The sequence below is a fragment of the Streptomyces sp. NPDC087787 genome (assembly GCF_044743035.1).
Lineage (GTDB): Bacteria > Actinomycetota > Actinomycetes > Streptomycetales > Streptomycetaceae > Streptomyces.
On the sequence record NZ_JBIUVQ010000025.1, the window covers coordinates 1 to 106,677 of the forward strand.

Annotated in this window: 92 protein-coding genes, 2 tRNA genes and 2 pseudogenes; 65 read left to right on the top strand and 31 right to left on the bottom strand. The window is 70.6% G+C overall.

What is annotated here, in order from left to right; genetic code table 11:
* Positions 1–250: 250 nt before the first annotated feature.
* Positions 251–793, top strand: a complete 543-nt coding sequence (locus ACIOWN_RS30295) for a BTAD domain-containing putative transcriptional regulator (RefSeq protein WP_401983912.1) — start codon at positions 251–253, stop codon at positions 791–793.
* A gap of 481 nt (positions 794–1,274) precedes the next feature.
* On the opposite strand, the gene ACIOWN_RS30300 is transcribed toward ACIOWN_RS30295, so the two are convergent.
* The gene (locus ACIOWN_RS30300; protein ID WP_401983914.1) at positions 1,275–2,771 is read right to left on the bottom strand and encodes an MFS transporter; all 1,497 of its coding nucleotides are present in this window, start codon (positions 2,769–2,771) and stop codon (positions 1,275–1,277) included.
* A 250-nt stretch (positions 2,772–3,021) separates the two neighbouring features.
* On the opposite strand from ACIOWN_RS30300, the gene ACIOWN_RS30305 reads away from it, so the two are divergent.
* From ACIOWN_RS30305 to rfbD, 4 genes are read left to right on the top strand one after another with little or no spacing between them, the layout of a single operon-like run.
* Positions 3,022–3,969, top strand: a complete 948-nt coding sequence (locus tag ACIOWN_RS30305) for a diacylglycerol kinase family protein (RefSeq protein ID WP_362355195.1) — start codon at positions 3,022–3,024, stop codon at positions 3,967–3,969.
* Complete coding sequence (locus tag ACIOWN_RS30310) at positions 3,966–5,438, top strand: MmgE/PrpD family protein (RefSeq protein WP_362355198.1); 1,473 nt, start codon at positions 3,966–3,968, stop codon at positions 5,436–5,438. Before ACIOWN_RS30305 ends, ACIOWN_RS30310 begins: the two co-directional genes overlap by 4 nt.
* Before the next feature lie 29 nt (positions 5,439–5,467).
* Entirely contained in the window at positions 5,468–6,442 is a 975-nt protein-coding gene (gene rfbB, locus ACIOWN_RS30315) for a dTDP-glucose 4,6-dehydratase (protein WP_362355201.1), read from the top strand.
* The gene (gene rfbD, locus ACIOWN_RS30320) at positions 6,439–7,326 is read left to right on the top strand and encodes a dTDP-4-dehydrorhamnose reductase (protein ID WP_362355204.1); all 888 of its coding nucleotides are present in this window, start codon (positions 6,439–6,441) and stop codon (positions 7,324–7,326) included. Before rfbB ends, rfbD begins: the two co-directional genes overlap by 4 nt.
* 76 nt (positions 7,327–7,402) lie before the next feature.
* Here rfbD and rfbC read toward each other — a convergent pair whose 3' ends face one another.
* Entirely contained in the window at positions 7,403–8,005 is a 603-nt protein-coding gene (gene rfbC, locus ACIOWN_RS30325) for a dTDP-4-dehydrorhamnose 3,5-epimerase (RefSeq protein ID WP_362355396.1), read from the bottom strand.
* Positions 8,006–8,070: 65 nt separating this feature from the next.
* A complete protein-coding gene (locus tag ACIOWN_RS30330; RefSeq protein WP_362355207.1) occupies positions 8,071–9,138 on the bottom strand; it encodes a glucose-1-phosphate thymidylyltransferase in 1,068 nt (355 codons plus the stop codon).
* A gap of 147 nt (positions 9,139–9,285) precedes the next feature.
* Between ACIOWN_RS30330 and ACIOWN_RS30335 the strand changes: the two genes are divergently transcribed.
* The 10 genes and pseudogenes from ACIOWN_RS30335 to ACIOWN_RS30380 all read left to right on the top strand — a co-directional run bounded on the left by ACIOWN_RS30335 (position 9,286) and on the right by ACIOWN_RS30380 (position 19,428).
* Complete coding sequence (locus tag ACIOWN_RS30335) at positions 9,286–10,416, top strand: nucleotide disphospho-sugar-binding domain-containing protein (protein ID WP_401983916.1); 1,131 nt, start codon at positions 9,286–9,288, stop codon at positions 10,414–10,416.
* Positions 10,417–10,479: 63 nt separating this feature from the next.
* The gene (locus ACIOWN_RS30340; protein ID WP_362355213.1) at positions 10,480–11,316 is read left to right on the top strand and encodes a helix-turn-helix transcriptional regulator; all 837 of its coding nucleotides are present in this window, start codon (positions 10,480–10,482) and stop codon (positions 11,314–11,316) included.
* Positions 11,317–11,782: 466 nt separating this feature from the next.
* Positions 11,783–11,871 (top strand) — tRNA-OTHER (locus tag ACIOWN_RS30345).
* 46 nt (positions 11,872–11,917) lie between these two features.
* Positions 11,918–13,822, top strand: coding sequence for a 2-oxoacid:acceptor oxidoreductase subunit alpha (locus ACIOWN_RS30350; RefSeq protein WP_401983918.1), 1,905 nt, complete (start codon positions 11,918–11,920; stop codon positions 13,820–13,822).
* Positions 13,815–14,894: a 2-oxoacid:ferredoxin oxidoreductase subunit beta gene (locus ACIOWN_RS30355; RefSeq protein WP_401983920.1), complete on the top strand. Its 1,080-nt coding sequence runs from the start codon at positions 13,815–13,817 to the stop codon at positions 14,892–14,894. Before ACIOWN_RS30350 ends, ACIOWN_RS30355 begins: the two co-directional genes overlap by 8 nt.
* Before the next feature lie 29 nt (positions 14,895–14,923).
* Complete coding sequence (locus ACIOWN_RS30360) at positions 14,924–15,469, top strand: transposase (RefSeq protein ID WP_401983921.1); 546 nt, start codon at positions 14,924–14,926, stop codon at positions 15,467–15,469.
* A pseudogene (locus ACIOWN_RS30365) lies at positions 15,414–16,475 on the top strand (tyrosine-type recombinase/integrase); the annotation flags it as partial. The gene ACIOWN_RS30360 and the pseudogene ACIOWN_RS30365, both read left to right, overlap by 56 nt.
* 144 nt (positions 16,476–16,619) lie before the next feature.
* Positions 16,620–16,919 carry a FeoA family protein gene (locus ACIOWN_RS30370; protein ID WP_358729259.1) on the top strand — a complete coding sequence of 100 codons (300 nt, stop codon included), beginning with the start codon at positions 16,620–16,622 and terminating at the stop codon, positions 16,917–16,919.
* Complete coding sequence (locus ACIOWN_RS30375; RefSeq protein WP_401983922.1) at positions 16,916–18,853, top strand: ferrous iron transporter B; 1,938 nt, start codon at positions 16,916–16,918, stop codon at positions 18,851–18,853. The genes ACIOWN_RS30370 and ACIOWN_RS30375 overlap by 4 nt, the downstream gene beginning before the upstream one ends.
* Complete coding sequence (locus ACIOWN_RS30380; RefSeq protein WP_362355225.1) at positions 18,850–19,428, top strand: NifU family protein; 579 nt, start codon at positions 18,850–18,852, stop codon at positions 19,426–19,428. The genes ACIOWN_RS30375 and ACIOWN_RS30380 overlap by 4 nt, the downstream gene beginning before the upstream one ends.
* Before the next feature lie 314 nt (positions 19,429–19,742).
* On the opposite strand, the gene ACIOWN_RS30385 is transcribed toward ACIOWN_RS30380, so the two are convergent.
* Positions 19,743–19,814 (bottom strand) — tRNA-Arg (locus tag ACIOWN_RS30385).
* A gap of 114 nt (positions 19,815–19,928) precedes the next feature.
* Between ACIOWN_RS30385 and ACIOWN_RS30390 the strand changes: the two genes are divergently transcribed.
* The 25 genes from ACIOWN_RS30390 to ACIOWN_RS30510 all read left to right on the top strand — a co-directional run bounded on the left by ACIOWN_RS30390 (position 19,929) and on the right by ACIOWN_RS30510 (position 46,967).
* Positions 19,929–20,399, top strand: coding sequence for a response regulator (locus ACIOWN_RS30390; RefSeq protein ID WP_362355399.1), 471 nt, complete (start codon positions 19,929–19,931; stop codon positions 20,397–20,399).
* A gap of 141 nt (positions 20,400–20,540) precedes the next feature.
* Positions 20,541–21,593, top strand: coding sequence for an ArgS-related anticodon-binding protein NrtL (gene nrtL, locus ACIOWN_RS30395; RefSeq protein WP_401983924.1), 1,053 nt, complete (start codon positions 20,541–20,543; stop codon positions 21,591–21,593).
* A 26-nt stretch (positions 21,594–21,619) separates the two neighbouring features.
* Positions 21,620–23,011: a diaminopimelate decarboxylase gene (gene lysA / locus ACIOWN_RS30400; protein WP_362355231.1), complete on the top strand. Its 1,392-nt coding sequence runs from the start codon at positions 21,620–21,622 to the stop codon at positions 23,009–23,011.
* Positions 23,012–23,202: 191 nt separating this feature from the next.
* Positions 23,203–24,495 (top strand): homoserine dehydrogenase, encoded by a 1,293-nt coding sequence (locus tag ACIOWN_RS30405; protein WP_100568056.1) that lies wholly within the window; start codon positions 23,203–23,205, stop codon positions 24,493–24,495.
* A gap of 6 nt (positions 24,496–24,501) precedes the next feature.
* The gene (thrC, locus tag ACIOWN_RS30410) at positions 24,502–25,560 is read left to right on the top strand and encodes a threonine synthase (protein WP_362355234.1); all 1,059 of its coding nucleotides are present in this window, start codon (positions 24,502–24,504) and stop codon (positions 25,558–25,560) included.
* A gap of 592 nt (positions 25,561–26,152) precedes the next feature.
* A complete protein-coding gene (thrB, locus tag ACIOWN_RS30415; RefSeq protein WP_100568054.1) occupies positions 26,153–27,082 on the top strand; it encodes a homoserine kinase in 930 nt (309 codons plus the stop codon).
* Between the two features lie 417 nt (positions 27,083–27,499).
* Complete coding sequence (gene rho / locus ACIOWN_RS30420; protein ID WP_362355237.1) at positions 27,500–29,548, top strand: transcription termination factor Rho; 2,049 nt, start codon at positions 27,500–27,502, stop codon at positions 29,546–29,548.
* 418 nt (positions 29,549–29,966) lie between these two features.
* Positions 29,967–31,106 carry an LCP family protein gene (locus ACIOWN_RS30425; RefSeq protein WP_362355240.1) on the top strand — a complete coding sequence of 380 codons (1,140 nt, stop codon included), beginning with the start codon at positions 29,967–29,969 and terminating at the stop codon, positions 31,104–31,106.
* A 312-nt stretch (positions 31,107–31,418) separates the two neighbouring features.
* Positions 31,419–31,643 (top strand): 50S ribosomal protein L31, encoded by a 225-nt coding sequence (gene rpmE, locus ACIOWN_RS30430; protein WP_141358350.1) that lies wholly within the window; start codon positions 31,419–31,421, stop codon positions 31,641–31,643.
* 117 nt (positions 31,644–31,760) lie between these two features.
* A complete protein-coding gene (prfA, locus tag ACIOWN_RS30435) occupies positions 31,761–32,828 on the top strand; it encodes a peptide chain release factor 1 (protein ID WP_362355243.1) in 1,068 nt (355 codons plus the stop codon).
* A gap of 95 nt (positions 32,829–32,923) precedes the next feature.
* The gene (gene prmC, locus ACIOWN_RS30440; protein ID WP_401983957.1) at positions 32,924–33,763 is read left to right on the top strand and encodes a peptide chain release factor N(5)-glutamine methyltransferase; all 840 of its coding nucleotides are present in this window, start codon (positions 32,924–32,926) and stop codon (positions 33,761–33,763) included.
* Between the two features lie 52 nt (positions 33,764–33,815).
* A complete protein-coding gene (locus tag ACIOWN_RS30445; protein ID WP_100568048.1) occupies positions 33,816–34,463 on the top strand; it encodes an L-threonylcarbamoyladenylate synthase in 648 nt (215 codons plus the stop codon).
* The gene (locus ACIOWN_RS30450) at positions 34,460–35,092 is read left to right on the top strand and encodes a protein-tyrosine-phosphatase (protein ID WP_100568047.1); all 633 of its coding nucleotides are present in this window, start codon (positions 34,460–34,462) and stop codon (positions 35,090–35,092) included. Before ACIOWN_RS30445 ends, ACIOWN_RS30450 begins: the two co-directional genes overlap by 4 nt.
* A 407-nt stretch (positions 35,093–35,499) precedes the next feature.
* Positions 35,500–36,738 carry a serine hydroxymethyltransferase gene (gene glyA, locus ACIOWN_RS30455; RefSeq protein ID WP_362355246.1) on the top strand — a complete coding sequence of 413 codons (1,239 nt, stop codon included), beginning with the start codon at positions 35,500–35,502 and terminating at the stop codon, positions 36,736–36,738.
* Positions 36,739–36,877: 139 nt separating this feature from the next.
* Positions 36,878–38,278: an MraY family glycosyltransferase gene (locus ACIOWN_RS30460; RefSeq protein WP_362355249.1), complete on the top strand. Its 1,401-nt coding sequence runs from the start codon at positions 36,878–36,880 to the stop codon at positions 38,276–38,278.
* 303 nt (positions 38,279–38,581) lie between these two features.
* Positions 38,582–39,028, top strand: a complete 447-nt coding sequence (locus ACIOWN_RS30465; RefSeq protein WP_401983927.1) for a hypothetical protein — start codon at positions 38,582–38,584, stop codon at positions 39,026–39,028.
* Positions 39,029–39,253: 225 nt separating this feature from the next.
* Positions 39,254–40,075, top strand: a complete 822-nt coding sequence (gene atpB, locus ACIOWN_RS30470; RefSeq protein WP_398146514.1) for a F0F1 ATP synthase subunit A — start codon at positions 39,254–39,256, stop codon at positions 40,073–40,075.
* A gap of 74 nt (positions 40,076–40,149) precedes the next feature.
* Positions 40,150–40,383 carry an ATP synthase F0 subunit C gene (gene atpE / locus ACIOWN_RS30475; RefSeq protein WP_100568043.1) on the top strand — a complete coding sequence of 78 codons (234 nt, stop codon included), beginning with the start codon at positions 40,150–40,152 and terminating at the stop codon, positions 40,381–40,383.
* Positions 40,384–40,425: 42 nt separating this feature from the next.
* A complete protein-coding gene (locus ACIOWN_RS30480) occupies positions 40,426–40,977 on the top strand; it encodes a F0F1 ATP synthase subunit B (protein WP_326804138.1) in 552 nt (183 codons plus the stop codon).
* Positions 40,978–40,979: 2 nt separating this feature from the next.
* Positions 40,980–41,795 (top strand): F0F1 ATP synthase subunit delta, encoded by an 816-nt coding sequence (locus tag ACIOWN_RS30485; protein WP_362355405.1) that lies wholly within the window; start codon positions 40,980–40,982, stop codon positions 41,793–41,795.
* 141 nt (positions 41,796–41,936) lie between these two features.
* Complete coding sequence (gene atpA, locus ACIOWN_RS30490) at positions 41,937–43,529, top strand: F0F1 ATP synthase subunit alpha (RefSeq protein ID WP_362355258.1); 1,593 nt, start codon at positions 41,937–41,939, stop codon at positions 43,527–43,529.
* 21 nt (positions 43,530–43,550) lie between these two features.
* Positions 43,551–44,468 (top strand): F0F1 ATP synthase subunit gamma, encoded by a 918-nt coding sequence (locus ACIOWN_RS30495; protein WP_362355261.1) that lies wholly within the window; start codon positions 43,551–43,553, stop codon positions 44,466–44,468.
* Complete coding sequence (gene atpD / locus ACIOWN_RS30500) at positions 44,468–45,904, top strand: F0F1 ATP synthase subunit beta (RefSeq protein ID WP_362355263.1); 1,437 nt, start codon at positions 44,468–44,470, stop codon at positions 45,902–45,904. The genes ACIOWN_RS30495 and atpD overlap by 1 nt, the downstream gene beginning before the upstream one ends.
* 111 nt (positions 45,905–46,015) lie before the next feature.
* Positions 46,016–46,390 (top strand): F0F1 ATP synthase subunit epsilon, encoded by a 375-nt coding sequence (locus ACIOWN_RS30505; protein ID WP_100568037.1) that lies wholly within the window; start codon positions 46,016–46,018, stop codon positions 46,388–46,390.
* Between the two features lie 130 nt (positions 46,391–46,520).
* Positions 46,521–46,967, top strand: coding sequence for a DUF2550 domain-containing protein (locus ACIOWN_RS30510; RefSeq protein WP_100568036.1), 447 nt, complete (start codon positions 46,521–46,523; stop codon positions 46,965–46,967).
* Between the two features lie 65 nt (positions 46,968–47,032).
* Here ACIOWN_RS30510 and ACIOWN_RS30515 read toward each other — a convergent pair whose 3' ends face one another.
* The 3 genes and pseudogenes from ACIOWN_RS30515 to ACIOWN_RS30525 form a co-directional block, all read right to left on the bottom strand.
* The gene (locus ACIOWN_RS30515) at positions 47,033–48,862 is read right to left on the bottom strand and encodes a glycoside hydrolase family 18 chitinase (RefSeq protein ID WP_362355267.1); all 1,830 of its coding nucleotides are present in this window, start codon (positions 48,860–48,862) and stop codon (positions 47,033–47,035) included.
* 132 nt (positions 48,863–48,994) lie between these two features.
* A pseudogene (locus tag ACIOWN_RS30520) lies at positions 48,995–49,194 on the bottom strand (DNA-binding response regulator); the annotation flags it as partial.
* Positions 49,195–49,231: 37 nt separating this feature from the next.
* A complete protein-coding gene (locus tag ACIOWN_RS30525; RefSeq protein ID WP_362355270.1) occupies positions 49,232–49,804 on the bottom strand; it encodes a cob(I)yrinic acid a,c-diamide adenosyltransferase in 573 nt (190 codons plus the stop codon).
* Positions 49,805–50,093: 289 nt separating this feature from the next.
* Here ACIOWN_RS30525 and ACIOWN_RS30530 point away from each other — a divergent pair, with 289 nt between their 5' ends.
* From ACIOWN_RS30530 to ACIOWN_RS30540, 3 genes are all read left to right on the top strand, one after another.
* Positions 50,094–50,942, top strand: a complete 849-nt coding sequence (locus ACIOWN_RS30530; RefSeq protein WP_362355273.1) for a 3-hydroxyacyl-CoA dehydrogenase family protein — start codon at positions 50,094–50,096, stop codon at positions 50,940–50,942.
* A 145-nt stretch (positions 50,943–51,087) separates the two neighbouring features.
* A complete protein-coding gene (locus ACIOWN_RS30535; RefSeq protein ID WP_326804145.1) occupies positions 51,088–51,411 on the top strand; it encodes an STAS domain-containing protein in 324 nt (107 codons plus the stop codon).
* Positions 51,412–51,699: 288 nt separating this feature from the next.
* Entirely contained in the window at positions 51,700–54,378 is a 2,679-nt protein-coding gene (locus ACIOWN_RS30540; protein WP_401983930.1) for an ATP-binding protein, read from the top strand.
* 99 nt (positions 54,379–54,477) lie between these two features.
* Here ACIOWN_RS30540 and nucS read toward each other — a convergent pair whose 3' ends face one another.
* Entirely contained in the window at positions 54,478–55,149 is a 672-nt protein-coding gene (nucS, locus tag ACIOWN_RS30545) for an endonuclease NucS (protein ID WP_362355280.1), read from the bottom strand.
* Between the two features lie 300 nt (positions 55,150–55,449).
* On the opposite strand from nucS, the gene ACIOWN_RS30550 reads away from it, so the two are divergent.
* Complete coding sequence (locus tag ACIOWN_RS30550; protein ID WP_100568028.1) at positions 55,450–55,842, top strand: SCO5389 family protein; 393 nt, start codon at positions 55,450–55,452, stop codon at positions 55,840–55,842.
* Positions 55,843–55,925: 83 nt separating this feature from the next.
* Here the strand turns inward: ACIOWN_RS30550 and ACIOWN_RS30555 are convergent, their stop codons facing one another.
* Positions 55,926–56,954, bottom strand: a complete 1,029-nt coding sequence (locus tag ACIOWN_RS30555; protein WP_362355283.1) for an LLM class flavin-dependent oxidoreductase — start codon at positions 56,952–56,954, stop codon at positions 55,926–55,928.
* Between the two features lie 222 nt (positions 56,955–57,176).
* On the opposite strand from ACIOWN_RS30555, the gene ACIOWN_RS30560 reads away from it, so the two are divergent.
* Positions 57,177–57,518 carry an ATP/GTP-binding protein gene (locus ACIOWN_RS30560; protein ID WP_401983931.1) on the top strand — a complete coding sequence of 114 codons (342 nt, stop codon included), beginning with the start codon at positions 57,177–57,179 and terminating at the stop codon, positions 57,516–57,518.
* 16 nt (positions 57,519–57,534) lie between these two features.
* Here ACIOWN_RS30560 and ACIOWN_RS30565 read toward each other — a convergent pair whose 3' ends face one another.
* The 7 genes from ACIOWN_RS30565 to mce form a co-directional block, all read right to left on the bottom strand.
* Positions 57,535–58,410: an ABC transporter permease gene (locus ACIOWN_RS30565; protein ID WP_401983933.1), complete on the bottom strand. Its 876-nt coding sequence runs from the start codon at positions 58,408–58,410 to the stop codon at positions 57,535–57,537.
* Complete coding sequence (locus ACIOWN_RS30570) at positions 58,407–59,642, bottom strand: ABC transporter ATP-binding protein (protein ID WP_401983935.1); 1,236 nt, start codon at positions 59,640–59,642, stop codon at positions 58,407–58,409. The genes ACIOWN_RS30565 and ACIOWN_RS30570 overlap by 4 nt, the downstream gene beginning before the upstream one ends.
* A gap of 112 nt (positions 59,643–59,754) precedes the next feature.
* Positions 59,755–60,525, bottom strand: a complete 771-nt coding sequence (locus tag ACIOWN_RS30575; protein ID WP_362355295.1) for an ABC transporter permease — start codon at positions 60,523–60,525, stop codon at positions 59,755–59,757.
* 3 nt (positions 60,526–60,528) lie between these two features.
* Complete coding sequence (locus ACIOWN_RS30580) at positions 60,529–61,497, bottom strand: ATP-binding cassette domain-containing protein (protein ID WP_362355298.1); 969 nt, start codon at positions 61,495–61,497, stop codon at positions 60,529–60,531.
* A gap of 103 nt (positions 61,498–61,600) precedes the next feature.
* Positions 61,601–62,536, bottom strand: coding sequence for a cellulose-binding protein (locus tag ACIOWN_RS30585; RefSeq protein WP_362355301.1), 936 nt, complete (start codon positions 62,534–62,536; stop codon positions 61,601–61,603).
* A gap of 182 nt (positions 62,537–62,718) precedes the next feature.
* Positions 62,719–66,531, bottom strand: a complete 3,813-nt coding sequence (gene scy / locus ACIOWN_RS30590; protein ID WP_401983938.1) for a polarized growth protein Scy — start codon at positions 66,529–66,531, stop codon at positions 62,719–62,721.
* 234 nt (positions 66,532–66,765) lie between these two features.
* Positions 66,766–67,206 (bottom strand): methylmalonyl-CoA epimerase, encoded by a 441-nt coding sequence (gene mce / locus ACIOWN_RS30595; RefSeq protein WP_100568019.1) that lies wholly within the window; start codon positions 67,204–67,206, stop codon positions 66,766–66,768.
* A gap of 149 nt (positions 67,207–67,355) precedes the next feature.
* Here mce and ACIOWN_RS30600 point away from each other — a divergent pair, with 149 nt between their 5' ends.
* The 3 genes from ACIOWN_RS30600 (at position 67,356) to ACIOWN_RS30610 (ending at position 70,995) form a co-directional block, all read left to right on the top strand.
* Positions 67,356–68,564 (top strand): acetyl-CoA C-acetyltransferase, encoded by a 1,209-nt coding sequence (locus ACIOWN_RS30600; protein WP_100568018.1) that lies wholly within the window; start codon positions 67,356–67,358, stop codon positions 68,562–68,564.
* A gap of 81 nt (positions 68,565–68,645) precedes the next feature.
* Positions 68,646–69,602 carry a methylmalonyl Co-A mutase-associated GTPase MeaB gene (meaB, locus tag ACIOWN_RS30605; RefSeq protein WP_362355408.1) on the top strand — a complete coding sequence of 319 codons (957 nt, stop codon included), beginning with the start codon at positions 68,646–68,648 and terminating at the stop codon, positions 69,600–69,602.
* A gap of 178 nt (positions 69,603–69,780) precedes the next feature.
* Positions 69,781–70,995: an MFS transporter gene (locus ACIOWN_RS30610; protein ID WP_401983939.1), complete on the top strand. Its 1,215-nt coding sequence runs from the start codon at positions 69,781–69,783 to the stop codon at positions 70,993–70,995.
* Between the two features lie 82 nt (positions 70,996–71,077).
* On the opposite strand, the gene ACIOWN_RS30615 is transcribed toward ACIOWN_RS30610, so the two are convergent.
* The 4 genes from ACIOWN_RS30615 to ACIOWN_RS30630 form a co-directional block, all read right to left on the bottom strand.
* A complete protein-coding gene (locus ACIOWN_RS30615; RefSeq protein WP_100568015.1) occupies positions 71,078–71,554 on the bottom strand; it encodes a MarR family winged helix-turn-helix transcriptional regulator in 477 nt (158 codons plus the stop codon).
* 92 nt (positions 71,555–71,646) lie between these two features.
* Complete coding sequence (locus ACIOWN_RS30620; protein ID WP_362355312.1) at positions 71,647–72,450, bottom strand: AIM24 family protein; 804 nt, start codon at positions 72,448–72,450, stop codon at positions 71,647–71,649.
* Entirely contained in the window at positions 72,447–73,097 is a 651-nt protein-coding gene (locus ACIOWN_RS30625; protein ID WP_362355315.1) for an AIM24 family protein, read from the bottom strand. Before ACIOWN_RS30625 ends, ACIOWN_RS30620 begins: the two co-directional genes overlap by 4 nt.
* A gap of 1 nt (position 73,098) precedes the next feature.
* Positions 73,099–73,731, bottom strand: coding sequence for an AIM24 family protein (locus ACIOWN_RS30630; RefSeq protein ID WP_362355318.1), 633 nt, complete (start codon positions 73,729–73,731; stop codon positions 73,099–73,101).
* Positions 73,732–73,948: 217 nt separating this feature from the next.
* Between ACIOWN_RS30630 and ACIOWN_RS30635 the strand changes: the two genes are divergently transcribed.
* Complete coding sequence (locus tag ACIOWN_RS30635; protein ID WP_362355321.1) at positions 73,949–74,293, top strand: DUF3817 domain-containing protein; 345 nt, start codon at positions 73,949–73,951, stop codon at positions 74,291–74,293.
* Positions 74,290–74,601 (top strand): MTH1187 family thiamine-binding protein, encoded by a 312-nt coding sequence (locus ACIOWN_RS30640; RefSeq protein WP_362355324.1) that lies wholly within the window; start codon positions 74,290–74,292, stop codon positions 74,599–74,601. Before ACIOWN_RS30635 ends, ACIOWN_RS30640 begins: the two co-directional genes overlap by 4 nt.
* A gap of 48 nt (positions 74,602–74,649) precedes the next feature.
* Here the strand turns inward: ACIOWN_RS30640 and ACIOWN_RS30645 are convergent, their stop codons facing one another.
* Positions 74,650–75,630, bottom strand: coding sequence for a DUF5937 family protein (locus ACIOWN_RS30645; protein ID WP_362355327.1), 981 nt, complete (start codon positions 75,628–75,630; stop codon positions 74,650–74,652).
* Positions 75,631–75,761: 131 nt separating this feature from the next.
* Here ACIOWN_RS30645 and ACIOWN_RS30650 point away from each other — a divergent pair, with 131 nt between their 5' ends.
* From ACIOWN_RS30650 to ACIOWN_RS30665, 4 genes are all read left to right on the top strand, one after another.
* On the top strand, positions 75,762–77,039 hold the full coding sequence (locus tag ACIOWN_RS30650; RefSeq protein ID WP_401983942.1) for an MFS transporter: 1,278 nt from the start codon (positions 75,762–75,764) through the stop codon (positions 77,037–77,039).
* A gap of 44 nt (positions 77,040–77,083) precedes the next feature.
* Positions 77,084–77,593, top strand: a complete 510-nt coding sequence (locus tag ACIOWN_RS30655) for a MarR family winged helix-turn-helix transcriptional regulator (RefSeq protein WP_100568008.1) — start codon at positions 77,084–77,086, stop codon at positions 77,591–77,593.
* Positions 77,594–77,694: 101 nt separating this feature from the next.
* On the top strand, positions 77,695–78,033 hold the full coding sequence (locus ACIOWN_RS30660) for a DUF3817 domain-containing protein (RefSeq protein ID WP_401983944.1): 339 nt from the start codon (positions 77,695–77,697) through the stop codon (positions 78,031–78,033).
* 74 nt (positions 78,034–78,107) lie between these two features.
* Positions 78,108–79,808: a methylmalonyl-CoA mutase family protein gene (locus ACIOWN_RS30665; RefSeq protein ID WP_362355333.1), complete on the top strand. Its 1,701-nt coding sequence runs from the start codon at positions 78,108–78,110 to the stop codon at positions 79,806–79,808.
* Positions 79,809–79,850: 42 nt separating this feature from the next.
* On the opposite strand, the gene ACIOWN_RS30670 is transcribed toward ACIOWN_RS30665, so the two are convergent.
* Positions 79,851–80,468, bottom strand: a complete 618-nt coding sequence (locus ACIOWN_RS30670; protein WP_362355336.1) for a TetR/AcrR family transcriptional regulator — start codon at positions 80,466–80,468, stop codon at positions 79,851–79,853.
* Between the two features lie 238 nt (positions 80,469–80,706).
* On the opposite strand from ACIOWN_RS30670, the gene ACIOWN_RS30675 reads away from it, so the two are divergent.
* The 4 genes from ACIOWN_RS30675 to ACIOWN_RS30690 all read left to right on the top strand — a co-directional run bounded on the left by ACIOWN_RS30675 (position 80,707) and on the right by ACIOWN_RS30690 (position 85,147).
* The gene (locus ACIOWN_RS30675) at positions 80,707–81,678 is read left to right on the top strand and encodes a tetratricopeptide repeat protein (RefSeq protein ID WP_362355339.1); all 972 of its coding nucleotides are present in this window, start codon (positions 80,707–80,709) and stop codon (positions 81,676–81,678) included.
* Positions 81,679–82,324: 646 nt separating this feature from the next.
* Positions 82,325–82,975 (top strand): DUF6230 family protein, encoded by a 651-nt coding sequence (locus ACIOWN_RS30680; protein ID WP_362355342.1) that lies wholly within the window; start codon positions 82,325–82,327, stop codon positions 82,973–82,975.
* Between the two features lie 191 nt (positions 82,976–83,166).
* Positions 83,167–83,751: a DUF6114 domain-containing protein gene (locus tag ACIOWN_RS30685; RefSeq protein ID WP_362355345.1), complete on the top strand. Its 585-nt coding sequence runs from the start codon at positions 83,167–83,169 to the stop codon at positions 83,749–83,751.
* A complete protein-coding gene (locus ACIOWN_RS30690; RefSeq protein ID WP_401983947.1) occupies positions 83,741–85,147 on the top strand; it encodes a hypothetical protein in 1,407 nt (468 codons plus the stop codon). The genes ACIOWN_RS30685 and ACIOWN_RS30690 overlap by 11 nt, the downstream gene beginning before the upstream one ends.
* 105 nt (positions 85,148–85,252) lie before the next feature.
* Here ACIOWN_RS30690 and pyk read toward each other — a convergent pair whose 3' ends face one another.
* From pyk to pta, 3 genes are all read right to left on the bottom strand, one after another.
* Positions 85,253–86,683 (bottom strand): pyruvate kinase, encoded by a 1,431-nt coding sequence (gene pyk / locus ACIOWN_RS30695; RefSeq protein WP_362355351.1) that lies wholly within the window; start codon positions 86,681–86,683, stop codon positions 85,253–85,255.
* 108 nt (positions 86,684–86,791) lie between these two features.
* Positions 86,792–88,000 carry an acetate kinase gene (locus ACIOWN_RS30700; protein WP_362355354.1) on the bottom strand — a complete coding sequence of 403 codons (1,209 nt, stop codon included), beginning with the start codon at positions 87,998–88,000 and terminating at the stop codon, positions 86,792–86,794.
* Positions 88,001–88,087: 87 nt separating this feature from the next.
* Entirely contained in the window at positions 88,088–90,163 is a 2,076-nt protein-coding gene (gene pta, locus ACIOWN_RS30705; RefSeq protein ID WP_362355357.1) for a phosphate acetyltransferase, read from the bottom strand.
* Positions 90,164–90,362: 199 nt separating this feature from the next.
* Between pta and ACIOWN_RS30710 the strand changes: the two genes are divergently transcribed.
* Positions 90,363–91,388, top strand: coding sequence for an ATP-dependent 6-phosphofructokinase (locus tag ACIOWN_RS30710; RefSeq protein WP_362355360.1), 1,026 nt, complete (start codon positions 90,363–90,365; stop codon positions 91,386–91,388).
* A 44-nt stretch (positions 91,389–91,432) separates the two neighbouring features.
* Here ACIOWN_RS30710 and ACIOWN_RS30715 read toward each other — a convergent pair whose 3' ends face one another.
* Positions 91,433–92,143, bottom strand: coding sequence for a response regulator (locus ACIOWN_RS30715; protein WP_362355363.1), 711 nt, complete (start codon positions 92,141–92,143; stop codon positions 91,433–91,435).
* Complete coding sequence (locus ACIOWN_RS30720; RefSeq protein WP_362355366.1) at positions 92,140–93,810, bottom strand: sensor histidine kinase; 1,671 nt, start codon at positions 93,808–93,810, stop codon at positions 92,140–92,142. Before ACIOWN_RS30720 ends, ACIOWN_RS30715 begins: the two co-directional genes overlap by 4 nt.
* Before the next feature lie 165 nt (positions 93,811–93,975).
* Between ACIOWN_RS30720 and ACIOWN_RS30725 the strand changes: the two genes are divergently transcribed.
* On the top strand, positions 93,976–95,355 hold the full coding sequence (locus tag ACIOWN_RS30725) for a cation:dicarboxylate symporter family transporter (protein WP_362355369.1): 1,380 nt from the start codon (positions 93,976–93,978) through the stop codon (positions 95,353–95,355).
* Positions 95,356–95,431: 76 nt separating this feature from the next.
* On the opposite strand, the gene ACIOWN_RS30730 is transcribed toward ACIOWN_RS30725, so the two are convergent.
* Entirely contained in the window at positions 95,432–96,049 is a 618-nt protein-coding gene (locus tag ACIOWN_RS30730; protein WP_362355372.1) for a TetR/AcrR family transcriptional regulator, read from the bottom strand.
* Positions 96,050–96,157: 108 nt separating this feature from the next.
* Between ACIOWN_RS30730 and ACIOWN_RS30735 the strand changes: the two genes are divergently transcribed.
* From ACIOWN_RS30735 to ACIOWN_RS30755, 5 genes are all read left to right on the top strand, one after another.
* Positions 96,158–97,825 (top strand): MFS transporter, encoded by a 1,668-nt coding sequence (locus ACIOWN_RS30735; protein ID WP_401983950.1) that lies wholly within the window; start codon positions 96,158–96,160, stop codon positions 97,823–97,825.
* Positions 97,826–97,931: 106 nt separating this feature from the next.
* A complete protein-coding gene (locus ACIOWN_RS30740; RefSeq protein ID WP_362355375.1) occupies positions 97,932–98,696 on the top strand; it encodes a DUF2127 domain-containing protein in 765 nt (254 codons plus the stop codon).
* A gap of 59 nt (positions 98,697–98,755) precedes the next feature.
* Positions 98,756–99,184: a MerR family transcriptional regulator gene (locus ACIOWN_RS30745; protein ID WP_362355378.1), complete on the top strand. Its 429-nt coding sequence runs from the start codon at positions 98,756–98,758 to the stop codon at positions 99,182–99,184.
* Positions 99,185–99,198: 14 nt separating this feature from the next.
* The gene (locus tag ACIOWN_RS30750) at positions 99,199–99,513 is read left to right on the top strand and encodes a thioredoxin domain-containing protein (RefSeq protein WP_362355414.1); all 315 of its coding nucleotides are present in this window, start codon (positions 99,199–99,201) and stop codon (positions 99,511–99,513) included.
* Positions 99,514–99,715: 202 nt separating this feature from the next.
* On the top strand, positions 99,716–101,950 hold the full coding sequence (locus tag ACIOWN_RS30755; protein WP_362355381.1) for an ATP-dependent DNA helicase: 2,235 nt from the start codon (positions 99,716–99,718) through the stop codon (positions 101,948–101,950).
* A gap of 87 nt (positions 101,951–102,037) precedes the next feature.
* Here the strand turns inward: ACIOWN_RS30755 and glgB are convergent, their stop codons facing one another.
* From glgB to ACIOWN_RS30770, 3 genes are all read right to left on the bottom strand, one after another.
* The gene (gene glgB / locus ACIOWN_RS30760) at positions 102,038–104,674 is read right to left on the bottom strand and encodes a 1,4-alpha-glucan branching enzyme (protein ID WP_401983953.1); all 2,637 of its coding nucleotides are present in this window, start codon (positions 104,672–104,674) and stop codon (positions 102,038–102,040) included.
* 68 nt (positions 104,675–104,742) lie between these two features.
* Positions 104,743–106,137 carry a maltokinase gene (locus ACIOWN_RS30765; protein ID WP_401983955.1) on the bottom strand — a complete coding sequence of 465 codons (1,395 nt, stop codon included), beginning with the start codon at positions 106,135–106,137 and terminating at the stop codon, positions 104,743–104,745.
* Positions 106,138–106,245: 108 nt separating this feature from the next.
* The coding region (locus ACIOWN_RS30770; RefSeq protein WP_401983956.1) for an alpha-glucosidase C-terminal domain-containing protein at positions 106,246–106,677 on the bottom strand (432 nt) is incomplete at its 5' end.

A 106,677-nucleotide genomic window follows, 5' to 3' on the forward strand; every position in this document is an offset into this window, starting at 1 on the left:
AAATCTGCACCCGGCACCTGCCCCGCGTGATGGCCGGCCTGCGCAATCTCGCCATCGGCGTCCACCGCCAGGACGGCCACACCAACATCGCCGCCCTCCGCCGCACCGGCCGTGACCACCAGCGGCCCCTCACCGCCCTCGGACTGACCTGACGAACCCGGACACAAGATCACTTCTCAAAGACCCTGAGACGCCACCGGGCGGGGTCACCAATGCGCTTCAGGCGTTGGTGAGCCGATTACGGAAGAAGTTGGCCGGCCTCGAGAAGGGCAGGGAGCTCTCGCGGCTCGTCGGTCATCCCTACGGTTACCAGCTCGTCGTCGGCGAGGAGGAACTGGACGCCGCCTCCTTCGTCGCGGCCGTGGTCAAGGCGCAGGCGTCCGGCGGCAAGCCGTGTGAGGTCGTCGACATGCTGCGAGTGGCCCTGAACCAGTGGCGCGGCCCCGTGTTCGGCGGAGAGTCCGGCGGCCCTCTTTGTCGCGCGGCGGCGGCCCGGTACGAGGAGTACCGGATCCGTGCCCTGGAGTTGCTCTTCGAGAACGAGCTGGCCCGGGGTAATCAGCCCGGCATACTGGGCGAGCTGCGAGAGACTCATGCCGAGAACCCTTTGCAGGAACGCTTCTGTGCACAGTTGATGGTCGCCCTCTATCGGTGCGGTCGACAGGCCGAAGCCCTCGCCCTGTACCGCGAGATGTGGTCCAGGCTTGCCGACGAGTTGGGTATCGAGCCCTCCATCGAACTGCGCCGGACCGAGCACGCGATCCTCACCCAAGAACTGGCGATGTCCGCCTGACACCTCGTGCGGACCTGGCTGCGAGCAAGCGCTCAACGGCCTCCGTTCCTCTCGTGACCCACCTGATGCGGTCGCTGAGGAGCGGAGGCCGTTGGCATGGGAGACGGTGGCGCCACAAGAGGGAAACCGCTCTTCGCGTGCGCGCGACGGGCCTGGCCCACGCCTGGACGGCCAGGCCGCAGGCCCGGCAGGCCGATGGGACCCCGGGGCCGGCGGTGGATCCGCACGGCGGCCATCCACCGGTTGTTGCTGAACTCGTCGATGCGGTCGGATGTCCCCGGGGCCGTGACCGCTTTCCTCTCGCGGCCTGCCGGCGACGTCCGCCGGTTCCACGCCCACCGGACGTTGCCGCGGCCGGAGCACGGCGACGGGCCCGCAGGATCTGCTGCGGGCCCGTCGGTCTCCCCTGCTCCGTCAGCCGCCCGGGGGGAGGCGGGGGATGTCTCTTGCCCCGAGGCAGCCGATGGTGCGGGAGTCTGTGTCAGCTCTCGGCCGGTGCCATCGACTTCTGGGCCGACGACTCGGCCTCAGCCGTGTCCGCCGGCCGGATCTGACGGAGCGCGAGGAACGCGGTGAGCGTACCGGCGAAGATGAGCGCCGACGCGATCAGCACTCCGGTGTGGTAGCCGTCCAAATAGGCCACCTTGGGCCCGTCGCCGGAGCTGATCCGGCTGGCCGTCACCGAGCTGACCACGGCTCCGAGCACCGTCACACCGCACAGCGCCGACATCTCGCGGAAGGCGTTGAGCACGCCACTGGCGACACCCACCTTCGTCACGGGCAGCGCGCTGGCCACGGCGGTCTGCAGCGGAGTCACCGCACCGGCGCCGATACCGACCAGGATGAGCGCGGGCTGCAGCTCCCAGGCGCGGGCACTGTCGCCGGGGATCGCGAGCAGCGCCAGACCCACGGCGGCGATGATGAACCCGGTGAGCACGGTGCGCATGAGGCCGAACTTCTCGGCCAGCTTGCCCGAGACCGTGGCCACAACCGCCATGACCACCGCCAGCGGAATGAAGACGGCGCCCGCCAGGACGGGCGAGAAGTCCAGCACGTTCTGCAAGTACAGCGACGTGTAGGCGAAGACGCCCATCATGCCGCAGCCCCACAGCACCAGTGCCGCCGTACCCCAGCTGAAGGTCCCGTTGCGGAACAGCGTCAGGTCGAACATGGGGTCCGTGAAGCGGAGCTCCACGAGGCAGAAGACGATCAGCGCCACCACGACCGCGGCGAATGCCCCCAGGATCGGCGCCGCCGTCCAGCCCTCCTTCGGACCCTCGATGAGGGCGTACGTCAGGCCGAACAGCACGATGCCCGAGCTGACCAGACCTGGTGTGTCCAGTCGCCGCGACTGTGTGACGCCCGAGTTGCGGTCGATCGACCACATACCGATGGCGACGGCCACCACGCCGATGGGCACGTTGATGAAGAAGATCCAGCCCCAGTCGATGAAGCGGGTGATGACGCCGCCGACGATGGGCCCGAAGGCGAACGACAGTGCGATCACCGCCCCCCACAGGCCGATCGCCTTGCCACGCTCGCGCTCGTCCTTGAAGGTCGCCAGGATGATCATGAGCGTTGCCGGAGTGGACAGCGCCGCGCCCACGCCCTGCAGGGCCCGACCGGCCAGCAGCATGCCGAAGGAGTCGGCGAGCCCTGCGAAGAGCGACGCGACCGTGAACACGGTGATGCCGATCATCAGGATGCGCCGGGTGCCAATCAGGTCGGCGAGTCGCCCACCGAGCAAGAGCAAGGACGCGAATACCAGCATGTAGGAGCTGATAATCCATTCGATCCCGGAAATCTCCAGATCGAGATCTCGGCCGATCGAAGGAAGTGCGACATTCACGACGGTGTTGTCGAGCTGGGCCATGAAAGTCGAAAGCAGTACGGTGGTGAGCGACCACCAGCGCTTCGATTCCGCCGTGGAACCCCCAGAATTGGGGGACAGCCCGGCGGATGCACCTCCGGTACTCATGTGGGTTTCTCCCTGGAATGTTTGACGCAGGCGAATGCCAACCCTGTCGGGCGCGCGCCTTCCAGGGTCATTCCAGGTTGCTGTGCGGCCGGCGCCTGTGTCGATTACCCACCAGGTAATATCTCGGGAGGTTCGGGAGGTAATATCTCGGGCCGCCGCGTCAGTGAGGAGTCAGCCGGCCCTGGCACCCTTCCAGCATTCCCGTCCGATACCGGGCGGCCCGGAAATCCATGCGACCCCAGGGGGAAGGATGACGGCAAGCCGTGCCAGGCCGAGCTCCGTCCTGATCATCGCCAACTCCGCTGCCGGAGCTGTCACCACGGACCGGGTCCTGGAGGTACTGGAACTGTGCGCCCGGCGCTGTGACACCGTGACGGTGGAATGGGTCGGCCGTGAGCGGCAGGAGCTCGTGGAAAGCCGGACCGCCCGGTCCATGGCGCACGCCGACATCGTGGTGAGTGTGGGCGGCGACGGAACGGCCCGCTGGACGGCACAGCTGATCGTGGCCGCGGGAGCCGGCGCCGATGACCGTCCGGCCCTGTTCGTGGTTCCGTTCGGCACGGGGAACTCCAACTACCGCAATCTATGGGGCAGCGACCGCCCTTGGCACGAGATCCTCAGCGCCGCGCTCGACCGGCCCAGGCCCACGGTGCGCCGCCTGGACATGGCTCGTGTGGCGGAGACGGGCGAGCTGATCCTCCTTGGAGCGGGCTCCGGACTCGTCGCCGACGTGCTGGTCGTGGCCCGAGGTATCGAAGCCACCGGCCGCGCCCGGTACCAGGCCGCGGTCGAACGGTCGGCACTGACCCATACCCCGTACGAGGGCAGGGTCCTCGTGGACGGCGTGGAGGTCCAGCACGGGAAGACCATGCTGGTCAACGTGGGCGGCGGACGATACCGGGCCTGGCAGTACGACCTGCTGCCACAGGCGGAACCGGACGACGGACTGCTGGACGTGTGCGTGGTCGGCGACTCGGCCGATCCGGCCGTCCTGCCGGACCTGCTGCGCCAGGGTCGGCACACGGGGCAGCCGGGCAGCGTCTACGCCCGCGGGCGCGAAGTGGTGATCGAGCGCACGGACGGGAACCCCCTCCTGTTCGAGCACGACGGCGAACTGCGTCCCGCTACCGGTACCCGCGTCACGATCGAGGTGGTACCCGGCATCCTGCCCGCGGTGTCCGTCGGGGCCCCCGCATGACGGCGACCGAGGAGCTCTCGGCATGGGCCGCCGCGCTGCGGCCCGACGACGTACCCGAGCATGTGTTGGACCTGGCGCAGAGCCAGATCCTCTCCCAACTGGCCGCCATCCGGGCGGGGCTGCGCCACCCTCTCGGCAGACGACTGGTCCAGGCGTACGGTTCGCCGCTGGCGCCCGACCCCCGGCAGACTGCCTGCGTGCTGGCCGCGCTGGGCTCGTGGCTGAACTTCGACGACACCGCTTACGCCGGCCACCTCTCCAATTCCACGGTGGCGGTACCGGTGGCCTATGCCCTGTCCGGTCGGCTCGACGGAGCTGGCCTGCTGACGGCCGTCGTCGCCGCGAACGAATGCGCCGCCCGCATCACCGCCGCGGCGACGCTCGGCCGCTTCCGCGGCCAAGTCGCTGTCCACACCCACCTCGCCGGCGGCATCGTCGCGCGGCTGCACGTGGAGTCGGCACCCACACGGCACTGGGTCGACGCCCTCGGCATCGCCTATACCCTGCCGCCATGGACGCTGTTCCCGGGCTTCCTGGGAAGCGACGCCAAGCTCGTCCACGCCCTGGCCGCGGTGCGGGCCGCCATGGACGCCTGCGACGCCGCGCACGCGGGACTGCACGGCTCACCGGAGATCCTCGAACACGCCGACGGATTCCTCCGCCACTTCGCCACGGTTCCGTTGGCCGAGACGGTCACCCAGGAACTGGGGCGCCGGTGGCACACCGAGACACTGTCGTTCAAGGTACGGCCGGGCGGCCCCGGGATCGACGCTGCGGTCGACTGCGCCTTGGACCTGACCCGCACCCACGGCCCGCTGCGCGCAGAGGACATTGAACAGGTGACCGTCGCCGCCAGCTACTACACGGTGTTCGCCGGCCGCCATGCCAAGCCCTATGCCGACTCCCCGGACGCACCGCTCAGCGCGCTGCTGCTGTCCGCCCCCTACGCGGTGGCCACTGCCCTCCTGGAGGGTGACCTCACTGTGGAGGACTTCTCGGCTCCGCGGGTCCGCGATGCGCGGCGCTGGCAGCTGGCCCAGCGGATACGGCTGGAACATGATCCCGATATGACGCGCGCACTGCTGCGCAGCGAGGCCCCGTTCGGGGAGGCCCTGCGACAGGCGGGGGCAGCCGGCCGTACGTGGCTGGAGCAGTTCGGCGGCGAGCGGCTCACGGAACTGCTCGACCCGGCGGATGAACCCGCACCGAGTTTCGGGGAGGCCACGAAGGCCACGCCGGCCCAGGTCACCGTGCACATGCAGGACGGGCGGACATACTCCACCCGCCGGGATATCCCGGTCGGCGCTGCCGGCCCGGAGACGCGCCGGAACCACGGCCCGCTCGTCCGCGGGAAGTTCCTGACCCAAGGTGGCTCGTCGGCGGTCGCGGACGCCTGCCTCCGACTGCGGCATGCCCCAGCCGAGAAGACCGCCCGAACACTGCGGGACGCCTTGGACGATCTCGTCTGACACCACCACTTCACGAGGAGCTTTGCCGCATGCATGTACTCGTCACCGGAGGCGCGGGTTTCATCGGGTCGGAGTTCGTCCGCAGCCTGCTGCTCCGTGGTGCCGCGGACGTGACGGTGCTCGACGCGCTCACCTACTCGGGAAACACCGCCAACCTTGCTCCGGTCGTCGGCCACTCCGGCTTCACCCTGGTCCACGGCGACATACGGGACGCCGAACTGGTCGATCGGATCATGCCGGGCCACGACGCCGTCGTGCACTTCGCCGCCGAGTCCCACGTGGACCGCTCGATCGCCGGCGCGGCACCGTTCGTCAGCACCAACGTGCTGGGCACGCAGGTCCTGCTGGACGCGGCCATGGCACATGGCATCGCACGGTTCGTCCAGGTCTCCACGGACGAGGTCTACGGGTCCATCCCGGAGGGGACGTGGGCGGAGGACCAGGCGCTGGCGCCCAGTTCGCCCTATTCCGCATCCAAGAGCGGCGCAGACCTGCTCGCCCTCGCCTACCACCGCACGCACGGCCTGGACGTGGTCGTTACCCGCTGCTCGAACAACTACGGCCCCTATCAGTTCCCCGAAAAGCTCATCCCGCTCTTCCTCTGCAACCTGATGGACGGACTTCGGGTCCCGTTGTACGGCGACGGGCAGCACGTCCGGGAGTGGCTCCACGTCGAGGACCACTGCAGGGGCATCGAACTCGCCCTGACCCGCGGCCGGCCAGGGGAGGTTTATCACATCGGCGGCGGAGCCGAGATGACCAACCAGGAGCTGGTCGGCCGGCTGCTGGCCGCCTGCGGCGCGGACTGGAGTGCCGTCGACCGGGTCCCGGATCGCAAGGGCCACGATCGGCGTTACGCCCTGAACTCCGACAAGAGCCGTATCGAGCTGGGGTTCGTCCCGCGCATCGCCTTCGACGAGGGACTGGCCGCGACGGTGGCCTGGTACCGGGAACACCGGTCGTGGTGGGAACCCCTGCGGGCACGAGCGGCGGTCGGCGTATGACGCGCTGGCTGGTCACCGGCGCGGGCGGCATGCTCGGCAGGGAACTCGTGGACATCCTCTCGACGGATCCCGGGGCGCAGGTCGCCGCGGCTGCCCGCACCGCGCTCGACATCACCGACACCGCCGCCGTGCGCAGGGCGGTGACGGGCCGTGACATCGTCGTGAACACGGCCGCGTGGACGGACGTGGACGGAGCCGAGTCCCAGGAGGGGGCGGCCACCCGTGTCAACGGCGACGGGGTCGGTGTGCTCGCGGCGGCCTGCGCGGCCACCGGGGCACGGCTGCTGCAGATCTCGACGGACTACGTCTTCGCGGGCGACGCGCACACGCCCTATCGGGAGGATGCGCCCCTTGCTCCGGTCAACGCCTACGGTCGTAGCAAGGCGGCGGGTGAGGCCGCCGTCGGGGAGCTCCTGCCGGACGCCGGCTACGTGGTGAGGACCGCCTGGCTCTACGGGCGGCACGGCAGAAGCTTCCTGCGCACCGTGCTCGGCCGGGTCGCCGCGGGAGAGCCGGTCCGCGTGGTCGACGACCAGTACGGCCAGCCCACCTGGGCTCGCGCACTGGCCGAGCGGCTGGTCCTGCTGGGGAACCGAGCAGTCCGCGGACAGGCGCCGGCAGGGATCTACCACGGTACGGCGTCCGGGCAGGCCAGCTGGTACGAGCTCGCTCTGACAGCGGTCCGGTCGGCAGGTCTCGATACCCGCCTGTTAGGGCGCGACAGCGCCGGGAACCTCACCAGACGCGCGGTCCGCCCTGCGTACAGCGTGCTTGGCCAGGAGGGGTGGGACCGCGCGGGGCTTCCGCCGATGCCGCACTGGACGGACATGCTGGGGGAGGCACTCGCCACCGGTGGGTTCGTGATGCCGGGGACGCGTCACTGAAGTGGCCGGATGCGGGAGGCGGCGGCGGCGTGATCCGGGGCTGCGAGGCGAACGCAGTCCCGGCTCGTGCCGCCGCTCAGTGCTCCTGCCGTACCGACAGCGACGTCGTCCAGTCCCTGACGGTGCCGTGCTCCGGGAGCAGCCGGGCGGCGCGTGCCTCGGCCAGGGTGGGCGCGGCCTCGTCGCGAGGGGAGAGGACCGGGTCGGCGGCCGGCCAGTCGATGCCCAGGGCCGGGTCCAGCGCGTGCACGGTGTGCTCCCGCTCAGGCGCGTACGGCGTGGAGCACAGGTAGGCGACGCACGCATCGGGCGTCAGGGCACAGAATCCGTGCCCCAGCCCTTCACTGATCAGCACGGCCCGATGCGCGGTGTCGTCCAGCTCCACCCCGGTCCACTGCCCGAAGGTGGGCGAGCCGACCCGGATGTCGACGATCACATCGAAGACGGCTCCCCGCACACACGTCACGTACTTCGCCTGGCCGGGCGGGGCGTCGGCGAAATGAATCCCGCGGATCACACCCCGGGCCGATACGGACATGTTGGCCTGGGCGAGCCGGAACCCACGGCCGGCAGCATCCTCGAGCCCGTCGGCCCGGTACCACTCCAGAAAACGCCCCCGGTCGTCACGGTGGATACGCGGGGAGACTTCCCAGGCACCCTCGATGGCCAGGCGGTGGATCTGCACGGGGTGTCCTCTCAGGGCTGTCGACTCGATGGCCGGGTTCTTCGGGGCCGGGCCGGAGCTCAGCGGTGGATCTGCACGTCGCTGTGATCCCCCAGAACCAGCCGATGGCTCTTGGGCGCCGCATGGGCGGCCGTCACCCGGGCCCTGCGGCCGATGAGCGACGCCTGAATACGGTGGACCCCCTCGATGGCCGCATCCGCCAGAACGATGGAGAACTCGATCTCACTGCCGTGGATACGGCAGCCTTCCGCCACCGACGTGAAGGGGCCGATGTAGGTGTCCGTGACCTGGGCGCCCGGACCGATCACAGCCGGGCCGACGATGCGTGAATTCTCCACCCGTGCCCCGGGCGAAATGGCGACGCGGCCCACCACCTCGGTCCTGTCGTCGACGAACCCGTCGTGCTGCGGCTCGATCGCCTCCAGGACCTGCCGGTTGACCTCCAGCATGTCCGTGACGTTTCCGGTGTCCTTCCAGTACCCGGCGACCCGCGAGTGCTTGACCTGGTATCCGTCGTCGATCAATTGCTGGAGAGCGTCCGTGATCTCCAGCTCTCCTCGTGCGGATGGACGGATACGGCGAACGGCTTCGTGAATGCTCGCGGTGAAGAGATAGACCCCCACCAGAGCGAGATCGCTCTTGGGGTAGGCCGGCTTCTCCTCCAGCCGCACGATCCGGCCCGTGTCGTCGAGCTCCGCGATGCCGAAGGAGGCTGGATCCGAGACATGGGTCAGCAGGATCTGGGCATCCGGACGCTGCTCATGGAAGTCCCGCACGAGATCCGAGATCCCGCCCACGATGAAGTTGTCACCGAGATACATGACGAAGTCGGAGTCGCCCAGGAAACTTCGGGAGATCAAGACGGCGTGAGCGAGCCCCAGCGGCTTCTCCTGCGGGATGTAGGTCGCCCGCAGCCCGAAAGAAGATCCATCGCCGACTGCCTTCTTGATTTCGTCCGCGGTGTCGCCCACTACAATGCCGACTTCGGTGATACCCGCTTCAGCCAGCGATTCCAGGGCATAGAACAGCACCGGTTTGTTGGCCACCGGCACCAGCTGTTTGGCGAAGGTATGGGTGATGGGGCGCAGTCGAGTACCGGAGCCTCCGGACAGGACCAATGCTTTCACGGCACCTCCCGAGTTTTCGTTGAGAATCCTCGCCGAAGCCACTGACGCCGTCCTGACGCCCTGCTGATGATTCAGACCTCTTACCCGGCAGGTAATGGACGCGGCGCCGGGTTGGCCTGTCGAATTGCCGTAAGGAGGTAATCGACAATGCGTGTGCTCATCGCTGCCTCGCCCGGGATAGGGCATATATTTCCGGCCGTACCGCTGGCCTGGGCCCTTCGCCTGGCCGGCCACGAGGTGCTCGTGGCGACCGGGGGCGACGGCCTCGCCGTGCGCGAGGCGGGCCTGCCGGTCGCCGATGTGTGCCCCGGCCTCACCCTGGTGGACATCGTCAAGACGACGGTCGTCAGGCATCCGGCGATGTTCGCCGAATTCAGCACCGCCCGGTTCACGGACTTCGCGGACTCACTGCCGTACTACGCGCAGATGATGAACGATCAGCCGGCGATGATGGACAGGTATGTCCAAGTGGCCGAGAAGTGGCAGCCGGATCTGATCGTCTACTCGGCGCTCACCGTCGGCGGCCTCGTCGGCGCGGCCAAGCTCGGCATCCCCGCAGTGGAGCACGGTTACGGATTCTTCCGCACCGAGGGATATGGCCGACGCCTGCGGGAGCTGAACGCCGAGGTCTTCGACCGCCACGGGGTGGACCTGCCGGAGCGGATGCAGTCCATCGACATCGCCCCGCCCAGCCTGGTCGGCGAGGTCTCCTCCGGCTGGCCGATGCGCTACCTGCCGTACAACGGCGGGAGCCACGTGCCCGATTGGCTCCTGGAGGAGCCCCGGCGTCCCCGCATCGCCGTCACCCTGGGCACAACAGCGCCCGGGCTCGGGGGACTCGACCGGGTGAACCGGATCATCGAGCTGGCCGGCGACATCGACGCCGAGTTCGTACTGGCCCTCGGAAACACGGACACGTCCGCCCTCGGCCCCGTTCCGGGCAACGTCCGTATCGAGGGCTGGGTCCCCCTGAACCTGCTGTTGCCGAGCAGCGTGGGGATCATCCACCACGGCGGCTCGGGCACGACGCTCGCGGCGCTGGACGCCGGCGTGCCGCAGATTCTGCTGCCGGACGGCTCCGACCGGCATGTCAACGCCGACGCTGTGGCCGCGCGCGGTGCAGGTCTGTCCGCCCACATTGACGATGTGACGAAGGATTCCGTCGACGCCCTGCTCCACGACGACGCGCTACGCGTGACCGCCGCCGAGGTACGGGACGAGATGCACGGCATGCCTGATCCGCGGCAACTCATCGCGCGACTCGAGGCGATCATCTGACCAATGACCTCAGCGCGGCTGCGGGTCAGAGCTCTGTTGCTTATCATGCCAAGAGTGATCCCTATGGATGCATCATCGGCAGCGGAGCTGGGCGAGTTGGTTCGCAACTGGCGTCGCCGGCGGAAGCTCAGTCAGCTGGAACTCGCCTCGCGCGCTGAGGTTTCCGCGCGGCACCTCAGCTTCATCGAGAACGGCAGGGCGAAGCCGAGCCGTGAGCTTGTCCTGCGCCTGTCCGAGCAACTGGAGGTGCCGGTCAGGCAGCGCAACACCCTCCTGGTGGCCGCCGGTTACGCCCCGCAGTACGAGGAGAACTCGCTCGGCGCACCCCGCCTCAGCGCGGTCAGGGAGTCCGTCGACCGCCTGCTCAGCGCCCACGAGCCCTATCCGGCCTTGGTGTTCGACGTGAACGAGACGGTGGTGGCCATGAACGACGCCGCCCGTCGACTCATGGCCGGAGCCTCTCCTGTTCTATTGACCCCTCCGATCAACCTGATGCGGCTGGCTCTGCATCCTCAAGGCTTGTCCCAGTACGTGGTCAACCAGGCGGAGATGCGTGCCCAGCTACTGGCTCGCCTGCACAGGCAGTTGGTCCACAGCGGTAGTGAGCAACTGCGGATGCTCTACGAAGAGGTGTCCGGCTATCCCTACCTGCCCAACCCCAACGGGGACGGGGACGGGGACAGCGGAGACGACGTTTTGTCGTGCCTGATCGTCCACAAGTTCGACACTGAACTGCGCCTGTTCAGCACCGTCACCACCTTCGGGGCGGCGACCGACATCACCGTGGCGGAACTGTCGCTGGAGATGTTCCACCCGGCGGACGCGCGTACCGCCGATGCGCTCAAGGAGGCTGCCGTACAAGGGAGCTCCGCTCGGATGGCAGCATCGATCAGCGTGTGACGTGTCCCCGGGAGCCGTCAGTGGCGAAAAAGGGAGGAAAAGGAGTCAGGGCGCACCCACGCAGCGCAGTGGCAGTCCGTCCTCGTCGAAGGTCTCCCCCACAAGTGGTGGGCGCGCAGCGGCACTTCTGAGATGCCGATCAGATAGGCCCCAACAGGCGGCCCAGCGGCGTCATGTGGTCGCGTGGTTCGACGCCTTCGGCCGCGAAGTCGCGGGGTACCACCGGCATTCGAGGACGACGTAATCCTCCTCACCACCCGGTGGTGAACTCCGAGGCGAGCACGGCGTCCAGAGCGCCAGATCCCGGAGTCCATCGGCGGAGGCAGTTCGCAACACGGAAGCAGAGACTGTCTTCCTGATCCGTTCTGTATGCGTCAGCGGGCGGTCAGCGCGGCGTAAGCGGATGTTGCGAGTATTTCTTCCGTAAGGCGGCAGCCAGGACATGGGAAGTGGCTGTACCTCGTCGGGAGAGGTACCCGAAGCGGTCTAACGGGTCCCGGGTTTCTCCGGGAGGGTCTTAAACGGCCCGCGCAGGTTCAAATCCTGCCCTCTCCGCTGTCCGATCGCCTGGTCTCGGCCGAATTGGTCCCAGCGCATGGGAATGAGGGCACAGAATGGCCTCTGCGGAGGATTCGTGAGCCGGGAAATGAGCGGTAAGGACGTCCGCCGGCTGGACCGGGTGATCATTCGTTTCGCGGGGGACTCGGGCGACGGTATGCAGCTCACCGGCGACCGCTTCACCTCGGAAACGGCGTCCTTCGGCAATGACCTGTCGACTCTGCCGAACTTTCCGGCCGAGATCCGCGCCCCGGCAGGGACTCTGCCGGGTGTGTCCTCCTTCCAGCTGCACTTCGCCGATCACGACATCCTGACGCCGGGCGACGCGCCGAACGTGCTGGTCGCGATGAACCCGGCGGCGCTGAAGGCCAACATCGGCGATCTGCCGCGGGGCGCGGAGATCATCGTCAACACGGACGAGTTCACCAAACGGGCGATGCAGAAGGTGGGGTACGAGACCTCGCCGCTGGAGGACGGCTCGCTCGACGGCTACAGCCTCCATCCGGTGCCGCTGACGACGCTGACCGTCGAGGCGCTGAAGGAGTTCGACCTCACTCGTAAGGAGGCCGAGCGCAGCAAGAACATGTTCGCGCTGGGCCTGCTGAGCTGGATGTACCACCGGCCGACCGAGGGCACCGAGAAGTTCCTGAAGTCGAAGTTCGCCAAGAAGCCGCAGATCGCGGCCGCCAACATCGCCGCCTTCCGCGCGGGTTGGAACTTCGGCGAGACGACCGAGGACTTCGCCGTCTCCTACGAGATCGCCCCGGCCACCACGGCCTTCCCGGCGGGCACCTACCGGAACATCTCCGGCAACCTCGCCCTGTCCTACGGACTGATCGCCGCGTCTCGCCAGGCGGACCTGCCGCTGTTCCTGGGCTCGTACCCGATCACCCCGGCCTCGGACATCCTGCACGAGCTGTCCAAGCACAAGAACTTCGGTGTGCGGACCTTCCAGGCCGAGGACGAGATCGCGGGCATCGGCGCGGCGCTGGGCGCGGCCTTCGGCGGCTCGCTCGCGGTGACCACGACATCCGGCCCGGGCGTCGCCCTGAAGTCCGAGACCATCGGTCTTGCCGTGTCGCTGGAGCTGCCGCTGCTGATCGTGGACATCCAGCGCGGCGGCCCGTCCACCGGTCTGCCGACCAAGACGGAGCAGGCGGACCTGCTGCAGGCGATGTACGGCCGCAACGGCGAGGCGCCGGTCCCGGTGATCGCCCCGTGCACCCCGGCCGACTGCTTCGACGCGGCCCGGGAGGCGGCGCGGATCGCGCTGACGTACCGCACGCCGGTGATGCTGCTGTCGGACGGCTACCTGGCCAACGGCTCCGAGCCCTGGCGGATCCCGGAGCTGGACGAGCTGCCGGATCTGACCGTGCGGTTCGCGCAGGGGCCGAACCACACCCTTCAGGACGGCAGCGAGGTCTTCTGGCCGTACAAGCGCGACCCGCAGACCCTCGCCCGGCCGTGGGCGATCCCGGGCACGCCGGGCCTGGAGCACCGGATCGGCGGCATCGAGAAGGAGGACGGCACGGGCAACATCTCGTACGCCCCGGCCAACCACGACTTCATGGTCCGCACCCGCCAGGCCAAGATCGACGGCATCGAGGTGCCGGACCTCGAGGTGGACGATCCGCACGAGGCGAAGACGCTGGTGCTGGGGTGGGGCTCGACGTACGGCCCGATCACGGCCGCGGTCCGCCGGCTGCGCAAGGTCGGCGAGTCCATCGCACAGGCGCATCTGCGTCACCTGAACCCGTTCCCGCGGAATCTCGGCGCGGCGCTCGGGCGTTACGAAAAGGTGGTGATCCCCGAGATGAACCTCGGTCAGCTCGCCACCCTGGTCCGCGCGAAGTACCTGGTGGACGCCCACTCGTACAACCAGGTCAACGGTATGCCGTTCAAGGCGGAACAGCTCGCCACGGCTCTCAAGGAGGCCATCGATGGCTGAGACGTCCGCGGAAGGCACGGGCACGATCGAGGCGCTCTCGCTCGTCCCCAAGGCCGAGGCACGCCAGTCCATGAAGGACTTCAAGTCCGATCAGGAAGTGCGCTGGTGCCCCGGCTGCGGTGACTACGCGATCCTGGCCGCGGTGCAGGGCTTCATGCCGGAGCTGGGCCTGGCCAAGGAGAAGATCGTCTTCGTCTCGGGCATCGGCTGTTCGTCGCGCTTCCCGTACTACATGAACACCTACGGCATGCACTCCATCCACGGGCGTGCTCCCGCGATCGCGACGGGGTTGGCCTCGTCGCGGCGGGACCTGTCGGTGTGGGTGGTGACCGGTGACGGTGACGCGCTGTCGATCGGCGGCAACCACCTGATCCACGCACTGCGCCGCAACGTCAACCTCAAGATCCTGCTGTTCAACAACCGGATCTACGGCTTGACGAAGGGCCAGTACTCCCCGACCTCCGAGGTCGGCAAGATCACCAAGTCGACGCCGATGGGCTCGCTGGACACGCCGTTCAATCCAGTGTCGCTGGCGATCGGCGCGGAGGCGTCCTTCGTGGCCTGCACGATCGACTCCGACCGCAAGCACCTCACCGAGGTGCTGCGCGAGGCGGCTGCCCACCGGGGCATGGCGCTGATCGAGATCTACCAGAACTGCAACATCTTCAACGACGGCGCCTTCGAGGTCCTCAAAGACAAGCAGCAGGCCGAGGAGGCGGTGATCCGCCTGGAGCACGGGCAGCCGATCCGCTTCGGCGCGGACCGCTCGCGCGGCGTGGTCCGGGACCCGCAGACCGGTGACCTGAAGGTCGTCACGGTGACCGCGGAGAACGAGTCGCAGATCCTGGTCCACGACGCCCACTCCGAGTCCCCGACCACGGCATTCGCCCTGTCCCGCCTGGCCGACCCGGACACCCTGCACCACACGCCGATCGGCGTGTTCCGCGCGGTGGACCGGCCGGCGTACGACACCCAGATGGCCGACCAGCTGGACTCGGCGATCGAGCAGAACGGCAAGGGGGATCTGGCGGCGTTGCTGGCGGGTGGGGATACCTGGACGGTCGTCGGCTGAAAATTGAGCCAAATACATCCGAGTACGCCTTGGCCGACATACCTCGCCTCGGTAAGTCCCGACCTGCTCCGCGTGGTGATCAAGACGTTCGCCGAAGCGCTGATGTCCGCGGAGGCCGTGTCCTGTGTGGTGCTGAGTACGGGCAGGTCAGCGACGAGCGGGTCAACCATCGCAACGGCTACAGCTCACGCGAGTGGGACATGCGGGCTGGCACGATTGAGCTGACCGTTCCCAGGGAGACCCTCACCACCAGCCCCGAAGCCGTGATCCACATCGCCTTCGGCACCGCCGGTGACGGCCGACTGTTCTTCAACGAGCACGGCGGCATCGTCGGCTCCTCCACATACGACGGTGTCTGGCACGAGGCCCGTGAACTGGCCCTCCCACCCGATCTGGTCAGCTCGCCCCTCCCGGCCCGCCCCTACGACTTGCGCCACTCGGCCCTGTGGACCTGGCTGAACGCCGGCGTCGATCCCGCCGAGGTCGCCGATCGAGCCGGCAACAGCGTCGAGGTCCTTATTAACCGCTGTGACGATGGCCCTTCTCGACGATCGTCCGGGGAGGCCGTCCGATGATCTGCTCAGGAAGGCGCTCCGCAACTGGGCCTTCGTCCTTCCTGGTCCGGACGAGCGCGAATTGCCGACCGAGATCGCGAACACCTTGCACTGGGTGGCCAAGGCGTCACGCCCCCTCTCGGACCTCGGTGACGCCGCGATCGGTAGGGCCGTCCTGGACTCGCTCAAGCTGAAGCTCGACGGGACGGCGGCGGCCGCGGAGACCGTTCGCCGCAAGCGTCGGACACTCGTCAACGCGATGCACTACGCGGTAGACCTTCGGGAGTTCAAAGAGAACCCGATCACGAGCATCCGCTGGAAAAAGCCGAAGGTTGCCGGGGAAGTCGACCCCCGGGTGGTCGCCAATCCCCAGCAGGCTCGTTCCCTGCTGACTGCTGTCTCGTACGTGGGTGGGTACGGCCGCGCGCGTGGCCGCCGACTCGTCGGCCTGTTCGCCTGCATGTACTACGGCGCCCTCCGCCCGGCTGAGGCCGTCGGCCTCACCAGTGCCGACCTGAAGCTGCCCGAGGTCGGGTGGGGGACAGCACTGCTGAACCGGACGCGCCCCAGTGTCGGCAAGCAGTGGACCGATTCCGGCGAGACTCACGACGACCGAGGCCTCAAGAACCGACCGGCGGAGGAGGTCCGGCTCGCACCAATCCCGCCCCAGCTCGTCACCATCCTCCGGCAACACCTCGACTCCTTCGGCGTTGCCGAAGACGGGCGGCTGTTCACCAACGAACGCGGGGGAGTGGTCGGCTCGTCCACGTACTACCGCGTCTGGCAGGAGGCTCGGGCGCTGGCGCTCCCGCCGGCCGCGGTCACCTCACCGCTCGCCGCCCGGCCCTACGACCTACGCCACTCGGCGCTGTCGACGTGGCTCAACTCCGGTGTGGACCCTACAGAGGTCGCCGAACGTGCGGGTAACAGCGTTGAAGTCCTACTGAGCCGCTACGCCAAGTGCATCGACGGGCGGCAGGCGATCGCCAGCCGCAAGATCGAAGAGTTGTTGCGTGAGTACGAGTGATCATGCGCGGCATCGGCTTGGCTCCCGCAGATCCGCAGCTCTCCGTGGGGTCCAGCGTCGGGAAGGGGGGCGATATTGCTGCTACCGGGATAAAAGGTTAGCCTGCCCTAAGCTACTTAGGTGATCCCGGGGTTGAGGATGTCGATGGTCTCAGTGCAGTTGGGTGCGCTTCAGCGCGGTCTGTCCGTGCCGACGGATTCAGCGGGGGATGCGCGACTGGCCGACCTGCGACCCGGGATGAGTGGCCAGGTGATCGACATCGACGAGTCGGTCGAGCCGAGCACCGCGCGACGACTGTTCGATTTGGGGTTCGCTCCCGGCGCTGAGGTCACCGTGCTGCGGAAGGCGCCGCTTGGCGACCCCGTTGTCTTCCAGATCGTGGAATACGAGGTGGCACTGCGCAAAGAGCAGGCTGCCGGCATCCGTGTACGGCGCACTGCATGAGCGCGCACTGCGGTCCGGTGGCCCAGACTGTCACCGGCAATACTCGTCTGGCTCTGGTCGGCAGCCCGAACTCGGGCAAGAGCACGCTTTTCAATGCCCTGACCGGCCTGCGGACCAAGACCGGCAACTACCCCGGAGTGACCGTCGCGCGCTATGAGGGGACAGTGCGTGTCGGCGAGCACGAGGTGGTCATCGAGGATCTGCCGGGAACCTACAGTCTCGACCCGATCAGCCCGGACGAGCAGGTCGTCGCCGATGTGCTCGACCCGGATAACCCGGGCATCGGCACACCCGACGGGATTCTCGTCACGATCGACGCGACGACGCTGCGCCGTTCCCTCGGGCTACTGGCCCAGGTCATGCAGACCGGTCTACCGATCTGTGTGGTGCTCACCTTCCGTGACGAACTGGCCCGTCGCGGCGGCACCCTTGACGTCTCGGCCCTCCGCCGTGCACTCGGCGTACCGGTCGTCGCGGTGACAAGCGGATCACGCAATGACCTGGCGCAGTTGCAGTCCATGCTGCTCGACTGGGCCGCATGGGAGCGGCCGGTCGTCGCGCCGCCCACCGATCCCTCACAGAGGCGGGCTTGGGTGGAGTCGCTGCTGCAGAGCGCGGACTACCAGGTACCCGAGGTCGATCACCGCACGCGGCGCATCGATGCAGTACTGCTGCACCCGCTGTGGGGCACACTCATCTTCTTCGCGACCATGTTCGCGTTCTTCCAGATCATCTTCACCGTTGCGACACCGCTGCAGGATGCGGTGCAGAGCCTCTTCGACTGGCTCGGCACGCTGGTCACCGAATACGTCTCGAACCCGTTGCTCGCCGGCTTCCTCGGCAACGCCCTGATCGGCGGCTTGGGCAGCGTACTGGTCTTCCTGCCGCAGATCGCCCTGCTGTTCCTCATGATCTCGCTGCTGGAAGGCAGCGGCTACCTCTCCCGTGCGGCCTTCCTGATGGACCGACTCATGGCCAAGGCCGGGCTGGAGGGCCGGGCGTTCGTCGCCCTGCTCTCCTCCCTCGCCTGCGCCATCCCCGGCATCATGGCCACCCGCTCCCTCCCGTCGGCCAAGGACCGCTTCGCGACCATGATGGGCGCGCCGCTGATGACCTGCTCGGCGCGTCTGACGGTCTATGTGCTGCTGACCGGCCTGCTGGTGAGTCCCGATACCAGCGTCGGTCCCTTCGGTGCCCAGGGCGTCGTCATGTTCGCCCTGTACCTCGTCGGCGCGCTCTCGGCCATGGCGACGGCCTGGGTCTTCAAACGGTTCAGCAGCCGGGGCGGGCCGGTGCTGCCGTTCTACATGGAGATGCCGTCCTACCGGCTGCCGCGGCCGCGGGCGGTGATCGAGGCCATGTGGAGCGCCTGCAAGGGCTTCCTTCACAAGGTCGGCCGGATCATCCTGCTCGTCACCGTCGCGATGTGGCTGCTGCTCAGCCTGCCCATGCACAGCGATGCCCAACTGCGCTCCGCCGGAGTCGACCCGACCGACCGGACCGCCGTCTCGGCCTACGAGGTCGACCACAGCTACGCCGCCGACATCGGTCATGCCATCGAACCCGTCTTCGAGCCCCTTGGGTTCGACTGGCGGATCAACATCGGCGTGCTGGGATCGCTGTCAGCCCGCGAGGTGTTCGTCGCCACGCTCGGCCAGGTCGCCGCCGCCCAGAACCCCGACCAGCCGGCCGAAACCCTGGCACGCATGACCTACACCGACGGGCCGCACCAGGGAGAGAAGCTCTTCACCCCGGCCACGACGGCCGCCCTGCTGGTCTTCTTCCTCTATGCACTGCAGTGCATGTCGACGGTCGGGGTCATGCGTCGTGAGACCGGCTCGTGGAGATGGCCCGCGGTCGCCTTCGGCTACATGTTCGTGCTGGCCTGGACCATGGCCTTCCTGACGCACACCGTCGTAGGACTGCTGGCATGAGCATCGTCCCCATGCACCCCGAGGCCACGGCCGACCCGCAGGCCGTCCGCTGGGTGATCCCCGCCGGCACGCTGCCGGTCGTCGGAGAGATCGCCGAGGCCCCGGACGAGCTCGGGGACATGCTCCACCGCGAAGACATCGCCTCCATCGAGGTGGAGACAGGGGCCGTGGTGATCCGGCTCGCCGACGGCCAGAGCTGGTCCGGCACAGGAGCACGAGTACGCGACGCGCTCAGCGTCGCACTGCAACACCCCCAGCGGTGGCGGCCGGCCGACGTGGTCACCGAAGACGTCCTGCTGCGCGCCGCACTGCAGGACGTCCTGGACGGATCCGCCGGCGACTACATCCGCTCCCACGGCGGCGAAGTGACGATCGTGTCCGCCCACGATCGGCACGCGGAGGTGCGGATGGCGGGCACCTGCAGCCACTGCCCAGCCGCCGGATTCACCCTCCACTCCCGCCTCGAATCGGAACTGCGCGCCCGCTTCCCCGACCTGGTCGAACTGCGCGCCACGGAGGAGCCCGGCAAGGCGGCAAGGCGCACATGGCTCACCCTGCGCCGCCGCAGCGCGTGACCGTCCAAGACAGGGGCGGCGACGGATCCGTTGCAACCACTTTGGCCGACAGGCTGCGCGCGGCTTCCGCCGGCAGTCACAGGCTCCTGTCGGCGGAAGGGCCACGGCCATGGAGGAGCGCGGGCCCGTGGACTGGGCCAGGGGCCTTCCCATTCGTAGGGGTTGACCTGGGCAGACGCTTCAAGATCCTGTCCACGAATAGTCCACAGCCGGCGTCCTAGGGCCGCTCGGCGCTGCATCCGCTTGCACATACAAGAAGACCCCGGCCTCAGCGTTTCCGCTGGTGACGGGGTCTTTGGGCACCTCATGCTGGGTGCCCCCGGCAGGATTCGAACCTGCGCACACGGCTCCGGAGGCCGTTGCTCTATCCCCTGAGCTACGGGGGCGGGTCGGGCGCGTTGTTTGCGCGGCGACGGGTAGAACACTACCAGTTCCGGGACGGTGGTCATGAACGTTTTCCGGTGGGGTCCCGGGGGGTGGGTCCCCCGGACGGGGCGGAAGTGGGGAAAAGCCGGACGCGGTGGCCGGTGCCGACCTACTCTCGAGTGGTGCCAGCCGCTTCGGGACGGGTGCTTGTTGTGGACGACAACAAGGTCATCCGGCAGCTGATCAGGGTCAATCTTGAGCTTGAGGGGCTCGAGGTCGTGACCGCGGCCGACGGTGCCGAGTGTCTGGAAGTCGTGCATCGGGTGCAGCCCGATGTCGTCACGCTCGATGTCGTCATGCCGCGGCTGGACGGGCTGCGGACCGCCGCCCGGTTGCGGGCCGATCCGCTCACCCGTGATCTCCCCCTCGCCATCGTCAGCGCCTGTTCTCAGTACGAGATCGAGGCCGGGCTCGACGTCGGCGTCGACGCCTTCCTCGCCAAGCCCTTCGAGCCGGCCGAGCTCGTGCGGCTCGTGCGGCGGTTGATCGACGGTGGGGCTCGTGGGGCCGGGGAGGCCGAGCCCGCCGGGCGTAGTAGCGGGTGATTCCTCCACGGCGGATTCCTTCACGATGGATTCGCCGTCGCCGCGCCCCCGCTGCTGGTTCCCGCTGCATCCGTCCACATGGCGATACCGCGCCCAAACCAGTTCGCATACCCACCCCCCTCCTCCCCTACGCTTGGTCCCGTGACCCCCGTGGAGCTCTCCCGTACCGTGCTCAGCGCGGTCCGTCGCGCTGTCGACGTGGGGGAACTCGACGTCAGCGTGCCCGAGCGGGTCCTGGTCACGCCGCCTCGTCCCGGCGGTTGCGGCGACTACGCCACCAACGTCGCCCTTCAGCTCGCCCGGCCCGCCGGGCGGCCCGCCCCCGTCGTCGCCCAGGTGCTCCGGGGCCATCTGCTCGGCCTCGACGGCATCGGCGACGTCACCGTCACCGGGCCCGGGTTCCTCAACATCAGCCTCCGCGACGCCGACGCGGAGGCCGCCCTCGTGCGGTTGGTGGAGGACGTTCGGCGGGCCGGTGAGCGGTACGGGTACGCCCCGGGGGCGGCCGGGACCGTCGTCGAGCTGCGTTGTCCACGTGAGGTCCGCGCCCTCGTCGTCGCGGATGTCGTTGCCCGGCTTCTCCGGTCCCAGGGGAGCGAGGCACGGGTCGTCCCCGTCGGCCCCATTCCCGTCCGCTGGGAGCAGATCCTCGACGTCCACGCCGAACCCGTCGGCGACGACACCGTTCCCGCCGTGCACGTCCGGCCCGTTCCCGCCCCCGCCGACCCCCTTCCTCTCGGCCGTGACGCCGGCCGCTGGGCCCTCCTTCATCCCGCCGGTCACGACCGGCCCCGTGTCGGCGGCGAGCACCTCGTCCAGCGTGAGAGCAACCCGCTGTTCCGCGTCCGGTACGCCCACGCCCGCATCCGGGCCCTCGGCCGCAACGCCGCCGACCTGGGCTTCGGGGCCGAGGCGGGTCCCGTCGACGTGGCCCCGCCCGAGTTGCTCACCCTGCTCGCCGACCATCCCCGCGTGCTCGCCCGCGCCGCGGACCACCACGCCCCCGATGTTCTCGCCCGGCACCTCGTCAGCGTTGCCGATGCCGTGCTGCCGTTCCTCGCGACCGTGCTGCCGCGCGGGGACGAGAAACCCTCGGCCGCCCACCGCGCCCGGCTCGCCCTTGCCGAAGCCGCCGGGACGGTGCTGGCCGGTGGCCTGTCCCTGCTCGGCATCGACGCACCCGAACACCTCTGAGAGAGCCCACAGAGAGCCGCACTGACATGAGCCGTTCCGCACACCCCGCCGGGCCCCGTTACGCCGATGTCCTGCCCGAGGGGCACTACTCCGCCCCGCCCGCCGACCTCAACGCCCTCGACCCCAAGGTCTGGGCACAGAGCGTCGGCCGGCGCGAGGACGGTGTCGTGACCGTCGGCGGCCTCGCCGTCACCGACCTCGCCGAACGCTTCGGCACCCCCGCCTACGTCCTCGACGAGACCGACTTCCGGGCCCGGGCGAGGGCCTGGCGCAACGCCTTCGGGCACGACGCCGACGTCTTCTACGCCGGGAAGGCGTTCCTGTCCCGGGCCGTCGTGAAGTGGCTCGACGAGGAGGGCCTCAACCTCGACGTCTGCTCCGGCACCGAACTCGCCACCGCGCTCTCGGCCGGAATGCCCGCCGAGCGGATCGCCTTCCACGGCAACAACAAGTCGCCGTACGAGATCGAGCGGGCCGTCGGGGCCGGGGTCGGGCGGATCGTGCTGGACTCCTTCCAGGAGATCGTGCGCGTCGCCCACATCGCGCAGTCCCTCGGGAAGCGGCAGCGGGTGCAGATCCGGATCACGGTCGGCGTCGAGGCGCACACGCACGAGTTCATCGCCACCGCGCACGAGGACCAGAAGTTCGGCATCCCGCTGGCCGGGGGACAGGCCGCCGAGGCCGTACGGCGGGCCCTCCAGCTCGACGGGATCGAACTCGTCGGGATCCACTCCCACATCGGGTCGCAGATCTTCGACATGTCCGGCTTCGAGGTGGCCGCGCACCGCGTGGTGCGGCTGCTCAGGGACATCCGCGACGAGCACGGGATCGAGCTGCCGGAGATCGACCTCGGCGGCGGGCTCGGGATCGCGTACACCAGCAACGACGACCCGCGCGAGCCGCACGAGATCGCCAAGGCGCTGACCGAGATCGTCACCCGTGAGTGTGAGGCCGCCCGGCTCCGTACGCCCCGAATCTCCGTCGAGCCGGGGCGCGCCATCGTCGGGCCGACCGCCTTCACGCTCTACGAGGTCGGCACCATCAAGCCGCTGGAGGGGCTGCGGACGTACGTGTCCGTCGACGGGGGCATGTCGGACAACATCCGCACCGCGCTCTACGACGCCGAGTACAGCGTCGCGCTCGTCTCCCGTGTCTCCGAGGCCGAGCCGATGCTCGTGCGGGTCGTGGGCAAGCACTGCGAGAGCGGGGACATCGTGGTCAAGGACGCCTTCCTGCCCGCCGACCTGGCACCCGGTGACCTCATCGCCGTGCCGGCCACGGGCGCGTACTGCCGGTCGATGGCCAGCAACTACAACCACGCGCTGCGTCCGCCGGTCGTCGCCGTCGCGGGCGGGGACGCCCGGGTGATCGTCCGCCGGGAGACGGAGGAGGACCTCCTGCGGCTCGACGTCGGATGACGCCCGGCGGCACCCGGAAGAGCCAAGGAAGAGGACGGTGACAGCGGGCGGCGCGGGACGGCCGGAAGATCTCCTGTCTTCCGGGCCGACGAAAATGAAATAAACGTCTCAGGATCCGGACAAATAGCAGAAACTGCGTTCCGGTGAAGGAGACTGGTCCAACCGTAGACGGTATGAGGAAACGAGGTCGGATGATGCGTACGCGTCCGCTGAAGGTGGCGCTGCTGGGCTGTGGGGTCGTCGGCTCAGAGGTGGCGCGCATCATGACGACGCACGCCGACGACCTCACGGCCAGGATCGGGGCCCCGGTGGAGCTCGCCGGGGTCGCCGTGCGCCGTCCCGGCAAGGTGCGCGAGGGCATCCCCGCCGAACTCGTCACCACCGACGCCACCGCGCTCGTCAAACGCGGCGACATCGACGTCGTGGTCGAGGTCATCGGGGGGATCGAGCCCGCCCGGACGCTCATCACCACCGCCTTCGAGCACGGCGCCTCCGTCGTCTCCGCGAACAAGGCCCTGCTCGCCCAGGACGGGGCCGCCCTGCACGCCGCCGCGGAGTCGAACGACAGGGACCTCTACTACGAGGCAGCCGTCGCCGGTGCCATCCCGCTGATCCGGCCGCTGCGCGAGTCCCTCGCCGGGGACAAGGTCAACCGGGTGCTCGGCATCGTCAACGGCACCACCAACTTCATCCTCGACAAGATGGACTCCTCGGGCGCGGGCTACCAGGAGGCCCTCGACGAGGCCACCGCGCTCGGGTACGCGGAAGCCGACCCGACCGCCGACGTCGAGGGGTTCGACGCCGCCGCCAAGGCCGCCATCCTCGCCGGGATCGCCTTCCACTCGCGCGTACGGCTCGACGACGTCCACCGCGAGGGCATGACCGAGGTCACCGCCGCGGACTTCGTCTCCGCCAAGGAGATGGGCTGCACCATCAAGCTGCTCGCCATCTGCGAACGGGCCGAGGACGGCGGGTCCGTCACCGCGCGCGTGCACCCCGCGATGATTCCGCTCACCCACCCGCTGGCCTCCGTGCGCGGCGCCTACAACGCCGTGTTCGTCGAGTCCGACGCGGCCGGGCAGCTGATGTTCTACGGCCCCGGCGCCGGCGGCTCGCCCACCGCCTCCGCCGTGCTCGGCGACCTCGTCGCCGTCTGCCGCAACCGGCTCAACGGGGCCACCGGGCCCGGCGATTCGGCGTACGCGGCGCTGCCCGTGTCGCCCATGGGCGACGTCGTCACGCGCTACCACATCAGCCTGGACGTCGCCGACAAGCCGGGTGTGCTCGCCCAGGTCGCCACCGTGTTCGCCGAGCACGGGGTTTCCATCGACACTGTTCGCCAGCAGGGCAAGGACGGTGAGGCCTCCCTCGTCGTCGTCACCCACCGCGCCTCCGACGCCGCCCTCGGCGGGACCGTGGAGGCGCTGCGCAAGCTCGACACCGTGCGGGGTGTCGCCAGCATCATGCGGGTTGAAGGAGAGTAACCAGCAATGACCCACCAGTGGCGCGGAATCATCGAGGAGTACCGGGACAGGCTGCCGGTGTCCGACAGCACGCCGGTCGTGACGCTCCGTGAGGGCGGTACGCCCCTCGTGCCCGCGCAGGTGCTCTCCGAGCGCACCGGCTGCGAGGTCCACCTCAAGGTCGAGGGCGCGAACCCGACCGGGTCCTTCAAGGACCGCGGCATGACGATGGCGATCAGCAAGGCCAAGGAGGAGGGCGCGAAGGCCGTCATCTGCGCCTCCACCGGCAACACCTCCGCCTCCGCGGCCGCCTACGCCGTACGGGCCGGGATGGTCTCCGCGGTGCTGGTGCCGCAGGGCAAGATCGCGCTCGGCAAGATGGGCCAGGCCCTCGTGCACGGCGCGAAGATCCTCCAGGTCGACGGCAACTTCGACGACTGCCTCACGCTCGCCCGCGCGCTCAGCGACAACTACCCCGTGGCGCTGGTCAATTCGGTCAACCCGGTGCGTATCGAGGGGCAGAAGACGGCCGCCTTCGAGATCGTCGACATGCTCGGCGACGCGCCCGACATCCACGTCCTGCCGGTCGGCAACGCGGGCAACATCACCGCCTACTGGAAGGGCTACCGCGAGTACGCCGCGGACGGCGCCGCCACGAAGACGCCCCGCATGTGGGGCTTCCAGGCCTCCGGCAGCGCCCCGATCGTGCGCGGCGAGGTGGTCAAGGACCCGTCGACCATCGCCACCGCGATCCGTATCGGCAACCCCGCCTCCTGGTCGTACGCGCTGGCCGCGCGCGACGAGTCCGGCGGGGCCATCGACGAGGTGACGGACCGTGAGATCCTGCGCGCCTACCGGCTGTTGGCCGCGCAGGAGGGCGTCTTCGTCGAGCCGGCGTCCGCCGCGTCCGTGGCCGGCCTCCTGAAGGCCGCCGAGCAGGGCAAGGTCGACCCCGGCCAGCGCATCGTGTGCACGGTCACCGGCAACGGCCTCAAGGACCCCGACTGGGCCGTCGCCGGCGCCCCCCAGCCGGTCACGGTCCCGGTCGACGCGGCCACGGCGGCCGAACGCCTGGGCCTGGGCTGACGGCCGCGCGGGAGGCCATGGCGCCTCCCGTACCGTCGACGACGACCGCGCCGACGGCCGCCGACGACCGACGGCGTCCGGCTCCGCGAGGACCGGCGCCGGCCGGACCGGTTGCGGTCGGCCGTCGCCGGTTCAGCCGTCCGCCGCCCGTACGTCGTCGCCTGCCCGACCGCGGTGGCCCCAGGGCGCCGGACACGTACGGCACCGAGTGCCTGAGTACGGCCCGCTCGACGGCACCCGCCCGGCGACGCGCCCGCCGGTGGCACCCGCCGTCGACGCCCCGACCGCCCCGTTTCGCCCGGTCGGCGCAACGCGCGCGCACCGCGCAACGTACGCAACCACGTGGCGTGCGGAGGCGTCTCCCACAGGGGACTTCGGCGGAGGGTGGCACAGGGGGCTTGCGACACGCATCGTGCGCCTCCCGTGCGCCCTATGTCGCCACTGAACTTTCCTTCGATAGGCTGTAGGGAACCCGACCGCCGCACACGCCCACGCAGGTGGCGGCGCCGCGCCGTCCGTGCGGCCCGAGGGTCTTCCCGTTCCTGTCGAGTGTCATTCGACCATCACGCAGCTCAAGGAGAGTCAACGAGCGATGGCCGGTCCCGCGTTCCGCGCCGCCGCCGTCCGGGTGCGCGTCCCCGCCACCAGCGCCAACCTCGGCCCGGGCTTCGACGCCCTCGGCCTGTCGCTGGGGCTCTACGACGACGTCGTGGTCCGGGTGGCCGACTCCGGGCTGCACATCGACATCGCCGGCGAGGGCAGCGAGACGCTGCCGCGGGACGAGAAACACCTGCTCGTCCGTTCGCTGCGTACCGCCTTCGACGTACTCGGCGGACAGCCGCGCGGCCTGGAGATCGTCTGCGCCAACCGCATTCCGCACGGCCGCGGCCTCGGCTCCTCCTCCGCCGCCATCTGCGCCGGAATAGTCGCGGCCCGCGCCGTGACCATAGGCGCCGAGGCCAGGCTCGACGACACGGCGCTGCTCGAGCTGGCCACCGAGATCGAGGGCCACCCGGACAACGTGGCGGCCTGTCTGATGGGCGGGTTCACCCTTTCCTGGATGGAGGCCGGAGCCGCCAGGGCCATCAGGATGGAGCCCTCCGATTCCATCGTTCCGGTGGTTTTCGTGCCGGGAAAGCCGGTGCTCACCGAAACCGCGCGCGGCCTGCTCCCGCGCACCGTTCCGCACGTGGACGCCGCCGTCAACGCGGGCCGCGCCGCCCTGCTCGTCGAGGCCCTCACCCGGCGCCCCGAGTTGCTGCTGCCGGCCACCGAGGACCGTCTCCACCAGGAGTACCGCGCCCCCGCCATGCCGGAGAGCGCGGCACTGGTGGAACGGCTGCGGGCGGACGGCATCCCCGCGGTCATCTCCGGCGCCGGACCCACCGTCATGGCACTCGCCGACGCGGGCACCGCGGACAAGGTGGAGCAACTGGCGGGCGCCGACTGGGCCGCCAACAGGCTGAGTCTCGACCTGCAAGGAGCCTGCGTACTGCCGCTGTCGGCAGGCGCGGAGATCTGAAATCCGGCGGTTGCCGGATTTCGAGAGGGGGAATGTTTGTTGGATCCGGTAGTGTTAACCTCAAGTCTGCACCCGACCCCACCATGGCGAGGTGCTTCGTGTCCCCGTCCGGGACAGACATTCCTCCGGGAGCCCCCCAAGCCGCACTGTGTGGTGTACGTCGTACCTGGGCAGTACCTCGTATGCGCACACTGAGCGGTCCGCCGGGCACGCTCCGGAATCGGTGCGACCACGCCACGTGACTCAGTGACACTCGATGCCGCTGATGGCCGAGGAAGCGCCAATCACCAGATATCTCTTCCGCCGTTTTGGGCGGACCACCGCCCCGGCACGGTTCACCAGCAAGGACCGAAGCCGGACAGCACAACCGGTCGCCGAGCCAGACAGGCCGACGTCCGCTCCAGGGAAGGACCCTTCGTGAGCGACACCACCGATCTGATGGGCGCACGTGTCGAGGAGACCGCTGCCGCGCCCGCCACGGACGCCTCCGCGCCTGCCAGCGGTGCCGGCTCCCGGCGGCGCCGCGGTACCGGCCTCGAGGGCATGGTGCTGGCCGAGCTGCAGCAGGTCGCATCCGGCCTCGGTATCAGGGGCACCGCGCGCATGCGCAAGAGCCAGCTGATCGAGGTCATCAAGGAGGCGCAGGCGGCCGGGGGTGCCCCCGCCGCGAAGGCCGCGCCTGCCGCGGGGGACGCCACCGAGACCAAGCCGAAGCGCCGCACCACCTCACGGACCCGTACGGCCGACGAGGCCGCGCCCGCGAAGAAGACGGCCGAGGCCGCCGCCAAGCTCTCGAACGACGTGGAGCAGCCGGGCGCCCCCGCCAAGGCCGTGGCGCAGCAGCAGATCGAGATCCCCGGCCAGCCCGCTGGGAGCGCCGCCCGCTCGGGCGAGGCCGAGCGTGGGGGAGACGAAGCTCCGGCCGAGCGCCGCCGGCGCCGGGCCACCGCCGAGGCGGGCGCCCCGGCGGGTGGCGCCGAGACCGTCGCCGCCGAGGCGAAGGGCGAGTCGAAGGCCGAGAACCAGGCCCAGCAGCAGTCGCAGGGCGACGCCGCTGACGGCGGCGAGGGCCGCCGCCGCGACCGCCGCGAGCGCGGCCGGGACCGCGACCGCCGCGGCAAGGGCGACGACCAGCAGGGCCAGGGCGGCCAGCAGCAGCGCCAGCAGGGCCAGCAGCAGAGCGGCGGCCGTCAGGACCGCCAGCAGCGGCCCGACGAGGACGGGGACGACTTCGACGGTGGCCGCCGGGGCCGTCGCGGCCGCTACCGCGACCGCCGTGGCCGTCGTGGCCGTGACGACGTCTCCGAGCCGCAGATCACCGAGGACGATGTCCTGATCCCGGTCGCGGGCATCCTCGACATCCTCGACAACTACGCCTTCATCCGGACGTCGGGCTACCTGCCGGGTCCCAACGACGTGTACGTCTCCCTCGCCCAGGTCCGCAAGAACGGCCTGCGCAAGGGCGACCACGTCACCGGCGCGGTCCGTCAGCCGAAGGACGGCGAGCGCCGCGAGAAGTTCAACGCGCTGGTGCGGCTGGACTCCGTCAACGGCATGGCGCCCGAACACGGCCGTGGGCGGCCCGAGTTCAACAAGCTGACGCCGCTGTACCCGCAGGACCGGCTCCGTCTGGAGACCGACCCCGGCGTCCTGACGACCCGCATCATCGACATGGTCTCGCCCATCGGCAAGGGCCAGCGCGGTCTGATCGTGGCCCCGCCGAAGACCGGCAAGACCATGATCATGCAGGCGGTCGCCAACGCGATCACGCACAACAACCCCGAGTGCCACCTGATGGTCGTCCTCGTCGACGAGCGTCCGGAAGAGGTCACCGACATGCAGCGGTCGGTGAAGGGCGAGGTCATCTCCTCGACCTTCGACCGTCCGGCCGAGGACCACACCACGGTCGCCGAGCTCGCCATCGAGCGCGCCAAGCGTCTGGTGGAGCTGGGTCACGACGTGGTCGTGCTGCTGGACTCGATCACCCGTCTGGGCCGTGCGTACAACCTGGCGGCCCCGGCCTCCGGCCGCATCCTGTCCGGTGGTGTCGACTCGACCGCCCTGTACCCGCCGAAGCGGTTCTTCGGTGCGGCCCGCAACATCGAGGACGGCGGTTCGCTGACCATCCTCGCCACCGCCCTGGTGGACACCGGGTCCCGCATGGACGAGGTGATCTTCGAGGAGTTCAAGGGCACCGGCAACATGGAGCTCAAGCTCGACCGGAAGCTCGCCGACAAGCGCATCTTCCCGGCGGTGGACGTGGACGCGTCCGGTACCCGCAAGGAAGAGATCCTGCTCGGCAACGAGGAGTTGGCCGTCGTCTGGAAGCTGCGCCGGGTGCTGCACGCGCTCGACCAGCAGCAGGCGATCGAGCTGCTCCTCGACAAGATGAAGCAGACCAAGTCGAACATCGAGTTCCTGATGCAGATCCAGAAGACCACGCCGACTCCCGGCAACGGCGACTGATTGTTCTGCCGCCGAGCAAGCCGGTAAGCCGGTAAGAAGCCGGTAAGCCCGGCAAGAAGCGAAGAAGAAGGCCGTCCCCTGTTCCAGGGGGCGGCCTTCCGCTGTCCGCGGGCCGTACGAGCGCTGCGGGCCGTGCGAGAGCTTCACCACAGGCGCCGTGTCCCGCCCCCGCTCTCCACGGCGCCGTCCGGCCCGGCGTCACCGCAGGTGAGCGGGGTTACCAAGGGGTACACAGCCGTGCATGGTGCCTATGTCCGCATGGGGTGGACCCGCAGTGTTGTGCAACCCTTTCCCGAATTCCCCCGTCTGACCGGACGAGCGACGATAGTGCGGTACGGGTCTCATGACCGAGAACAGACCGGAGTCCGACCCCGACCGCAGGGGGTAACCGACCGCAGACACGAGAGCCGAGGAGCGCATGCCTGCCGACAGCACGCGAGGACCGGGCATACCAGGGGAGCCCGGCGACACCGGGCCACGCCGCCGAGGCAAGGGCCGCCGTCGCAAGCCCCCCACCGGGCGGCGCAGGGCCCTGACGGCCATGGCCCTGACCGCCGCGGGCATCGTCGTGCTCGGCGGCGCGGGAGCCGGCTTCCTCTACTTCAAGCTCAACGGCAATCTCAGGACGATCGACATCAACCAGGCCCTCGGCGGCGACCGGCCCACCAAGGCCGACAACGGCTCCGAGAACATCCTGGTCCTCGGCTCCGACACCCGCGCCGGCGGCAACAGGAAACTCGGCGGCGGCACCGACGACGGCAGCGCCCGCTCCGACACGGCGATGATCGTGCACGTGTACGAGGGCCACAAGAGGGCCGGTGTGGTCTCCGTACCGCGCGACACCCTGGTCGACCGCCCCGAGTGCACCGACGCCAAGGGCGGCACGCACCCGGCGGCGCACCACGCGATGTTCAACGAGTCGTACTCCGCCGGTGGCGCCGCCTGTGCGGTGAAGACCGTCGAGTCGATGACCGGCCTGCGGATGGACCACTACCTGGAGGTCGACTTCAGCGGCTTCCGAAAGCTCATCGACGAACTCGGCGGGGTCCAGGTCACCACGACGAGGAACATCGACGACCCGAACAGCCACCTCGACCTCAAGGCCGGCACGCACACCCTCGACGGACAGCAGGCCCTCGGCCTGGTCCGCACCCGGCACGGCGTCGGCGACGGCTCCGACCTCGGCCGCATCCAGCTCCAGCAGGCCTTCGTGAAGGCCCTGGCCGACCAGGTCAAGCACATCGGCGTGCTCACCAACCCCAAGAAGCTCTACGACCTCGCCGACACCGCGACCAGGACCGTCACCGCCGACTCCGACCTCGGCTCGGTGAACTCCCTGATCGCCTTCGCCGACGGCCTGAAGGGCATCAGCTCCTCCCACATGAACATGGTCACGATGCCCGTCCAGTACGACCCGGCCAACCCCAACCGCGTCCTCGTCGACAAGGCCAAGGCCCAGCAGATCTGGAGCGCCCTGAGGAACGACCGCCCCATCCCCAGGTCGGCCACCAGGGGCACGGCCGCCGGCAAGGCAAGCGGAGTGGTGAGCGCCCCCTAGTGCTGCGACCGGAAAGGTTCACCGGCTCGCGACGCCCGGCACGGCACCTCGCCGCGTTGTCGCATCACCCGAGTACATCCAGTACACGGGCGATGCTCCGCCTTGCGATGCACCGCACCGGACGCCGCGAGCTTTCCGGCAAACCTTTCCGGTCACAGCACTAGAGGCACGGGAACCCGCGGGGAATACCCGGCCCCACCCCCCGGTTTGGGTGAATGGCCCCAGTCCTGGCAGACTGGTACGTCGGCTCCGGTTCACGCTCCGCATTCCGCGGCTGCGACCCGGCGCCCTCCCGGAACTCTAGGAGACACCTTGAAGCGCGACATCCACCCCGCGTACGTCGAGACGCAGGTCAGCTGCACCTGCGGCGCGTCGTTCACCACTCGCAGCACCATCGAGTCCGGCAGCATCCGGGCCGAGGTCTGCTCCGAGTGCCACCCGTTCTACACGGGCAAGCAGAAGATCCTCGACACCGGTGGCCGTGTGGCCCGCTTCGAGGCCCGCTTCGGCAAGGCTGCCGCCGGCTCCAAGAAGTAGCGAGCCCCTCTTCGCCGGTCCACGGCCGTGCCCCCGCCCCGGGGTACGCCGGGACCGGCGTTTTTGGTCGCCCGCCTTCCCCCACCCCAGCAGTACAGGCAGTACAGGAGCCGAAAGATGTTCGAGGCCGTCGAGGAACTCGTCGCCGAGCACGCCGACCTGGAGAAGCAGCTCGCCGACCCGTCGGTCCACGCCGACCAGGCAGGCGCGCGCAAGCTCAACAAGCGCTACGCCGAGCTCACCCCGATCGTCGCCACGTACCGCTCCTGGAAGCAGACCGGCGACGACGTCGACACCGCGCGCGAACTCGCCGCGGACGACCCCGACTTCGCGGCCGAGGCCAAGGAGCTGGAGCAGCGGCGCGAGGAGTTGACCGAGAAGCTGCGCCTCCTGCTCGTCCCGCGCGACCCCAGCGACGACAAGGACGTCATCCTGGAGATCAAGGCGGGCGCGGGCGGCGACGAGTCGGCCCTGTTCGCCGGCGACCTGCTGCGCATGTACCTGCGGTACGCCGAGCGCGTGGGCTGGAAGACCGAGATCATCGACGCCACCGAGTCCGAGCTGGGCGGCTACAAGGACGTCCAGGTCGCGGTGAAGACCCGCGGGCAGACCGAGCCCGGCCAGGGCGTGTGGGCCCGGCTGAAGTACGAGGGCGGGGTGCACCGCGTGCAGCGGGTGCCGGCCACCGAGTCACAGGGCCGTATCCACACCTCCGCGGCCGGTGTGCTGGTCACCCCCGAGGCCGAGGAGGTGGACGTGGAGATCAACCCCAACGACCTCCGCATCGACGTCTACCGGTCCTCCGGGCCCGGCGGCCAGTCCGTCAACACCACGGACTCCGCGGTGCGCATCACGCACCTGCCCACCGGGGTCGTCGCCTCCTGCCAGAACGAGAAGAGCCAGCTGCAGAACAAGGAGCAGGCACTGCGTATCCTGCGCTCCAGGCTGCTGGCCGCGGCGCAGGAGGAGGCGGAGCGGGAGGCCGCCGACGCCCGACGCAGCCAGGTCCGCACCGTCGACCGCTCCGAGAAGATCCGCACGTACAACTTCCCGGAGAACCGCATCTCGGACCACCGCGTCGGATTCAAGGCGTACAACCTGGACCAGGTCCTGGACGGCGAACTGGACGCGGTGATCCAGGCCTGCGTCGACGCGGACTCGGCCGCCAAGCTCGCGGCCGCGTAAGACACGTACGCACGCGGCGCGTGCGTATGTACGAGCACCAACGGAGGACCAGCGTGCAGCAAGAATCCGGGGGGCGGCCCCCGAGTCCCCGCAGCGTGCTGCTCGCGGAGGTGGCGCAGGCCACCCAGCGGCTGGCCGACGCGGGCGTGGACTCGCCGCGCACCGACGCGGAGGAACTCGCCGCGTTCGTGCACGGCGTCAAGCGGGGCCAGCTGCACACCGTGAAGGACGCCGACTTCGACGCCCGCTACTGGGAGGTCATCGCCCGGCGCGAGCAGCGTGAGCCGCTCCAGCACATCACCGGGCGTGCCTACTTCCGGTATCTGGAACTCCAGGTCGGGCCGGGGGTGTTCGTGCCCCGGCCGGAGACCGAGTCCGTGGTGGGCTGGGCCATAGACGCCGTACGGGCCATGGACGTGGTCGAGCCGTGCATCGTCGACCTGTGCACCGGCTCGGGGGCCATCGCGCTCGCCCTGGCCCAGGAGGTGCCGCGCTCCCGTGTGCACGCCGTGGAGCTGAGCGACGACGCGCTGAAGTGGACCCGCAAGAACACGCAGAGATCCCGGGTCGACCTGCGCCAGGGCGACGCCCGGACGGCCTTCCCCGACCTCGACGGCCAGGTCGACCTCGTCGTCTCCAACCCGCCGTACATCCCGCTCACCGAATGGGAGTACGTCGCCCCCGAGGCCCGCGACTACGACCCGGAACTGGCGTTGTTCTCCGGGGAGGACGGCCTCGACCTGATCCGCGGCATCGAGCGCACCGCGCACCGGCTGCTGCGGCCGGGCGGAGTCGTCGTCGTGGAGCACGCCGACACCCAGGGGGGACAGGTGCCGTGGATCTTCACCGAGGAGCGGGGCTGGGCCGACGCCGCCGACCATCCCGACCTCAACAACCGGCCGCGGTTCGCCACCGCCCGCAAGGCGCTGCCGTGACCCTCATCAGGACGTCCGACCAGCAGTACGTGTACGAGGAGGCCCGCTGACAATGGCACGGCGATACGACACCAACGACGCCACCGACCGCGTGACCGGTCTGCGCGAGGCCGCTTCCGCCGTCCGCCGGGGCGAGCTCGTGGTGCTGCCCACCGACACCGTCTACGGCATCGGCGCCGACGCGTTCTCCTCCGAGGGCGTGGCCGACCTGCTCGCCGCGAAGGGCCGGGGCCGCAACATGCCGACCCCCGTGCTCATCGGTTCCCCGAACACGCTGCACGGGCTGGTCACGGACTTCTCCGAGATGGCCTGGGAACTCGTGGACGCCTTCTGGCCGGGCGCGCTGACGCTGGTCGCCCGGCACCAGCCGTCCCTCCAGTGGGACCTCGGGGACACCCGGGGCACGGTCGCCGTGCGGATGCCGCTGCACCCGGTCGCCATCGAGCTGCTCACGGAGGTCGGCCCGATGGCCGTGTCGTCGGCGAACCTGACCGGCCACCCGGCGCCGGAGACCTGCGACGCCGCGCAGGAGATGCTCGGCGACTCCGTCTCCGTCTACCTCGACGGCGGCCCGACCCCCGGCAACGTCCCGTCCTCCATCGTCGACGTCAGCCGCAAGGTGCCCGTGCTGCTGCGTGAGGGCGCCCTGTCGCCGGAGGAGCTGCGCAAGGTGGTACCCGACCTCGAGGTGGCGAATTGACGGCCCCTGACGCGGGGCGTGGCATAGGCGACACCTTCCGCATCCTGCACGTCAGCACAGGGAACGTGTGCCGCTCGCCCATCACCGAGCGGCTGACCCGGCACTTCGTGGCGGACCGGCTCGGGGATCCGCGGGGCGGCGGGCTGATCGTGGAGAGCGCGGGCACCTGGGGTCACGAGGGCGCGCCGATGGAGGCCAACGCGGAGACCGTGCTGGCCGACTTCGGCGCGGACGCCTCCGGCTTCACCGGCCGGGAACTGCTGGACGAGCACGTGATCCGGGCCGACCTGGTGCTCACCGCGACCCTCGACCACCGCGCCCAGGTCATCTCCATGGGCCACTCGGCAGGTCTGCGCACCTTCACCCTCAAGGAGTTCACCCGCCTGGTGAAGGCGATAGATCCGGCCACCCTGCCGCCGCTGGAGGACGGCGTGGTCGAGCGCGCCCGCGCGCTGGTCCGCGCCGCCGCCGCGCTGCGCGGGTGGCTCCTGGCCCCCACCGCCGAGGCCGACGAGGTCTACGACCCCTACGGCGCCCCCCTGACGTTCTTCCGTTCCGTGGGCGACGAGATACACCAGGCCCTGGACCCCGTGGTGACGGCCCTGACGGGCGTACGGGCGCGCGCCTGACCCACCGCGGGCGGTACGGCGGGAGGCGGCTCCTGGGAGCCCGTGCCACGCCCGGAGGCCGCGGATGTCCTGGGGGCGGCGTGTGGGCCCCGCTGGAGCACCGCAGAGCCGCGGCAGGCCGGAGCCCGGCAGGAGCGTTCCGGACGGGCCGGTGGGCCCCGGCTGGGGGCTCGTGGAAGGGCGGCCGGGTGGACCGGGGCCCGTGGACGCTCCGTCGCTCGTCGCGGCCTTCCCGGGCCCCGCACAGCCCGTCCGCCCGGGGCCTCCGCGCGGGCCCGTCCGTCGGGCCCCGGGAACGTGACCGCAGGGGCCCGTGGGCATCGCCGTGACGGCCCAAGGGGCCGCGCGAGGCCGGGCTCGCGGGCCTACATTGGACGTACGTCAACGTCGACCGTCCGGAGCGCCACATGTCGGTCATCCCCGTTCTCGAGGCCGATCTCCTGCGCCGGCAGGACCCCGAGCTGGCCGACGTGCTGCTGGGGGAGCTGGACCGGCAGTCGACGACGCTCCAGCTGACCGCGGCGGAGAACTTCACCTCGCCCGCGGTGCTGGCCACGCTCGGCTCGGTGCTGGCGAACAAGTACGCCGAGGGCTATCCGGGCGCCCGGCACCACGGCGGCTGCGAGTTCGTGGACGCCGCCGAACGCCTCGCCGTGGCGCGGGCCAAGGCTCTCTTCGGCGCCGAACACGCCAACGTGCAGGCCCATTCGGGCTCGTCCGCGGTGCTCGCCGCCTACGCCGCGCTGCTGCGGCCAGGCGACACCGTGCTCGCCCTCGGCCTGCCCTACGGCGGGCACCTCACGCACGGCTCGCCCGCGAACTTCTCCGGCCGGTGGTTCGACTTCGTCGGCTACGGTGTCGACGCCGAGACCGGGCTCATCGACCACCAGCAGGTGCGCACGCTCGCCCACACGCACCGGCCCAAGGCGATCGTGTGCGGTTCCATCGCCTACCCGCGCCACATCGACTACGCCTTCTTCCGCGCGGTCGCCGACGAGGTCGGCGCCTATCTGATCGCCGACGCGGCCCACCCCATCGGACTCGTCGCCGGCAGGGCGGCGCCCAGCCCCGTGCCGTACGCCGACGTGGTGTGCGCCACCACCCACAAGGTGCTGCGCGGACCGCGCGGCGGGATGATCCTGTGCGGGAGCGAGCTGGCCGAGCGCGTCGACCGTGCCGTGTTCCCGTTCACCCAGGGCGGCGCCCAGATGCACACCATCGCCGCCAAGGCCGTCGCGTTCGGCGAGGCCGCGACCCCGGCCTTCGCCGCCTACGCCCACCAGGTCGTCGCCAACGCGCGGGTGCTCGCCGCCCGGCTGGCCGCGGAAGGCCTGATCGTCACCACCGGCGGCACGGACACCCACCTGATCACCGTGGATCCGGCGCCGCTCGGCATCGAGGGCCGCGCCGCCCGCGGACGGCTGGCCGCCGCCGGTATCGTCCTCGACTGCTGCGCGCTGCCGCACGCCGACGGACGCGGGCTGCGCCTGGGCACCGCCGCGGTGACCACCCAGGGCATGGGCCAGCAGGAGATGGAGTGGATAGCCGTCCTGTTCGGCAAGGTGCTGCGCGGCGAGGCCGACGGGGCGAGCGCACGTCAGGACGTGCGCGAACTCACAGGCCGGTTTCCGCCGTATCCCGGCTGAGACGGGGTAGCCGAACGGCCGTACAAAACCGTACACAGCCACACGTGCAACCATCGTCGCTACCCGGAAGTCCCCATACATATGCCTGCGTCGCTAGGGTGTGGGGCTGAGAAGGCCAGCGAGACCTGTGGGGAAGCCTGTGCGTGAATACCTGCTGACGCTCTGCATCACGGCCGCGGTGACGTATCTGCTGACAGGGCCGGTACGCAAGTTCGCGATCGTTGCGGGGGCGATGCCGGAGATCCGGGCACGTGACGTGCACCGGGAGCCCACTCCCCGGCTCGGCGGTATCGCCATGTTCTTCGGCCTGTGCGCGGGCCTGCTCGTCGCCGACCACCTCACCAACCTCAACGACGTCTTCGAGAAGTCGAACGAGCCGCGCGCGCTGCTCTCCGGCGCCGCCCTGATCTGGCTGATCGGCGTCCTGGACGACAAGTTCGAGATCGACGCCCTGATCAAGCTGGGCGGCCAGATGATCGCGGCCGGCGTCATGGTGATGCAGGGCCTGACGATCCTGTGGCTGCCCGTGCCCGGCGTCGGGACGGTCGCGCTCACCCAGTGGCAGGGCACCCTGCTCACGGTGGCCCTGGTCGTCATCACCATCAACGCGGTCAACTTCGTCGACGGCCTCGACGGCCTGGCCTCCGGCATGGTGTGCATCGCGGCCGCCGCGTTCTTCATGTACGCCTACCGGATCTGGTACTCGTACGGCATCGAGGCCGCCGCCCCCGCGACCCTCTTCGCGGCCGTCCTCATGGGCATGTGCCTGGGCTTCCTGCCGCACAACATGCACCCCGCGCGGATCTTCATGGGCGACTCGGGGTCCATGCTCATCGGCCTGGTGCTGGCGGCCGGCGCGATCTCGGTGACCGGGCAGGTCGACCCGGACGTGATGAAGCTGTTCTCCGGCTCCGAGCGCAACGCGGTGCACCAGATGGTGCCGGTCTACATCCCGCTGCTGATGCCGCTGACGATCATCGCCATCCCGGCCGCCGACCTGATCCTGGCCATCGTGCGGCGCACCTGGAACGGCAAGTCGCCGTTCGCCGCCGACCGCGGTCATCTGCACCACCGCCTGCTGGAGATCGGCCACTCGCACAGCCGGGCCGTGCTGATCATGTACTTCTGGGCGGCCCTGATCGGCTTCGGCGCGCTCACCTACTCGGTCAAGTCGGCCTCCATGTGGATCGTGCTGGGCATCGTGGTGCTCAGCTTCATCGGCCTTGTGCTGCTCCTGCTGCCGCGCTTCACTCCGCGCGCCCCGCGCTGGGCCGAGCGGTTCGTGCCGCCGCGCTACCGGCGCCGCCGCGCGGCCGCCCTCCCGGACGCCTCCACGCCCGCGACGGCGACGTCCGCGTCGTCCGCGGACTCCGAGGCCGCCGCGCCCTGCGCGTCCGAGGAGAGCCCGGCGCAGGAGAAGACGCCCGTGGTGGCGGGCGTGGGAGTCCGTGCCGGCGCGGCCGGTGGTGTCAACGGAGCGACCGCCGTGGGAGCCCGTTCGCGCGCCCTGGACGGGCGGAAAGCCGGAACGTCGCGCTGACGGCGCCAAGGTAAGAATCTGACTAAAGCGTTGCCAACTCGTGGGGCGTCAAATCCCCGCAATGTCGGGCGAACAGGGCTGGATTTTGCACAGAAGTGCAGCTGTACTCTCACCTGTGAGGGTCAGCACACCTTTGAGGTAAAGACCTCATCAAATAGTTTGTGATACCGTTCACGAGTATCCCGGACAGCCGAAGGGCCACAGTGCGAAGGTCCTGGTGGGGCCGAGGTTTTCCCCCTCGGCGCCGGGACTACGCTCGTCCCATGACGACGCCCTGCCCCCTGTGAATGCGGAGTTGCCGCGATGCCGTCCAATGACGCCCGGATCCTGGCCGAGGCCGCTGTGCCCACAGCCGCCGTCGGTGCGGTTGCCGCCGTCATCAGCGGTGTGGTCGCCGGCGGCAAGGGAGCGATCGGCGCGGTCGTCGCGACCGTGATCGCGATCCTCTTCATGGGGATCGGCCTCTACGTCCTGCAGCGCACCGCCAGGTCGCTTCCGCACCTTTTTCAGGCGATGGGCCTGATGCTCTACGCGACGCAGATCCTCCTGCTGTTCGTCTTCCTGGCAGTGTTCAAGCACACGACGCTGTTCAACCCCCGGGCCTTCGCCTTCACGCTGCTCGCTGTCACACTGGCATGGATCGCGGCGCAGACGCGGGCCCATATGAAGTCCAAGATTCTTTACGTCGAGCCCGACTCGGCTCCGTCCACGGCCGACGAGAAGTCCCACAAGACGGAGCGCTCGTCGTGAGCGGTAGGGCCGGGATAAGGACGCACGAGAGATCCTGCTATCGTCCGGTGCCAACTGCGGCATCGCGGGCGCGGGCATCCGAGCTGACGCCTGTTCGATCGCGAGGCGAGATGCCCCACTGCCGCCCCCACATCCGTAACACCAGTCCCGTGCCGAACCGCGGCCGCACGCCGCGCCGACACAACGAGGTTGCCGTACCTATGCGCCACGCTGAAGGAGCCCGCGGTGAGTGCTGACCCGACGCAGGTGCTCGCCTTCGAGACCGACTGCCACATCTTCGCCGGCTGTGGCTTCCCCGCTCCGGGCCTGCACTCGTTCCTGTTCGAGCCCCTCTGGGGCAACGCGGACAGCAACCTGTACTTCAACAAGACGATGCTGCTGGCGCTGCTCGGCTCCATCATCGTCGTCGGATTCTTCTGGGCCGCCTTCCGCAGGCCCCAGGTCGTGCCGGGCAAGCTCCAGATGGTCGCCGAGGCGGGCTACGACTTCATCCGACGCGGGGTCGTCTACGAGACGATCGGCAAGAAGGAAGGCGAGAAGTACGTCCCGCTCGTCGTCTCCCTGTTCTTCTTCATCTGGATGATGAACCTCTGGTCGATCGTCCCGGTCGCCCAGTTCCCGGTCACCGCGATCATCGCGTACCCGGCGATCCTGGCCCTGATCGTCTACGTGCTGTGGATCTCGCTGACCTTCAAGCGTCACGGATTCGTGGGCTTCTTCAAGAACGTCACGGGCTACGACAAGTCGCTGGGCCCGGTGCTGCCGCTGGCCATGCTCATCGAGTTCTTCTCGAACCTGCTGGTGCGGCCGTTCACCCACGCGGTGCGACTCTTCGCCAACATGTTCGCGGGCCACACGCTGCTGCTGCTCTTCACGATCGCGAGCTGGTACCTGCTCAACGGCATCGGTATCGCCTACGCCGGTGTCAGCTTCGTCATGACGCTCGTGATGACGGCCTTCGAGCTCTTCATCCAGGCACTGCAGGCGTACGTCTTCGTCCTCCTGACGTGCACCTACATCCAGGGCGCGCTCGCCGAGCACCACTGAGCGACCCGCGCAGGAACCCCTTGATCGTCCGGTGGCCAACCCCCACCGGTCCGTAAAGAAAAGGAAGAACTGGCATGTCCCAGACCCTTGCCGCTGTTACCGGCTCGATCGGCTCCATCGGTTACGGCCTCGCTGCCATTGGCCCCGGCGTCGGCGTCGGCATCATCTTCGGTAACGGCACCCAGGCGCTGGCCCGTCAGCCCGAGGCCGCCGGCCTGATCCGCGCCAACCAGATCCTCGGCTTCGCCTTCTGTGAGGCGCTGGCGCTGATCGGTCTGGTCATGCCGTTCGTCTACGGCATCAAGTAATCAGCTGATTCACTTCCAGCCGACCAGACGAAAGGCAGAAACATGAGCCCGCTGCTCACGGTCGCGGCCGAGACGGAGAACCCGCTCGTCCCGCCGATCCCCGAGCTTGTCATCGGCCTGATCGCCTTCGTCATCGTCTTCGGTTTCCTCGCGAAGAAGCTCCTCCCGAACATCAACAAGGTTCTGGAGGAGCGCCGCGAGGCCATCGAGGGCGGTATCGAGAAGGCCGAGGCCGCGCAGACCGAGGCCCAGAGCGTCCTTGAGCAGTACAAGGCTCAGCTCGCCGAGGCCCGCCACGAGGCCGCGCGCCTGCGCCAGGAGGCACAGGAGCAGGGCGCCACGCTCATCGCCGAGATGCGGGCCGAGGGCCAGCGTCAGCGCGAGGAGATCGTCGCCGCCGGCCACGCCCAGATCGAGGCCGACCGCAAGGCCGCCGCGTCCGCGCTCCGGCAGGACGTCGGCACGCTGGCCACCGAGCTGGCCGGCAAGCTCGTCGGCGAGTCCCTCGAGGACCACGCCCGGCAGAGCCGTGTGATCGACCGCTTCCTCGACGGCCTCGATGAAGCCGCTTCGAAGGCCGAGGCGACTCGATGACCATGCACGGAGCCAGCCGTGAGGCGCTGACCGCCGCACGGGAGCGTCTGGACGCGCTGACGGACTCCACCTCCGTGGACGCCGGCCGGCTCGCCGACGAACTGGCGGCCGTCACCGCGCTGCTCCACCGCGAGGTCGGTCTGCGTCGGGTCCTGACCGACCCGGCGCAGTCCGGCGAGGCCAAGGCCACGCTGGTGCAGCGCCTGCTCGGCGGGCAGATCGGCGGCACGGCCACCGACCTGGTGTCCGGCATGGTGCGTTCCCGCTGGTCGCAGCCCCGCGACCTGGTCGACACGCTGGAGGAGCTGGCGGACGTCGCCGACCTCACGGCGGCACAGCAGAACGGCACGCTCGACGACGTCGAGGACGAACTGTTCCGCTTCGGCCGGATCGTCTCCTCGAGCACCGGGCTGCGCGCGGCCCTGACCGACCGCGCCGCGGCCGCCTCGGCCAAGAAGGAACTGCTGCGCCGGCTGCTCGGCGGCCGCACGGCCCCGACCACCGAGCGTCTGGTGACGCGCCTTGTGACCGCGCCGCGGGGACGTAGCCTGGAAGCGGGACTGGAGTCCCTGACCAAGCTCGCCGCCGAACGCCGCAACCGCATGGTCGCCGTCGTCACCTCGGCGGTCCCGCTGAGCGACACGCAGAAGCAGCGCCTCGGCGCGGCCCTCGCCAAGCTCTACGGCCGCCAGATGCACCTCAACCTCGACGTGGACCCCGACGTCCTCGGCGGGATGCGGGTGCAGGTCGGCGACGAGGTCATCAACGGCTCCCTCGCGGACCGGCTCGAGGACGCCGCCCGCCGCATGGCGAGCTAGCAGCAACTCAACACGCAAGACGTACACGACGGCCCTGGTTGGGCCGTGCAGAGGATTCACCTCTTATTGGGGGGAGTCCCCGACTCGTGGAATACCCCCCAAGTGAAACTTCGGGCCCAACAAGGAGAGCAGGGAACCCAGATGGCGGAGCTCACGATCCGGCCGGAGGAGATCCGGGACGCGCTGGAGAACTTCGTCCAGTCGTACAAGCCGGACGCGGCCTCGCGCGAGGAGGTCGGTACGGTCACCCTTGCCGGCGACGGCATCGCGAAGGTCGAGGGCCTTCCCTCGGCCATGGCCAACGAACTGCTGAAGTTCGAGGACGGCACCCTCGGCCTCGCCCTCAACCTCGAGGAGCGCGAGATCGGTGCCATCGTCCTCGGTGAGTTCAGCGGTATCGAGGAGGGCCAGCCGGTGCAGCGCACCGGTGAGGTCCTGTCCGTCGCCGTGGGCGAGGGCTACCTCGGCCGCGTGGTGGACCCGCTCGGCAACCCGATCGACGGCCTCGGCGAGATCGAGACCGAGGGCCGCCGCGCCCTCGAACTGCAGGCCCCCACGGTCATGCAGCGCAAGTCGGTGCACGAGCCGATGGAGACGGGCTACAAGGCCGTCGACGCCATGACCCCGATCGGCCGCGGCCAGCGTCAGCTGATCATCGGTGACCGTCAGACCGGCAAGACCGCGCTGGCCGTCGACACGATCATCAACCAGCGCGACAACTGGCGCACCGGCGACCCGAACAAGCAGGTCCGCTGCATCTACGTCGCCATCGGCCAGAAGGGCTCCACCATCGCGTCGGTCCGGCGCTCGCTGGAGGAGAACGGCGCGCTGGAGTACACGACCATCGTGGCCGCCCCGGCGTCCGACCCGGCCGGCTTCAAGTACCTGGCGCCCTACACCGGTTCCGCCATCGGCCAGCACTGGATGTACCAGGGCAAGCACGTCCTGATCATCTTCGACGACCTGTCGAAGCAGGCCGACGCCTACCGTGCCGTGTCGCTGCTGCTGCGCCGTCCGCCGGGCCGTGAGGCCTACCCGGGCGACGTCTTCTACCTGCACTCCCGTCTGCTGGAGCGCTGCGCGAAGCTGTCCGACGACATGGGCAAGGGCTCGATGACCGGTCTGCCGATCGTCGAGACCAAGGCCAACGACGTCTCGGCGTTCATCCCGACCAACGTCATCTCCATCACCGACGGCCAGTGCTTCCTGGAGTCGGACCTGTTCAACGCCGGTCAGCGCCCCGCGCTGAACGTCGGTATCTCCGTCTCCCGAGTCGGTGGTTCCGCGCAGCACAAGGCGATGAAGCAGGTCTCCGGCCGTCTGCGCGTGGACCTGGCCCAGTTCCGTGAGCTGGAGGCGTTCGCCGCCTTCGGTTCCGACCTGGACGCGGCCTCGAAGGCCCAGCTGGAGCGCGGTCAGCGCATGGTCGAGCTGCTGAAGCAGGACCAGTACCAGCCGATGGCCACCGAGGACCAGGTCGTCTCCGTGTGGGCCGGTACCACCGGCAAGATGGACGACGTGCCGGTCGCCGACATCCGCCGCTTCGAGAAGGAGCTCCTGGAGTACCTGCACCGCAAGGAGCAGGGCCTCATGACCTCCATCAAGGAGGGCGGCAAGATGTCCGACGACACGCTCCAGGCCGCCGCCGAGGCGATCGCCGAGTTCAAGAAGCAGTTCGAGACGGGCGACGGAAAGCTGCTCGGCGAGGACACCCCGGCCGCTGCCGCCAAGTGACGTAAGGAAGGGACCTGACTCATGGGAGCCCAGCTCCGGGTCTACAAGCGTCGCATCCGATCCGTCACCGCGACCAAGAAGATCACCAAGGCGATGGAGATGATCGCCGCCTCGCGCGTCGTCAAGGCGATGCGCAAGGTGTCGGCCTCCACGCCGTACGCGCAGGAACTGACCCGCGCGGTCACGGCGGTCGGAACCGGGTCCAACACCAAGCACCCGCTGACCACGGAGGCGGACAACCCGACCCGCGCCGCGGTGCTGCTCCTGACGAGCGACCGCGGCCTGGCCGGCGCCTTCAACTCCAACGCCATCAAGGCGGCGGAGCAGCTGACCGTGCGCCTCGAGGGCGAGGGCAAGCAGGTCGACGCCTACATCGTCGGCCGGCGGGGTGTGGCCCACTACAACTTCCGTGAGCGCAAGATCGCGGAGTCGTGGACCGGCTTCACCGACGAGCCGTCGTACGCGGACGCCAAGACGGTGGCGGCCCCGCTGATCGAGGCCATCCAGCAGAACACCGAGGACGGCGGCGTGGACGAACTCCACATCGTCTACACGGAGTTCGTCTCGATGATGACGCAGACGGCGATCGACGCCCGGCTCCTGCCGCTGCGCCTCGAAGAGGTGTCGGAGCAGGCAGCGGCGAAGGACGAGATCCTTCCGCTGTACGACTTCGAGCCCTCGGCCGAGGACGTCCTCGACGCGCTGCTGCCGCGCTATGTGGAGAGCCGTATCTACAACGCGCTGCTCCAGTCGGCCGCTTCGAAGCACGCCGCCACCCGGCGCGCGATGAAGTCGGCCACCGACAACGCGGGCGAGCTGATCAACACGCTCTCCCGGCTTGCCAACGCGGCCCGCCAGGCCGAAATCACCCAGGAAATCAGCGAGATCGTCGGTGGCGCGAGCGCCCTGGCCGACGCGACCGCGGGGAGTGACAAGTAATGACCACCACTGTTGAGACGGCCACGGCGGCGGGCCGCGTCGCGCGGGTCATCGGCCCGGTCGTCGACGTGGAGTTCCCCGTCGACGCGATGCCGGAAATTAACAACGCCCTTCACGTCGAGGTCGCCGACCCGGCGAACGAGGGCGAGAAGAAGACGCTGACGCTCGAGGTCGCCCAGCACCTCGGTGACGGCATCGTCCGTACGATCTCCATGCAGCCCACCGACGGCCTGGTCCGCCAGTCCCCGGTGACGGACACCGGCTCGGCGATCTCCGTCCCGGTCGGCGACTTCACCAAGGGCAAGGTGTTCAACACCCTCGGTGAGGTGCTGAACGTCGACGCCGAGTACGACGGCGAGCGCTGGCCGATCCACCGCAAGGCGCCGAACTTCGACGAGCTCGAGTCGAAGACCGAGATGTTCGAGACCGGCGTCAAGGTCATCGACCTGCTGACCCCGTACGTCAAGGGCGGCAAGATCGGTCTGTTCGGCGGCGCCGGCGTCGGCAAGACGGTGCTCATCCAGGAGATGATCTACCGCGTCGCCAACAACCACGACGGTGTCTCCGTGTTCGCCGGTGTCGGCGAGCGCACCCGTGAGGGCAACGACCTCATCGACGAGATGAGCGAGTCGGGCGTCATCGACAAGACCGCGCTCGTCTTCGGTCAGATGGACGAGCCCCCGGGCACCCGTCTGCGCGTCGCGCTGGCCGGCCTGACCATGGCCGAGTACTTCCGCGACGTCCAGAAGCAGGACGTGCTGTTCTTCATCGACAACATCTTCCGCTTCACGCAGGCCGGTTCCGAGGTCTCCACGCTGCTCGGCCGTATGCCGTCCGCGGTGGGTTACCAGCCGAACCTGGCCGACGAGATGGGTCTCCTCCAGGAGCGCATCACCTCGACCCGCGGTCACTCGATCACCTCGATGCAGGCGATCTACGTCCCCGCGGACGACCTGACCGACCCGGCCCCGGCCACCACCTTCGCCCACCTCGACGCGACGACGGTTCTGTCCCGTCCGATCTCGGAGAAGGGCATCTACCCGGCCGTGGACCCGCTGGACTCGACGTCCCGGATCCTGGATCCCCGCTACATCGCGGCGGACCACTACAACGCGGCCATGCGCGTGAAGAACATCCTGCAGAAGTACAAGGACCTGCAGGACATCATCGCGATCCTCGGTATCGACGAGCTCGGCGAGGAGGACAAGCTCGTCGTCCACCGTGCCCGTCGCGTGGAGCGCTTCCTGTCCCAGAACACCCACGTCGCCAAGCAGTTCACCGGTGTGGACGGCTCGGACGTGCCGCTGGACGAGTCGATCGCGGCGTTCAACGCGATCTGCGACGGCGAGTACGACCACTTCCCCGAGCAGGCGTTCTTCATGTGCGGTGGTATCGAGGACCTGAAGAAGAACGCGAAGGAGCTGGGCGTCTCCTGAGCATCGAGCTCACCCGAGGGGGCGGGTGCGGTCCCGCCCCCTCTCCCACGCCCCTTAGAATTGACCCCAACACCCGGCAGCCCTGCCGGGTGGTGACCCGAGGAGCCACTCTTGGCTGCTGAGCTGCATGTCGAGCTGGTCGCCGCCGACCGCCAGGTCTGGTCCGGCGAGGCCACCCTGGTCGTCGCGCGCACCACGTCCGGCGACATCGGCGTCATGCCCGGTCACCAGCCGCTGCTCGGTGTGCTGGAGTCGGGCCCGGTGACCATCCGTACGAGTGAAGGTGCGACCGTCATCGCCGCTGTGCACGGCGGTTTCATCTCGTTCGCGGACAACAAGCTGTCGCTGCTGGCGGAGATCGCCGAACTCTCGGACGAGATCGACGTCCAGCGCACCGAGCGGGAGCTCGAACGCGCGAAGGCGGAGGGCGACGCTCATGCCGAGCGCCGCGCGGAGGTCCGACTGCGCGCGGCGACGGCGAGCTGAACCCAGCCCGCCGTGTGATGACGTCACTCAGCCGCGGCCGGTACCGGAGCAATCCGGTACCGGCCGCGGCTGAGGTGAATGTGGGTGTTTTTTCCGTTCCATTACCTAGGAGACGAGGAGGTCGGTGTCGATGGTCCTCGCTCTGACTGTGTGCGGGCTGGTGGTCTTGCTCGTGGTGATGGGACTGTTCGTCTTCGGCCTGCGCCGCAGGCTCATCCAGCGTTCGGGCGGCACTTTCGACTGCAGCCTGCGCTGGGACGTACCGGAGAAGGCAGACACCAGCGGCAAGGGCTGGAGCTACGGTGTCGCCCGCTACAACGGCGACCGCGTCGAGTGGTTCCGTGTCTTCTCCTACGCGCCCCGCCCGCGCCGCACCTTGGAGCGGGCGTCCATCGAGGTGGCCGGCCGCCGTCTGCCCGAGGGCGAGGAGGAACTCGCCCTGCTCTCCGACGCGGTCGTCCTCACCTGCCTGCACCGCGGTACGCGCCTTGAGCTCGCGATGAGCGAGGACGCGCTGACGGGCTTCCTGGCCTGGCTGGAGGCGGCACCGCCCGGACAGAGGGTGAATGTGGCGTAGGACGGCGCAGAGCGCCCCCGGATCTGGTCCGGGGGCGCTTCGCTGGTCCAGGGACCCGTGGGCCCTTACGACAGACCGCTGTTGATGGCGTTCACCAGCTCGCCGTTGCCGGTGTCACCGCTGAACTCCCAGAAGAAGGCACCACCGAGGCCCTGCTGCTTGGCCCAGGACATCTTCGTGCCGATGGTGGCCGGGGTGTCGTAGGACCACCAGTTGCTGCCGCACTTCGCGTAGGCCGTGCCGGCGATGGTGCCGGTGGCCGGGCAGGACGTCTTGAGCACCTTGTAGTCCTCGATGCCCTGCTCGTACGTGCCGGTCGCCGGGCCCGTGGCCGTGCCGCCCGGGGCGTCCTGGGTGACGCCGGTCCAGCCTCGGCCGTACAGGCCGATGCCGATGAGGAGCTTGCTCGCCGGCACGCCCTTGGACCTGTACTTGGCCATCGCGTCGGCGGTGGTGAAGCCGGCCTGCGGGATGCCGTTGTACGAGGTGAGCGGGGAGTGCGGGGCGGTGGGGCCCTTCGCGTCCCAGGCGCCGAAGAAGTCGTACGTCATGACGTTGTACCAGTCGAGGTACTGCGCCGCGCCGCCGTAGTCGGCGGCGTCGACCTTGCCGCCGGAGGTGCCGTCGGCGGAGACGGCCGCCGTGACCAGGGCGCTGTTGCCGAACTTGGCGCGCAGTGCGGCCGCCACGTTCTTGATGGCAGCGGACCCGCTGGTGTCACAGGTCAGACCGCAGGCGTTCGGGTACTCCCAGTCGATGTCGATGCCGTCGAACACATCGGCCCAGCGGGAGTCCTTCACCAGGTCGTAGCAGGACTGCGCGAAGGCCGTGGGGTTCTTGGCCGCGTCCGCGAAGCCGCCGGACCAGGTCCAGCCGCCGAAGGACCACAGCACCTTGATGTTCGGGTACTTGGCCTTGAGCTGGCGCAGCTGGTTGAAGTTGCCGCGCAGCGGCTGGTCCCAGGTGTCGGCGACGCCACTGACCGATTCGGCGGCGGTGAACGCCTTGTCGTAGTCGGCGTAGGAGTCGCCGATCGTGCACTTGCCGCCGGTGACGTTGCCGAAGGCGTAGTTGATGTGCGTGATCTTCGACGCCGAGCCGGACGTCACGATGTTCTTGACGTTGTAGTTGCGGCCGTAGATGCCCCACTCGGTGAAGTAGCCGAGCCGGACCTTGTTGCCGGGCGGGGGAGTGGTGCCGCCACCGCCGCCGGTGGTGCGCACCGCGACCGAGCCGCTGACCGGGCCGGTCTGGCCGGCGGTGTCGCGGGCCTGGACGCTGTAGGAGTAGTCGGTGCCGGCGGTCAGTCCGGTGTCCGTGTACGAGGTCGTCGTCACGGTGGCGACCGTCCTGCCGTCGCGCAGCACGTCGTAGTTCTTGACGCCCTTGTCGTCGGTGGCCGCGCCCCAGGTGAGCTTCACCGAGGTGTCGGTGATGTTCGAGGCGGTCGGGGTGCCCGGGGCGGAGGGCGGGTTGTCGCCGGGTACGGTGCTGCCGCCGTCACAACTGCCGCCGTTGAGCTTGCAGTTGCTCGGGGAGCCGGCACCGGCGCCGTTGAAGCCGAAGGAGACGGAGGCGCCCGGGGCGAGGGTGCCGTTGTAGGACTTGTTCTTCGCGGTCCAGTGGGTGCCGGAGCTGGTCACGTCCGCGTCCCAGGCGGAGGTGACGGAGGTTCCGGAGGGGAAGTCCCACTCGATGGTCCACGAACTGATGGCGGCGGAACCGGAGTTGGTCACCGTCCACTTGCCCTCGAAGCCGGTGCCCCAGTCCTGGGTCTTGGCGTAGGTGGCGGTGGCCGATGTCGCGGCCTGGGCGGAGCCCGCGAGGCCGACAAGGCCGGCCAGCGGGAGCAGCAGGGTCGCGAACCCGGCCGCGGCTCTGTGTCTGAAGCGCATACCGCGCCTCCTCTTGTGAGGTCGCCTGCGGGGCGCTACGGCCACCCCTTCGGCGGTGGGGGTTGTGGTCGGAGGCGTGACTGAGCCATCACGCCACCGGTGCCGCGAGAATAGAAAGGTCTGGACCACGGGTCAATAGGTCTGGACCAGTTGCCCCGTCGGCACTCGGATCCCCAACTCCTGTTCCCACACTGCCGCTTGGACCCGGCTGCGCAGCTCAAGCCTGCACAGCAGGTGGCTGACGTGGGTCTTCACCGTGCCCTCGAGCGGTCGAGGCGGAGGACGGTCCCGGCGTTGGACATCCCCTCACCCAGGCACGACAGCGCCGGACGGTGGGCGGGTGAGGGGTGCGTCGGCGCGAAGGAGCGCTCAGCGTTCGCCGCCCGGCACCCACAGCACGTCACCGGAGGCCTTGTTGGCCGTGCGCGCCAGGATGAACAGCAGGTCCGACAGCCGGTTGAGATAGGTCGCGGTGAGCGGGTTCATCGTCTCGCCGTGCTCCTCCAGGGCGGCCCAGGTCGAGCGCTCGGCGCGGCGGACGACCGTGCACGCCTGGTGGAGCAGGGCCGCGCCGGGCGTCCCGCCGGGGAGGATGAAGGAGCGGAGCTTGCCGAGTTCGGCGTTGAAGCGGTCGCAGTCCTCCTCCAGCCGGTCGACGTAGAACTGCTCGACCCGCAGCGGCGGGAACTCCGGGTTCTCCGCCACCGGCGTGCACAGGTCCGCGCCCACGTCGAACAGGTCGTTCTGCACCCGGGTGAGGACCTCGACGATGTCCTCGGCGAGCCCGCCCAGCGCGATCGCGGCGCCGATCGCCGCGTTCGCCTCGTTGGCGTCGGCGTACGCGGAGATCCGCAGGTCGGTCTTGGCGACCCTGCTCATGTCGCCGAGGGCGGTGGTGCCCTTGTCCCCGGTCCGGGTGTAGATGCGCGTCAGGTTGACCATGAGGCCAATCTAGACGCTCCCGCGACGGACGCGGAGCGCCGTTTTCGCGGTGGCGCCAACCCGGCCCGGGGCGCCAGGAATTCGCGGCCGCGCCCGCCGGCACCGGACGTGACGGGTGTCTCACGCCCTGAGACAGTGACACGCATTACTTACGGGTCTCAAGGACCCGTGTGAGCGCTAATGTCCGCACAGGAGCCAGGTGTAAGCAGCGGGTGAGCGCCAAGCGCGCGCAGTGGTCGCGCCGTCCTCGCTCCGTCGTCGCGCAGTCGTTTTCGAAGGGGAGTCGTCAGTGGCACGGAAGCTCGCCGTCATCGGGGCCGGTCTCATGGGGTCCGGCATCGCCCAGGTCTCCGCTCAGGCGGGCTGGGACGTCGTCCTGCGGGACGTCACTGACGAGGCACTGAGGCGTGGCACGGACGGCATCAAGGCCTCGTACGACAAGTTCGTCGCCAAGGGCAGGATGGAGGCGCACGACGCCGACGCCGCCCTCGCCCGCATCACCGCGACCACCGACCTGGACGCGGCCGCCGACGCGGACGTGGTGGTCGAGGCCGTCTTCGAGAAGATCGAGGTCAAGCACGAGATCTTCCGCACCCTCGACAAGCTCGTCCGCGAGGACACCGTTCTCGCCTCGAACACCTCCGCCATCCCGATCACCAAGATCGCGGCCGTGACGGAGCGCCCCGAGCGCGTCGTCGGGGTGCACTTCTTCTCGCCGGTGCCGATGATGCAGCTCGTCGAGCTGGTCCGCGGCTACAAGACCAGCGACGAAACCCTCGCCCGGGCACGGGAGTTCGCCGAGTCCGTGGGCAAGACCTGCATCGTGGTCAACCGGGACGTGGCCGGCTTCGTGACCACCCGGCTCATCTCGGCGCTCGTCGTCGAGGCGACCAAGCTGTACGAGTCGGGTGTCGCCACCGCCGAGGACATCGACCTCGCCTGCAAGCTCGGCTTCGGCCACGCCATGGGCCCGCTCGCGACCGCGGACCTGACCGGCGTCGACATCCTGCTGCACGCCGCCGACAACATCTACACCGAGACGCAGGACGAGAAGTTCGCGCCGCCGGAGCTGATGCGCCGGATGGTTGACGCCGGTGACATCGGGCGCAAGAGCGGGCAGGGCTTCTACAAGCACTGAGACCGGACAGGGGCCGCTGGGGTCACCCGCGAGGGTGAATTCGGTATCGGTTCGCTTACAAGCAGCAACCAGATCGCCGCAGAAGCAGTCAGAGGTTGCACAGCCACCGCCACGGAGTACGCCACAGCATTCACGGGGAGCGCATATGTTCATCAGGGGCGACCACGCCGAGCTGGTCGTCGGGGGCCGCCTCGACGTCCGCAGCGCGGCGGACGCCCGTACGGTCCTGCACTCGGCCGTCGACGACGGGGCCGGCGACCTGGTGCTCAACCTGTCCGAGCTCGACTCCTGGGACGCCACCGGACTCGGCGTGATCATGGGTGTCCACCGGCGGGCCGGGCGCTGCGGCCGGCGGCTGGTGCTGCGGGACGTGCCGCCGCAGATGCAGCGCCTGCTGGTGGCCACCCGCCTGCACCGCATCCTCGCCATCGAGGGCGGCATCGGCGTCGAGTCCCTGCCCCGCGTCTAGACCAGTACCCTCCCGCCCGCCCCGAACAGGTGTGAACCGGGCGACGGGGGAGACCCGGGCGCACATCGGCGAACCGTACGCGGTGCGCAATCCTCATGAGACCGTGACGTCTCGGACCGCCCGGTACCCCGGGCTGTCGTGGATACTGGCCGAAGGTTTAGGGTTCGGTCGCCCGCAGCTCAGCAACCCTCGAGCGGGCCCGGACCAGAAGCGACAGCGCGGTGTGCGGCAAGGCCGGGAGGGGCCGGCCGTGGTCGGCACACGACGCTTTTGGGGGGCTTGGAACCTATGGACCCGAACACCCGGGAACCCGAGGACATGGGCCATGGCGGCGACGGCCACGTGCCGGGCCGGCGCCCGCCCAGGGATTCCCTCGCATCCGACTTCGTCCAGCACGCGCCCGCGCCGGCCCGCACGGCGCAGCTCGTCTCGGGCGACTTCCTGCTCACCGTCAACCCCGTGGACGGCAGCGAGATCGAGGTCTGCCCGCCCGGCGAACACCCCGACCGGCCGCGCAAGTACACACCGGCCGAGCGGGCAGAGCACGACCGCGGGGCGGTACCACCCGCCCTGCCCGGCCCCGCCCCGTCCGCACTGCCGCTCCTGGAACGCCAGGACGAGCGCGAGCACCTGGTACGGCTGCTCGCCCGCGGCCGCTCCGTACGCCTGACCGGGCCGGGCGGCTCCGGCCGCACCAGCCTGCTCGACCTCGTCGCCGAGGACTGCGCGGACCTCGCCCCCGACGGCGTCGTCCGGCTCAGCGGCTACCGCCGCACCGCGGGCGACCTGCTGCACGACCTCTTCCACGCCGTGCACAGCGCCCCGCGCTACCGGCCCGACCCGGACGAACTGCTCGCGTACGTCGGTGAGATCGGCGCGGTCGTCGTGGTGGACGACATCGAACTCGGCGGCGGCGCGCTCGACGAACTGATCGACGCCACCCCCGAATGCGCCTTCCTGCTCAGCGCGACCCCGGACGTGCCGGCGCCGTCCGCGGAGTCGGAGATCGAGGAGGTCGCCCTCAGCAGCCTGGACCGGGCCGGCGGAGTCGAACTCATCGAGCGCGCCGTCGGCCGTGTGCTCACCGAGGAGGAGGCCAACTGGGCCGGGGACCTCTGGTTCGAGTCCGAGGGCCTGCCACTGCGCTTCGTGCAGGCCGGTGCCCTGCTGAGCCAGCACGACCAGCTGCGGGCCGGTGCCGGCGCCGTCGAGGAGTTCGGCGTCTTCGCGGACGCGCCGCCCGCGGACGCCGTCCTGGACGACGGCGGCGGCGAGTACCTGCCCCTGCCCTCGCTCGGCGAGGCCGCCGCGCCCGCGCCGCTGCTCGCCTCCCGGCTGAGCGCCTCCGCGCGGGCCACGCTGCGGTTCGCCGTCGCGCTCGGTGGCGAGGTGCCCCACCAGTCGCACCTGCCCGCGCTGGTCGGCGACACCCACGCCGACGCCGCGCTCGGCGAGCTGGCGAGCTGCGGCCTGGTCACCCCGGCCGGCCCCCGCCACCGGCTCGCCGCCGGTGTGCTGACCCAGCTGGAGGCCGCCGGATACGGCGAGGACGCCGAGGAGCAGGCCCTCACCGCGGCCCGCCACTACATCTGGTGGGCCGGCCACCCCTCGGTCGCGCCGGAGCGGGTGTGCGCCGAGGCGGACGCCCTGCTCGCCGCGCTGGCCGTCCTGGTGCCGGTCACCGCGCCGTCCGCCGGGGGCGAGGAGGGCACGGCCCTGCGGCTCGCCCGGGCCGCCGCCCCCGCGTTCGCGGCGGGCCTCGACTGGAACGCCTGGGCACGGGCGCTGCGTTACGGCACCGAGGCGTCCCGGCTCGCCGGAGAGGTCGCCGAACAGGCCTACTTCCACCACGAGCTGGGCATCATCGCGCTCTGCGGCGGCCGGCTCGACCGGGCCCGTGCCGAGCTGGAGGCCTCCATCGGGCTGCGCGGCGCGCTCGCCGACAAGCGCGGCACGGTCGCCGGTCGCCGCGCCCTCGCCCTGGTCGCCGACCGCTCGGGCACGGCAGTGGGCCTCGGCGCGACGGCGGGCGAGGAGGTGCCCGACGCCCGCACCGAGGAGTCGGCGTCCCCGGCGGGCGGGGTGCCGGCGCCCTTCCCGGCGCTCCAGCCGCCCGGCCCGGACGCCTCCACGCTGGTCACCCACCAGGCGGCGGTCCCCGGTTCGCCGTCCGGCCCGGCCGGCCCGTCCGCTCCGGCCAAGCACCGCGTCGGCCTCAAGGGCCTGGCCCGGCGCAACCTCGTGGCGGCAGGCGCGGGCGCGCTCCTCGCTGCCGTCCTCGGCACCGTGGTGACGCTCGGCGCCACCTCACAGAACGACCCCGACACCCCCTCCGGCAACGTCAACCCGTCCGCCGGCCAGGACCTGGACGACGGCAGCCTCGGCGCCGACACCCCGAAGCAGGACCGCAGCGTAGGAGACGACACCGGCACGGCGACCAGCCGTCCGACGGATCCGGGCCACGGCACCGCCTCCGGCACGTCCGAGGACCCGGCGCCGGGCGGCGCCGAGCCCTCGGAGAGCCTCGCGCCGTCCGGCTCCGGCACCTCCTCGGACTCCTCGTCCAAGACCCCCGAGCCGTCGGACTCCACCGGATCCCCGGGCGGCGGCACCGGCGGGAAGACGGGTGGGTCGAACGGCGGGAAGACCGGGGGCACGGGCGGCGGCACGCCGGGCGGGAGCGGCGGAGGCGGCGGAAGCCCTTCCAGCGGCGGCGGCGCAGGCGGCCCCACGAGTGGCGGCGGCTCCTCCACCGGAGGAAGCGGCGATCCCACGGGCGGAAGCTCGGGAGAGCCCGGCGGCGACCCCTCGGGAGGGACCACCACCGGTCCCACCGACGGCGGCGCGTCCGGAGAGCCGTCGGGCGGCACCTCGGCGCCGACGTCCGGCCTCTCGGCCGCCCCGCCGGCCGACACCTCCGAGAGCGGCACGCCTCCGACGGCGTCCGACACGGCGACGGTCGCCTGACGCACGCGGAAACGGGGGCCGGGTCCGTGACTTACGGACCCGGCCCCCGGTGTCCTACGAGCGCGCCGCGGCCGTCCTCGGACCGGCCGCGGCCGGCTGTCAGAACAGCCGCAGCTTGTCGTCCTCGATGCCGCGCAGGGCGTCGTAGTCCAGTACCTGGCAGCCGATGCCGCGGTCGGTGGCGAGGACGCGGGCCTGCGGCTTGATCTCCTGGGCCGCGAAGACGCCGCGGACCGGGGCCAGGTGGGGATCGCGGTTCAGCAGTTCGAGATAGCGGGTGAGCTGCTCCACGCCGTCGATCTCGCCGCGCCGCTTGATCTCGACCGCGACCGTCCGTCCCTCGGCGTCCCGGCACAGGATGTCGACCGGGCCGATGGCCGTCATGTACTCGCGGCGGATCAGCGTGTAGCCCTCGCCGAGCGTCTCGATGCGGTCGGCGAGCAGCTCCTGGAGGTGCGCTTCCACGCCGTCCTTGATCAGCCCCGGATCCACGCCGAGTTCGTGCGAGGAGTCGTGCAGGACCTCCTCCATCGTGATGATGAGCTTCTCGCCCGCCTTGTTGACGACGGTCCAGACGCCTTCCTCGTCACCGGTGCCCTCCTTGAGCGTGCAGGGCGGGGACATCCAGTTCAGGGGCTTGTAGGCGCGGTCGTCCGCGTGGATCGAGACGCTGCCGTCCGCCTTGACCAGGATCAGACGGGGCGCTGACGGCAGATGGGCGGTGAGCCGGCCGGCGTAGTCCACGGAGCACCGGGCAATGACGAGACGCATGGTCGGCAACGCTACTGGACGGACGGCCCTGCGCGCGATTCGCCCGGGGACCTCCAGCAGGGCGGGGGCCGGGACTCTCCAGCGGTCGCCCCATTTTTCCCTGGATCACCCGTGTTCACTTGTGGCCGATTGTGTGCCCAACTAGCCCGGTCTGTATATGCATTCGCCTAGTGGGCGTCCGTTCTTGTGCCTACCGTAGTGAACGGGAGGTCGCGATCCGTGCACTCACCGTATTGGGAGTCGCGTGCCCCCTTATCTGTCCGGCAACCCTCGTTGTTCGGGGGTGCGAGAGGAGAACCCATGTCGCTCGACGTCTCACCGGCCCTACTCGAACAGGCCGAGCGAGGCGAGGTCGACGAAGCTGACTTCGTCGACTGCGTCCGGACCTCCCTGCCCTACGCATGGGAGATGATCAGCTCCTTGGTGGCCCAGCTGAAGGTGGACGGCGGCCAGTTCGCCGACAACCAGACGCCCCCGCCGGACGAGTACGCACGCGGTCAACTGCTGCGTGTGCTGGCGAGTGACGCCATGCGCGGCGCGCTTCAGCGGCACTTCGGCGTGCGGCTCGCCTTCCAGAACTGCCACCGGGTGGCGGTGTTCCCGCTGGACGCCTCGGCCGACGAGACGCTGGCCCGTTTCACCTCGGTGCGCAGCCAGCTCCTCAACCAGTCCCCGGAACTGCGGGACTGCTGATGCCGTGAGTCGATGCTTGCCGCTCCGTCCATGGGAGATACTTGGACTTCAGGGGCGGCAAGCCTCCCACGACGTGCTCCCCGTCACCGCAGCTCGGGCAGTACCTCGGCGCCGAGCCGTCGCAGGTTGTCCTCCGTCGCAGCCAGATCGCCCGAGCCCTCGGTGAACAGGGCGAAGCGGGAGATGCCGGTCCGCTCGGCGGTGGCCGCGAGCCGGTCGGCACACAGCCGCGGGGTGCCGACCGGGTGCAGCCCGCAGAGCAGTTCGGTGTACTCCAGCGGATCGCGCATCCCGCGGGCCCGGCCGTCCACGGTGACATGGGCGTCCAGACCCTGTTTCAGCCAGCCCGGCATCGCCTTCAGCAGGGTCTCCACCGCGTCCGTGCGCCGGTCCGCGATCTGGCAGACGCCCGCCGATACATGGCCGGCGCCCCGGATCTCCTCGCCCGTCCGGCCGGCCGCCCGCGCGCACCGCTGCCAGTGGGCGACCATCTCGGCCTTCTCCTCGTCCCCGATGTGCATCCCCAGCAGCATCGGCAGCCCGCGCTCGGCGGACAGCCGCACGCTCGCCGCGGAGGTGCAGGCGACGACGACCTCGGGACCCGGGACCTGGGTCAGCGCCTCCGACGGGCGCGGTACGACGGGGACCTCGCGGAAGGCGAACCGCTCGCCCGAGGCCGACACCGACGGCTCGCGCAGCCAGCGCGTCAGCAGGTCGAGGGACTCGGGGAACCCCTTCTCGTACGCCTCCAGTCCCATGCCGAACACTTCCAGGTCCACCCACGGGCCGCCGCGCCCGACGCCGAGCGAGAACCGCCCGCCGCTCGTCATGTGCAGCAGCGCCGCCTGCTCGCCGAGCGCCACCGGGTGGACCGTGGGCAGCACGCTGACCGCCGTACCCACCCGCAGCCGGCGGGTGCGGCCGAGCAGCAGCGCGGCCAGAGTGATCGCGGACGGGCACGTCCCGTACGGGACGAAGTGGTGCTCGCCCAGCCAGACAGCGTCGAGACCGGCCTCCTCGGCGACCTCCGCCGAGCGGACCGCCCGGTGCAGCGCCTCGCCTTGGCCCTGCCCGGGGAACTGGGCCGCCAGCACGAAACTTCCAACGCGCATTGCTCTTTCCTGCTTCCTCGGCTCCGACACGGAGCTCCCCCACCCGGCATAACCGGGGGACACGTGCCGAGGACACGGCCTGGCGAAGAGATTTGCGGATTGTCTGCGGAATGGGTCGTCCGGGAAGGGGACTTGTGGTGGTTGGTTCTCCCCACATGCCCGCGGTGGCGCCGCGTACGCTGGAAAGGTCCCTGTCTTCCGCACAGTTTCGTGAGGTGTCCCGTGTCCCCCCGCCGCAACCGATCCAAGGCTGGAAGAGACGCCGCCTCGTCCGGCCGGAGCGCCGAGGACGACGGCGGGGGCCGTTACGGCGGTTGGCAGTCCACCGAGAGCTGGCAGGGCGAGGACTTCAGCGTGCGCCATGTCGCCGGCTCCCGCGCCGAGGGCAAGGCGTACCGCTGCCCCGGCTGCGACCAGCTGATCCCCTCCGGCGTCCCGCACGTGGTGGCCTGGCCCCAGCACGCGGGCGTGGACGACCGCCGGCACTGGCACAAGGCGTGCTGGAACGCCAAGGACCGCCGCACCACACGGGTGCAGCGGTCCCGTAACGCGCCGCGGTTCTAGCCGCGGTTCCCGTCGCTCACACGTCGCGCGTGTGCAGCAGGGTCCAGGCGCCGGCGAACGCGACGGCCGTCGCGCCCAGCAGGATCCACAGCGGGTCCCAGCCGGTCGGTCCTGAACTGGTGAGGGAGTTGGAGTAGAAGACGCTCAGCTGGTTCGGGATCGAGTACTCGAACAGGAACTCGCGCACCTTCTCCAGCGAGTGCGTGATCATGAACAGCGCGATCACCAGCGGGGCGAGCACGACCCCGATCATGATCGTGATGGCGCCCGCCGAGTGCCGCAGCACCGAGCCGATGACGAGCGAGATCAGCCCGAGCAGGGCCATGAAGAGGCTGACGCCCACGGTGGCCTTGAACCACTCCGCACCGGTGGGCTGCCGGGCGCCGATGCCCTGCAGCATGGCCGTCTGCGCGAGGCCCACCACGCCGGTGGAGACCAGCGTCACCGTGAACGCGACCAGGAAGAACACCACCGCCTTGGCCGTGAGCACCCGCCCACGGCTCGGGCACGCGGTCATCGTGGTCCGGATCATGCCGGTGCCGTACTCCGACGCTGTGGTCAGCACGCCGAGCGTGATGATGCAGATGCTGCCGAGCAGCAGCCCGAAGAAGCCCATCGACAGCATGTTCTCGTCGCCGTGCAGCTCACCGGCCGCGTTGCTGATGAACAGGCCGATCAGCACCCCGATCCCGACCACCAGCAGGATGAACACCCCGAGCGTCCACATCGTGGAGCGCACCGACTTGATCTTCGTCCACTCCGAGGCGATGGCGTGCCCGAGGTGCGTGCGCACGACGGGGATCGGAGAGGTGTAGCCGGGGTGGGTGGAGCCGGCCGCCGCCTCCCAGGCGGGCGGCGCGGCCTGCGGCACAGGAGTCTGCGGCGTGCTCATCGGTCGTCCTCGGGCTTGGCGGAGTCGTCGGCGGATGCGGGCGCCTGCGGCGCGGCGGCGGGCTGGGCGGGTACCTGCGGGGCCTGCGGGGCGCTCTGCGCGTACGGGTTCACGGTGCCCGCGCCCGGGGCGCCGTAGGGGCCGGGGTGGCCCGCGCCCGGAGCCGCGTACGGGTTCGGCTGCGCGCCCGCGTACGGGTGTCCGCCCGGCCGGGGCGGTGGCGGCGCGTACCAGCCGGGCTGGCCCTGACCGGGCACCGGTATCGCCGGCTCGGCGCCGGGCGGCAGGGGCTGCATCAGCCCGGCCTTCTGGTCGATGGTGGAGCGGTAGTCGACGGCCCCCTGGGTCATCCGCATGTAGGCCTCCTCCAGCGAGGCCTGGTGCGGCGACAGCTCCCACAGCCGTACGTCCGCCTCGTGCGCGAGGTCGCTGATGCGCGCCAGCGGCAGCCCGGTCACGCGCAGCGCGCCGTCCTGCTCGGGCAGCACGTGCCCGCCCGCCTCGGTCAGCGCCGACGTCAGCTTCTCCCGCTGCTGCGGCTCGGTGTCGGGTGTGCGGACCCGCGCGAAGTCCGCCGAGTTCGCGGAGATGAAGTCCGTCACGCTCATGTCGGACAGCAGCTGCCCGCGCCCGATGACGATGAGGTGGTCGGCGGTCAGCGCCATCTCGCTCATCAGGTGACTGGAGACGAACACGGTCCGTCCCTCCGCCGCCAGCGACTTCATCAGATTGCGCACCCAGAGGATGCCCTCGGGGTCGAGACCGTTCACCGGCTCGTCGAACAGCAGCACCTGCGGGTCGCCGAGCAGCGCGGCGGCGATCCCCAGCCGCTGGCCCATACCGAGGGAGAAGCCCTTGGAGCGTCTCCTCGCCACGTCCTGGAGGCCGACGACCCCGAGCACCTCGTCGACACGGCGGGCCGGGATGCCGGAAAGCTGCGCCAGGGACAGCAGGTGGTTGCGCGCGGACCGGCCGCCGTGCACCGCCTTCGCGTCCAGCAGGGCGCCGACCTGGCGGGGCGCGTTCGGCAGCGTGCGGTAAGGATGGCCGCCGATCGTCACCGTTCCCGAGGTGGGGTTGTCCAGCCCCAGGATCATCCGCATCGTCGTCGACTTGCCCGAGCCGTTCGGACCGAGGAAGCCGGTGACGGCACCCGGCCGTACCTGGAAGGAGAGATTGTGCACGGCGGTCTTGTCGCCATAGCGCTTGGTCAGGCCGACTGCCTCGATCATGCTCCGCACCCATCGAACGGTTCAGCTCAGCGGGGCGCATGCCCCCCGTAAGGGTTAGGAGGATATCCGGGCGCTGACGGTTCCGCCCAAAGGGAAGTAAAAACCTGCGCGCTCAGGCGTCCCGCTTCCGCAGCAGCACGTACCCTCCCGCGAGCGCCGCGATCACCCACAGCAGCATGATCCCGAGACCGCCCCAGGGACCGTAGGGGGTGTCGTCGCCGACCCGGGGGACCACCTGCATGATGCGGCTGCCGGCCTGGTCGGGCAGGAACCGGCCGACCTTCTTGGTCGCCGAGACATTGCCCAGGATGTTCGAGATCAGGAAGAAGAACGGCATCAGGATGCCCAGCGACAGCATCGGCGAGCGCAGCATCACGGTGACGCCCATGGAGAACAGCGCGATGAGCGTCATGTAGAGACCGCCGCCGACGACCGCGCGCAGCACACCCGGCTCGCCGAGGGAGGTGCCGATCGAGCCGAGCATCGCCTGCCCGAGGAAGAACGAGGCGAAGCTGGTGACCATGCCGACCACGAGGGCCAGCCCGGCGGCCACCGCCACCTTGCTCGCCAGGAAGGCCCCGCGCTGCGGGACGGCGGCCAGCGAGGTACGGATCATGCCGGTGCTGTACTCGTTGGACACCACCAGCACCGCGAACACGATCATCGCGAGCTGGCCGAGGCCCATGCCGGCGAAGCTGACGTAGGTCGGGTCGAAGGAGACCCGGTCCCGCGCGTCCATGGTGTCGAACTCGTGCTTCGACAGGGCCGAGAGCAGCATGCCGAGGGCGATCGTGACGACCGCCGTCAGGGACAGCGTCCACACCGTGGACGCCACCGACCGGATCTTGGTCCACTCGGACCTGATGACCTGAGTCGCCGCCATCGCTCAGCCCTCCTTCTCACTGTCGGCGCCCGACGGCTGGGCGGGCGCCCCTTCCGGCACGGCCTTCGAGCTGTGCGCGTGGTACTCCACCGCACCGGCCGTCAGCCGCATGAACGCCTCCTCCAGCGACGACTGCTGACTGCTCAGCTCGTGCAGCACGACCTGGTGCTGTGCGGCCAGCTCCCCGATGCGCTCCGCCTTGCCGCCCTCGACCTGGAGCAGACCGGCCTCGCCCGGCACGGCGGTGATCCCGGCCTCGTGCAGCACGTCGAGCAGACGCTCGGGCTGCGGGCTGCGGACCCGCACGTGGGAACGGGAGTTGCGCTCGATGAAGTCGGCCATGGTGGTGTCGGCGAGCAGCCGGCCCTGGCCGATGACGACGAGGTGGTCCGCGGTCAGCGCCATCTCGCTCATCAGGTGCGAGGAGACGAACACCGTACGGCCCTGGGCGGCGAGGGACTTCATCAGACCGCGGATCCAGTGGATGCCCTCGGGGTCGAGGCCGTTGACCGGCTCGTCGAACATCAGGATCCGCGGGTCGCCGAGCAGCGCGCCGGCGATGCCGAGCCGCTGGCTCATGCCGAGCGAGAAGCCCTTCGCCTTCTTCCGCGCCACCGGGGTCAGTCCGACGGTGTCCAGGACCTCGTTCACCCGGTGGGTGGGGATGCCGTTGCTCTGGGCGAGGCACAGCAGGTGGTTGTAGGCGCTGCGCCCACCGTGCATGGCCTTGGCGTCCAGCAGGGCGCCGATGTACGTCAGCGGGTCCTTGAGCTCCTGGTAGTGCCTGCCGTCGATGCGGACGTACCCGGCGGTGGGCCGGTCGAGGCCGAGGATCATCCGCATCGTCGTGGACTTCCCGGCGCCGTTGGGCCCGAGGAACCCGGTGACGGTGCCCGGCCGGACGGTGAAGGTGAGGCCGTCGACCGCCAGCTTGTCTCCGTACCGCTTGGTCAACCCCTCCAGTTCGATCATGGCAGACACGCTAGAACGCCGCGAAGCTCTCCGCCACCCCTGGGGCGGAGAGCTTCGCGTTCAGCGGCGGATGTCAGCCGCGGTCGGGCCCGGCGAACGCCGTTCAGCGGGACTGCTGGGCCGGAACGCCGCGGGAGATCGGCTCGTCCTCGGTCGGCGCGCCCGCGGCGGCCACCGCGGCACCGGTGAGGGTCGCCAGCATCTCGCGCACGTTCGTCAGCTGCGCGTTGATGGAGTCGCGGCGGTTGGTGAGCGCCGCGAGCTCGCGCTCGGATTCCGAACGGATGCGGTCGGCCTTGGCGTTGGCGTCGGCCACGATGTCCTCGGCCTGGCGCTGGGCCGTCTCCACCGTCTGGCGGGCGCGGCGCTCGGCGTCGGTGCGCAGCTTCTCCGCCTCCAGGCGGAGCTGCTCGGCACGGTGCTCGATCTCCGCCAGCCGCTTCTCGGCCTTGGCCTGACGGGAGGCCAGGTCCCGCTCGGACTGCTCGCGCCGCTTGGCGAGGTTCGTCTCGAAGTCGGCGGCGGCCTGCGCGGCCTTGGCGCGGGTCTCCTCGAAGAGGGCGTCCGCCTCCTCACGCTTGGACTGCGCGTCCTTCTGCGCCTCGGCGCGCAGCTGGGAGGCCTCGCCCTTGGCCTTCTCGACGATCCGGACGCCCTCGTCCTCGGCCTTGGACTTGCGGTCCGCGGCGAAGGACTCGGCGTCGTTGCGAACCTGCTGAGCCGCCGACTCGGCGAGTTCGCGGTGCTGTTCGGACGCGCGGCGGGCCTCCTCACGCAGATCCTTGGCCTCCTCCTCGGCGAGGCGGAGGATCTTCTCGACCCGCGCGCCGAGGCCCGCGTACGACGGTTCGGCGTCGCCGATCTGGGCCTGGGCGTTCTGCGTCTCGAGGTGGAGCTCCTCGATGCGCTTCTCCAGGGCGGTGATGCGGGCGAGAGCACTGTCACGGTCGGAGACGAGCTTGGAGATTCGTTCGTCCACCTGAGCGCGGTCGTACCCACGCCGCACAAGCTCGAAGCCGTAGGGGGAAGTGTCGCTCATGGGGTTCCTGTCCGAATGAGACCGGTGAGGTGATAGGTGGAATCCTAGGGGCCGAAGCGGTGTGTCATCGAGCGGATACGTGTTTGATCTGGAGAATGACACCTCTTTTGGGTGGCTGACCGTCCCAAGGCTTGCCAAGAGAACGGGTCAAACCACCCAGAAGGCCGGAATCCCCCTCCAGGCTATCCGTCTGACGATTTGCCACCCGACCGGGGTGCCCCCACCGTCGCTCCCGCCTTCACCGCACCGTCCTTCCCGGACGGCGCCTCGAACGACTCCAGTGCCTCCAGCACGTCCTGCACCCGGGAGATCTCGGTGTTGATGTCCTCGCGCCGGCGCACCAGGATCTCCAGCTCCCGCTTGCCCTCCTCGACCGTGCGCCGGGCCTCGCGGACCGCCTCGGCCTTGAGCTCCTCGGCCTCCTTCACGAGCGTGGCCTTCTTCTGCTCGGCCTCCTTCAGCAGCCCCTCGGCCTTCTTCACCGCGGCGATCCGCACCTTGCCCGCCTCGGAGTTGGCCTCCGAGACGATCTCCTTCGCCTTGGACTGCGCCTTGGCGAGCTGCTCCTCGGCCGCCTTGACGAGCGCGTCGCAGCGGTCGCCCGCCGACTTCATCGTCTCGGCCGCCTCGCGGCGGGCCCGCTCGTGCAGTTCCTCGATCTCGGTCGTCAGGCGCTCGCGCAGCTCCTCCGCGCGCTCGCGGATCTGCGTGGCGTCCCTGCGGGCGCCGACGAGCAGTCCGTCCGCGTCCGTACGGGCCTTCTCCACCGTGGAGTTGCCCTCGACCCTCGCCCCGGACAGGATCCGGTCGGCCTCCTTGCGGGCCGCGCCCACCATCGTGTCGGCCTGGGACTCGGCGTCCGCCTTCGTCTTGACCGCGCTCGCCTGCGCCTCGGTGAGCAGCTTGTCGGCCTCGGCGGCGGTCTCGTTGATGAGGGTGTCGACCTGCTCGGCGGCCTCCGAGCGCCGCTTGTTGGCGTCCCGGCGGGCCTCGTCCAGGGTCCGCTCGGCCTCCGCCCGCGCGTCCGACCTGACCCGCTCGGCCTCGGCGCGGACCCGCTCGGCGTGCGCCTGCGCGGCGCCGACCGTCTCGGCGGCGCCGGCGCGCAGCCGCTCCGCGTCCCCGGTGGCGTCCGAGATCAGCTTCTCCGCCTTGGCGACGGACTCGGCACGGACCTGGTCCGCCTCCGCGATCGTCTCCGCCTGGAGCCGCTCCGCCTCCGAGCGCGCCTCGGAGATGAGGGCGTCCGCCTGGGTGGCCGCATCCGTCCGGATGCGGTTGGCGTCCTCGCGGGCCTCCGCACGGGTGCGCGAGGCGTCCTGCTCGGCCTGCGCGATGGTGTCGGAGGCCTCGGTGCGCACCCGCTGGGCGTGCTCGGAGACGTCCGCGCGGATCCGCTCCGCCTCCGTGATCGCCTCGGACACGGTCCGCTCGGCGAGCACCTTGGCGGCCTCGGTCTCCTCCCGCGCCTCGCTGCGCAGCCGGCCCGCGTCCTCGCTCGCCCGCTCCCGCTCGGCGTAGGCGTCGGTGCGGACCCGGTCCGCCTCCTCCTCGGCCTCCCTGCGAGTGCGCTCCGCCGCGTGCTCGGCGGCCGACCGCAGCCCGGCGATCTCCTCCTGCGCCTGGTCGTGCAGCCCGGCGACGGAGTCCCGCACCTGCTGCGCGTGCTGCTCGGCGGCCGACACCATCTCGGTGGCGCGCCGGTCGGCCTCCTCCACCAGACGGGTGGCCTCGGCCTGCGCCTCCTCCACCCGCTTGCGCGCCGAGGCCAGCAGCTCCTCGCTCTGCTCGCGGGCCCGCTCGCGCTCCTGGCCGGCCTCTGCGCGCGCGGCACCGAGCAGCTCCTCGGCCTCGCGGCGGCGCCGGGCGGCCTCCTCCTGGGCGGCGGTCAGCGTCTCGGACGCCTCCGCGCCGAGCCGTTCCGCGGCGGCCTGTGCCTCCGCGCGCACCCGGTCCGCGGTGTCCTGCGTCTCCGCCTTGAGCCGCTCGGCCTCCGCGGCGGCCTCCGAGCGCAGCCGTACGGCGACGGCCTCGCCCTCGGCGCGGGAGGCGGACGCGTCGGCGGCGGCCGCGTCGCGCAGCCGCTCGGCCTCCGTCTCCGCCTGCTGTTGCAGCGTCCGGATGCGCTCGGCGGCCTCGGTGCGCAGCCGCTCGGCCTCCTCGGCCGCCTCACGGCGGATGCGGGAGGCCTCCTCGCGGGCCTCGCCGAGCGCCTTCTCGGCGTTCGCGAGCCGCTCCTCGGCCTCGGTGTGCAGCCGGGTGAGCTCCTCGGCGGCCTCCGCCTTCCGGGCGGCGACCGCCTCCTCGGTCTCCTCGCGCAGCTCGCGCGCGGCCCGCTCGGCGTCCGCCTTGACCGACTCGGCCTGCTCCTCGGCCTCGGCGCGGTGGCGCTCGGCCTCCTTGCGGGTGCGCTCCAGGGTCTCCTCGGCCTGCCGGCGCAGGGTGGTGGCCCGCTCGATGGCCTCGGTGCGGACCTTCTCGCTGTCGCTCTGCGCGGTGCCGCGCAGCTCGTCGGCGTCGGCCTTCGCCTTGGCCAGCAGCTCCTCGGCGGACTTGGCCGCCTCCTCGATCTGCGCCACGGCCTCGCGGCGGGCCTCGGCGCGGATCCTCTCGCCCTCGGCGACCGCGTCGGCCCGCAGCTGCTCGGCCTCGCCGCGCAGCCGGCGGGCCTCCTCCTGGAGTTCGACCGTCTTGGCGCGGTACTCCTTGGTGTCGTCCTTGGCGGCGCCCTTGAGCTGCTCGGCGAGGTCGTGCGCCTCGGCGCGCAGCCGGTCCGCCTCGGCCTCGGCCTCCTTGCGGACCCGCTCGGCCTCCTCGGCCGCCGCCTTGGTGGTCCGCCTGGCGTCCTCCGCCGCCTTGTTCAGCACGTCCTCGGCGGTCTTGGCCGCCTTGGACAGCTGGGTGGCGCTCTCCTCGGCGGTGATCGTGCGGGCCTTCTCGGAGGCCTCCGCAACGATCTTCTCCGCCTCGGCGCGGGCGTCCGCGACCAGCTGCTCGGCCTCGGACTTGGTGGCCTCGGCCTCCTTGGTGGCCTCCTGCACCAGCCGGGCGACCTGCTCCTTGGCGGTGCGCGTGCGCTGCTCGTTGGCCGCCTCGGCGCCGGCGAGCGTCTTGGCCGCGGCGTCCTCGGCCTCGGTGACCAGCTTGTCGGCCTCGGTCCGCGCCTTGCGCAGCGCCTCCTCGGCGTCGGCCATGCGCTGCTCGGCGGACCGGCTCAGCTCGGCGGCCTGCCGGCGGGCGGCGTCCGACTCGCTGGCGGTGGCCGAGCGGAGCTGCTCGGCGTGGTCGGTGGCCTCCTGGGCCTGGTTGGAGGCGGCGTTCAGCAGCCGCTCGGCGTCGGTGCGGGCACGGCGCAGGAGCTGTTCGGCCTCCGCGCGGGCCGCCTCGGCCTCGCCCTGCAGCCGCTGCCGGGCCTCGGCGGCCACCCGTTCGGCCTCCGCGCGGGCCGCGGCCATGGCCTGCTCGGCCTCGGCGCGGGACTCGTCCAGCAGACGCCTGGCCTGCTGCTCGGTACGGGCGCGCAGTTGCTCCGCCCACGCCACGTTCTCGTTGACGTGCGACTCGACGGTCTGCCGGCGCTCGGCGAGCTCCTGGTCGAGCTGCTGGCGCCGGTTGACCGCCTCGGTGTGCAGCTCGGCCTGAAGACGCGCCGCCTGCTCCGCGTGCTCCTGGAGGATGCGCTGCGTCTGCGCTCTGGCCTGGCTCAACTCGCGCTCGGCGTCGGCGCGGATCTGGTCGGCCTGCATCTGAGCGTTGCGCAGCAACTGCTCGGCCTGGTAGCCGAGGTCGGCGCTGTCGTAGGCGGGCCGGGTCATGATGGTGCGGCGCGCCTCGTGAAGCTTGGCGCGCAGCACCTCGACCTGGTAGCCGAGGTCCTCGGCGTGCTGGATCGCCTTTTCCCGCTCGGTCTTCAGCCGATCCATCTCGGCCTCGAACCGAGAGAGGTGGTCGACGTCAGCCGCCGGCTCTCGCTCCTGGCGTTCGTAGCCCCGCACTGCGCGGTCCCATCCGTCCCCTGGTCGCAAGCCTGTCCAAACGAGCTCCGTCCATCCGCCGAACGGGGCCCCCGGGAAATGGTGTCAGATCAACAGCGGAGCACGGGCTGGTGCCCCGCCGCTCGTCCCCCGAAACACGGACCCCGGCGGTCCTGTCATTCCTGACGGCAGGACCGGGTCGTCCCCGCTGGGAGGACGACCGCCCCCAACCCTACCGGCCCTTATGTACGGGAGTCAGTGCTCAACCGACTCAACGGCCGCCGAAGTGACCAGTTCTGTCAGGACTCCGTGGCAATCCTTCGGGTGCAGGAAAGTGATCCTCGACCCCATCGAGCCGCGTCGCGGCTCGTCGTAGAGAACGCGTACGCCCTTGTCGCGCACGGCGGCCGCGTCCGCGTCGACGTCCGCCGTGCCGAAGGCGATGTGATGAACGCCCTCGCCGTTCTTGGCGAGCCACTTCGCGACGGTGGAGTCCTCGCGGATCGGTTCGAGGAGTTGCAGGTAGGAAGCCCCGCCGTCGGAGGTCTCGTTGATCTTGAGCATGGCCTCGCGCACGCCCTGTTCCTCGTTGACCTCGGTGTGGAACACCTCGAAGCCGTACGTGGACCGGTAGAACTCGACTGTGGCGTCGAGGTCGTGGCAGGCGATTCCGATGTGGTCGATTCGCGTCAGCATGGAATCAGTGCAGCGCCACCGGGATGGTTACGCAACGTGCGCGCGATCACACTGACGGCCCGATGACGCGGCGGAGCACCGCTCAGTACATTCGAAGTAAACCCTCGTTCACTCCTCGGCCGTGCAGGCCGGTAAGGGGATCGCAGCTCATGTCTTCTGGAACTTCCGGTACGACCGGCTCGGTGATCGTCGCGGGCGCGCGGACGCCCATGGGGCGGCTGCTGGGCTCGCTGAAGTCCTTCTCGGGAGCCGACCTCGGCGGCTTCGCGATCAAGGCCGCCCTCGATCGCGCGGGGATCGGGGGCGACCAGGTGCAGTATGTGATCATGGGCCAGGTGCTCCAGGCCGGAGCGGGGCAGATCCCGGCCCGCCAGGCCGCGGTCAAGGCGGGCATCCCGATGAGCGTCCCCGCGCTCACGGTCAACAAGGTCTGCCTGTCGGGTCTGGACGCCATCGCGCTCGCCGACCAGTTGATCCGTGCGGGTGAGTTCGACGTGGTCGTGGCCGGCGGCCAGGAGTCCATGACCAACGCCCCGCACCTCCTGCCGAAGTCTCGCGAGGGCTACAAGTACGGCTCGGTGGAGATGCTGGACTCGATGGCCCACGACGGCCTGACCGACTCCTTCGAGGGCATCGCCATGGGCGCGTCGACGGAGAAGCACAACACCCGCCTGGGCATCGGGCGCGCCGAGCAGGACGAGATCGCCGCCCTGTCCCACCAGCGGGCCGCCGCCGCGCAGAAGAACGGCGTCTTCGAGGCCGAGATCACCCCGGTGGAGATCCCGCAGCGCAAGGGCGACCCGGTGCTGTTCAGCAAGGACGAGGGCATCCGCGGCGACACCACGGCCGAGGGCCTGGCCAAGCTGCGCCCGGCCTTCGCCAAGGACGGCACGATCACCGCCGGCTCCTCCTCGCAGATCTCCGACGGGGCCGCGGCCGTGGTGGTGATGAGCAGGGCCAAGGCCGAGGAACTGGGCCTGGAGTGGATCGCCGAGATCGGCGCCCACGGCAATGTCGCGGGTCCGGACAACTCCCTGCAGTCCCAGCCCTCCAATGCCATCCTGCACGCCCTCAAGAAGGAGGGCCTGGAGGTCTCCGACCTGGACCTCGTCGAGATCAACGAGGCGTTCGCCGCCGTGGCCGTGCAGTCAATGAAGGACCTCGGTGTGTCCACGGAAAAGGTGAACGTGAACGGCGGCGCCATCGCCCTGGGTCACCCGATCGGGATGTCCGGCGCCCGTCTCGTGCTGCACCTGGCGCTGGAGCTGAAGCGGCGCGGCGGCGGTGTCGGCGCGGCCGCGCTGTGCGGCGGCGGCGGTCAGGGCGACGCGCTGATCGTCCGGGTGCCGAAGGCCTGAGCCGGGCGACGCCCGACCGACCTCATTCGTAGGACCTCTCGCACGCCGACCGCGTACGAGGATCACGTGAACGGAGCTGTGATGCAGGACGTCTCCTCTCTGGTGGCCCAGGCCAGGGAAGGCCGGCCGAGGGCCGTGGCCCGGCTGATCTCCTTGGTGGAGGGGGCGTCCCCGCAGTTGCGGGAGGTGATGCGGACGCTGGCACCCCTGACCGGCAACGCGTACGTCGTCGGTCTGACGGGCTCCCCGGGCGTGGGCAAGTCGACGTCCACGTCCGCGCTGGTGACGGCGTACCGCAAGCAGGGCAGGCGGGTCGGCGTCCTGGCCGTGGACCCGTCCTCGCCGTTCTCCGGCGGCGCGCTGCTCGGCGACCGGGTGCGGATGTCGGAGCACGCCTCCGACCCGGGCGTCTACATCCGCTCCATGGCCACCCGGGGCCATCTGGGCGGGCTCGCGTGGGCCGCCCCGCAGGCGATCCGCGTCCTGGACGCGGCGGGCTGCGACGTGATCCTGGTCGAGACGGTCGGCGTCGGCCAGTCGGAGGTGGAGATCGCCTCCCAGGCGGACACGTCCGTCGTCCTGCTGGCCCCGGGGATGGGCGACGGCATCCAGGCGGCGAAGGCCGGCATCCTGGAGATCGGCGACGTCTACGTCGTCAACAAGGCCGACCGGGACGGCGCGGACGCCACCGCCCGCGAGCTGAACCACATGCTGGGCCTCGGCGAGGCCCGCGGCCCGGGCGACTGGCGCCCGCCCATCGTCAAGACGGTCGCCGCGCGCTCCGAGGGCATCGACGAGGTCGTCGAGGCGCTGGAGAAGCACCGGGCCTGGATGGAGGAGCGGGGCGTCCTGGCCGAGCGCCGCCGCGCCCGCGCCTCCCGCGAGGTGGAGACCATCGCGGTCACGGCCCTGCGCGAACGCATCGGCGACCTCCACGGCGACCGTCGCCTCAGCGCCCTCGCGGAGAGGATCGTCGCCGGCGAACTGGACCCCTACCAGGCGGCGGACGAACTGGTGACGGGTCTGACCGAGGGCTGATCCCGGCCTTGCCCGGAAACTCCGTGGCCAATCCCGGCGGGTATCGCTAACTTGATCCGCATGTTCCTCCTCATGGCATAGACCGCGCACCCGCGCCGCGTCCCGGACCGACGACCGACCGTCGGCGGACGCGGCGCTCCGGTGTCCCGTCTCCCTGCCCTCACGTGAGGAACCACTCATGTCCGCGCCCACTTCGTCGCGCCCCGCCCTGCCCGCGCGGCCCTCGTACGCCGCCGTCCTGCGCGTCCCGCACGCGCGCCGCACCTTCGCCGCCGCCCTGACGGCACGCCTGTCCTACGGGATGGTGTCGCTCTCGGTGATGCTGTCCGTCACCCGGGCCACCGGGTCGTATGCCGTGTCCGGTGCCGTGATGTCCCTGTTCGGAGCGACGTCGGTCTTCCTGATGCCCCTGCGGGCGTCCCTCGTCGACCGGTACGGACGGCGCCGCGCCCTGCTCCCCATGGCGGTGCTCCACGGCGCTGCGCTGTGCGCCCTGGCCCTCCTGACCTGGGGGCCCGGCGCACCGGCCGCGGCCGTCGCCGCGGTCGCCGCCCTCGCGGGCGCCTGCGCGCCCCCGCTGGGCCCCACCATGCGCGCCCTGTGGTCCGAACTCGTCACCGACCGGGGCCTCCTGCTGCGTGCCTACAGCCTGGACGGCGTCGCCGAGGAGCTGCTGTTCGTCTCCGGCCCGGTCCTCGTCGGCGTGCTCGTGGGCTTCGCGCCCCCGGCGTCCGGCATCCTGCTCAGCGCGCTGCTGATCGTCGCCGGCACCTGTGCCTTCGTCACCTCGCCGGTGATGACCGGTGCCCGTCCGGCGCCACGGCGGGAGGAGTCCCGCGGCCGCCCCGCCGGGCTCCGCGGCCTTCTGCCGCCGGTCGCCGTGGCCGTGGGCGTCGGCCTGGCGCTCAGTGGAGTGGACCTGCTGGTGATGGCGTTCGCCGCCGAGAGGTCGTACGACACGGCCGTGGTGCCGTGGGTCCTGGGGGCCCTCTCGGCGGGCAGCGCGGTGGGCGGCCTCGTCAACGGGGCGATCGAGTGGCGTACCCCCGCCCGTGTACGTCTGACCTGGTTCGCGGTGGGCCTCGGCCCCGTGATCGCCGCGGCGGGCCTCGCGCCCGGCCTGTGGGCCCTGACGGCGGTCATGGCCTGCGCGGGCGCGTTCATCGCCCCGGCGCTGACCACGGCGTACCTGCTGGCCGACGAGACGGCGGCGGAAGGCTCCCGGACACGGGCCGGAGCATGGGTGAACGCGGCGGTGAACGCCGGTGGTTCCGGCGGAGCGCTGGTGACGGGACTGCTGATCGGCGCCCTGCCGCTCGAGGTGTGCTTCCTGCTGGCGGGAGGGGTGTCCGTGGCGGCGGCGCTGGTCGCCGCACTGGGGCGGCGCCGTTAGGGCCTCTCGTTTGGATCACCCCAGGCGCGTTCCGTCCGCCCGGCTCCGGGACCCCGGAGCCGGGCGGACATCCCGGCCGGGCTCAGGGACGTCCCCGCTGCCCCCGCAGATGCTCGGCGATCGGCTTCAGGGCCTTGTCCAGTTCCGTCAGGGTCTCGTGGTCGAGCAGGTCGATGAAGTGCCTGCGGACGGACGCCACATGGTGGGGGGCGACCTTCTGCATGGTCTCCATGCCGTGGTCGGTGAGGACCGCGTAGAGGCCCCGGCGGTCGGACTCGCAGTTCTCACGGCGGACCAGGTTCGCGTTCTCCATGCGGGTGATCTGGTGGGAGAGGCGGCTCTTGGACTGGAGCGTGGCGGACGCGAGGTCGCTCATGCGCATCCGCACGTCCTCCGACTCGGAGAGATTCACCAGGATCTCGTAGTCGTTCATCGTCAGGCCGAACGGCTGCAGGTCCTTTTCGAGCTGGTACGTCAACAGCCTGTTGACCTCCAGGTGGGTGCGCCAGGCGCACTGCTCCGCATTCGTCAGCCAGCTCGTGGCCGTCTCGGTCTCCATGAATGAAGTCTACCTAAGAAGTTGAAAGGCGAACTAGTGAGCATGGTGTGGCGGCGTGCACGCGTTCGACGTCACACTCCGCAGACTACCGCTCACACACCGAAGCGACGCTGGAGATCTCCCAGCTGTCCGGGAAAGCGCGGTTGGCCGGCCTGCTGTCCGCGGGTTCCGGACACCCTTCCCCCACCGGGTACCCCCGGCTCGTCCGGAAGCACCCCCGCCGCCAGTTCGGCCATGAGGCTCTCGCTCGACTGGAGCAGAACCGTACCCGCCCCCACGAACTCGAACTGGTGCTCCTCCCCGGAGACCGGCCCGAGGCCCGTCATCGAACGCAGCCCGCCCAGTACGCCGGTCAGGTACCCGTGGTCGTAGTGATGGCACGGGGACGGGCAGTCGGCCCAGCCGACCAGCGCCTGCGGGTCCACCCGGATCGGGGGTTCCATGAACACCACCGGCCCGTTGGACGCGGCCACGAACTTCCCGGTCCCGATGAGGGTCAGGAAGCCGGGCACGATCGACTGCTTCAGCGCGAGACTTGGCTGAAAAGCGAGCAGATTGCCGGAGCGAATGGTCAGATTGCCGTCGTCCAGGTCGAAGGAGTTGACATCGAAGGCCCGGTCGGCGAGCAGCATCCGGCCCGAGCCCTCGGCCACCACCCAGTCGCTCGCGTGCAGAGGCGAATGGAACGACGTACGGGTCAGCAGGTCCAGCGCGCCGTGTCCGATGCCGTTGAACCCGATCGACCCGTAGTAGGCGATCATCTTTCCCTTCTGCAGGAACCACTGGCTCCCCTTGAGCTCCACGCAGAAGGTGTACGGGTTCACGTTGTCGTCGGCCGGCAGGGTCGACGGATCGTGGACCACCGGCCCCGAGCCGGGCGTTCCGTACGCGCTCACAGCTTCTCCTCCGAGGCCTGGACGTACACCGTGCCGTTGCCGCTCAGCTCCAGCTGGAAGCCCTCGCCGGAGCCGCGTCCCACCATCTCGCGCCAGCCCAGCGCGGTGGACAGCTTGTTGCGGACGTCGCCGTGGTGGGCGACGTAGGCCTGCGGGTCGACGTGGACGGGGCGCTGCGGAGTGACCGGCACCTCGAAGACGCCGCCGTGCGCCATCACCGCCACCGAGCCGTGTCCCTGGAGGGTCGTCGTGAACAGTCCCTGGCCCGTCGCCTGGCCCCGCACCAGGCCCATGACCCCGCCCTGCGAGCCCATGAACATCGTGCCCTGCTGGAGCGTGCCCTCGAAGGCGAGCAGGCGGTCCGCCTCCACGTACAGCGTGTCGCCCGTCATCTCGATCACGTGCACATGGTGGCCGCCGTGCCCGAAGAACACGGTTCCGTTGCCCTCCACGGTCATCAGCGGGGTCGCCTCGCCCGCCACCCGGCGCCCGATCATCGACATCAGACCGCCCTGACCGCCCTGGATGTTGGGCGTGAACGCCACGTCGCCCCGGTAGGCGAGCATCGCGCCGCGCTGACTGAACAGGCGCCGGCCGGGCACGACCGGCGCCTCCACCATCTTCGAGTTGATCTCCCGGAACGTCATCTCACAGGTCCCCCGCGATCGTGTTCCGCTCGCTCGGCTGGACGTACACCAGCCCGTCGCCCTCGAACCGGATCTGGAAGGCCTCCCCGCCGCCCTCCCCGAGGAACGTGCGGAAGGTCACCCCGGCCTGGAAGGACTGCCGGACGTTCCCCTGGTGCGCGACGTAAGCGCCGGGGTCGACGATCAGCGGGTACTGCGGGCTGACCCGGAGCACCACCGCCGGGCCGTCCGACATGACCGCCGCCTGCCCGTGCCCCTCGACCGTGGTCGTGAACAGTCCGTTGCCCTGCGAGGCGCCGCGCAGCCCGGTGAACGTCGTCCCGGTGCGCAGCCCCGCGTCCGTCGCGAGCAGGTTGCTCGACTCGACGTACAGCTTGTCCCCCTGGAGCGTGACCAGATTGATCTCGGCCGCCCGGTCCGCGAACCAGCACGTTCCCTGCCCCCGCACCTCCATCACCGTCATCTGCTCGCCGGTGAGCCGCCGGGTCACCATGCCGCGCAGCCCCTCACCGCCCCCGGTCAGCCTCTTGAAGGCCATCTGCCCGTCGTACGCGACCATCGAGCCGTTCTTCGCCTTCACGGCGTCCCCGGTCATGTCGACGGCCAGCACCCTGCTGTCTTGAAGTCGGAACATCGCCACGCAGCGAAGGTAGCGGCGCACGGCGGAGCCCGACAGGGGCCGCGGCAGGGCAACGACCCTGATTCACACCCTTACGGGACGACGGTGCCCACCCCCTGCCCACACCCGCCCCCCGGGTTTGCCACAATGGACGAACGTTTGTGCTCGCATTCACAAGCCGGCCCGCGACACCCCAGCGGCCCGCCGGTCCGTCTCCCATCGAAGGTGACCCGTGGACATCAAGACCGCCACCGCCCTCCGCCGCCTCCGCCTGGTCTCCGCCCCCGAGGCGGTCTCCTTCCTCCTGCTGCTGGTCTGCTCGCTCCTGAAGCGGACCACGGACTTCAACGCGGTGCCCGTGATGGGCGCGGTCCACGGCATCCTGTTCATCCTGTACGTGATCTTCTGGGCCGACGCCTGGAACCGCGCCAAGTGGCCGCTGGGCACCGCAGCCCTCTACTTCGTCCTCTCCGTCCTGCCCACCGGCGGCTTCTTCGCCGAGCGCAGGCTGCGGCGCGAGGCCGAGGACGCGGTGATCGCCTCCCGCGCCCGCCGCGAAGGGATCGTGAAGGCATGATCGTCGCCTTTTCCGTGACTCCGCTGGGCGTCGGCGAGGACGTGGGGGAGTACGTCGCCGATGCCGTCCGGGTCGTCCGCGAGTCCGGCCTGCCCAACCGCACCGACGCGATGTTCACCTCCGTGGAGGGGGAGTGGGACCAGGTCATGGACGTCGTCAAGCGCGCCGTCGCCGCGGTGGAGGCACGCGCGCCGCGCGTCTCCCTGGTCCTCAAGGCGGACATCCGCCCCGGCGTGACGGACGGCCTCACCGCCAAGGTGGAACGGGTCGAGAGGCACCTCGCCCAGGACACCCGGCCGGCGCGGTAGGCACCCGGCGGCACGTCCGGGCGGCACCCGTCCCGCGCCGCGCGGCCCTCATCCGCCGGAGACCAGTGCCATCCCCAGCGGTGTGCGTTCGTACAGCACCTGGTGCCCGTACCGGCGGCACGTGAGCAGGCCCGCGTCCCGCAGCACCGTCAGGTGCGCCGACACCGACGACGGGGCAAGACCCAGCCGGTGGGCCAGAGCGGTCGTCGTCGCCGGATCGCTCAGCGCGGCCAGGACCCCGGCCCGCCCCCGCCCCAGCAGCCGCACCAGGGGCTCGCCGCCCTCCGTGCCCGGCCGCGCCCACAGGCCCGCGAGCCCCCGCGCCGGATACACCAGCGTGGGCTGCCAGGGCGGGTCGAAGCCGCTGATCACGTCGGGCCAGGAGAACACGCTCGGCATCAGCACCAGCCCCCGCCCGTCCAGGTCGCGCCCGTGCTCGCCCGGCCAGTCGATCGTCAGCGTCCGCCCGTCCCAGGACAGCCGCCGGTCCAGCTCCGGCAGCAGCGCCCCCAGGCCCACCTCGGCCAGCCGCCGCGAGTGGAAGACCACATCCGCTTCCAGCAGCGCCCGCAGCCGCGGCCACTCCGGCTCGATCAGCGCACGCCACGCGGCCTCCATCAGATCGGCCAGCTCCCGCACCGCGCGCCCCGGATCGGCGAGCATCGCCCGCCCCCGCGACGACTCCAGCGCACCCGGCGTATCGGCGAGCGCCCGCGCCAGGTCGTCCCGCGCCGCCCCGGGGTCCGCCGCCCGCACCTGGGCGATCTCGTCCTCGAACACGGCCGCGGGCCCGATCGGCGGCGGTCCGAGGAAGTCGGGGCTGTGCCCGCGCCGGGGCATGAGCAGCCACAGCGGGGCGAGGTCCAGCCCCCGCGCGGCCTCCCGGATGCGGCGCAGCCAGTGCGGGTGGTACCCGTGCCGGTCCGGCCGCCGCAGCGTCCGCACCGCCTCCTGCGTCTCCCACAGCGGCGACACCGCGAACCGGCACCGCAGGAGGTCGTCACCGCCGAAGTGCAGACGGAACGGCACGGCACCCCCAGAAAAGACACGGCAAGACACGGAAGACACGGCAAGACACGGCAAGACACGGAAAACGGCGAAGATTCGGCAGTCGCCGAAACTCTACGCCGACCGGCCCTCCCACCGGCACGCTGCCGCCCATGCAGCAGCAAGCTCCCGAGCCCACCCCGACCCCGCAGGCCCCGGACCGGCCCGCACCCACGCCCGCCTCCGTGCCCATGGCCGAACCGGCGGCCGGCTACGCCCGGGTCTTCGCCGTACCCGAGTTCCGGGCGGTCTTCGCCGCCCACGCCCTCTCCCTGCTCGGCGTGATGGTCAGCGAGATCGCCCTGTCGGTCCTCGTCTACGACCTCACCGGCTCGCCCCTGATGAGCGCCCTCACCTTCGCGCTCGGCCTCATGCCCTACGTCGTCGGCGGCACCCTCCTCAGCGGGATCGCCGACCGCTTCCCGGCCCGCCGCGTGCTCGTCGTCTGCGACCTGGTGTGCGCGGCCTGCGTGGCGCCGATGGTGGTGCCCGGAGCCCACATCGCCGTCCTGCTCGCGCTGCGCTGCGCCGTCGCCGTCGTGTCACCGGTGTTCCAGGGAACGCGGATGGCCGGCCTCACGGACATCCTCGGCGACGGCGAGCTGTTCGTCCTCGGCCGCTCCCTGCTGCGGATCGTCTCGCAGGGCGCGCTGCTCGCCGGCTTCGGCCTCGGCGGACTGCTGCTCACCGTGGTCAGCCCCCGGCACGCCCTGCTGATCACCGTCGCCACCTTCCTCGCCTCCGCCGCACTGCTCCGCCTCGGCACCCGGCACCGTCCCGCCCGGACCGGGCAGCCGGGCGCCCTGGTGGGCGACTCGCTGCGCGGTGCCCGGCAGGTGCTCGCCGACCGCCGGGTCCGCGTACTGCTGCTGCTGTTCTGGGTGCCGCCGATGTTCGCGGTCGTGCCGGAGGCCCTGGCGGCCCCGTACGCCGACGCGCTCGGCGCCGGCTCCGTCGGCCTTGGGCTGCTGATGTGCGGGCTGCCCGTCGGCACGATCGTGAGCGAGCTGTACGCCGGCTCCCGGCTGCGGCCCGCCGTCCGGGAGCGGATCGCCCTGCCACTGGTCTGCCTGACCCTGCTGCCCTACCTCGGCTACGCCCTGCGCCCCGGCCTCGCCGTCTCCCTGGCCCTGCTGGTGCTCTCGGGCGCCGGGTCGGCGTACACGCTCGGCCTCGACCAGTGGTTCGTGCGGGCGGTGCCCGGGGAACTGCGCGGCCGGGCCATGACCCTGCTGACCGCCGGACTCATGACGATCCAGGGCGTGGGCATGGCGCTGGCCGGGGTCGCGGCGGAGTTCGCCGGAGTGACGGCGACCGTCGCGGGGGCCGGAGTCCTGGGGACGGTGTGCTGCGTGGGGCTGGCGGTGGCCGCCCGCCGGACCGAAGGCTGAGACGGGGCTGAACCGCATATGACCGCCCGGTAGGGTCTGGTGACGTGCCGAAGCCCCTCAGCCTTCCTTTCGACCCCATCGCCCGTGCCGACGAGCTCTGGAAGCAGCGCTGGGGAAGCGTGCCGTCCATGGCCGCGATCACCTCGATCATGCGCGCCCACCAGATCCTGCTCGCCGAGGTCGACGCGGTGGTCAAGCCGTACGGGCTGACCTTCGCGCGCTACGAGGCCCTGGTGCTGCTCACCTTCTCCAAGGCCGGCGAACTGCCGATGTCCAAGATCGGCGAGCGTCTGATGGTGCACCCCACATCCGTGACGAACACCGTGGACCGGCTGGTCAAGTCCGGCCTGGTCGCCAGGCGCCCCAACCCCAACGACGGGCGCGGCACGCTCGCCGTCATCACCGACAAGGGCCGCGAGGTCGTCGACTCGGCCACCCGCGACCTGATGGCGATGGAGTTCGGTCTCGGGGCCTACGACGCCGAGGAGTGCGGCGAGATCTTCGCGATGCTGCGCCCGCTGCGGATCGCCGCGCACGACTTCGACGAGGACTGACGTGCACGGCTGCCCCCAGGACTGAGGGGCCGGGCGACGGGCCGCCGCGGCACGGCCACCCGGGGCAAGATCTCCCGGAACGGGTGGTTACGCTCGTCCCCATGAAAAAGAGCGTGCTGACCCGCTACCGGGTCATGGCCTACGTCACCGGTGTGCTGCTGGTCCTGCTGACTCTCGGCGTGATCGCCAAGTACCTGTTCAAGATGGACGGCGCGGCGGGCTTCACGAGCGTCGTCGGCATCGCGCACGGCTGGCTGTACGTCGTCTATCTGGTCTTCGCCTTCGACCTGGGCTCCAAGGCGAAGATGCCGGTCGGCCGCCAGCTCTGGATCCTCCTGGCCGGCACGATTCCCACGGCCGCGTTCTTCGTCGAGCGCAGGGTCAGCCGCGAGCTGGAGGGCAAGGTCACGGACCCCGAGCCGGCGGTCGCCGAGGCCTGACCGCACCGCCGTACGGAACACGTACGGCGGTCAGCCGTCGACATTTACTTGGACGTCCTAGTAAATTCGAGGGTATGGACGCTGACGCCATCGAGGAGGGCCGCCACCGCTGGCAGGCCCGGTACGACGCCGCACGCAAGCGCGAGGCGGACTTCACCACGCTCTCCGGCGACCCCGTGGAGCCGGTGTACGGCCCCCGGCCGGGAGACACGTACGAGGGATTCGAGCGGATCGGCTGGCCGGGGGAGTACCCCTTCACCCGCGGCCTGTACCCGACCGGCTACCGGGGGCGTACGTGGACGATCCGGCAGTTCGCCGGGTTCGGCAACGCCGAGCAGACCAACGAGCGCTACAAGATGATCCTCGGCAACGGCGGAGGCGGACTCTCGGTCGCCTTCGACATGCCGACGCTCATGGGCCGCGACTCGGACGACCCCCGTTCGCTGGGCGAGGTCGGCCACTGCGGCGTGGCCATCGACTCGGCGGCCGACATGGAGGTGCTGTTCAAGGACATCCCGCTCGGTGACGTCACCACGTCGATGACGATCAGCGGGCCGGCCGTCCCCGTCTTCTGCATGTACCTGGTCGCCGCGGAACGGCAGGGCGTGGACGCCTCCGTTCTCAACGGCACGCTGCAGACGGACATCTTCAAGGAGTACATCGCGCAGAAGGAGTGGCTCTTCCAGCCCGAGCCGCATCTGCGCCTCATCGGTGACCTGATGGAGCACTGCGCCGCCAGGATCCCCGCGTACAAGCCGCTGTCGGTCTCCGGCTACCACATCCGCGAGGCCGGGGCGACGGCCGCGCAGGAGCTGGCTTACACGCTCGCCGACGGCTTCGGGTACGTCGAACTGGGGCTGAGCCGCGGCCTCGACGTCGACGTCTTCGCGCCCGGCCTGTCCTTCTTCTTCGACGCGCACCTCGACTTCTTCGAGGAGATCGCCAAGTTCCGCGCCGCGCGCCGCATCTGGGCCCGGTGGATGCGGGACGTCTACGGCGCCAAGACCGACAAGGCGCAGTGGCTGCGCTTCCACACGCAGACCGCCGGGGTCTCGCTGACCGCCCAGCAGCCGTACAACAACGTCGTGCGCACGGCCGTCGAGGCGCTCGCGGCGGTGCTCGGCGGCACCAACTCGCTGCACACCAACGCGCTCGACGAGACGCTCGCGCTGCCGAGCGAGCAGGCCGCGGAGATCGCCCTGCGCACCCAGCAGGTGCTGATGGAGGAGACCGGGGTCGCCAACGTCGCCGATCCGCTGGGCGGTTCGTGGTACATCGAGCAGCTGACGGACCGGATCGAGGCGGACGCCGAGAAGATCTTCGAGCAGATCAAGGAGCGGGGGCTGCGGGCGCACCCCGACGGGCAGCACCCGATCGGGCCGATCACGTCCGGGATCCTGCGGGGCATCGAGGACGGGTGGTTCACCGGAGAGATCGCGGAGTCGGCCTTCCGGTACCAGCGGTCGCTGGAGAAGGGCGACAAGAGGGTCGTCGGCGTCAACGTCCACACCGGCTCGGTCACCGGCGACCTGGAGATCCTGCGGGTCAGCCACGAGGTGGAGCGGGAGCAGGTGCGCGTGCTCGGGGAGCGCAGGAGCGGACGGGACGAGAGCGTCGTCCGCTCCGCGCTGGACGCGATGCTGGCGGCCGCGCGGTCCGGTGCCAACATGATCGAGCCGATGCTCGACGCCGTGCGCGCCGAGGCCACGCTGGGCGAGATCTGCGGGGTGCTGCGGGACGAGTGGGGCGTGTACACGGAGCCCGCGGGGTTCTGAGGGCCCGGCGCCGGGGCGGTCGCTTCCGTCCCGGCGCCCCCGTCAACCGCTCGCCGCCAGCCCGGTCAGAAGGACCCGGGTGAAACCGCGCACCCATTCCTCGTCCGCCGGTTCGGCGCTGACCAGGGTGCGGTGCACCACGGCGCCCGCGACGATGTCGAAGATCAGGCCGTCCGTGCGGGCGGCCTCCTCCGGGTCCGGCTCCGGGGGGAGTTCGCCCCGGTCCTGGGCGCGGTCGCGGCCCTCCAGGACCAAACGCTTCTGGCGGTCCACGATCGAGGTGCGGATGCGTTCGCGCAGCGCCTCGTCGCACGTCGACTCGGCGACCACGGCCATCAGACCGCTCCTGGCCTCCGGCCGGGCCAGGATCCGGGCGAACTGGAGGACCACGCCCTCGATGTCGGCGGCGAGGCTGCCGCGGTCGGGGAGGCGGAGTTCGTCGAAGAGTTCGGCGACGGCGTCGACCACGAGTTCGTTCTTGCCCGCCCAGCGGCGGTACAGCGTCGTCTTCGCGACCCCGGCCCGGGTGGCGACGTCCCCCAGGGTGAGCCTGGACCAGCCCAGCTCCACCAGTGCCGCCCGGGTGGCGGCCAGGATCGCCGCGTCGGCGGCGGCGCTGCGCGGCCGGCCGGCGCGGGCGACGGGGGTGCGGCTCTGCATTCCCTGACCATATCCGGACCGAAAACGAGTGGTTCCTGTCCGGTCGTGAGAGAGATCACCGGGCCGCGCTTTCGCGCGGGCGTCCGCGGCCATTACGCTACGGGTCGTAGCGAAACGCGGGTGCGAGCCCGTGTCCGAGCGATGACCACGGGGTGCCGGGTGGGGACCGGGCGCCCGGCGCGGTACGGCTTTCCCGGCGGTTTTCACTCAGGCGGGCAGAACGGGGGAGGATAGGCGCATGCAGCCACGGAACATGTCCATGAGCGGAGTCGTCGACCTCGCCGCGGTGAAGGCGGCCCAGGAGGCGAAGGCGAAGGCGGAGCAGGCGCGCGCCCAGGCGGCCAGGGAGGGCGGCGCGGGGGCGGTCTCCCCGGCCGATCTCGTGATCGACGTCGACGAGGCCACTTTCGAGAGCGATGTCCTCCAGCGGTCGGCGGAGGTGCCCGTCGTCATCGACTTCTGGGCCGAGTGGTGTCAGCCCTGCAAGCAGCTGAGCCCGGTCCTGGAGCGGCTGGCCGCCGAGTACAACGGGCGCTTCCTCCTCGCCAAGATCGACGTCGACGCCAACCAGTTGCTGATGCAGCAGTTCGGCATCCAGGGGATCCCCGCGGTCTTCGCGGTGGTCGCGGGTCAGGCCCTGCCCCTGTTCCAGGGAGCGGCCGGCGAGGAGCAGATCCGGCAGACGCTGGACCAGCTGGTGCAGGTCGCCGAGCAGCGGTTCGGGCTGACAGGTCTGACCGTCGACCCGGACGCCGAGGCGGGCGCGCAGACGGCCCCCCAGGTCCCGGTCGGCCCGTACGACGCGCTGCTGAACGCGGCCTCGCGGGCGCTGGACGCCGGCGACCTGGGCGGCGCGATCCAGGCGTACAAGAACGTACTGGCCGACGACCCGGCCAACCCCGAGGCCAAACTCGGCCTGGTGCAGGCCGAGTTGCTCCAGCGGGTGCAGGGTCTCGACCCGCAGCGGGTGCGCAAGGACGCGGCCGAGAAGCCCGCCGACGTGCAGGCGCAGATCGCCGCCGCCGACCTGGATCTGGTGGGCGGTCATGTGGAGGACGCCTTCGGCCGGCTCATCGACACCGTGCGGCGCACCGCCGGTGAGGACCGGGACGCGGCGCGGCTGAGGCTGCTGGAACTCTTCGAGGTCGTCGGGCCCGAGGATCCGCGAGTGACGGGGGCGCGCCGGGCGTTGGCGCGGGCGCTCTTCTGATCCGGGTCGACGCTCCCGGGCCGACCGGTCGTTAAACACCGGCGTGTGATGCCCGAGTGAAAGATTGGCCGAGGAGTCGTCGGGGCGGCCGCGCTTTACCAAAACTTGGTCAACGCGGCCGCTGTTACTGGCAGTAAATCGATGGTGTGGTTCCGCCCGGTTCCGTCCGGGCATCCGCCGTTTTGTTCTCCCCTTCGTTAGCACCGAGTGTCGCCGTTCGGGGCCGGTGAGTCGTACCCCGGCCATACCGCCGTTACCAGCGAGTAACGAACCCCCTTGTGCGGGCGGCGAGAATGCACCACGATCGGCGACGCTCGGTCCATCCCCGTACCCCCGGCAGCCGGCCGGGTCATGGGGTGCCTGGGTCCCCACCGAGCAGGGCCGGCGGCAGTGGCGCCGTCCCTTTGGGCAGGGGGGTCTTCGCCGGCTGGCGAAGCCTGTCCAGCAAGGTTGTGCGTGATGTGTGTCAGGCGCGACCAGTGGTTGTCGCTCGGGGGTGATCGCCGGTGATTCGGGCGCGGTTGGCGCCACCGAGCGCGGGCGCTCTCCTTCCCGAGGACGTAGCACTTCTCCCATCCCTGCCCGGCCGAGCCGCCGACCGGCGGTGAGCCGGCGTCAGGAGATGTACGTCCGAGAAGGAGGAATTATGGAGTCCCAGGTGCGTGGCGGGACCAGATGGAAGCGGTTCGCCGTGGTGATGGTGCCCAGCGTGGCCGCCGCCGCGGCGGTGGGTATCAGCCTGGCGCAGGGTGCCCTCGCGGCGTCGTTCAGCGTCTCCGGCCAGGACTTCAAGGTCACGGCCGACCATCTCGAGGGATGGGGCTTCGCCCAGTACGGCAGTATCGACACCGGCTACACGTCGACCGACGGCAAGGACAAGACGCAGCACCCGGTGGCGGTCTCGTCGTTCGACCGTGCCGAGATCACCAAGATGTGCCAGTCCGTCAAGACGGAGATTCCCCTCATAGGGAAAACGATCTACCTCCGTCTCGAGGCGGGTCCGAACGCACAGCACAAGGTCAAGGCCAAGAACCTCTACATCGACGTCGCCCAGCTCGACGCCGATGCGACCTTCACGAACATCGACATCGGTGTCGCGGTCAAGGACAAGACCCGTGGTCCCGACGTGAAGGTCGGCGAGGCCGCGGCCGCGATGCCGGGCGCTTTCGCCCAGCAGGCGGAGAAGGCCGAACTCAAGAACGTCAAGCAGACGGCGTGGGCGACCACGGCCGGTACGTTCGAGCTCAGCGGCCTGAAGATGCGTCTGGGTGCGGACCCCAAGATGGAGTGCTACTGACGGACTCCGCTCCGGAGACGTCCTTGGCCGGCTGAGCGGCCGAGTGGGGGCGGGGAGGCGGTTGCTTCCCCGCCCCGCACACCCGGCCCGGTGCATCGTGCCCGGGTGTTTGCACAGACTCACATTTTCCGGCTTCTCGACCCCCAGGCCGAGCCGGTATGTAACTTCACCGGACCAGGGAGCTGTTTTCCATGAGTGCCGAGACTCCGGTCCAGAGCGCCGGGACTTTCACCCGGCTGCGTCTGCGATTCCGTGACTGGCGGGGCCACCGGCCTTTCTGGGCGGGCTTGTTGACCCTGCTCGGCGGGGTGCCCATCGCTTACTTCCCCTACGCCACGCTGAAGCTGGGCAATATGTCGATCGCCATGGCGACGACCGCCGGTGCGGGCTCTCTGATCATTGGTGTCCTGCTGGTCACGCTGGGTCTGACCATGTGGTTCCAGCGGGAGACCAGGATCTTCGCCGGTGTGGCGTCGATCCTTCTGGCCCTGGTGTCCCTGGTGATCTCCAACATAGGTGGCTTCGTGGCCGGTTTCCTGCTCGCCCTGATCGGCGGTGCGTTGGCCCTCTCCTGGGTACCGGACAAGCCACAGACCGGGGCGCGCTGGCGTCGGAGGTCTTCTGGCGGGCCCGCCGGAGACGGCGCCCGGAAGGACACCGCTGAGGGCACCGGTGGTGAGGCGGGGCAGCCGCACACTCCGCATGAGGAGGACGACCTCGGGGAGGCGGACGAAGCCCGGATCGAGGACCGCGACGGGGGGCACCGTGTCGGCTGACGACATTCAGGACCAGAGCGCTGCCGCGTCCCTGGTCCCGGAGAGGAAAGGGCCGCGCCACGCGGCCCCGAGGAAGGCGCTGTTCACCCGGTTCCACGTTCCCAGCGGCAAGGCGATAGCCCTGGCGGCGATGCCGACGGCCGTCCTCATGGGGATGGGGTTCACGCCGACGCTGGCGCTCGCCGACGGCAACAGCACGGCGCCGCCTTCGAAGAGCCTGACCGCGGACGAGTACAAGGACTGCCTGGCTGCCATCGGGGAGGCCGAGGAGGAGGACACCTCCGCGTCCCCCACGCCGTCCCCCACGGCGAGTGACGGCACGTCCCCGGGCCAGACCTCCGTCGTGGAGCCCAGTCCTTCGGCCCCCGCGGGTGCGGACAAGGGCGCGAACGCGGGCACGGACGAGGGCAGCTCCTCTTCGTCGGATTCAGGTTCCGGCGACGGGGCCGAGCCCGCTCCGGCCCGGTCCGCGACCGCGGGCGGGAAGGCCTCCGGGGAGCAGGACGAGCCCGCGTCGGCCCCGTCGGCGTCCGCGAGGGGCGGCGGCCTGCTGGGGACCATCGGTGACACGCTCGGAAGCGTCCTCACCGGCGGCAAGCCGGCCTCCGGGTCCGGGGCGTCCTCGGGCTCAGAGGCCACGCCGCCCTCCTCCGCCTCCGCCACGCCTTCGGCGAACGAGACCGGGGACACCGCGAGCGGCTCCGCCGGCAACAGTGCGTCCGGCACCGTCAAGGACACGGTCCAGAAGGCCACCGACACGGTCAAGGAGACCGTGAAGGACACGACCGGTACGGCGTCCAGGACGGCCGGGGACGCCGGGGACGCCGGGAAGGCCGTCACGGACGTCAAGGCCGTCGAAGACGCCGCCGGCGCGCTGACGGCCTCCCCGAGCCCGTCGGCGAGTTCCAGCACGGACCCGGAGGACTGCCCGGCCGCCACCGACGCCGTGGGCGGCGTCGACAACAAGGTGCTCCTGGCCGACGTCCCCTGGCACCTGAACGCCAGTTCACTGCTGCTGAAGGGCGCCGACTACAAGGGCATCGTGGAGGTGCGCACGGCCAACGGCACCGTCAAGAAGGTGCTCAAGTACGTCATTTCGGCTGGCACCGACATCGGGGACCTGCACCAGACGGTGAAGGACAAGCAGGCAGGCAAGACCTACCACGTGCAGGCGGCCAAGGGCTCGACGTCCACGATCCGCGGCGGCGACACGGTGATGTACACCCAGAGCATCTCCGGCAACCTGCTCGGGCTGATCCCCGTGACCTTCACCCCGGACAACCCCCCGCCGCTGAACATCCCGTTGATCTACTTCACCGACGTCACGGTGGTCCAGGCGGCCCAGTTCGGCGGCAACCTGCACATCCCCGGGATGCATGTGTACACGACCGACTGACCGGCCGCGGGCCCGTCCGGGAGCCGCGACACCGCTGAGGGCGCCCCCTGTTCGCAGGGAGCGCCCTCAGTCGTGTGCCGGTCGGCCGAGCGGCCGTGCGCGCGGTCAGTCGCGGGCGCCGCCGCCCAGGTGGTGGACGCGGACCATGTTGGTGGTGCCGGGGACGCCGGGGGGCGAGCCGGCGGTGATGATCACCGTGTCACCGGGGGCGAAGCGGTTGAGCTTGACCATCTCCTGGTCGACCAGGTCGACCATCTCGTCGGTGCTGTTGACGAACGGCACCACGTGCGACTCCACGCCCCAGCTGAGCGCCAGCTGGTTGCGGGTGGACTCGTCGGTGGTGAACGCCAGGATCGGCTGGCAGGCGCGGTAGCGGGACAGCCGGCGCGCGGTGTCGCCGGACTGGGTGAAGGCCACCAGGCCCTTGGCGCCCAGGAAGTCGGCGATCTCGCAGGCGGCGCGGGCCACCGAACCGCCCTGCGTGCGCGGCTTCTTGCCCGGCACCAGCGGCTGCAGGCCCTTGCCGAGCAGCTCCTCCTCGGCCGCCTTGACGATCTTCGACATCGTCTTGACGGTCTCGACCGGGTAGGCGCCCACGCTCGACTCGGCCGACAGCATGACCGCGTCGGCCCCGTCCAGGATCGCGTTGGCCACGTCGGAGGCCTCGGCGCGGGTCGGACGGGAGTTGGTGATCATCGACTCCATCATCTGGGTCGCCACGATCACCGGCTTGGCGTTGCGCCGGCACAGCTCGATCAGGCGCTTCTGCACCATGGGGACCTTCTCGAGCGGGTACTCGACGGCCAGGTCGCCGCGGGCGACCATCACACCGTCGAACGCCATCACGACGTCCTGCATGTTCTCCACCGCCTGCGGCTTCTCCACCTTGGCGATGACGGGGACGCGGCGGCCCTCCTCGTCCATGACCCGGTGGACGTCGGAGACGTCCTTGGCGTCGCGGACGAAGGACAGGGCGACCATGTCGCAGCCCATGCGGAGCGCGAAGCGCAGGTCCTCGACGTCCTTCTCGGACAGCGCGGGCACGTTCACCGCGGCACCGGGCAGGTTGATGCCCTTGTGGTCGGAGATGACGCCGCCCTCGATGACGATCGTCTTCACCCGCGGGCCCTCGACGTCGACGACCTTCAGCTCGACGTTGCCGTCGTTGATGAGCACCTGGTCGCCGCGCGAGACGTCGGCCGGCAGCCCCTTGTACGTCGTACCGCAGATGTGCTTGTCGCCCGGGACGTCCTCGGTGGTGATGGTGAACTCGTCACCCCGCTCGAGCTCCACCGGACCCTCGGCGAAGGTCTCCAGCCGGATCTTCGGGCCCTGGAGGTCGGCGAGGACGGCGATGGCCCGGCCGGTCTCCTTGGCCGCGGCGCGGACCCGGTCGTACCGTGCCTGGTGCTCGGCGTGCGTTCCGTGGCTGAAGTTGAACCGGGCCACGTTCATGCCCGCGTCGATCATGGCGACGAGCATCTCGTGGGAGTCGACCGCTGGGCCGAGAGTACAGACGATTTTCGAACGGCGCATGGGGCGATCCTATCGGTTTGTTTCGCTCCGGAATATTCCGTCTGATGGAAGATACAAATGGGCGCCTCAGCGCTCAGTCGAGTGCCGGCCGGAATTCCGCGGACGTGCTCAGCCGTCCTTTCCGACCAGTGCGTAAGTCTGGGTGGCGATCTCCATTTCCTCGTCCGTGGGAACCACGGCCACGGCGACCCGCGCGCCCTCGGGCGAGATCAGCCGCGCCTCGTCGCCGCGTACGGCGTTCCGGTCGCGGTCCACCGCCAGGCCCAGGCCCCCCAGGCCCGCGAGGGCGGCCTCGCGCACAAACGCCGCGTTCTCGCCGACCCCGGCCGTGAAGGCGACCGCGTCCACGGTGCCGAGTACCGCGTAATAGGCACCCACGTACTTCTTCAGCCGGTGGATGTAGATCTCGAACGCCAGTCGTGCGTCGTCGTCGCCCTCCTCCATCCGGCGCTGAATCTCCCGCATGTCGTTGTCGCCGCACAGACCGAACAAACCGCTCCTCTTGTTGAGGAGAGTGTCGACCTCGTCCATGGACATTCCGCCGACTCGCTGCAAATGGAAGATGACGGCCGGGTCGAGGTCACCGGAACGCGTTCCCATCACCAGCCCCTCCAGCGGGGTGAGTCCCATGGAGGTGTCCACGCACCGGCCGCCACGGACCGCCGAGGCCGACGCGCCGTTGCCCAGGTGCAGCACGATGACGTTGACGTCCTCGGGCGCCCTGCCCAGCAGCTCGGCGGTCGCCCGGGAGACGTAGGCGTGCGAGGTGCCGTGGAAGCCGTAGCGCCGCACCCGGTGCCGGTCGGCGGTCTTCGTGTCGATCGCGTAGCGGGCCGCGGACTCCGGCATGGTCGTGTGGAACGCCGTGTCGAAGACGGCGACCTGCGGCAGGTCGGGGCGCAGCGCCATGGCCGTGCGGATGCCGGTGAGGTTGGCCGGGTTGTGCAGCGGCGCCACCGGGATCAGCCGTTCGATCTCGGTGAGCACGGCGGAGTCGATGACGGTTGGCTCGGTGAAGAACATGCCGCCGTGCACCACCCGGTGCCCGATCGCGGCCAGTTCGGGGGAGTCCAGGCCGAGCCCGTCCCGGGCCAGTTCCTCCGCGACCGCCTTCAGCGCGGCGTCGTGGTCGGCGATCGGGCCGTTCTGCTCGCGGCCGGCCCCCGTGGCCAGGCAGGTGTGCTTGAGCCGGGAGGTCTGCTCGCCGATGCGCTCCACCAGGCCGACGGCGAGCCGGGTCGCGTCGCGCATGTCGAGCAGCTGGTACTTCACCGACGAGGAGCCGGAGTTGAGGACGAGGACGCGGGTCGCGGTCACGAGCGCTGGCGCTTTCTGGTCGGAGTTGTGGAGGTCTTCGGCCGCGCGCGCCGGGGCGGCGCCCCGGCGGACGCGGCCGGGGGAGGGTCAGTTGCCGGACGACTGGGCCTGGATCGCCGTGATGGCCGCGGTGGTGACGATGTCCGGCACCAGGGCGCCGCGGGACAGGTCGTTGATCGGCTTGCGCAGGCCCTGGAGGACCGGGCCGACCGCGACCGCGCCGGCCGAACGCTGCACGGCCTTGTAGGTGTTGTTGCCGGTGTTCAGGTCGGGGAAGATCAGCACGGTGGCCTGCCCCGCCACCTCCGAGCCGGGCAGCTTGGTGGCGGCCACCGAGGGCTCCACGGCCGCGTCGTACTGGATCGGCCCCTCGATCATCAGGTCCGGGCGGCGCAGCCGCACCAGCTCGGTCGCCTCGCGCACCTTGTCCACGTCGGCGCCCGAGCCGGAGTCGCCGGTGGAGTACGACAGCATGGCGATCCGCGGTTCCACCCCGAACCGGGCGGCGGTGGCCGCCGACTGGATGGCGATGTCGGCCAGTTGCTCGGCGTCCGGGACGGGGTTGACCGCGCAGTCGCCGTAGACGAGGACCTTGTCGGCCAGGCACATGAAGAACACCGAGGAGACGATCGAGGCGTCGCTGCGGGTCTTGATGATCTCGAACGCGGGCCGGATGGTCGCGGCCGTGGAGTGCACCGAGCCCGACACCATGCCGTCGGCCAGGCCCTCCTGCACCATGAGCGTGCCGAAGTAGTTCGCGTCCGAGACGACGTCGTACGCCAGCTCCACCGTGACGCCCTTGTGGGCGCGCAGCGCCGCGTACCGCTCCGCGAAGGCGTCCCGCAGGTCGGAGACGGCCGGGTCGATGAGCTGCGCCTCCCCGAGGTCGATGCCCAGGTCGGCGGCCTTCTTGCGGATCACCTCCGCCGGGCCGAGCAGCGTCAGGTCGCACACGCCCCGGCGCAGCAGCACCTCCGCCGCGTGCAGCACGCGCTCCTCGGTGCCCTCCGGCAGCACGACCCGGCGCCGGTCGCGTCGGGCCTGTTCGAGGAGCTGGTGCTCGAACATCATCGGGGTGACCCGGTCGCTGCTGGGCGCGGAGACCCGCTTGCTGAGGTCGGCGGTGTCGACGTACCGCTCGAACAGGCCGAGCGCGGTCTCCGCCTTGCGCGGGGTGGCCGCGTTGAGCTTGCCCTCCAGGGAGAACAGCCGCTCGGCGGTGGGGAAGCTGTTGCCGGACACCGAGACGACCGGGGTGCCCGGGGCGAGACGCCCGGCCAGGGTGAGGATCTCCTGCCGCGGCGCCTCGTTCAGGGTGAGCAGCACGCCGGCTATCGGCGGGGTGCCGGCGCTGTGCGCGGCGAGCGAGCCGATGACCAGGTCGGCGCGGTCGCCGGGGGTGACCACCAGGCAGCCGGGGGTCAGCGCCTTGAGGAGGTTGGGCAGCATGGCGCCGCCGAAGACGAAGTCCAGGGCGTCGCGGGCCAGTCCGGAGTCGTCGCCGAGCAGCACCCGGCCGCCCAGGACCTGGGTGATCTGCGCGACCGTCGGCGCGGACAGGGCCGGCTCGTCGGGCACCACCCAGCAGGGCACCGGCAGCCGGCCGGCCAGCCGCTCGGCGATCTCGTCGCGGTCCTCGCGGGCCACCCGGTTGGTGACCATGGCCAGCACGTCGCAGCCGAGGCCGTCATAGGCGCGGTAGGCGTTGCGGGTCTCGGCGAGCACCGACTCCGCGCTCTGCCTGCGGCCGCCCACGACCGGCAGGACGGAGGCCCCGAACTCGTTGGCGAGCCGGGCGTTGAGGGACAGCTCGTCCGGGAGCTGGGTGTCGGCGAAGTCGGTGCCGAGGACGAGCACCACGTCGTAGTCCCGGGCGACCAGGTGGAAGCGGTCGACGAGGGCGGACACCAGTTCGTCCGTGCCCTGCTCGGCCTGGAGGGCGGACGCCTCCCGGTAGTCCAGGCCGTAGACGGACGCCGGGTCCTGGGGGAGCCGGTAGCGGGCGCGCAGCAGCTCGAAGAGACGGTCGGGGCCGTCGTGGACGAGGGGACGGAAGACGCCCACCCGGTCCACCTGCCGGGTCAGCAGTTCCATGACTCCCAGCTCGACAACCTGCCGGCCGTCACCGCGGTCGATACCGGTCACGTACACGCTGCGGGTCACGCGGGCTCTCCGTTTCCTCGGGGGATCACTCGTCGGCCGGGGATGGCGTCCTGCAAAAAACGCCCACCGGGGTGAGCGGAATCCCCTTGACAGTACCCCCGCCGGTAGCTATGGCGCCCGTCAGGCCATGGCCGTCCTCCGGACATGAAACAATCGGACGGGATCACCGGTGTCAACAGCGAGCAGGAGACACAGCAGCATGCGTATCGGAGTTCTCACGGCGGGCGGCGACTGTCCGGGGCTGAACGCGGTGATCCGGTCGGTCGTCCACCGGGCGGCCACGACGTACGGCGACGAGGTCATCGGCTTCGAGGACGGCTACGCCGGCCTGCTCGACGGCCGTTACCGCACCCTGGACCTCAACGCGGTGGGCGGCATCCTCGCCCGCGGCGGCACCATCCTCGGCTCCTCCCGCCTGGAGCGCGACCGGCTCCGCGAGGCCTGCGAGAACGCCTCGAACATGATCCACCGGTTCGGCATCGACGCGCTGATCCCGATCGGCGGCGAGGGCACGCTGACCGCGGCGCGCATGCTGTCGGACGCCGGGCTGCCGGTGGTGGGCGTGCCGAAGACGATCGACAACGACATCTCCTCCACCGACCGCACCTTCGGCTTCGACACGGCCGTCGGCGTGGCCACCGAGGCCATGGACCGGCTGAAGACCACGGCCGAGTCCCACCAGCGCGTGATGGTCGTGGAGGTCATGGGCCGGCACGCGGGCTGGATCGCGCTGGAGTCCGGCATGGCGGCCGGCGCGCACGGCATCTGCCTGCCCGAGCGCCCCTTCGACCCGGCCGACCTGGTGAAGATGGTCGAGGAGCGGTTCGCCCGCGGCAAGAAGTTCGCGGTGATCTGCGTCGCCGAGGGCGCCCACCCGGTCGAGGGCAGCATGGACTACGGCAAGGGCGAGATCGACAAGTTCGGCCACGAGCGCTTCCAGGGCATCGGCACGGCGCTGGCGTACGAGCTGGAGAGCCGGCTCGGCAAGGAGGCCAAGCCGGTCATCCTCGGCCACGTCCAGCGCGGCGGCGTGCCGACCGCCTACGACCGCGTCCTCGCCACCCGCTTCGGCTGGCACGCGGTGGAGGCCGCCCACCGCGGAGAGTTCGGCCACATGACCTCGCTGCGCGGCACCGACATCGTGATGGTCCCGCTGGCCCAGGCGGTGACCGAGCTCAAGACCGTCCCCAAGGACCGCATGGACGAGACGGAGTCCGTCTTCTAGCGTTCCGGCGCCCCAGCGTTCCGGCGTTCCCGCCTTCTGGCGCCCTAGCGCTCCCCGCTGGCCTCCCGTATCCACCGGTACACCAGTTCCGGCCTGCCCACCTGCCCGTACAGCGGACTGCGTACGGCCCGGCCCGCGTCCACCAGGTGCTCCAGATAGCGCCGGGCGGTGATCCGGGAGATGCCGACCGTCCCGGCGGCCCCCGCCGCGGTGAATCCCTCCTCCTCCGCGCGCAGCGCGTCCGTCACCCGCTGGAGTGTCGGCGCGCTGAGCCCCTTGGGGAGGGCCGCCGGGCTCGGGGCGCGCAGGGTCGCTATCGCCCGGTCCACCTCGTCCTGGCCGCCCACCTCCCCGACCGCCGCGCGGAACTCGGCGTACCGCACGAGCCGGTCCCGGAGCGTGGCGAAGGTGAACGGTTTCAGGACGTACTGGACCACCCCCAGCGAGACCCCTTCGCGCACCACCGCGAGGTCCCGTGCCGAGGTCACCGCGATCACGTCCGCGTGGTGGCCGCCCGCCCGCAGCGACCGGGCCAGCTTCAGGCCGTGCACGTCCGGCAGATGGAGGTCGAGGAGCAGCAGGTCCACGGGGGTGCGCTCCAGGACCCGCCGGGCCTCGGCGCCCGTGTGCGCCGTGCCGACCGTGACGAAACCCGGCACCCGGCCGACGTACATCACGTGCGCGTCGGCCGCGACCGGGTCGTCCTCCACCACCAGGACGCGGATGGGCTGCGTCCCGCTCCCGCCCTCCGTCATGCCACGCCTCCGGGCAGGCCGCGCCCGGCCCCGGACCCGGCCCTGCCGGTCACGAGGTTCTCCGTCCCGTGGGTCAGGGGCAGGCGCGCCTCGAACACCGCGCCGCCTCCTTCGGCATCCGTCACCGTCAGCGTCCCCTCGTGCCGCCGTACCGCCTGCCGCACCAGCGCCAGGCCCAGTCCCCGCCCGCCCGGGCCCGTCGGCTTGGTGGAGAAGCCGTGCTGGAACACCCGGTCCGTGTGGGCCGGGTGCACGCCCGGCCCGTTGTCCGCGACCCGCAGCACCAGTTCGCCGTCCTCCGCGCACGCCGTGACCGTCACCCGCGCCGGCATGCCGCCCTGCGCCGCGTCCACCGCGTTGTCGACGAGGTTGCCGAGGATCGTCACCAGATCCCGGGGCGGCAGGCTCCGCGGCAGCAGACCGTCGTCCAGGCCGCTGTCCGAGGACACCACCAGCTCCACGCCGCGCTCGTTGGCCTGGGCCGTCTTGCCGAGCAGCAGGGCGGCCAGCACCGGCTCGCTCACCGCCGTGACCACCTGGTCGGTCAGCGCCTGCGCCAGTTCCAGCTCCGCCGTCGCGAACTCCACGGCCTCCTCCGCCCGCCCCAGCTCGATCAGCGACACCACCGTGTGCAGCCGGTTGGCCGCCTCGTGCGCCTGGGAGCGCAGCGCCTGGCTGAAGCCGCGCTCGGAGTCCAGTTCGCCCATCAGCGACTGGAGTTCGGTGACGTCCCGCAGGGTCACCACCGTGCCCCGGCGCTGACCGCCCGACACCGGTGAGGTGTTGACCACCAGCACGCGCGCGTCGGTCAGGTGCACCTCGTCCACCCGCGGTTCGGACGCCAGCAGCGCGCCGGTCAGCGGGGCCGGCAGGCCGAGGTCCGCCACCGACCGGCCCATCACGTCCTCCCGGCCTCCCACGCCCAGCAGTTCGCGCCCGCCGTCGTTGATGAGCGCCACCCGGTGCTGTGCGTCCAGCATCAGCAGACCCTCGCGCACCGCGTGCAGGGCGGCCTGGTGGTAGTCGTGCATCCGGCTGAGCTCCGCCGCGTTCATGCCGTGGGTGTGGCGGCGCAGACGCGCGTTGATGACGTACGTGGCGATCGCGCCGAGCGCGAGGATCCCGGCCGCGACCGAGAACAGGGCGATGACCTGTTCCCGTACCCGCTCGCTGATCGCCTCCACCTTGATGCCGGCGCTGACCAGACCGACCACGCGGCCGTGCTCCTCGACGGGGGTGACCGCGCGGACGGACGGGCCGAGGGTGCCGGTGTAGGTCTCGGTGAAGGACTCGCCGCGCTGGGCGCGGGAGATGTTGCCGAGGAAGGGCCGCCCGATCTGGTCCGGATCGGGGTGCGTCCAGCGGGTACCGCCAGGGGTCATGATCGTGACGAAGTCGACCCCGGTGTCCTGCTGGACCCTCAGCGCGTACGGCTGGAGTTCCGACGAGGGGTCGGAGGTCCGGATGGCCGTCAGGACCGAGGGGGCGTCGGCGATGGAGCGGGCCACGGCCGTGGTCTGCCGGCGGGCCGACTCCTCGGCCTGGCCCCGGTCGCTGAGGTAGCTGAACAGCGCGTACCCGGCCACGACGAGCGCCAGCAGCACGGCCTGCATGGCGAACAGCTGGCCCGCGAGGCTGCGGGGTCTGGGGAGGACGGGTATGCGCATGCCGCCAAGTCTGCCTCTTTCGTCCTGGCGTGAACCATGTGGCGTGAACTTAATGAACGGAAGCGTGACCCCCCTCACAGGGCGGGAGATAGTCGCGGCATTCCCCCATGCCCGGACGTGAGCCGCACGCCGGTGATGCCGATGACGTCGTCAAGGAGGGCCGCCGTGAGCAGCGCAGCCGATACGGCACCTGCCGCACCCGCAGCCAAGCGGGACCGTACCCACTATCTGTACATAGCGGTGATCGCCGCGGTCGTCCTGGGCGTCGCCGTCGGGTTCGCCGCGCCCGACTTCGCCAAGGAGCTCAAGCCGCTCGGCACCGGCTTCGTGAACCTGATCAAGATGATGATCTCGCCGATCATCTTCTGCACGATCGTGCTCGGCGTCGGCTCGGTGCGCAAGGCCGCGAAGGTCGGCAAGGTCGGCGGCCTCGCGCTCGGCTACTTCCTCGCCATGTCGTTCGTCGCGCTGGCCATCGGGCTCGTGATCGGCAACATCGTGCACCCGGGCAGCGGTATGCACCTGACGGAGGCGGTCAAGGGCGTCGGCCAGGCGCAGGCGCAGGCCGGGAGCGAGGGCCCGGTCGACTTCGTGCTCGGCATCATCCCGACCACGCTCGTGTCGGCGTTCACCCAGGGCCAGGTGCTGCAGACCCTGCTGGTCGCCCTGCTCGTCGGGTTCGCGCTCCAGGCCATGGGCCGCAAGGGCGGGCCGGTCCTGCGCGGGGTGGAGCACATCCAGCGGCTGGTCTTCCGCGTGCTCGCCATGATCATGTGGGCCGCCCCGATCGGCGCCTTCGGCGCCATGGCCGCCGTCGTCGGCGAGACCGGCATCGACGCCCTGAAGGCACTCGCCGCGATCATGCTCGGCTTCTACGTCACCTGTCTGCTGTTCGTGCTGGTGGTGCTGGGCGCGCTGACCCGGCTGGTGGCCGGCGTCAACATCTTCCACCTGCTCAAGTATCTGGGCCGCGAGTTCCTGCTGATCCTGTCGACGTCGTCGTCGGAGTCCGCGCTGCCCCGGCTCATCGCCAAGATGGAGCACCTGGGCGTGAGCCGTCCGGTCGTCGGCATCACCGTGCCGACCGGCTACTCCTTCAACCTCGACGGCACGATGATCTACCTGACCATGGCCTCGCTGTTCATCGCCGACGCGATGGACCAGCCGCTGTCCATCGGCCAGCAGATCACGCTGCTGCTGTTCATGATGATCGCGTCCAAGGGCGCCGCCGGTGTCACCGGTGCCGGACTGGCCACCCTCGCCGGTGCCCTTCAGTCCCACAAGCCCGCCCTGGTCGACGGCGTCGGCCTGATCGTCGGCATCGACCGCTTCATGAGCGAGGCCCGCGCCCTGACCAACTTCGCGGGCAACGCGGTCGCCACCCTGCTGATCGGCACCTGGACCGGCGAGGTCGACAAGGACCGCGTCCGGCGCGTCCTCGCCGGCGAGCTGCCCTTCGACGAGAAGACGCTGCTCGACGACGCCGACGAGGGTGCCGACGACGGCGCCGGGAGCCCCGAGCAGCGCGAACTGGCCAAGGCGTAAGGCGTAATAAGGCCCCCACGGCGCCGAGACCCCGCACCCCTTCGAGGGGCGCGGGGTCTCGGCGTCCTGCAGGAGGTCAGTCGCTGATCCTGGCCACCAGGGCGGCGGCGAGGGAGGCGGGCAACCCGGCAGCCGTCAGGACCGTCACCGCGGCCGTGCGGCCCGCCTCCCGGGGGTCCAGCAGGCCGTCGTTCACCGCCTCCATCAGGGCGAACAGGATCTGCTCCTTCACGTACGCCAGGGCGGGCGCGGGCAGGGGAGAGGCGAAGACGCCCTCGTCCAGGCCGCGTTGAAGAAGTCCCGCGGCGCTCTCCCGCACGGGCGTGAGGCGTTCGCGGATGCCCTCCATGCTCACCGTGCGCTGGGCGAGCGAGACCAGCAGCCGGTAGCGGTCGGCGATCTCCCAGACCGCCAGCACCGACCGCGCCACGGCCTCCGCCGGGTCCGCTACGCCGTCCCGGCCCGCCGCGTGCGCGGTGGCGAGCGCGAGCACCGCCTCGTCGACGAGCGTGCTGATCAGCGCCTCCCGGCTGGGGAAGTGGCCGTACACCGTGCGCCGTACGACACCGGCCGCGCGCGCGATCTGGTCCATGGACGCGTCGGGGTCGCGCAGCAGCTCCGCGAGGGCGACGTCGAGGATCCGGCGCCGGTTCACGTCGGCGCGACTGGTGCTACCCGTGGTCATGGCTGACATTCTGCCCTCTCCTCGACTTGCACAGCGCTGTGCAATCGCCGTACATTGCACATCGTTGTGCAGTTGCACTTGCCTGTGCAAGTTAATCGAGGAAGGCGACTCCTGCCCATGCGACTCGTCATGAACGAACCGGCCGAGAGGATGGACCGCCCCTACGCCCGGCGCTGGTGGGCGCTCCTCGTGCTCTGCCTGAGCCTGCTGATCATCGTGATGGCGAACACCGCGCTCACGGTCGCCGCGCCCGACATGACCCGGGACCTCGGCCTGTCCAGCGCCGACCTCCAGTGGGTCATCGACGGCTACACCGTCCCGTACGCGGCGCTGATGCTGCCGCTCGGCGCGATCGGCGACAAGTACAGCCGGCGCGGCGCGCTCGCCCTCGGGCTCGTTGTGTTCGGCGGCGGCGCCGTCCTCGGCCACCTCGCCGACAGCGCGGCGGCCGTCATCGCGGCCCGCGCCGTGATGGGCGTGGGCGCCGCACTGATCATGCCGGCCACCCTGTCCCTGCTGGCCGCGACCTTCCCGCGGGCCGAGCGCGCCAAGGCGATCACCCTGTGGACCGCCACCGCCGGCCTCGCCATCGCCGCCGGTCCCCTCGTCGCCGGCGCGCTGCTCCAGGACCACGGCTGGTCCTCGACCTTCCTGATCAACGTGCCGGTCGCCGCCGTCGCCCTGGCCGGCACCTTCGTCCTCGTACCGCCCTCCAGGGCGGAGCGGCACGGCCGGATCGACTACGTCGGCGGGCTGCTGTCGGTGGTGTGGATCGGCTCGCTGGTCTACATGATCATCGAGGGTCCGCACTTCGGCTGGGACGCCAAGGCGGTCACCGCGGCCGCGGTCGCGGGCGTGAGCCTGGTGGCCTTCGTCCTGTGGGAGCTGCGCCACCCGCGCCCGGTCCTAGACGTACGGCGCTTCGCGCAGCGCCGCTTCGCCGGCTCCAACCTGGCCGTCGCCCTGTTCTTCCTCGCTGTCTTCGGCGCCTTCTACTACCTCACCCAGCACCTCCAGTTCGTCCTCGGCTACGACGCCCTGGCCACCGGGCTGCGCATGCTGCCGCTGGCCGGCGCCGTCTTCGCCGGCTCGGCGCTGACCGGGTACCTCACCCCGCGCGTCGGCATGAAGTGGACGGTGACCGCGGGCATGGTCGGCGGCACCGCGGCCCTTGCGCTGCTGACCCGGGTGGACGGCTCGTCCGGTTACGGCGACCTCGTGGCGCCCCTGGTGATCCTGGGCCTGGCGATCGGGCTCGCCCTCTCGCCCTGCACCGACGCCATCATGGGCGCCTTCCCGGAGTCCGAGCTGGGCGTCGGCGGCGCCGTGAACGACACCTCCCTGGAGCTGGGCGGCGCGCTCGGCATCGCGATCCTCGGCTCCCTGCTGTCCACCTCGTACGCCCAGCACCTCTCCGACGCCACCGCGGGCAGCGGCCTCCCGGCGGGCGCCCTGTCAACCGCCCAGGACTCGGTCGGCGCCGGATACGCCGTCGCCCAGGGCATCGGGGAGAAGGCGCGGAAGCTCGCGGCGCAGGCCGCCCGAGCGACCGACCCGCAGCAGGCCGCGCAGCTCAAGGCGCAGGCCGGAGGGCTCGCCGAGGGCGCCCAGCGGATGAAGGACGCGGTCGGCTCGTCCTTCTCCGACGCGGTGGCCCACACCAGCCTCGTCGGCGCGGTGATCCTGGGCGTGGGCACCCTCGCCGTGGCCCTGCTGCTGCCGCGCGGCACCGCCCGCGAGGAGCAGCCGGCCGAGGAGGCGAAGGAGCTGGTGGGGGCGCTCTGAACGGAAGCCTCCCGGCGGTCGTCTCTTACTGTGGTGCATTACCGTGCCGTGCCGGATTCAACCGGCACGGCACGACCCCAGGTACGTATGTATGGAGGCACGGGGGATGGCGATCGACTGGGACCGGCGCACGTGCGCGCGCAAGGGGCATGTGACCTACGCACCGGACGACCCGAGGCTGCGGATCCGGCTGCACGCGCGGACCGCGCTGGGCGACGTCTGGCGCTGCCTGCGCTGCGGCGACTTCGCGCTCGGCGAGCCACACGGCTCGGGACCGGCCGGCGACGCCCCACTGGTGCCGCGCGGCAAGGTGCTGCGGGACCTGTTCATCCTGCGCTTCCTGGCGTTCGAGCGGGCCGTGCGCGGGGTGTTCATCGTGCTGGTCGCGGTGGCAGTGTGGAAATTCAGCAACAGTCAGGACGCCGTACGCCGCCTGTTCGACGAGTACCTGGCCGTCTTCCGCCCCGTCTTCCGGCACTTCCACTACGACCTCGACCACTCACCCGTCATCGGCACCGTCCAGAAGACCTTCGGCTACCGGCATTCCACCCTGCTCCTGGTGGCCTGCGTCCTGCTCGCCTACGCGCTGGTCGAACTGATCGAGGCGGTCGGCCTGTGGTACGCCAAGCGCTGGGCGGAATACCTGACCGTGGTCGCCACCGCCGCCTTCCTCCCCCTGGAGATCTACGAACTCACCGAGCACATCAGCCCGGTCAAGATCACCACACTGGTCCTCAACATCGTCGCCGTCCTCTACATCGCCTTCACCAAGCGCCTGTTCGGCCTGCGCGGCGGCCGCAGAGCCTTCGACGAGGAACGCCGCAGCGCCTCCCTGCTCGAAGTGGAGGAGTCGGCCGGCGTGACGGTCTGAGCGACGTCCGGCGCTCGGCCGTTGCCTTGACGTCGGCGTCAGGGCGTACGTTCGTATGCATGCGAATCGGCGAGCTGGCCGAGCGGGCCGGGACCACGACGCGGGCGCTGCGGTACTACGAGTCGCGGGGGCTGCTGCCCGCGCGGCGGGACGCGCAGGGCCACCGCTCCTACGACGAGCGCGACCTGCGGCTGCTCACGCAGATCAGGACGCTGCGGGACTTCGGGTTCGAGCTGGAGGAGACCCGGCCGTTCGTGGAGTGTCTGCGGGCCGGGCACCCCGAGGGCGACTCGTGTCCGGCGTCCCTCGACGTCTACCGGCGCAAGCTGGACCAGCTCGACGCGCTGATCGGCGAGCTGCGGGCCGTGCGGGAGCAGGTCGGCGCGCAGCTCGTGAGAGCCGAGAAGGCGCGGGAGGCACTGGCCGCCGACGCGGGGGTTCCGGGCGGTCCGGAGCCGAGGTGCGAGCTGGGAGGGCGGCAGCGTTGATCAGGGCAGCGGGAGTGGCGGAGGTGACGGACGCGGACTTCGCGGCGGAGGTGCTCGGCGCGGACCGGCCGGTGCTGGTGGAGTTCGCCGCAGACTGGTGTCCGCCGTGCCGGCAGATGGGGCCCGTGCTCAGCGCACTGGCCGCCGAGCACGGCGATCGGCTGAAGGTGGTCCAGCTCGACGTGGACACCAGCCCGGACACGACGAACGCGTACAAGGTGCTGTCGATGCCGACCTTCATGGTCTTCCGCGCCGGCGAACCCGTGAAGTCCATGGTGGGCGCACGCCCCAGGCGGCGGCTGCTGGAGGAGCTGTCCGACGTGCTGTGACCTGACGGAACGGACCCGCCGGACGGGCCGTGACAGCGGGCCGGAGAATGAGAAATCCCCCGGGCAATTGCGCCCGGGGGATTTCTCTGCGTATATTCGGTGATTCGCGACTTGGTATTCACCGGGCCACGAAGAAGTTCACTGAGCAGAGTATATCCGGGCGGGAGCCGAATTGTCAAACACCGAATTTCCAGACGGTGAATTGCGGCAGGAGCAGGAATTCATCGACGGACTGTACGCCCGTGTGGACGCGCTGCGCGGTGACACCGAGACCTCCGTCGCGGACGCGCTCGCGCAGGGCGACACGCCCATGCAGGCCCGGCTGGAGCGGGACATCCTCGTCGCCGAGCGGTCGGGGCTGCTGGCCGCGCTGAACGCCGTGGACGGCTCGCTCTGCTTCGGCCGGATCGACCTCACCGGCGGCGACAGCCACCACATCGGCCGCATCGGCCTGCGCGCCGAGGACGCCGAGCGCACGCCGATCCTCGTCGACTGGCGCGCCGACGTCGCCCGCCCCTTCTACCTGGCCACCGGCCACACCCCGATGGGCCTGCGCCGCCGCCGGCACATCTCCACCGACGGCCGCCGGGTCACCGCCCTGCACGACGAGATCCTCGACCTCGGCGACACCACGCGAACCGGCCACGAGGACCCGACCGGCGACGCGGTGCTGCTCGCCGCGCTCGGCTCCGCGCGCACCGGCCGGATGGGCGACATCGTGCGGACCATCCAGGCCGACCAGGACCGCATCATCCGCGCGCCGCACCGCGGCGTGCTCGTGGTCGAGGGCGGCCCGGGCACCGGCAAGACCGCGGTCGCCCTGCACCGGGCCGCCTACCTGCTCTACGAGCACCGGGAACTGCTCGCCCGGCGGGCCGTGCTGATCGTCGGCCCGAACCCCGCGTTCCTCGGCTACATCGGCGAGGTGCTGCCCTCGCTCGGCGAGACCGGGGTGCTCCTGGCGACCGTCGGGGAGCTGTTCCCCGGTGTGAGGGCGACAGCGTCCGACACCCCCGAGGCCGCGGCGGTGAAGGGCCGCGCCGACATGGCCGACGTGCTCGCCGCCGTCGTACGGGACCGGCAGGCGCTGCCCGATCCGGTGATCGCCATCGGGCACGACCGCGAGATCCTGATGCTCGACGACGGCCTGGTGAACGTCGCCCGTGAACGCACCCGCGCCGCGAAGCTGCCGCACAACGCGGCCCGCGAGCACTTCGAGGGCCACATCCTGAACACGCTCACCGACCTGGTCGCCGAGCGCATCGGCACCGACCCCTACGACGGCTCCAACCTGCTCGACCCGAGCGACATCACCCAGATCCGCGACGAACTCGCCGAGAACCGCGAGGTCTGGTCGGCGATCGACCGGTTGTGGCCGCGGCTGACCCCGCAGCGGCTGGTCGCGGACTTCCTGGCGGATCCGGAGGGGTACGTGAGCGACGAGGACGCGGCCGCCGTCCGCCGCCCGGTGACCCGGGCGTGGACCGTCGCGGACGTCCCCCTCCTCGACGAGGCCGCCGAACTGCTCGGCGAGGACGACCGCCTGGCCCGCGCCCGCGCCGAGCACGAGCGCGAGACCCGGATCGCCTACGCCCAGGGCGTGCTGGACGTGTCGTACGCGTCCCGCACGTACGAGTTCGAGGACAAGGAGGACGGTGACCCGGACGCCTCGGAGGTGCTGTCCGCGCACGACATCATCGACGCCGAGCGGTTCGCCGAACGCCAGGAGGAGGACGACCACCGCAGCGCCGCCGAGCGCGCGGCCGCCGACCGCACCTGGGCGTTCGGGCACATCATCGTCGACGAGGCGCAGGAGCTGTCGCCGATGGCGTGGCGGCTGCTGATGCGGCGCAGCCCGACCCGCTCCATGACCCTGGTCGGCGACCCCGCGCAGACGGCGGAGGCGGCCGGCGTCGGCTCCTGGGCGGACATCCTCCGGCCGTACGTCGAGGACCGCTGGGAGCACACCCGCCTCGGCGTCAACTACCGCACCCCGGCCGAGATCATGGACGTGGCGGCGGCCGTGGTCCGCGCCGAGCACCCCGGCTTCGAGCCGCCCGGCTCGGTCCGCTCCACGGGCGTAAGGCCCTGGGCCCGCGCCACCGACGACCTGCCCGGCGCGGTGGAGAAGGCCGTCGTGGAACTCACCCCGGAGGAGGGCCGGCTCGCCGTGATCGCCCCGCGCGAACTGCACCGGCGGCTGGCCGCCCGGCTCGACGGGGTCACGGCGGGCGCCGAGCCCGACCTGACCCGGACGGTCGTCCTCCTCGACCCGCGCCAGGCCAAGGGCCTGGAGTTCGACTCGGTCCTCGTGGTCGAACCCGCGCGCTACGGCACGAGCGACCTCTACGTGGCGCTGACGCGCGCCACGCAGCGGCTGGGTGTGCTGTATTCGGAGGCGTTGCCTCCGGCTCTGGGGGAGGCGTTCGGGGAGTAGGGGTGGCTGGTCCGGGGGCTGCCGCCCCCGGATCGCCGTTTCGGCCTGGACGGCCTCGTCCTCGAACGCCGGACGGGCTGGTCGTGCTCACGCCGGTCGCAGCCACACCGTCGCCAGGGGCGCCAGGGTCAGGCGGATGCTCGCCGGGCGGCCGTGGCGGCCCTGGGGCTCCGGCTTGACCGGGTCGGGGTGGACGACGTCGCTGCCGCCGTAGCGGGCCGCGTCGGTGTTGAGGACCTCCCGCCAGGCGGGCACGTCGTCGGGGACGCCGATGCGGTAGTCGGGGCGGACGACCGGGGCGAAGTGGGACACCGCCAGCAGCGGGGTGCCGTCGGCGTCGTAGCGAAGGAAGGCGAGGACGTTGTCGTCCGCCGCGTCCCCGGTGACCCACTGGAAGCCGTCGGGGTGGACGTCGCGCGTCCACAGGGCGGGCGTGGCCCGGTAGACGGCGTTGAGGTCGCGGACCAGGTCGAGCACACCCCGGTGGTCGGCCGCGGCGCCGTAGTTCGGGTCGAGCAGCCACCAGTCCGGGCCGCTGGTCTCCGACCACTCCGAGCCCTGTGCGAACTCCTGGCCCATGAACAGCAGTTGCTTGCCCGGGTGGGCCCACATCCAGCCCAGGTAGGAGCGCAGGTTCGCCCGCTGCTGCCACCAGTCGCCGGGCATCTTCGACACCAGTGAGCGCTTGCCGTGCACCACCTCGTCGTGCGAGATCGGCAGCACGTAGTTCTCGCTGTAGGCGTACACCATCGAGAACGTCATCTCGCCGTGGTGGAACTTGCGGTGGACGGGGTCGTGGCTCATGTACTGGAGCGAGTCGTGCATCCAGCCCATGTTCCACTTCAGCCCGAAGCCCAGGCCGCCGAAGCCGCTCGGGCCCCGGTGGTGGGTCGCCCGGGTCACGCCGTCCCAGGCCGTGGACTCCTCCGCGACGGTGACCACGCCCGGCACCCTGCGGTACACGGTCGCGTTCATCTCCTGGAGGAAGGCCACCGCGTCCAGGTTCTCCCGGCCGCCGTGCTCGTTGGGCGTCCACTGGCCCGGCTCGCGCGAGTAGTCGAGGTAGAGCATGGAGGCGACCGCGTCCACGCGCAGGCCGTCGATGTGGAACTCCTCGCACCAGTACAGGGCGTTGGCGACGAGGAAGTTGCGCACCTCGCGGCGGCCGAAGTCGAACTCCAGGGTGCCCCAGTCCGGATGCGCGGCCCGCAGCGGGTCCGCGTGCTCGTACAGGGGCCGCCCGTCGAACTCGGCCAGGGCCCACTCGTCGCGCGGGAAGTGCGCGGGCACCCAGTCCATCAGGACGCCGATGCCCGCCCGGTGCAGGGCGTCGACCAGGAACTTGAAGTCGTCCGGGGTGCCCAGGCGCGCGGTGGGCGCGTAGAAGCCGGTGACCTGGTAGCCCCAGGAGCCGCCGAAGGGGTGCTCGGCGACAGGCATCAGCTCCACGTGGGTGAAGCCGAGGTCCTTGACGTACGCCGGGAGCTGCTCGGCGAGCTGACGGTACGTCAGCCCTGGCCGCCAGGACGGCAGATGCAGTTCGTACACCGAGAACGGCGCCTCGTGGGCCGGGCGCCGGGTGCGGCCGGCCATCCACTCCGCGTCGCCCCACTCGTGGCGCGAGGCGTGAACGACGGACGACGTGGCCGGCGGCACCTCGGTACGGCGGGCCAGCGGATCGGCGCGCAGCGTCTTGGAGCCGTCCGGCCGGGTGATCTCGAACTTGTACAGCTCGCCCTCGCCGATCCCGGGCACGAACAGCTCCCACACGCCCGTCGCGCCGAGCGAGCGCATCGGGTACCCGGTGCCGTCCCAGAAGTTGAAGCCACCGGCGACGCGCACACCCCGGGCGTTGGGCGCCCACACCGCGAACCGGGTGCCGGTCACGCCCTGGTGGGTCATCGGGTGGGCGCCGAGCGCCTGCCAGAGCTGCTCGTGCCGGCCCTCGCCGATCAGGTGCAGATCGAACTCGCCCAGCGTGGGCAGGAAACCGTAGGCGTCCTCGGTGTCCTGCACCGTCCCCGCGTACTCCACCTCCAGCCGGTACGCGGGCACCTCCGGCAGCGGCAGCATCCCCGAGAAGAACCCCTGCCCGTCGTCCCGCAGCCCGGCCCGCCGTTCCCCGGCGACCACGGTCACGCCCAGCGCGTACGGCCGGAACACCCGGAAGGCGACCCCGCCGGGCACGGGGTGCGCGCCGAGCACGGAATGCGGGTCGTGGTGCGTCCCCGCGAGCAGCCGCTCCCGGTCCCCGGGTCCGACGGCGGCCGGGGCGGCGCCCTCCGGACCCCTGTCGGCCATGGGTTCCGGCGGCGCGGGTTCCGGCGAGACGGGTTCCGGTGCCGTGGGACCACCCACCGCCGACCGGGCAGCGGCCTTCGTGGCCGGGGCCTTCTTCGCCGCTGCCGCCTTCTTGGCGGTCTTCCTGGCGACGGTCCCGGCGGCCGCGGTCTTCGCGGAGGTCGCCGGCGCGGTGCTCTTCTTGGCCGCCGTCTTCTTCGCGGTCTCCTTCTTCGCGACCGTCTTCTTGGCCGCCGTCTTCTTCGCCGCCGTCTTCTTCGCGGTGGTCTTCTTCGCCGTCGTGTTCTTGGCGGCCGTCGTCCTCTTCGCCACCGCCTTCTCGGCCGTGGCCTTCTTCGCGGCTGCCTTCTTCGTGGCCGCCTTCTTCGCGGGCGTCGGCTGGTTCTTCGGGTCCGAACCGCTGGACGGGGTGCGGGGGGTCACGGGCGGATCCTCCTCGGCGCAGGTCGGGTGCGGTGGACGGGGGAGCTGGGGGAGACGGTGGAAAGGGGTCAGGTCGTGTCCGGGGCGGCCAGGCGGTGCACCGCGGACATCGGTACCGGCAGCCAGTCGGGGCGGTGCCGTGCCTCGTAGAGGACCTCGTAGATCGCCTTGTCCGTCTCGTAGGCGCGCAGCAGGACGGGGTCGGTGCGCGGGTCACTGCCGCTGACCTCGGCGTATCCGGTGCAGTACGCGGCTCGGCAGGCCTCGGCCCACTCCGTTGCCGGCGGGCCGCCCGCCGAGTGCGCCGCGTAGTCGAAGGAGCGCAGCATCCCGGCGACGTCGCGCGCCACCGGCTGGGCCATCCGCCGCTCGGCCAGCGGTTTCGCCGGCTCGCCCTCGAAGTCGATCAGCCACCACTGTCCCGAGGGGGAGCGGAGGCACTGCCCGAGATGGAGGTCGCCGTGGATGCGCTGGGCGGTCCAGGTGTGGCCCTCGGCCGCCAGATCGGCCAGCGCGTCGAACGCGGAGCGCAGACCCGGGACGTACGGCCCGAGCGCGGGCACCGCCTGCGCGGCCGACTCCAGGCGCTCGGTCATGCCGTGCACCAGGGATTCTAGCTGCATGTGGCCGAGGGTGACCGTGGGCAGCGCGCGGGCCAGCGCGGTGTGCACCTCGGCGGTGGCGCGGCCCAGCGCCCGCGCCTCGCCGCTGAAGTCCTCGCCCTTGGCCAGCTCGCGCAGTGCCAGCTCCCAGCCGTCCGAGGCGCCCTGCACGAAGGGCTGGAGCACTCCGAGGACGTACGACTCGCCATCCAGCTCCGCCGTCATCCACGCCGTCGGCGGCGGCACCCGCGAGCAGCCCTCGCGGGCGAGGGCGAGCGGCAGTTCCAGGTCGGGGTTGACGCCGGGCAGCACCCGTCGCAGCAGTTTCAGGATGAACGTATCGCCGTAGACCACCGACGAGTTGGACTGCTCGGCGGTGACCACGCGGGGGACCAGATCGGGGCGTATCTCGTCCCGCCGTTCGAAACGGAGCCCGCCGATCCGGGCCCGGGTGCGCAGTGCCTCCAGGATCACCTCGGCGGGCCGGGAGTCGTACAGGGCGTCGTACACCGTGCGGCCGGCGAGCGGGCCCTCGTGCACGTGGCCGATGAGCGCGGGCGCCAGCCGTGGGGGCAGCGCCTCGCGCACCCCTATGAGCAGCTGGTAGCAGTCACCGGGGTGCGGGACCGTGCCGTGCGCCTGCGAAAGCGGCTGGTGGGCGCGTACGAGCAGGTGGTACAGGCCCAGCTTCCGGTCGCCCGGCAGCAGCTCGGTGGCGGCGACCAGCGAGAACCCCGTCACCGGCCGGCCCTTGCCCGCGAACCAGCGCTGCCGCGGCAGCCACTCCCGCAGCAGTGGGTCCAGTGACGCGAGCAGACCGGGGCTGGTGGTGGTGACGGAGCGTGTGACGGCTTGCGACATGGCGTCCGACATGGCGTCGCGTCCAATCGCTGGTCGGGTGTGACTGACGCGTGCCCACGGGCGGGGCGGAGGAAACGCCCGCCCCGCCCCGGGTGCCGTGAGCCCCTTCTAGGCGGCGGCGTCCCGGCGCAGCCGGAACCAGTAGAACCCGTGCCCCGCCAGGGTCAGCAGGTACGGCAGCTCCCCGATGGCCGGAAAGCGCACCCCGCCGAACAGCTCCACCGGATGCCGTCCGTGGAACGCGCTCAGGTCCAGCTCCGTGGGCTGTGCGAAGCGGGAGAAGTTGTGGACGCACAGGACCAGGTCGTCCTCGTACTCGCGCAGGAAGGCGAGGACGGCGGGGTTGGAGGAGGGCAGTTCGGTGTAGGAGCCGAGCCCGAAGGCGAGGTTCTGCTTGCGGATCTCGATCATGCGGCGGGTCCAGTGCAGCAGCGACGAGGGCGACGACATCGACGCCTCGACGTTGGTGACCTGGTAGCCGTAGACCGGGTCCATGATCGTGGGCAGGTAGAGGCGGCCGGGGTCGCAGGAGGAGAAGCC

Bases quoted from the DNA above. Each gene is read 5' to 3' on its own strand.
- atpD (WP_362355263.1), top strand. From the start codon at position 44,468: ATGACCACCACTGTTGAGACGGCCACGGCGGCGGGCCGCGTCGCGCGG.
- glyA (WP_362355246.1), top strand. From the start codon at position 35,500: ATGTCGGTCATCCCCGTTCTCGAGGCCGATCTCCTGCGCCGGCAGGAC.
- ACIOWN_RS30510 (WP_100568036.1), top strand. From the start codon at position 46,521: ATGGTCCTCGCTCTGACTGTGTGCGGGCTGGTGGTCTTGCTCGTGGTG.
- lysA (WP_362355231.1), top strand. From the start codon at position 21,620: ATGAGCCGTTCCGCACACCCCGCCGGGCCCCGTTACGCCGATGTCCTG.
- ACIOWN_RS30375 (WP_401983922.1), top strand. From the start codon at position 16,916: ATGAGCGCGCACTGCGGTCCGGTGGCCCAGACTGTCACCGGCAATACT.
- ACIOWN_RS30765 (WP_401983955.1), bottom strand. From the start codon at position 106,137: ATGTCGCAAGCCGTCACACGCTCCGTCACCACCACCAGCCCCGGTCTG.
- ACIOWN_RS30745 (WP_362355378.1), top strand. From the start codon at position 98,756: ATGCGAATCGGCGAGCTGGCCGAGCGGGCCGGGACCACGACGCGGGCG.
- ACIOWN_RS30740 (WP_362355375.1), top strand. From the start codon at position 97,932: ATGGCGATCGACTGGGACCGGCGCACGTGCGCGCGCAAGGGGCATGTG.
- ACIOWN_RS30680 (WP_362355342.1), top strand. From the start codon at position 82,325: ATGGAGTCCCAGGTGCGTGGCGGGACCAGATGGAAGCGGTTCGCCGTG.
- ACIOWN_RS30540 (WP_401983930.1), top strand. From the start codon at position 51,700: ATGGACCCGAACACCCGGGAACCCGAGGACATGGGCCATGGCGGCGAC.
- ACIOWN_RS30565 (WP_401983933.1), bottom strand. From the start codon at position 58,410: ATGAGCACGCCGCAGACTCCTGTGCCGCAGGCCGCGCCGCCCGCCTGG.
- rfbD (WP_362355204.1), top strand. From the start codon at position 6,439: ATGACGCGCTGGCTGGTCACCGGCGCGGGCGGCATGCTCGGCAGGGAA.
- ACIOWN_RS30600 (WP_100568018.1), top strand. From the start codon at position 67,356: ATGTCTTCTGGAACTTCCGGTACGACCGGCTCGGTGATCGTCGCGGGC.
- ACIOWN_RS30485 (WP_362355405.1), top strand. From the start codon at position 40,980: ATGCACGGAGCCAGCCGTGAGGCGCTGACCGCCGCACGGGAGCGTCTG.
- ACIOWN_RS30735 (WP_401983950.1), top strand. From the start codon at position 96,158: ATGCGACTCGTCATGAACGAACCGGCCGAGAGGATGGACCGCCCCTAC.
- ACIOWN_RS30670 (WP_362355336.1), bottom strand. From the start codon at position 80,468: ATGCAGAGCCGCACCCCCGTCGCCCGCGCCGGCCGGCCGCGCAGCGCC.
- nucS (WP_362355280.1), bottom strand. From the start codon at position 55,149: ATGCGTCTCGTCATTGCCCGGTGCTCCGTGGACTACGCCGGCCGGCTC.
- ACIOWN_RS30550 (WP_100568028.1), top strand. From the start codon at position 55,450: ATGTCGCTCGACGTCTCACCGGCCCTACTCGAACAGGCCGAGCGAGGC.
- ACIOWN_RS30335 (WP_401983916.1), top strand. From the start codon at position 9,286: ATGCGTGTGCTCATCGCTGCCTCGCCCGGGATAGGGCATATATTTCCG.
- ACIOWN_RS30730 (WP_362355372.1), bottom strand. From the start codon at position 96,049: ATGTCAGCCATGACCACGGGTAGCACCAGTCGCGCCGACGTGAACCGG.
- ACIOWN_RS30630 (WP_362355318.1), bottom strand. From the start codon at position 73,731: ATGTTCCGACTTCAAGACAGCAGGGTGCTGGCCGTCGACATGACCGGG.
- ACIOWN_RS30585 (WP_362355301.1), bottom strand. From the start codon at position 62,536: ATGAGCGACACTTCCCCCTACGGCTTCGAGCTTGTGCGGCGTGGGTAC.
- ACIOWN_RS30580 (WP_362355298.1), bottom strand. From the start codon at position 61,497: ATGATCGAACTGGAGGGGTTGACCAAGCGGTACGGAGACAAGCTGGCG.
- ACIOWN_RS30480 (WP_326804138.1), top strand. From the start codon at position 40,426: ATGAGCCCGCTGCTCACGGTCGCGGCCGAGACGGAGAACCCGCTCGTC.
- ACIOWN_RS30665 (WP_362355333.1), top strand. From the start codon at position 78,108: ATGGACGCTGACGCCATCGAGGAGGGCCGCCACCGCTGGCAGGCCCGG.
- ACIOWN_RS30535 (WP_326804145.1), top strand. From the start codon at position 51,088: ATGTTCATCAGGGGCGACCACGCCGAGCTGGTCGTCGGGGGCCGCCTC.
- thrB (WP_100568054.1), top strand. From the start codon at position 26,153: ATGGCCGGTCCCGCGTTCCGCGCCGCCGCCGTCCGGGTGCGCGTCCCC.
- ACIOWN_RS30445 (WP_100568048.1), top strand. From the start codon at position 33,816: ATGGCACGGCGATACGACACCAACGACGCCACCGACCGCGTGACCGGT.
- ACIOWN_RS30720 (WP_362355366.1), bottom strand. From the start codon at position 93,810: ATGCGCATACCCGTCCTCCCCAGACCCCGCAGCCTCGCGGGCCAGCTG.
- ACIOWN_RS30525 (WP_362355270.1), bottom strand. From the start codon at position 49,804: ATGGTCAACCTGACGCGCATCTACACCCGGACCGGGGACAAGGGCACC.
- ACIOWN_RS30570 (WP_401983935.1), bottom strand. From the start codon at position 59,642: ATGATCGAGGCAGTCGGCCTGACCAAGCGCTATGGCGACAAGACCGCC.
- ACIOWN_RS30340 (WP_362355213.1), top strand. From the start codon at position 10,480: ATGGATGCATCATCGGCAGCGGAGCTGGGCGAGTTGGTTCGCAACTGG.
- mce (WP_100568019.1), bottom strand. From the start codon at position 67,206: ATGCTGACGCGAATCGACCACATCGGAATCGCCTGCCACGACCTCGAC.
- ACIOWN_RS30465 (WP_401983927.1), top strand. From the start codon at position 38,582: ATGCCGTCCAATGACGCCCGGATCCTGGCCGAGGCCGCTGTGCCCACA.
- ACIOWN_RS30555 (WP_362355283.1), bottom strand. From the start codon at position 56,954: ATGCGCGTTGGAAGTTTCGTGCTGGCGGCCCAGTTCCCCGGGCAGGGC.
- ACIOWN_RS30425 (WP_362355240.1), top strand. From the start codon at position 29,967: ATGCCTGCCGACAGCACGCGAGGACCGGGCATACCAGGGGAGCCCGGC.
- ACIOWN_RS30355 (WP_401983920.1), top strand. From the start codon at position 13,815: ATGGCTGAGACGTCCGCGGAAGGCACGGGCACGATCGAGGCGCTCTCG.
- thrC (WP_362355234.1), top strand. From the start codon at position 24,502: ATGACCCACCAGTGGCGCGGAATCATCGAGGAGTACCGGGACAGGCTG.
- rfbB (WP_362355201.1), top strand. From the start codon at position 5,468: ATGCATGTACTCGTCACCGGAGGCGCGGGTTTCATCGGGTCGGAGTTC.
- ACIOWN_RS30640 (WP_362355324.1), top strand. From the start codon at position 74,290: ATGATCGTCGCCTTTTCCGTGACTCCGCTGGGCGTCGGCGAGGACGTG.
- ACIOWN_RS30610 (WP_401983939.1), top strand. From the start codon at position 69,781: ATGTCCGCGCCCACTTCGTCGCGCCCCGCCCTGCCCGCGCGGCCCTCG.
- ACIOWN_RS30710 (WP_362355360.1), top strand. From the start codon at position 90,363: ATGCGTATCGGAGTTCTCACGGCGGGCGGCGACTGTCCGGGGCTGAAC.
- ACIOWN_RS30300 (WP_401983914.1), bottom strand. From the start codon at position 2,771: ATGAGTACCGGAGGTGCATCCGCCGGGCTGTCCCCCAATTCTGGGGGT.
- ACIOWN_RS30660 (WP_401983944.1), top strand. From the start codon at position 77,695: ATGAAAAAGAGCGTGCTGACCCGCTACCGGGTCATGGCCTACGTCACC.
- ACIOWN_RS30495 (WP_362355261.1), top strand. From the start codon at position 43,551: ATGGGAGCCCAGCTCCGGGTCTACAAGCGTCGCATCCGATCCGTCACC.
- ACIOWN_RS30310 (WP_362355198.1), top strand. From the start codon at position 3,966: ATGACGGCGACCGAGGAGCTCTCGGCATGGGCCGCCGCGCTGCGGCCC.
- ACIOWN_RS30615 (WP_100568015.1), bottom strand. From the start codon at position 71,554: ATGGAGACCGAGACGGCCACGAGCTGGCTGACGAATGCGGAGCAGTGC.
- ACIOWN_RS30515 (WP_362355267.1), bottom strand. From the start codon at position 48,862: ATGCGCTTCAGACACAGAGCCGCGGCCGGGTTCGCGACCCTGCTGCTC.
- ACIOWN_RS30675 (WP_362355339.1), top strand. From the start codon at position 80,707: ATGCAGCCACGGAACATGTCCATGAGCGGAGTCGTCGACCTCGCCGCG.
- prfA (WP_362355243.1), top strand. From the start codon at position 31,761: ATGTTCGAGGCCGTCGAGGAACTCGTCGCCGAGCACGCCGACCTGGAG.
- ACIOWN_RS30715 (WP_362355363.1), bottom strand. From the start codon at position 92,143: ATGACGGAGGGCGGGAGCGGGACGCAGCCCATCCGCGTCCTGGTGGTG.
- ACIOWN_RS30380 (WP_362355225.1), top strand. From the start codon at position 18,850: ATGAGCATCGTCCCCATGCACCCCGAGGCCACGGCCGACCCGCAGGCC.
- meaB (WP_362355408.1), top strand. From the start codon at position 68,646: ATGCAGGACGTCTCCTCTCTGGTGGCCCAGGCCAGGGAAGGCCGGCCG.
- ACIOWN_RS30625 (WP_362355315.1), bottom strand. From the start codon at position 73,097: ATGACGTTCCGGGAGATCAACTCGAAGATGGTGGAGGCGCCGGTCGTG.
- pyk (WP_362355351.1), bottom strand. From the start codon at position 86,683: ATGCGCCGTTCGAAAATCGTCTGTACTCTCGGCCCAGCGGTCGACTCC.
- ACIOWN_RS30305 (WP_362355195.1), top strand. From the start codon at position 3,022: ATGACGGCAAGCCGTGCCAGGCCGAGCTCCGTCCTGATCATCGCCAAC.
- atpE (WP_100568043.1), top strand. From the start codon at position 40,150: ATGTCCCAGACCCTTGCCGCTGTTACCGGCTCGATCGGCTCCATCGGT.
- ACIOWN_RS30685 (WP_362355345.1), top strand. From the start codon at position 83,167: ATGAGTGCCGAGACTCCGGTCCAGAGCGCCGGGACTTTCACCCGGCTG.
- ACIOWN_RS30350 (WP_401983918.1), top strand. From the start codon at position 11,918: ATGAGGGCACAGAATGGCCTCTGCGGAGGATTCGTGAGCCGGGAAATG.
- ACIOWN_RS30650 (WP_401983942.1), top strand. From the start codon at position 75,762: ATGCAGCAGCAAGCTCCCGAGCCCACCCCGACCCCGCAGGCCCCGGAC.
- ACIOWN_RS30575 (WP_362355295.1), bottom strand. From the start codon at position 60,525: ATGGCGGCGACTCAGGTCATCAGGTCCGAGTGGACCAAGATCCGGTCG.
- ACIOWN_RS30370 (WP_358729259.1), top strand. From the start codon at position 16,620: ATGGTCTCAGTGCAGTTGGGTGCGCTTCAGCGCGGTCTGTCCGTGCCG.
- atpA (WP_362355258.1), top strand. From the start codon at position 41,937: ATGGCGGAGCTCACGATCCGGCCGGAGGAGATCCGGGACGCGCTGGAG.
- ACIOWN_RS30405 (WP_100568056.1), top strand. From the start codon at position 23,203: ATGATGCGTACGCGTCCGCTGAAGGTGGCGCTGCTGGGCTGTGGGGTC.